Here is a 113,662-nt window from a genome sequence, read left to right as displayed (position 1 = left end):
CGGACTTGACCTTCAGCACGGCGATATCGGTCTTGGCATCCTTGCCCACGACCTCAGCCTTGAGTTCGGTCCCGTCATTGAAGACGACGGTGATCTCGTTCGCCTCGGCAATGACGTGGTTGTTCGTCACGACCGTGCCGCCGGCATCGATCACGAAACCCGATCCGAGCGACGAGGCGCGCTGGTTCGGCTGCGGGCCCGGCGCACCGGGACCACCCGGCCCGCGCCGGTTGAAGAAATCGTTGAACAGGTCCTCGAAGGGCGAGCCCGGCGGCATCTGAGGCATCGGCACGGAACGCTGCGCCTGGCGCTGGTTCGCCTTGATATTGACCACCGCATCCATGACACGCTCGGCGGTATCGGCGATCGCTTCAGGACCGCGCGCCTGGACCGCGGCAACATTCGGCAGCAGGACGACCACGGCCAGAGCCGCCGCCCCCGCCGCGCGACGCAGGCGCGGCACCAAGCCGGCAACCGCCTGTCCTGCCAGATCCGTCGTGAACCCGGTTTTCGCCGGGATGGTTTCCATCGACATCATGACCCTCGTTCATCTCCATGCCATCGCCGCCCGCGACAGCTTATTTCAAAAGGTTCAATTGCGGCACAAACGCGACACAATCATCACTTTTTTCTGCGATCACAACAGGTTGAACGCCGGAAAACCCTTGCTGGCCCAGACAAGGAAAACCCCCAGTCCGGCCGCGGCAAAACCGAGAATGCGGAGAAGGCGCTCCGGCATCTCCGAGGCATCCCGAAGTGCCTTTCGCATCGCGCCCGGAAACGCCGCGAAACTCAGCCCCTCGATCGCGAACATAAGGGCCAACGCCGTGAGAAACTCACTCATCGTCTCACACCACGTGGCCCGGAGGCAATGCACCCCCGCTCAGGACCAGCTCCCATGCGTGCCTCGCTTCTGCTTGACCCCTGGGATCAACGGCAAGTTTCACGAAGAAGGCCGGCGCTGGAGGCGCCGGCCCGTTGGTTCACTTGTCCCGGCCTGCGCCGGCCGGGTTGTTCAGATACTTGAAGAACTCGCTCTCCGGCGTGATGACCAGCCGCGTATCACCCGATTTCAGGCCGGTTTCATAGGCCTGCATCGACCGGTAGAAAGCGAAGAACTCGGCGTCGCGATTGTAGGAATCCGCGAGCAGGCGGGTCCGTTCCGCTTCGCCCTTACCGAGGGCTTCGCGGGCAAGCCGGTCGGCCTCGGCCTTGGTCACCGTGACCGTACGGTCGGCCTGCGCGCGGATGCGGTCGGAGATTTCCGTCCCCTGCGCGCGCAACTCGGCCGCTTCGCGCTGCCGCTCGGTCTGCATCCGGCGGAAAACGGCCTGGCTGTTCTGTTCCGGCAGGTCGGCACGCCGGATACGGATGTCGACAATGGCCACGCCGAGCGCCTGGGCCTCGACATTCACCTGGTCGCGGATGCGGGTGATCAGCCCCTGCCGGTCATCTTTCACGACAAGCTGGAAGGTGGACTCACCGAGCACGCGGCGCAGGGCGGCGTCCATGAAGGTGCCAAGCTGCTGGTTGCCCCGGATCATCGATCCGCCGGTCGCCTGGAAGAAGCGGAGCGGGTTTTCGATCCGATAGCGCGCGAATGTATCGACGACAAGGCGCTTCTGGTCAGACGTGATGGCTTCGACCGAGGGCGTCTCGAGATCGAGAGTGCGCCGGTCCATCGAGATGACGTTCTGGATAAACGGCATCTTCACGTTGAGGCCCGGCGTGGTGATGACGCGCCGCGGCTGGCCGAACTGGGTGACGATCACCTGCTCGGTCTGGTCGACGACGAAGAGCGCCGACCCGCCGACCACAACCAGGCCGGCAAGAATGAAGGCGAGAACGGAGCGGATCATCAGCGCTTCTCCTGCCCGTTGGCGCTGCGGCGCATCAGGTCGTTGAGCGGCAGGAGCGGCACGACACCGTTCTGCTGCTTGCCCTGGTCGATGATGATCTTGTCCATGCCACCATAGATCCGTTCGATAGATTCGAGATAGAGGCGCTGCCGGGTGATTGCCGGCGCCTTCTGGTATTCGTCGAGGATCGAGATGAAGCGCGCGGCCTCGCCTCGGGCGTCCGCGATCATGCGCTCGCGCTCGGCCTCGGCCCGCTGGGTGATGCGCGAGGCTTCACCGCGTGCTTCCGGGATGACCTTGTTGGCATAGGTCTGCGCCTCGTTCTGCGCGCGTTCCTGGTCTGCACGGGCTGCCTGGACGTCGCGGAACGCATCGATGACCTCGGCGGGCGGGTCAACCTTCATCAGCTGGACCTGCTGCACGATAATGCCGGCGCCATAGGTATTCAGCGTCTTCTGCATCAGGTCCTGCACCGCGCGCTCGATTTCGAGGCGGGCGCCGGTGAGGATCGGCTGGATGTCGCGCCGGCCGACAATCTCACGCATCGCGCTTTCGGCGACGGCTTTCACCGTGGCTTCCGGGCTCTTGAGGTTGAAGACGAAATCCTGGGGTCGGCGCGCATCGACGAGCCAGAGAACCGAGAAATCGACGTCGACGATATTCTCGTCGCCGGTCAGCATCAGGCTTTCCTCGCGGATATCCCGGACGCCGCCGCGCGGGCCGGCACCACTGCGCAGGCCAATTTCAATCGTCTGCACGCCGATGGTCGGCTTGTCGATACGGCCGATCGGATAGGGCCAGTTCCAGTTCAGGCCCGGCGCGGTGATCGCGGCAAAGCGGCCGAAGACGCGCTCGATACCCATTTCGTTGGGCCGGACCGTGTAGAAACCGGTCAGCATCCAGCCGACAACGGCCAGCAGGCCGAGGAAGGCGATGCCGACGGCGCCGAGCTTGGAAAGCCCGCCGCCCTCGCCGCCCGGGCCACCGCCCGGCAGCACGCGCCGCAGCTTGTCCTGGCTCCGCCGGAGGATGTCTTCGAGGTCCGGTGGCTCACGTCCGCCGCCGCCCGAGGGGCCGGAGCCCCATGGGTTTGGGTTGCGGGGGCCCTGCCCCCTTGGCTGCCAGGGTCCGTTACTCATGAAGCGCTTTCTCTCCGGCCATTCCCGTTCTTGACGATGTTCATTTGGGTCTTCGACACGCGAAGGTCAACGCCGAAGGTATGTGACAAAGCGAAAGTCTGCCTCGTCATCGGCATTCTTGGTGAAGGATTGCCGGCTTGCTTCCCGCCAGACGAGCGCATCGATGGCCGGAAAAACGGCATCGCCATCTGGCAAAAGATCGACCTCGGTGATCTCGAGCCGGTCGGCACGAGGCAGGAAATGGCGGTAGATCTCGCTGCCGCCGCCGATGATCACTTCATCCTGCTCGTGCTGTTCCGCAAGCGCGCGGGCCAGCACGAGCCCGCTTTCCGGATCCGGCGCCACGACAACACCGGGATAGGCCCAGCCGCGATTCCGGGTGATGACGACCGTATGCCGGCCGGGCAGCGGCTTGCCGATGGAGTCGAATGTCTTGCGCCCCATCAGGATCGGCTTGCCCATGGTCAGCGCGCGGAAATGTCTCATGTCGGATTTCAGCCGCCAGAGCAGGCGGTTGTCGCGCCCGATGACGCCGTTCCGCGCCACGGCGGCGACGATAACGATCCGGGCACCCGACCCGGGAGCAGGATGTTCCGCCATCACACCGCGACCGGCGCCTTGATGGCAGGATGCGGATCATATCCCTCGATGGCGACATCCTCGAAGCGGAAAGCGAAAAGATCGGTCACCGAAGGGTTGAGCTTCAGCACCGGCAGAGGGCGGGGCTGCCGCGTCAATTGTAGGCGCGCCTGCTCGAGATGGTTGGAATAGAGATGCACATCCCCGAAAGAATGCACGAAATCACCCGGCTTGAGCCCGGTCACCTGCGCGATCATATGCGTCAGCAGCGCATAGGATGCGATGTTGAACGGCACGCCGAGGAAAAGGTCCGCCGAACGCTGGTATAGTTGGCAGGACAGCCGCCCGGCCGCGACATGGAACTGGAACAGGCAATGGCAGGGCGCCAGCGCCATGTCGGGAATGTCAGCAGGGTTCCAGGCCGAGACGATCAGCCGGCGCGAATCCGGGTTGCGGCGGATCTCGACCAGCAATTCCGCGATCTGGTCGACGACCCCGCCATCCGGCTTGGCCCAGCTCCGCCACTGGCGGCCATAGACGGGGCCAAGGTCGCCCGTCTCGTCGGCCCATTCATCCCAGATCGAAACGCCGTTTTCGTTCAGGTACTTGATATTGGTGTCACCGGCGAGGAACCAGATCAGCTCGTGGATGATCGATTTCAGATGCAGCTTCTTGGTGGTGACAAGCGGAAAGCCCTCCGCCAGGTCAAAGCGCATCTGCGCTCCGAAAAGCGACAGCGTGCCGGTGCCGGTCCGGTCCTGCTTGGGGACGCCCTCGTCGAGGACGCGCTGCATCAGGTCAAGGTAGATCTGCATGGCCAGGTCCGGGGCTGGGCGACGGACAAGATCGGCGGCGCATGATGAAAATGGCCGGTCGCGACCGGCCATTCACAACCCGTCACACCACTTCAAGGGCGTGGCGGCGGCGCCTGCGAGGCGTCACTTCGGGTGGAACATCGAGAGCTGGTTGAAATGCTCCGCGATCAGATAATAGACGGTGATGCGCGACTTCGTGCGGTCCGCCTTCATCTTCTCGCATTGCGCCTTGACCACAGCGGTCAGGTCAGCATCGCTTTCCTTGCGGCCAAGCTTCTTCTTGCAGAAATTCTCGACCACGCGCTTGACCTCTTCAGGGTCGGAAGCGGCGACATAACGCGTATCCGGCTTGCTCATCACGAGCGCATAGGTCTTGGCCATGCCGGTGACGGCAGCCTCATCCACCTTGGCGGTGTATTTCTTTACGTCTGCAAGATGATCCATGCACGTTCCCTCCCACACGACATTCATCGGAAGCCGGCCATCCGGCCAGGCTGCACACGCAAATGGATCACGATTCCACAACGAATGCCACCGGATTTCCGAGAAAATCCACCATTCCCGCGGGAAATGCCGCGACCGTGAAGATTCTGCGTTTATCCCTTCAATTCGGCGCACAACACCCCTATATTGAGCGTGTCGTCCTCGTGGCGACTATGGCGATAAACGGCTGTCGTAATAAACCCATCGGACCCGGGGGCGGTACCCGGCGCCTCCACCTCAAGGCCGCATGCGGCCTTGAGGCGGGGGCGAAACAGGATCGACGAGGGCGTAAAGGGTAGACTTTCGCTCGGCATGATACCGCCGTTATCGGGTCAAACCTATAGTTGCGAATGACAACTATGCTCCGGTTGCCCAGGCCGCGTAACGCGGTTTGGAATTCCGAACCTAAGTCCTTGCGGGTAGCACCGTAGGGCGGGGCCGGCAGGCGCCTGGCAACAGAAGCCTGCCACTTTCCTGACCGCCGGGCTCCGCCTCTTTCCGGATCCGGAGAATCAGGGTCTTGTCCGGTAGCCGACGCCAAGGGGCCCCATGACCGATTCGCCGTCCGAAGACCTGATCCGCTATGATGTCATGGTGCAGGAAGCCCTGCTCGGTGTCGTGCGCAAGGTCCTGCAGGATGCCGCGAAATCGGGCCTGCCGGGCGAACATCATTTCTACATCACTTTCCGCTCGCAGGCGCCGGGCGTGCGTCTGTCCACCCGGCTGCGCGAGAAATACCCGGAAGAAATGACGATCGTCCTGCAGCACCAGTTCTGGGACCTGATCGTCGGTGACCACAATTTCGAGGTTGGCCTGTCCTTCGGCGGCGTACCGGAGCGCCTGCTCGTGCCTTACGAGGCCCTGACCGGCTTCTATGATCCCTCGGTCCAGTTCGGGCTGAAATTCTCGCCGGACGAGGCACAGGCAGACAATGATTCCGGCGAGGATCCGGAAGAGCCGAGCGTGAAAGATCAACTCGAGGCGATCGCCACCCTCGAGAGCGGCAAATCGCGCAAGCGGGCTGCGCCGGAGCCGTCGACCGTGCAGGAAAACAGCGATCCGAAACAGGCTGAAACGGTAGAGAAAGTGCCGACGGGCCGGAAATCCCGTGCCAAGCCGGTTGCTCCTGCAGCCCCCGAGGACGAAAAGCCCGCTGGCAGCGGTGCGGAGGTCGTCAGCCTCGAAGCCTTCCGGAAGAAGAAGTAATCACCCGCGTCACCGGCGTCCGAAAACCAGCGGCCATTGGTCAGGGCGTCCGGCCACGCCGTCGCACCGCGTCTTCTCCCGGAATTCCACCAGCGCGAGCTTGCCTTCCCGTGTCACGGCATGGCGTTCGAAAATGCCGCAATCCTGCCGATCGCTGGCCGGATAGAGCGACGTCACCGTCCGGCTGCGGACATCCCACTGCGCGGACATCAGCACGCCGGAATCCAGCTTGCGGTTGAGCCCGCGTGGTGAAGGCGTTTCAAGGATCTCGTATTGCTGGTCCGGCGCCGGCAGGTAGACGAGCGCAAAAACCGAGGTCTGGTTCTGGCCGAACCGGTCACAGGGGATCTGCCAGATCGCGGATTCCTCGGACATCTGGAACCCGGTAATGCCATTGCGCTGCGCCGGCACGGTGCACCCGAAGCGCTTGTTGATGCCTTGCAGGAACCGGGCCGGCACCTGCTGCTGGCGCACCGAATAGCGTTCGAACATCTCCGGCCCGGCAACAGCCGCCCGGGCCGCCTGAGCCGGAACGGGCGGGCGGGTCTGGCTGCTGGCGGAAAGCGTGCCGCCTGCGGCCCCGCCAGGCGCCATCGTCACGGCCGTGAGCGGGCCACCCGCAACATTCGGCGGAGCGCCCAGCGGGCCGCCGCGTGGCACGGGAGCGGTTACGACCGGTGCGGCGGAAGGGCCCGGCAGCGGCGGCCCGGAACAGCCGGCCCCACCCTTGACGGAAGCACGAAAGGCCAGCTTGCCGAGCATCGTCACCATCAGCTTGCCGCTGGAAACCTCCACCGCCTCGCCTTGTTCGGGCTCGAGCTTGAGGTCCAGCACGACATAGCCCTGCTCGTCCGGCATCTTGTAGAGCTGAAACGGATAGAGATCGTATCCCTCGCTCTTGCCGCCCGTGCTCACCCGCTGGAGCGGAATGATGCTCGTTCCGATCTTGATCTGCGCCGCCTCGCGCTGATGCGCCGTCCCGCGGAATCGCTCGGTGAAAATGAAGGCAAAGCGGTCATTCTCCGGGTCGCGGTTGGCCTGCCAGAGCGCCAGCGAACACCCCTTGGAGCGATCCACCTCCGCCTTGTCGAACAGCTTGAGGTCGATCTCGTTCGGCGGCGGCGGCACGTTCTGCGCCGTTCCACCGGCGGACCAGCCGCAGCCCAGCGCCAGAAAGAAGGCGAACCGCAAACGTCTCATATCCATGCCCCTGCTCTGCCGAAAACGTGGCACGCGCCGCCCGTCCTGTCAAAACAACGGCACAGGCCTCCCCCCCCCGGCCGGGCACGACTTGCGTCGCGGTTGAAGCCGCTCCCGCCGCGTGTTAGCGAGCGCAGCATCCGACACGACCAGCGAGAGGCGATCATGGCGACGCGCATCGAAACCGATACTTTTGGCCCGATCGAGGTGGACCAGGCTGTCTACTGGGGTGCACAGGCGCAGCGCAGCCTCGGGAACTTCAAGATCGGCTGGGAAAAGCAGCCGCAGCCGATCGTCAAGGCGCTCGGCATCGTCAAGCGGGCTGCGGCCGAGGCCAATATCGCGCTCGGCAAGCTGGATCCGAAGCTCGGCGCCACCATCATCGAAGCCGCGCAGGAAGTGATTGACGGCAAGCATGACGCGCATTTCCCGCTGGTGGTCTGGCAGACCGGCTCCGGCACGCAGTCGAACATGAATGCCAACGAGGTCATCTCGAACCGGGCCATCGAGATGCTCGGCGGCGAGATGGGCTCGAAGAAGCCGGTCCATCCGAATGACCATGTCAACATGTCGCAATCCTCGAACGACACCTTCCCGACGGCGATGCACATTGCCTGCGCCGCGGAAGTGGTGGAGCGGCTGCTGCCGGCCTTGAAGCACCTGCACCACGCGCTGGATGCAAAGGCGAAAGCCTGGGCGCATATCATCAAGATCGGCCGCACCCACACGCAGGATGCCACGCCCGTCACGCTCGGCCAGGAATTCTCCGGCTATGCCAAGCAGATCGAGAACGGCATTGCCCGCGTCGAGATGACGTTGCCGATGCTGATGGAACTCGCGCAGGGCGGCACCGCCGTCGGCACCGGCCTCGCCTCGCCGGTCGGCTTTGCCGAGAAGGTGGCGGAAAAGATCGCCGGCATCACCGGCCTGCCCTTCACCTCGGCCCCGAACAAGTTCGAGGCGTTGGCCGCCCATGACGCGATGGTCATGACCCATGGCGCCATCACCACCGTGGCAATGAGCTGCTTCAAGATCGCCAACGATATCCGCTTCCTCGGTTCGGGCCCGCGCGCCGGCCTCGGCGAACTCGCTTTGCCGGAAAACGAGCCGGGCTCCTCGATCATGCCGGGCAAGGTCAACCCGACCCAGTGCGAGGCGCTGACCCAGGTCGCCGCGCATATCCATGGCAACAATGCCGCGATCGGCTTTGCCGGCAGCCAGGGCCATTTCGAGCTGAACGTCTTCAACCCGATGATGGCCTATAATTTCCTGCAATCGGTCCGCCTTCTGGCCGATGCGGCGGTGTCCTTTACCGACAATTGCGTTGTCGGCATCGAGCCGCGCCTCGACAATATCGAGGCCGGCCTGCGCAACTCGCTGATGCTGGTCACGCCGCTGAAGGAAAAATACGGCTATGACCGCGCGGCGAAGATCGCCAAGACCGCGCACAAGAACGGCACGACCCTGCGCGAGGAAGCGATCAAGGACGGCATCCCGGCGGATGATTTCGATGCCATCGTCCGCCCAGAAAACATGATCTCACCGGGCTGAGCGGCATTCCGACAATCGCCTTAAACCGGGATTCATCACAAAACCCGGCTTTTTACCGGCGTTTAGGGGTTGTCAAACATGCCCGGCCTAAGCCCTTTCGGCAGAACAGGAAGGGCTAAGGCATGGCATCAGCATCCGGAACGATCCAGACCGCGAACAAGATTTCCATCCAGGGCGAGGCCTCGCCGCTGAGTTCGTTCCGCCTGAAACGCTTTGCCTATATCACGGCGCTGATCGACAAGGTGGTGGCGGAGAAAGGCTCCGCCCGCATTCTCGATGTCGGCGGCACCGCCGAATACTGGCTGGCGGTCGAACCGCTCTGGAAACGGCATGACGTGCATTTCACGCTCGTCAACCTTCAGGCCGAGCGCGTGAGCGATCCGCGCTTCACCTCGCTGGCTGGCAATGCCTGCGCAATGCCGGAATTCGCGGATAACAGCTTCGATATCGTCCATTCCAATTCAGTCATCGAGCATGTTGGCCGTTGGGCAGCCATGCGCGCCATGGCGGCGGAGGTCCAACGCCTCGCCCCGTGCTATTATGTGCAGACGCCCGCGTTCGGCTTCCCGATCGAGCCGCATTTCCGCGCTCCGTTCTTCCATTGGCTGCCGATGCCGATGCGCATCTGGTGGACGCGCCACATGGCTCTCGGCGCGTTTCCGAAGGCCGCGACCCTCGATGATGCGATGCGCTTCTGCGAGGATGCGATCATGGTCGATGCCGTGCGGTTCCGGGCCCTGTTCCCCGAACCGGCCCGCATGATCAAGGAACGCTTCTTCGGCCTGACCAAGAGCTTCATTGCCATCCGCGACTGATGCGGGCATCCTTCGCCGGAACCGGCATTCCGGGCGGGTCAGGGCCAGCAGCACCACGATGAGCGATACCATCATCAACTTCAGGCAGGCCCGCAAGAAGCTGGCCCGCGCCGAGGCGGAACGCCAGGCGCAGGAAAACCGCATCCGCTTCGGCCAGACCAAGACGGAGAAGCAGGTCCGCAAGGCCGAGGAAGCCCGCCGGAACCGCCTGCACGAGGCAGGCCGTATCGAACCCGACCCCGATCCGAACCGCTGATCCATGCCCGCCGTCATCAAGCGCAGCATGCGCATTGCCGGCCACGCCACCTCGATCTCGCTCGAGGAACCCTTCTGGCGTTTCCTGCGGCAGAAGGCGGAGAGCGAGGGCAGGAGCCTCAGCGCCTTGGTCGAGGAGATTGACCGCGAGCGCCGCGAGGGCAACCTCTCCTCGGCCATCCGCGTTCACCTGCTCGAATGGCTGATCGCCGGCGGCGCCATGGCGCAGCAACCCGATGCGGGGAGCTGACCGGCCTCAGCCCGGCGGCGCCGGCGCAGTGAGGTCGAGCGGTGCTGCCCGGGCAGGCGGCTGAGCCTGCTCCTGCGGTTGCTGTGCCTCGCGGCGGATCCGCTCTTCCTCGGCTTTCCGCTCTTCCTCCGCCTTCCGCGCAAGCTCCGCCTTACGCGCAAGCTCGGCCTGACGCGCGAGTTCAGCCTGTCGCGCAAGCTCGGCTTTCCGCTCTTCCTCCGCCTTCCGCGCAAGCTCGGCCTTCCGCGCCAGTTCAGCCTGACGGGCCAGTTCGGCCTGTCGCGCCTGCTCTTCCCGGACCGCGCGTTGCCGTTCGAACTCCGCCGCCGCGGCAGCACGACGGCGGATCGCGGCGGCCTCCAGCTCGATCGCAGCCTCGACCTCGCGGATCTCGCGTTGCCTGCGCTCGGTGAACCGGTCGGCATGCTGGCGCCGCAGATGGGCCGCGCGCTCGCGCAGGTCGGCCTCGAAGGCCTCGGCCTTCTCGAGATCGCGCTGGATGGCCATCGCGAGGAACCCATTGAGGAGCGAGGCGACATCAATTCGCCGCTGCAGCGGCGACATCCCGGAGCGTCGCGGGTCATGCCGGGAGGCGAGGGTCAGCCCGATCTCCGGCGCGGCACCGCGCCAGCCCGGCGGAAGAGAAGTCTGGCGAAGCTGGAACCGGGCCTCGACCTCGCGCCGAACCAGATCGAACAGGATCGAGGGCTGGACAATCACCGCCGCTGCCTCGCCCGATCCTGCCGGTTCGGCCGCAAGGCTGACGCGCAACTGCCCGTTGCTCATCCCCGCCGGCTGCAAACGGCCGGGCACGCGCCATTCACCCCGCTGCAGCGCCGCATCAACAAGGGCACCCACGGTCAACTCGGTCACGGGGTCGATCCTGTCGATCGGGGTCGCGCTGACGCGGCTCAGCGCATCCGGGTCCAGCCCGGCCACCACCAGATCGTCGAAGGCAAGCTGACCGGCCCCCGCCAGGCTGGCGACAAGGTCCAACCACGTCGCGCCAGAGGCCGAGAAAGGCAGCGAACCGGACAGCCTCCCGCCGGGCGCCGCGAGGGGCCAGCGGGCAAGGTCGAGCCGCCCCGCTGCCTCCAGGAGTTCGCCCTTCCGCAGCAGCGTCAGCCCGCCCGAGACGCGGGCATCGCCCGAGCGGGCCTCGAATCCTTCCAGCGCGGCCGAATCAGGGCCGAAACGATACACAAATTGCGGCGCCTCCAGCCGGCTGCCCCCGGGCAGGATCAGCCGTTCGGCCTCGATCCAGAGGTCGCCCGCCAAGGGCGGCCGCACGGCCTCGCCGAAGCCGTTCCTAGGCCAGCTGGCCCCGAAATCCGGCCAGCCCCGCCCCATGGCTGGCGCCAGCACCCCCTCGAGGGAGAGTTCGCCCGCGCGGATCTGCCCCGCCACTTTGCCCGCACGGGTCAGGTCAAAGGCGATCTCGCCCCGGATCGGCAGATCGCCCAGCCGGGCATCGAGATCTGTGAGGGTGACGGTCTCGCGCGAACCGCGCAGGGTGGCGGCAATCCGGGCCGGCCGGCCATCGCCCAGAGTGGCGCGGTTCCCGATCAGCGCCCGGCCGATCCGCCCGGCATCCTCTGTGGCCAACGTCATCCGCCCCTCGACAGGAGCCGAACGGAACGGGTTCAGCCCGCCATCGATGCGGAATTCGGTCTGGCCCAGCCGGGCCTCGACCTGCCCGGAAACGAGCCGACGCGGATTGCCCTCGGCCCGGAAGATCACAAGCCCCTCGCCCTGTCCGGCAGGCAGCGCCACGCCGGAAAGCTGCGAGGCGAGGCGCGATCCGTCCGGATTGGCGAGCCGCCCTTCGAGCGAGAGTTGGAGCTGGTCGCCTTTCAGCAGCGACTGGCTGCGCCCCCGCGCCTCGGTGCCGGCGAATTTCCCGTCAAAGGCGATGTCCCAGGTGGCTTCCCCGGCCTTGTCCTGCAGGCGGATATTGGCCACTGCGAGGGCCGGCTCCAGTGTTGCGGCACGCGTGACGATCATCTCCGTCACAGCGCCCGGCAGCAACGCCGCGGCAACGCGGCTCAGCTCGCCGAGACGGGGCGCATCAAGCTTGGCGGTCAGGTTGAGACCATCGCCGGAGGCGGTTCCGGTCAGCAGGATACTCTCGCCGCGCGGGCCGGTCAGCTTGAGGTGGCGCAGCGTTCCGTTCTCCTGCGCCCGCTCGAGATCGACATCGAGCCCGCCCATGTCGCGGCCATCGACAACGAGACGGGCAATGGAGAGCCGCGTCGAAAGATCGAGCCCGGGCACCGGGCGGAGCGGGTCAAGCGCAGCAAGCACGCGGCCGTCGAAACGCTCGGCCCTGAGATCAAGCGCCAGCCGCGGCAGCGACCCCGCCAGCGCGCTGGCCGGCGCGAACCGGCCCATACCGCGCAACTGTCCGGCCGGGCTGTCGATCTCGATCTGTTCGAGCGCAATCCCCGCGAAATCGCCCTTCAGCCGCACCCCGAGCCGGGCCCGCTGCGGCAATTGCGACAGGTGGTCCCCGCCACGCAACCAGGTCGCGAGGATATGCAGTTCCTCGGTTTCCACGCCGAGTGTTCCGTCAATCGCTGTCGGGCCGGCCCCCTCCACCCGCGTGAAGGCGAGGCGGGTTCCGCCGGGAAGATCCGCCGATGCGGCTTCCAGCCGGGCGCTGCCACCTTCCAAACCGGTCCGGACAAGCACGTTCTGCACGAGTCCGCCGGGCAGTTGCAGCACGCCGAGGCCAAGCTCGACCTCCCCATCCAGCCAGGGCAAGCCCGGGATCAGGCCGGGATCGGGGCGGAAAGGAAGCCGCCCTTCCGGGGCCGCGCCGAGCAGGGCGGCCCCGTCGATGCGTTTCGCATCGAGGCGCCCTTTCAGCCGTGGGCGAGGCCCCGCAAGGTCGAGATAGGCCTGCCCGGCCCAGGCAACACCCTGATCCGCGCTGCCCAAGGTCAGATTGACCGGATCGGCGATCATCTGGTTGCGCTGGACCACAAGGCGGGCGCTGCCCTGGAACGGCAGCTGGAGCTTCTGCTCGCCCATCACAGGGTTGCCGTTATAGCTGGCCGAGCCATCGAAGAGCGGTCGCCCCGCCACGCCGGGCAGCGCGAACCAGCCATCGAGTGCCACGCGCCCGCCGAAGGCCCGGTCCTCGAGCGTGCCGCGCAGCCGGGCACGGCCCTTGTCGAACTGGCCAAGCTGGATTTTCAGGTCACGCTGCTGCCCCGCATCCTGCCCTTGGATCCGGATTGGACCGGCAAGGTTCGGCGCCTCGATCCGCACAGTGAAGGGGCCGGCAAGCACCGCGCCGGCTGCCCCCGGAGCCTCGACGAGAGAGAGCCTCTCGAGCAGCAGGGCCTCGAAGCCGATGGCTGGCAGGGTCGGCGCCCGGCCCTCCTGATCGAGCTGTTCGAGCCAGGGCCTGAGCGCCTCGAGGAAAAGCACCGGCTCCTCGGCCTCCGCTTCGGCAAAGGCAAGTTTTCCGGACAGGAGCGCTGTGGCCGAGAGCGCAAGATGCAACCGCCGCATCTGCACGACCGGTCGTTCCGCTGGCCCGAGCGTGATGCGCTCCGCATCCAGCGTCGGCGTCGGCAGGAAACGGATGGCGAGCGGGCCCGAAATCGTCGCCGGCATGCCCAGCCGCTGGCTGACCAGCCCGGCCACACGTAGGCGCTGGCTGTCCCAGTCCACAAAATGCGGCCCGACCATCAGCGCGATCAGCGCGAGGGCAATGAGGGCAGCAAGGCCGGTCAAAAGATCCCGCACACGATCTCCCGTTCACAACAGCTCGGCAGGGCCCGGCAGAATCACGGCCCTTCCGATCGGTTCTCTCACAACCTAGCGCGAAAGGACGCAATGATCACGGCTGAAGCGTGACAATCTTTCCGGGATTCATGATGTTGTCAGGATCGAGGGCCCGCTTGATCAGCCGCATCGTATCGAGCGCAGGCGCCCCGAGTTCGGGCTCGAGATATTTCATCTTGCCCTGTCCGACGCCATGCTCGCCGGTGCAGGTGCCCTCCATCCGGTGCGCGCGCTCGACAAGACGGGTGAGGAACCCCTTCACCACCGTCATTTCCGCCTCGCTGGCGGTATCGACCAGCACCGAAGTGTGGAAATTGCCGTCGCCGACATGGCCGACAATCGGCGCGATCAGGCCACTGGCGGCGATATCCGCCTGCGTCTCCTCGATGCAATCAGCAAGGCGCGAGATCGGTACGCAGACATCCGTCGCAAAGGGCTTGACGCCCGGGCGCAGCGCCATGACCGACCAGTAGGCATCATGCCGGGCCTGCCAGAGCCGCGTGCGGTCTTCCGGCTTGGTCGCCCACTCGAAGGGCCCGCCGCCCAGATCGGCGGCGATTTCGCCGAAGCGCTCGGCCTGTTCCGCCACGCCCTGCTCGGTGCCGTGGAACTCCACCAGCAGGACCGGGGTTTCCGGCATCGAGAGCTTGGAATAGGCATTGACCGCCTTCACCTGCATTGCATCGAGCAGCTCGATCCGCGCCACAGGCAGCCCTGTCTGGATGGTCATGATCGTGGCATCCGCCGCCGCCTTGACGCTCGGGAACGGGCAGACCCCGGCGGAGATCGCCTCCGGCAGCCCATGCAGCTTGAGCGTGATCTTCGTCACCACGCCGAGCGTGCCTTCCGAACCGACGAAAAGCCGGGTGAGATCATAACCCGCGCTGGTCTTCTTCGCCCGCCGCGCGGTCGTGACGATCTCACCGTTCGGCATCACCGCCTCGAGAGCGATCACATTGTCTTTCATCGTGCCATAGCGGACGGCATTCGTGCCCGAGGCCCGCGTCGCCGCCATGCCGCCGATCGAGGCATCCGCGCCAGGATCGATCGGGAAGAACAGCCCGTAGCTTTTGAGATAGTCGTTAAGTTCCTTGCGCGTCACGCCCGGCTCGACCACGCAGTCGAGATCCTCGGGATGCACCTCGAGGATGCGCTTCATGCCCGACAGGTCGATCGAAACGCCTCCGCTTGGCGCGTTGAGATGGCCCTCGAGCGAGGAGCCGGCGCCGAACGGGATGACCGGGACCTTGTGCTCCGCACAGATGCGGACAACCTGCTGCACCTCTTCCGCCGTTTCGATGAAAACCACCATATCCGGCGGCTGGGTCGTCAGCCAGGTCGTCGTATGGGCGTGCTGCTGGCGCACGGCCTCGCTGGTCACGCAGCGATTGCCGAAACGCTGCTGGAGCGCGAGCGTGACTGCCGCAATCGTGGCGGGCGAGGGCTTGGGGGCTTCGGCCATGGGGTTCTTCCCTTGCTGGTGGCGGTTGCATCACGGCTCCGCCTTCTGTTTGGGTCAGCATGGCTGACCTAACACCAAAGTCAACCGACCACGCCCGTTACCGGTTCAGGAAATCGCCCTTGCCGAGCTCGACGCCGCAATGGCGCAGGATCGCGTAGGCCATCGAGGCATGGAAATAGAAATTCGGCAGCACGACCTTCGCGAAGTAATCCTGCCCGGACATCTCGAGTTCGGGCGCATTGCGGCCGAGCTTGATCTTCAGCATCCGGCCATCCGAACCGGCATAGAGCGCTGGATCGATTGCCGCGATGAAGGCCTTCGTCCGTTCCACCCGCGCCTTGAGATCGGCAATGCTTTTCTCCTCGTCGGCCCAGCCCGGAACTTCCTGGCCCGCCATGCGCGCCGCCGCGCCCTTGGCGAAATCGCAGGCGATCTGGATCTGCCGGGTGAAGGCGAACATATCCGGATAAAGTCGCGCCTGGAGATAGACCGCCTCCTCGATTTTCCGGGCCTCGGCATGGGCAGCCAGCTTGTCAAGGATGCGGACAAGGGCATCGAGCGTCTGCCCGAGCGTGGTCAGGCCGGTCATGGTCATGGTCGACATGGAAGATCCTTCACGGGGCCACCGGGAAACGGGGTGACGGCTTCTGGCATCGCGCATCTCGCCGGGCACCGCAAGGGGCTTGCGGCACCCTGCGGGCTGCTCACGAGAACGTGGCTTGGGCGTGGGTCGCCGGGTGGCGCATCCTGCCCCGCGTAAAAGGGAGGGCGAACCATGCAACGGCGATCTCTGGTCATTCTCGGGCTGGGCCTTGGTGCAGGCGCCCTCGCCGCGACGGCGCTCTCGCTGCGTCTGGCAGCCGAGACGCCCGGAGCCAGCCGCCCGGCCGCGATCGACACCACACTGAAGCCCGGCATCGCCCTCGGGGGCTATGACCCCGTCGCCTATTTCCGCGAGGGAAAACCGCGCGAGGGCCGAGCCGACCTCGTGCTGAACCATGCCGGGGTTGAATGGCGCTTCGCCAGCGAGACCAACCGGCAGGCCTTTACCGCCCGGCCGGAAGCCTTCATGCCGGCCTATGGCGGCTATTGCTCCTGGGCAGTAGCACAGGGCTACACCGCCAAGGGCGATCCGCTGGCCTGGCGGATCGAGAGCGGGCGGCTCTATCTCAACTATGATCTCGCGGTGAAGGCGGAATGGGAAAAGGACGTGGCCGGCAATATCAGCCGCGCCAACGGCCATTGGCCGAAAATCACCGGCAAGCCGTAAGCCCATCCCCAGACGGACGCAATTGGCCGCATGAACCCGGCCCTGACTTATGCTACGAATCACGCATATAGCAGGGTTCCGAAGGCGCCGGGCCATCAGGGCACCGCCGCGCAGATGTGAAGCAAATCGTTGTCCGATCCGTTCTCGCTCGATAGCTGGTCCTCCGCCGAGCCGGCCCCGAAAGTTCAGCCGCAGCCCGGTGGGCTGGCCGCGCGTGCGCGAGCCGCGGCTGCCCCGGCCGCCTATCTCGGCGGCCTGAACCCGGAGCAGCTCCGCGCCGTCGAGGCGATGGACGGCCCCGTTCTCGTGCTCGCGGGTGCCGGCACCGGCAAGACCAAGGTGCTGACCAGCCGCATCGCGCATATCATCGCCACCGGCCGGGCACGCCCGAACGAGATTCTCGCGATGACCTTCACCAACAAGGCCGCGCGCGAGATGAAGGAGCGCATCGCCCATCTCGTTGGCGCGGTGGCCGAGGGCATGCCCTGGCTCGGAACCTTCCATGCCATCGGCACGAAGCTGCTCCGCCGCCATGCCGAGGTCGTCGATCTCAAGCCGGATTTCACCATCCTCGACACCGATGACCAGATCCGCCTGATCAAGCAGATCCTGCAGGCCGAGGATATCGACGACAAGCGCTGGCCGGCGCGTGTTCTGGCCAACCAGATCGACAGCTGGAAGAACCGGGCATTGCCGCCGAACAAGGTCTCGGCCGGGGAATCCATCGGCTTTGCCGGGCGTGGCGCCGAGCTTTACGGCCTCTACCAGGACCGGCTGAAGACGCTCAATGCCGTCGATTTCGGCGATCTCCTGCTCGAGACGATCCGCCTCTTCCGCGACAATCCGGAAATCCTCGCGCAATATCAGGAACGCTTCCGCTATATCCTCGTCGACGAATATCAGGATACCAACGTCGCCCAGTATCTCTGGCTTCGCCTCGTCGCGCAGGGAAGGCGCAACATCTGCTGCGTCGGCGATGATGACCAGTCGATCTATGGCTGGCGCGGCGCCGAGGTCGACAACATCCTCCGCTTCGAGAAGGATTTCCCCGGCGCCACCGTTGTCCGGCTGGAGCGCAACTACCGCTCGACCGGGCATATTCTCGGCGCGGCAGCGCGGCTGATCGAGAAGAACGAGGGCCGGCTCGGCAAGACCCTCTTCACGGAAGGCGAGCTGGGCGACAAGGTCACCGTTGCCTGCGCCTGGGATTCCGAGGAGGAGGCCCGGCAGATTGCCGACGAGATCGAGTCTCTCCAGCACAAGGGCCATGTGCTCGACCAGATGGCGATCCTTGTCCGCGCCTCGTTCCAGATGCGCGAATTCGAGGAACGCTTCATCACCAACGCAATTCCCTATCGCGTCATCGGTGGCCCGCGCTTTTACGAGCGTGCCGAGATCCGCGATGCCCTCGCCTATCTCAAATGCGTCGCCTCCTCCTCGAATGACCTCGCCTTCGAGCGGATCATCAACACGCCGAAGCGCGGCATCGGCGATGCCGTGCTCACGGTCCTGCATGGCTATGCCCGCGCCGAACGCGTGCCGCTGATGCAGGCCGCACGCGTTCTCGTGGAAACCGAGGAGCTGAAGCCCAAGCAGCGCCAGACCCTGCGCGAGCTGATGGACAGCTTCTCGCGCTGGTCCGGCCAGATCGAGAGCCTGCCGCATCACGAACTGGCCGAACTCGTGCTGGAGGAATCCGGCTACACTGACATGTGGAAGAAGGACCGCTCGGCCGATGCTGCCGGCCGGCTCGAGAACCTCAAGGAACTCGTCCGGTCGATGGAGGAATTCGAGAATCTCGCCGGCTTCCTCGAACATGTCGGGCTGGTGATGGATGCGGCCTCATCCGACAGCAGCGACCGCGTCTCGATCATGACGCTCCATGCCGCCAAGGGCCTCGAATTCGAAACCGTGTTCCTGCCCGGCTGGGAAGAGGGCGTCTTCCCGCATCAACGTGCGCTGGATGACCAGGGCAAGGCCGGGCTCGAGGAGGAACGCCGCCTCGCCTATGTCGGCCTGACCCGCGCCAAGCGGCGCGCCCGGCTGTTCTTCGCCACCAACCGCCGCATCCACGGCCTCTGGCAGGCAGCCATTCCTTCGCGCTTCATCGATGAATTGCCCGCCGAGCATGTCGAGGTGATGGAGGGCCAGGGCACCTATGGCAGCCAGCAGCGCCAGATCTATGGCGGCGGCTATGGTGGCGGCGGGGGCAGCCGCTTCGACAAGGTGCAGCCCTTCCAGGGTTCGAGCTATTCCACCCCCGGCTGGCAGCGGGCCCAGGCAGCGAGCCAGGCCGGCTTCCGCCCTTCCGCCGCCCCGCAGGATCCCGGCCGGCGCGGTGGCCCGGCCCTGATCGAGGGACGCGTCCTTGCCTCCTCCACCGGCAGCCCGTCGAAATTCGAATCCGGCGCCCGCGTCTTCCATCTCAAATTCGGTCCCGGCACCGTGGCCGAGGTCGATGGCAACAAGCTGACCGTCGATTTCGACAAGGCCGGCCGCAAGATGGTGATCGACAGCTTCGTCCAGGCGGGGTGACCTATGAAAATGGATAAACGGGTTCCTAAGTTCAATGACCTAATGTGGCCAATGATTGTTGTCCTGCGGGAAATGGGTGGCTCAGCAACCATTGAGGAGCTTGAAGAAAAAGTTGGCGAAAAACTAAATATATCTGAAGACATTCTTAGCATACCGCACGGAGATACAGGCAGAACTCAAGTTGGATATAGGCTTGCTTGGGCAAGAACTTATTTAAAACAGTTTGATGCACTTGAAAACAGCTCTCGGGGGGTGTGGTCTCTTACTCCCAAAGGACGAATAATTACCGAATCAGAAATTACACACGTTCCTAGAATCGTAAGAAGCCTGCAAAAAAAGGCTCCAGAAAAACTGGAATCGTTTGAAAGTGACCAAGAAATAGAGGAATTAAGCTGGAAAGAAAATCTTTTAGCTGAGCTAAAGATTATGGCGCCTGATGCTTTCGAACGCCTATGCCAAAGACTCTTACGAGAAAGTGGATTTTCGAAAGTTATTGTATCTGGCCGAAGTGGCGATGGTGGAATTGATGGCTCTGGTGTCCTACGTATTAATTTGGTTTCCTTTCAAGTCTCATTCCAGTGCAAGCGTTGGAAAGATGCTGTCTCGTCATCGACAATTCGTGATTTTCGGGGCGCCATGATTGGGAGGGCGGACAAAGGTCTGGTTATCACAACCGGCAGATTTACTGCCGACGCGCAAAGAGAAGCAATACGAGATGGCGCACCAACAATTGATTTGGTGGACGGGGATTCCCTTTGCGAGCTTCTTAAATCACTTCGTTTAGGAGTAACCATTCGCATGGTTGAAGAAGTGTCGGTGGACAAAGCTCTTTTGAGCAGCATCTGATTTTCAATGACCGCAACCATCCTCGCCCGCCTGATCACCGACGAAGCCCGCGCCACGCGGATTGCCGATGCTTTGTCTGAACTCTTCGAGCCGGAGGAACTCGCCGCCTCCGCCTTCGAGATGCCGGAAGCCGATGCCCTGCCCGCCGCCGTGCCGCGCCCGAAGCGGCAGGAGGCGTTCCGCGAGGGCGCGATGGGCACGCTCCTGCCGGATCAGGCCCTGCCCTGGTTGGTGGAACTGCATTTCGGCGAAGCGCCGGACGAGGCCGAGATCCGCGCGCTCGTGGCCGGGATTGCCGGCCCGGAAGCGGGCGCTGCCCTCGTCTTCGAGAGCATCGCCGCGCAGGACTGGATCGCCACCGCGCTTGAAGGGCTGAAGCCGGTCGATGCCGGACGCTTCACTGTGCATGGCGCACATGATCGCGGACACCTCGCCCCGAACCGCATCAATATCGAGATCGAGGCCGCCCTCGCCTTCGGCACCGGCCATCACGGCACCACGCGCGGTTGCCTGCTGCATTTCGAGGACTGGGTAAAGCGCCGCAAGCCGCGGCGCGCCGGCCTCGCCCCGCGCGAGGCCATTGTCGATATCGGCACCGGCACCGGCGTGCTCGCCTTTGCGGCGGCGCGCATCACCCACGATTTCGTCTGGGCGGGCGAGATGGATCCGGATTCGGTGCGCATCGCCCGGGCCAATGCCCGCCTCAACGGCGTGGGGCCGCATGTGAGGCCAGTTGTCGCACGCGGCCTGCAGCATCCGGATCTCCGGGCGCGCGGCGCCTACACGCTCGTCTTCGCCAATATCCTCGCGCGCCCGCTGCGGGGCCTCGCACCGGAAATCGCTGCCGCCACCACGCCGGGGGCAGAACTGATCCTCTCCGGCCTGCTGCTGCCGGATGTGCCGTCCATTCTCGCGAAATACCGCGCTTTCGGCTTCCATCTCGTGGCGAAGCGCCATCTCGAAGGCTGGGCCAGCCTCCTGCTGCGCCGGGGTGGCGGCAAGCCGCGCCGCGCCTGAAGGAAGCCTGGCCACCCCTGACCGGCCTTCGCGCATGAAAAAGCCCTGCCGGAGCGGGGCTGATGGGGTCTGTGCGCCGGAGGCAGGGCGCAAGGGAGAGAAAAACCGGGCGGCCGCCGGTCGGAACCAGCCGGCCGCCCCAGTCTGTTATTCGTGGCCGAAAGCGCCCGGATTCTGGCGGCGCATCTCGCGATGCAGGGCCGCGCCCTCCTGGAGGGCTTCGATGAACAGGACGGTCTTGGCGTAGATGTTGGTCAGAAAGGCCATGATCATGGCGATGTTCCTTATGTGGGAGGATGCGCTCAGCGAACGAAGGGGAGGTCTTTCGTCGCCAGTTCGGCATCCGTCCGGGTTTCGGGGCGAATCTTGAAGCCGTAAGCCAGCTCGAGCCGGGCAATCTCGCGCTCGGCCGCGCGGCGGCGGCTCGCCACCATGGCATCCATCAGGCGGCCGAAGAAGCCGCGGGAATTGGCTTCGACCTTCTCCGTGGTGTCAGTGCCACCAAGCGGAAGCAGTGCATTCGAAAAAGTCAGGCTAGCCATTGTCGTCTCCTGTGGTTGGGGTCCCGCACCCGAAGGTCTGGACCGCCGCATCCGGCGATTGCCATCTGCCTTGATGATCAATGTAGACCTTTGTTGCATCGCAGCAAGAGATGCAGACGCAACCAAGCCATGCGTGAAATGCAGATCCAAGTCACAAATGATTAATATCCGTGCGAATTCTGCATAATCTTGCCGCAATCTGCCCCGGCTTCGCCATGATGAATCGGTTCTGCGCAGGATGCCGGCAGGCCGGGCACAGCCTTGTGGCGCCGTCGGCAGGCCGCTAAGCTTGGGCCTACGTTCGAGGCTCCCCGTGAATCGCCCAGTCATCCAGAAATTTTCGACCGAATCCCGCGCCGACCTGTCCGGAGAGCGCATCCACCGCCTTCGCCAGGTGCTCGCATCCCGAAAGCTGGATGGCTGGCTCCTGCCCCGGGCTGATATCTTCCAGGGCGAATACATCCCGGCCAGCGAGAACCGGCTGGGCTGGCTGACCGGTTTTACCGGCTCGGCGGGCTTTGCCATCATCCTGAAACGCAAGGCCGCCCTGTTCGTGGACGGCCGCTATACCACCCAGGCCCGGACCGAGCTGGATCGCAAGGTCATCAAGCCAGTCGCACTGGCCGAGACCGGCCCCGATTCCTGGCTCCGCCAGCAGGCCGGCCTGGGCTGGCGAATCGGCTATGATCCGGCCCTCTTCACCGCGCGGGGGCTCAGGCGTTTCGAGAATGCGGCAGCCGAAGGCGGGTTCGTGCTCGTCGCCGAGGAGAGCGATCCCTTCGCCGGCATCTGGGAAGACCGCCCCGCCGCGCCCGTGACGCCGGTCATCGACCATCCGGTCGCCTTTGCTGGCGAGGAAACTGCCGAAAAGCTCGCGCGGCTCCAGGCCCGGCTGGCCGAGATGAAATGCGATGCGCTCGTCGTCTCCGAATGCCCCTCGGTGAACTGGCTGTTCAACCTGCGTGCCGGCGATGTGCCGCATCTGCCGATTCTCCGGGCCTTCGCACTCGTCCCGCGCGAGGGCAAACCGGCGCTTTTCGTCGACCCGGCCCGGCTTGAACCGGCCCTTGCCCGCCGTCTCTCCGGCCTCGCCGAGATTGTCGCGCCGCAGGGCGCACCCGGCGACGGCAGGCGCGAACTCGCCACGCGGTTGCGCCAGATCGCCGCTTCGGGTGCGCGGATCCGCCTTGACGAGGATACGGCGCCGGTCGGCCTCGCCGCGCTGATCCAGTCGGCCGGTGGCACGGCCGATCCCGGCCCCGACCCGCTGGCCCTGATGAAGGCCGCGAAAAACCCGGTCGAGATCGAGGGGTCGCGGCAGGCGCACCGGCGCGACGGCCTTGCCATGGTCCGCTTCATTCATTGGCTGGAAGGCGCGCTCGACAAGGGATCCGTCACCGAGATCGATGCCGCCATCGCGCTGGAAGGCTTCCGCGCCGAAACCGGGCAGCTCGTCGATATCTCCTTCGGCTCGATCGCCGGCGCCGGCCCGAACGCGGCATTGCCGCATTACCGCGTCACCGAGGCGACCAACCGGCCGATCACGCCCGGCCTCTTCCTGATCGATTCCGGCGGGCAATACCGTGACGGCACGACCGACATCACCCGCACGATCGCCATCGGCACGCCGACGCGCGGCATGCGCGATGCCTATACCCGCGTCCTCAAGGGCATGATCGCCGTCTCGCTCGCCCTGTTCCCGCATGGCACCAGCGGTGCACAGCTCGACACGCTGGCCCGGCAATATCTCTGGCAGGCCGGCAAGGATTTCGACCATGGCACCGGCCATGGCGTGGGGTCCTTCCTCTCGGTTCATGAGGGGCCACAGCGGATCTCGAAGCTCGGCCACACAACGCTGTTGCCCGGCATGATCCTCTCGAACGAGCCCGGCTATTACCGCGAGGGCCATTTCGGCATCCGCATCGAGAACCTGGTGATCGTCGAGGAACGCCATATCGCCCGGGCCGAACGCCGGATGCTCGGCTTCGAGACGGTGACGCTCTGCCCGATCGACACGCGCCCGGTCATCCGCTCGATGCTCACCCGCGAGGAGCGGGCCTGGCTCAACGCCTATCACCGCCGCGTGCTGGACACCCTCTCGCCCGGCCTTTCCGGTGAGGCGCTGTCCTGGCTCGAAAAGGCCTGCCGCCCGCTATGATGCAAGCCGGCTCCCGTTCGTTCCTGATCCTGCTCGTGGTCCTCTCCATGCTGGGGCCGCTGACGCTCAACATCATGTCGCCCTCGATTCCGGAGCTGGCCGATGCGCTCGGCACCTCGAAGGACATGGCCCAGCTGACGCTGTCGAGCTACCTTTTCGGCATGGCGCTGAGCCAGCTGCTGCTCGGCCCTTTCGCCGACCGTTTTGGCCGCCGCCCGGTGCTGCTTGTCGCGCTGGGTACTTATGTGGCGGCGAGTTGCGTTGCGGCCCTTGCGCCGAATGTCGAGGTGCTGGTGGTGGCCAGGACGATCCAGAGCTTCGGCGCCACGGCCGGCCTGACGCTGGGCCGCACGATCATCCGTGATCTCTACGACCGCAGCACCGCCGCGAGCATGATCGGCTATGTCACCATGGCGATGATGATCGCGCCGATGGTCGCGCCGCTGATCGGCGCCAAGATCGACGTTGCCTATGGCTGGCGGGCGATCATGGCCTATTGTGCCATCCTCGGCGTGCTCAGCCTCGCCCTCGCCTCCGCCAAGCTGACCGAGACGCGCCCGGCCTCGCTGGTGGCGGCCACCTCGCGGCAGGTTGCCGAACGGACCTTCACGCTGATGTTCAATGGCCAGTACATGGCTTTCTGGGGTGCCAGCGCCTTCTGTTCGGCCCTGTTTTTCGCGTTTATCGGCACCGCGCCCTACCTGATGATCGACGTGCTCGGCTATTCGAAAACGGCCTATGGCTACTGGTTCATGACAATCTCCGTCGGCTACATGGTCGGCAACTTCATCTCCGGCCGGCTGTCGCAGAAACTCGGCATCGACCGTCTGATCGCCTGGGGCAATGTGGCGGGCCTCGCCGGCACGATCGGGATCCTGATCCCCGCCATGCTTGGTATCCTCAACCCGTTCGTGCTCTTCCTGCCGGCGATGATGATCTCCTTCGGCAACGGCATGGTCCTGCCGAATGCGATTGCCGGTGGCCTGAGCGTCGATCCGAAGGCCGCTGGCGCCGGTTCGGGCCTGATGGGGTTCGGGCAGGTCGGCGTCGGCGCGGTTGTCAGTTTCGTCGCGGCCAAGCTCGGCCAGAACTCGGCACTGCCACTGGCGCTCATGATGCTGGCCTGTGCGATTCTGGCCTACCTTTCCGGCTGGGCCAGCCGCCATCCGGACGTCAGCCGGAAGGGAGCGAGCCAGAATGCGCCATGACGTGATCGTCGTCGGCCTGGGCATCATGGGCTCGGCCGCCCTCGCCACGCTGGCGGCACGAGGCCAGAACGTTCTGGGCATCGAACGCTTCGATCTCGGCCATGCCATGGGCTCGAGCCATGGCGTCAACCGCATCATCCGCATCGCCTATTTCGAGGGCGCCGCCTATGTGCCGATGGTCCAGCGCGCGGCCCGGCTCTGGGAGACGCTCGGCGAGAGGCTGGGCGAGCGCATTCTCCATGTCACCGGCACGCTGGATCTTGCCCCGGATTCGCATGTCCTTACCCGGCAATCGCGGGAATCCTGCCTCGTCAACAACCTGCCTTTCGAGGAACTGGACGCGCGCGAGATCATGCGCCGCTTCCCGGCCTTCCGGATCCCGAGAGACTATGCCGGCATCTTCCAGCCCGATGGCGGCTTCGTCGCGTCGGATCGTGCCCTGGCTGGCCTGCAGATGCTGGCCCTCGCCGATGGCGCCGAGATCCGCGCCCGCGAGCCGATGCTCGGCTTCGACCCGCTGCCCGGCGGCGGCGTTCGCGTCCGGACGACCGGAGGCACCTTCGAGGCCGACAGCCTGATCCTCGCCACTGGCGGCTGGATCGGCACCCACATCCCTGCCCTGGCGCAGCTGGCCGTGCCCGAGCGGCAGGTCCTCGGCTGGTTCCGGCCGGAAAACCCGGCAGCTTTCCAGCCAGGCGCCTTCCCGACCTCGATCCTCTGGTCGGAAGCCGGGCATTTCTACCAGCTCCCGATCTGGGGTGCGCCGGGTTTCAAGATCGGCTGCCACCGGCATCTCAACCAGCAGGGCCCGGCCGAGACCATGGATCGCGAAGTCCATCCGGAAGACGAGGCCTTGCTCCGCAGGGGCCTTGCCTTCGCCTTCCCGGAAGCCAACGGCGCCTGCCTGCGCCTCACTGCCTGCCATTACACCGTGACGCCGGACGAGCATTTCATCCTCGACCGCCTGCCCGGCGCACCGCAGGTTATCGTGGCCTCGCCCTGCTCGGGGCATGGCTTCAAGTTCGGCAGCGTTTTCGGGGAGGTCCTGGCCGATCTCGCGACGGGGCGCGAACCCGGCTTCGATCTCTCGATGTTCAGCCTGTCGCGGTTCGGGCTCTAGCGCCCACCTGTCGGCCCCCGCCCCCTCAACCCCCGATGAGGGCCAGCCACTCATCCTCGGTGAGCACTCTCAGGCCCAGTTCGGTCGCCTTGTCGAGCTTCGAGCCCGCACCCGGCCCGGCAACAACGTAATCGGTTTTCTTCGAGACCGAACCGGCAACTTTCGCGCCAAGGCTTTCCGCCCGCGCCTTGGCTTCGTCGCGCGTCATCCGTTCGAGGCTGCCGGTGAAGACCACGGTCTTGCCGGTGACCGGGCTTTCTCCCACCGGCCGCTCAGCCGGCAGCACCGTCAATTCCCCGACCAGCCGGTCAACCATGGAAACCGCTTCGGGACGGGAGAAGAATTCCGCAATCGCCTCGGTCACGGCGCTGCCGATCTGGTCAAGCGCCTGCATTTCGCCGGTCGCCTCGGCATCGCCGGCTGCGATGCGCTTGGCCAGCGCCTCGAAGGCGGGCCATTCGCCGGCCGCGCGCGCCAGAATCTTCGCCGTCGTCTCCCCGACATGGCGGATGCCGAGCGCGAAGATGAAGCGCTCGAGCGCGATCTGCCGCCGCGCCGCGATGGCGCTGAAGAGATTGGCGACCGAGGTTTTCCCGAACCCCTCGAAATTCTCGATCTTCTGGAAGGCAGCGTCATTCCGCCGCTCCAGGGTGAAAATATCTGCCGGCTCGCGGATCCGCAGCGCCTCGACCGGGCAGTCGAAGAAGAAGGCGATCTGCTTCTCGCCCAGGCCCTCGATATCAAAGGCCCGGCGTGACACGAAATGCCGGAGATGCTCGATCCGCTGGAACGGGCAGGCAAATTCGCCCGAGCAGCGCCGGACTGCGCCTTCCACGCCGGCGCTGGTCGCCTCGCGGATCACCGGCGTCGCGAGGCTGCAGGGGCAGGTCCCTGGAAAGCCATAGGGTTCGGTGCCCTCCGGGCGGCGCTCCAGCACCACTTCCACCACCTGCGGGATGACATCACCCGCCCGTTGCACCACGACGAAATCGCCCACTCGGGCATCGAGCCGGGCAATCTCGTCGGCATTGTGCAGCGTCGCATTGGACACGACGACCCCGCCCACCGTGATCGGCTCAAGCTTCGCCACCGGCGTCAGCGCGCCCGTCCGCCCGACCTGGATTTCGATCGCGTTGAGGCGCGTGACTGCCTTCTCCGCCGGGAATTTATGCGCCACCGCCCAGCGCGGCGCACGCGCCACGAAGCCGAGCCGGCGCTGCAGATCGAGATCATCGACCTTGTAGACCACGCCGTCGATATCATAGCCGAGGACCGGCCGGTCGCGCTCGATGCGCCGGTAATGCGTCGCCAGCGCCTCCGGCGTCTCGCAGAGCACCATCAGCGGATTGGTCGGAAAACCCCAGCGGGCGAAAGCCGTGACCATCCCGCTCTGTGTGCCGGCTGGCATCGCGCCCATCTCGCCCCAGGCATAGGCGAAGAAACGCAAGGGCCGCGTTGCCGTCACCTGCGGGTCGATCTGGCGCAGCGAACCGGCCGCGGCATTGCGCGGATTGGCGAAGATCTTGCCGCCCGTTTCGGCCTGCCGGGCATTGATGGCGGCGAAATCGGCATGGCTGAGATAGATCTCGCCGCGGATCTCGGCGATATCCGGCGCCTCGGCCGGCAGGGTCTCGGGAATGCCGGTCGTGGCAAGGACGGCGCGGATATTCGCCGTCACATCCTCGCCCTCGGCGCCGTCGCCGCGCGTGGCCGCACTGATCAGGCGGCGGCTCTCGTAGCGCAGCGAAAGCGAAAGCCCGTCAATCTTCGGCTCGGCCGTCAGCGCCAGCGGCTTTTCCGCCGGCCAGTCGAGAAACCGGCGGATACGGGCGACAAATTCCGCCGCCTCCTCGACCGAGAACACATTGCCGAGGCTGAGCATCGGCAGGCGATGGCGGATCTTGGCGAACTTGCCCGAGGGGGCCGCACCAACCTGCTGTGCCGCCCGGGCTGCAAGAGTCGGGAAGGCCGCTTCGAGCGCCTCCAGCCGGCGCCGCAACGCGTCATAGTCCGCATCGGAAATGACGGGTGCATCCTCCTGATGATAGCGCAGGTCATGCCCGGCGATTTCGGCAGCGAGGCGCTGATGCTCGATCTCGGCCTCAATCGGCAACAGGGCCGCAACATCCTTGCTGATTCCGGTCATGATCACGCCTCCAGCAGGCGCCGGGCCGCCGCGCGGGCCTCGTCGGTGATCGTGGCGCCGGAAAGCATCCGGGCGATTTCCTCGCCCCGGGCCGGCCGGTCAAGCGCCGTCACCCGCGTCGCCACCTGCCCGCCGGCAATCTCGCCCTTGGCGATATGGAAATGCGTGGCCGCTCGTGCCGCCACCTGCGGTGCATGCGTTACGGCCAGCACCTGCACGCCATCGGCCAGCCGGGCAAGCCGCGCGCCGATCGCATCGGCCACCGCCCCGCCAACGCCGGTATCGATCTCGTCGAAAACAAGGGTCGGTGCCGAGCCGCGATCCGCCAGCACCACTTTCAGCGCCAGCATGAAGCGGGCGAGTTCCCCGCCCGACGCGATCTTCATCATCGGCCCCGGTCGCGTGCCGGGATTGGTCGCTACATGGAACTCGACCCGGTCGAAGCCGGCCGCTTCCGGCCGCTCGGGATCGGTGACGATCTCGGTCATGAAACGCGCGCGCTCGAGCTTCAGTGGCGGCAATTCCTGCTGGATCGCTTCGTCCAGCGCCTGCGCCGCATTCCGCCGCTTCGCACTGAGCGACAATGCGGCTGCACGGTAACTCGCCTCGGCATGGCGGGCTTCGGCCTGCAGCCGCACGAGATGCGCCTCGCCATGGTCCAGCGCATCCAGCTCGGTCGCATAGCGGGCAGCCAATGCGCTGAGGGCCTCCACCGGAACCTGGTATTTCCGCGCGGCGGCCCGCAGGGCGAACAGCCGATCCTCCACGCGTTCCAGTTCGCGCGGGTCGAATTCCGCATTGCGCAGGGCCATGTCGAGATTGTACTGGGCCTCGTCGAGCGCAGTCAGTGCCTGTTCGAGTGCGCCGAGCGCGGCGGTCAGTGCCTCGCCCGCACCCTCGCGGCGGCGTTCCAGCCGGCGCAGCACGGAGACCAGAGCCGGGCCGGGCGCGCCATCGCCCCCCAGCGCATCATGGGCATCCCGCAGATCGGCCATGGATTTCTCGTTGCGCATCATCGCGGCGCGGCGTTCGGACAGGGCCTCCTCCTCGCCCGGCTCAGGCGAAAGCGTATCGAGTTCCGCTGCGGCGTGACGCAGGAAATCCGCCTCCTTGCGGGCAGCCTCGAGCCTCGCCTGCGCCTCGGCGACGGCCTTTTCAGACGCGCGCCACCGGCCATGCGCCTCAGCTACCGCTTCGGCATCGCCGGTCAGGCCGGCAAAGCCATCAACCAGCGCCCGATGCGTCGCAGGGTCGATCATCGCCCGGTCGGCATGCTGGCCGTGAATCTCGACCAGGGCCGCACCGATGCTGCGCAGGGCCTGCATGCTGACGGCCTGGTCATTGAGGAAAGCGCGCGAGCGGCCATCTGCCATCTGGACGCGGCGGAGGATCAGGTCACCCTCGGACTCGATCTCGAAGCTTCGCGCCACCAGACGGGCCGGATGGTCAGGCGGGAGATCGAACACCGCAATCACCTGCCCCTGCGGACAGCCCTGCCGCACGAGGCCGCCATCGCCGCGCGCGCCGAGCGCGAGGGAGAGCGAATCAAGCAGGATGGATTTGCCGGCCCCGGTCTCGCCGGTCAGCACCGAGAGGCCGGACGCGAATTCCAGATCAAGCCGGTCGATCAGGACGATGTCCCGGATCGAGAGGCTGGACAGCATGGCGCCGGCGCCGGGTTCAGAGGCCGACGGTACGCGTGAAGCCGCGGAAGGTGCGGCTGATCCACGAACCGGTATCCTCGCGCGGCTTCAGGCCACCGCTCTCGAGCAGGGCGAAGGCGTCCTTGTACCACTGGCTGTCCGAGAAATTGTGCCCGAGCACGGCGGCGGCCGTCTGCGCTTCGTTGACAATTCCCAGCCCCATATAGGCCTCGACAAGGCGCGAAAGCGCTTCCTCGACATGGCGGGTTGTCTGGTACTTCACGATGACTTCGCGAAAGCGGTTGATCGCGCCGGTCCAGTTGCGGCGCTGCAAGTAAAAGCGGCCGACATCCATTTCCTTGCCGGCGAGCTGGTCCTGCGCGACGCGCATCTTGTCCTTCGCTTCGCGGGCATATTCCGAATTCGGCCATTTGCGGACAAGGTCATCCATGGTCTGGACGGTCTTCTCGGCCCGCTCCTGATCGCGGCTGATATCCGTGATCTGGTTGAAATAGCTCATGCCGACGAGGAACTGCGCGTAGGGCGTGTCCGGGCTGGCCGGGTAAAGCTGCACATAGCGCCGGCCGTGATTGATCGCATCCGCATAATCTCCGCCTTCGAACGAGGCGAAGGTCGAGAGCAGGAGTGCCCGGCGCGACCATTGCGAATAGGGATATTGCTTGTCGAGTTCGACGAATTTCTTGCTGGCGCCGCCAAAATCGCGCGCCTCCAGCCGGGCAAGGCCGTCATTGAACAGCACCTCTGCCGGCTCGTCCTTGCCGATATCGCTCTTCGGCCCCTTGTCCTCGAACGGGTTGAGCGACGAGATCGTCTCGCAGGCCCCGACGGAAAGCGCGATCAGCGCGCCAGCCAGCAAACGCGTGAGCCGACCGGCCAATCGCCCGGAATTCGCCTGCGAAGACGCCATCATGAAAGCCTCACGCTCCAACCGCCATGCCAAACGCGCACGGCGTCCACACCATCGGTTCTTTTGAAGAAATCCGTCCCCGAGCGCAAGGGCATGACGACGAACATCGTAAATTCTCGTCAACCAATGTCGCGGCAAGAATAAGGCAGACCATGAACAAGGCAGATCTGCCGGATATCCGGGACGGTCAGTTGATGTCCGGCGCGAAAGCGGCAGCCGGCTGGAGAAGCTCGCCGGCAGACCGGACCGGGCGGCGCTGCGTTTCAACCAGCGCATAGGCCGAGCGATCCGCGAACAGCGCATCAAGGATCATGGCATTGAGCTTGTGGCCCGGGCAGAAGGCCTTGTAATGGCCCTGGATCGCATACCCGGCCAGCGAAAGATCGCCGATGGCATCGAGCAGCTTGTGCCGGACGAATTCGTTCGGGAACCGCAGGCCTTCCGGGTTGACGACGGCATCCTCGCCGACGGCAATGGTATTCTCAAGCGAGGCGCCAAGCGCAAGGCCGGCTTTCCAGAGGCGCTCGACATCCCGCATGAAACCGAAGGTCCGGGCTGCGGCAACATCGCGGCGGAAGGCGGTTGGATCGAGGTCGATCCCGAAGGCCTGGCGGCCGATCACCTTGCTGTCGAAAGCGATCTCGACATCGAGGCGGAACCCCTCGGCGCGGGGAAGAAGTTCAACCACCGACTGGCCATGCTCGACCCGGACCGGCTTGAGAACCTTCACGACCTTGCGCGGCGCGGAGAGCGTGCGGAGGCCGACCTGATCAATCGCCTCGACGAAGAGACGGGACGATCCGTCGAGGATCGGCATTTCCGGACCATCGACCTCGACGAGAACATTATCGATGCCGAGACCGGCAAGGGCCGCCATCAAATGTTCGATCGTCGCCACGGTGGCGCCGGTATCATCACCGATCACGGTGCAGAGTTGGGTATCGCGGACCGCATGGGAGCGCGCTTCGATGAGGCGCTCGCGACCATTGGCCAGCTGGGTGCGGAGAAACGTGATGCCGGACCCGGCTTCCGCCGGATGGAGCACCACGCGGGCAGGACGACCCTGATGAACACCGATGCCTTCGATGACGACCTGGTCGGCCAGAGTGGTTTGTTTCACGTCGTATCCCCTATGCCCGGAGTTTGCTCCGGTGCCACACGCGCCCGGCCGAAGCCGGAGTCTCACCCGTTACAAAAACGGGATTACAGCGCGGGGGGGCGAAAGCAAAATCACTGTTTCTTACGCTCTGTAACACGCCAACGCCACACCGGAATTAGGTTAGCGAACTCGTTACGCGTTTTATATCAGTGACTTACAGGGGGTCTTCCTTTTTTCTGCCTCCGATCCGCCATCATCGGGCGGATCGGCTTTTGTAAGACTTTGTTGACAAGTCTTGCGGTTGCGACCGCCTCACTTCGCCTGACGGCGCAGGAAAGCGGGGATTTCCAGCTGGTCGTCCTCGAAGGCGCGGGCCTGGGCCGGAGCCGGAGCCACGCGCCCCTGCGCATCGAGCTGTCCCTGCGCCGGGCGATAGGCTGGCGGCTGCGGGGCCGGGGCAGCCGGGCGCCGGGCATACATCTCGTGCGTGGCGCTCGGCTGGGTCGGCATGTCCGGCGCCAGCATCGGCTCGGCGGCACGCGGTGCCGGGGCAGGGTCTTCCTCGCGCCGACCGCCAAGGCCGACAGCGGCAAGACGTTGCATCAGCGTCATGCGCTTCTGTTCGGGCGCCGGCGGGGCGGCAACCGCATCCTGCCGGTTGGCCTGCAGCACGGCCTGGGCCGGGCGCGGCAGCTCGTCGATCGACGGCATGCGCGGCTGGCGCGGCGGCAACCTGTCCGGCGCCGGCGGGATGAAGGGCTGCGACGCACGCGGCTCCTCGACCGGGGCGCGGGGCTCTTCAACCATCGGCTGGGCAAAGAAGGCGTTCGGCCGCGGCGCAGTCGCCTCGACCAGCAGGCCCGGCAACTCAGCGACCGGCTCGGGCTGCGGCGGCAGGATCGGCGCGGCAGGAGCCGTCATCTGGACCGGCATCGGGGCCGGAGCGGCGGCAACCGGCGCGGGCGCGGCCGGCTGGACCGGGATCGGCGCCGGCGTCGTGGGCATCTGGGCCGCGCTGGCCTGGACGCGCTGCGCCATCTGGGCGCGCAGGCGATCTGCCATCGCGGCAAGGCGCTGGTCGATCGTGCCCGAAGGCTCATGGCTGTCCTCGCGGGTCATGGCCGGGTCAAGGCCGGTTGCGACCACCGAGACGCGGATGATGCCGTCGAGGCTCTCGTCCTGCGTGGCGCCGAAGATCACGTTGGCATCCACATCCACTTCCTCGCGGATGCGGTTGGCGGCCTCGTCGACCTCGTAGATCTTCATGTCCGGGCCACCGGTGATCGAGATCAGCAGGCCGCGGGCCCCCTTCATCGAGGTCTCGTCAAGGAGCGGGTTGGCGATGGCGGCTTCGGCGGCCATGATCGCGCGGCTCTCGCCCGAGGCTTCACCCGTGCCCATCATCGCCTTGCCCATATCGCGCATCACGGCGCGGACATCGGCGAAGTCGAGGTTGATCAGGCCCGGCTTGACGATGAGGTCGGTCACCGAGGCGACACCGGAGAGCAGCACCTGGTCCGCCATGGCGAAGGCCTCGGCGAAAGTGGTCTTCTCGTTGGCGATCCGGAACAGGTTCTGGTTCGGGATGACGATCAGCGTGTCGACCGCCTTCTGGAGTTCCGAGATCCCGGCTTCGGCGACGCGCATGCGGCGCTGGCCTTCGAAATGGAACGGCTTCGTGACCACGCCGACCGTCAGGATGCCCATCTCGCGGGCCACCCGGGCAATGACCGGCGCCGCTCCGGTGCCGGTGCCGCCACCCATTCCGGCCGTGATGAAGGCCATGTGGACATGGGCCAGCTGGTCACGGATCTCGTCGATCACCTCTTCGGCCGCCGAGCGGCCAACCTCCGGCTGAGAGCCGGCCCCGAGGCCTTCGGTCACCTGGATGCCCATCTGGATCCGGCGCTCCGCATTGGAGAGCAGGAGGGCCTGCGCATCCGTGTTGGCCACCACGAAATCGACGCCGACAAGGCCGCAGCGGATCATGTTGTTGACCGCGTTGCCGCCTGCACCGCCCACGCCGAAGACGGTGATCCTCGGCTTCAGTTCCCGGATATCCGGCGCCTTGATGGTAATGGTCATGGTTTGCCTCTTCTGGATCCGGCCCGCCCGCCGGGTTGGAGCGATTGCGTGTCACATGTCCTGCCAGGTGGTCGCGCCGCCACGCGAACCCGGCTGGACGGTTAGAAACTGTCTCTCAGCCACTGTCCGACGCGGGCGATGTAGCCGCCCGTTCCGGTCATCGGCAGGGCGCTGCGCCGCCCTGCTTCGAAATATTCCTTGCCCGCCACCTGCGGGTAGACGAGCAGCCCGACCGCGCTGGCGAAGGCCGGGCTCTTTGCCGCTTCCGGCAGGCCCTGGACCCCGATCGGCCGTGCAAGACGCACCGGCGTGCCGAAGACACGCTTGGCGAGATCCGGCAGGCCGCCGAGTTGCGCCGTGCCGCCGGTCAGCAGCACATGCTGGCCCTTGGCGATGCGGTAACCGTTCTTCTCGAGCCGCTCGCGGACGAATTCGACGATTTCCTCCGCCCGCGGCTTCACCACGCGGGTGAGCTGGCCGAGCGGCAGGGAATGGGTATGGTCGCGGTCATCCTCGCCGACCTGCCGGATCGAGAGGATGTCGCGGCTGTCAGCCTCGGTCTCGATGCAGGACGCATAGCGGTTCTTGATCTTCTCGGCGTCCTCGAGGCGCATGGAGAGTCCGCGCGCGATGTCGAGCGTGATGTAATTGCCGCCGAGCGCGATCGCGTCGCAATGCATCAGGTGCCCCTGATGGAACACCGCGATCGACGTGGTGCCGCCACCGATATCCACCACCACCGCGCCGAGTTCGGCTTCGTCATCGCAGAGCGTGGAGAGGGCCGAGGCATAGGGCGTTGCCACGAGGGCCTCGACCGCGAGATGGCCGCGTTCGACCGCCAGCATCAGGTTATGGGCCGCGAGCGGATCACAGGAAGCGATATGGAGATCGACGCCGAGCGCCTCGCCCACCATGCCCTTCGGCTCCTGGATGCCACCGCCCCCGTCGAGCGAATAGCCGACCGGCAGCGCATGCAGGATCGAGCGGCCTGCATCCTGTGCATGGCTGGAGGCGACCTCGATGACCCGTGTGATATCGCCCTGCTCGACATTGCGGCGGTTAAGGGTGACGCGGCCAGCGAAATGCTGCGAGCCGATCCGGCCGCCGGAAATGTTGACCAGCGCGCTGGTAACCTGCACCCCGGCCATGCGTTCGGCGGAATCGACCGCCAGCCGGATCGCCTTCTCGGCCTCGCCGAGATCGATCACGGTGCCGCCCTTGATCCCGCGCGAGCGCTGATGGCCAATGCCGAGGATGCGCATGCGATGCGTGCGCCCGGACAGCACGTCCGACCCCTCGATCGGATCGAGCCGCGCGATCAGGCAGACAACCTTGGAAGTGCCGACATCCAGCGCCGAAAGGATGGCGGACTTGTTCGGCGGAACCGGCCGGATGCGCGGAATCATGGTGGAGGAACCCCGCATCATGATGCGCGACCTCCCCATTTCTTGATCTTCTGCTGGATGGTCTCGCCGAATTGCGAAGCCGCTTCCTCGGTGAGCCGCAGGGCGATCCGGTCCGGCAAACGAAGGTCGATCACCAGTGCGGCCTTCCTCGTCAGGCCATGCTGCTTCTCCAGCCGGGCAAAGGTTTTGAGCGCCTTGTCCGCGTCGATTTCGGGCAGCAGCACGTCAATTCCGTTCTGCAGCTTGATGGTCCAGCGGCGTTTCGAGACAAGGATGCCCGCGCGGATCTGGTCGCGCAGTTCGGGAACATGGTCCAGCAGGGCCACGAATTCACGGGCGCGGAGATTGGCATCCGGACCCACCACATGCGGCAGGCGGAGGAAGCGCGGATCGCTGAGATCCTCGATCGCGGTGCCATCCTCGGCAATCACACGGACCTGGCCATCCTGCTGCCAGATGGCGAAAGGCACGCGCTCGCGGACCGTGATCAGGAGCCGGTCGGGATAAAGTTTTGTGACCATCGCCTCGGCGATCAGCGGCACGGATTGCAGACGGTCCTGCATGGCCGTGGGATCGAGGAAGGGGAGCGATTGATGGCCCTGGAGCCCGGAAAGATGGATCACCTCGTCCTGGGTGAGTTCGGCATGACCGCTCAGCACGATATGGCGGACACCAAAACCGAAGGCCCGCGCCAGCATGTCCGCGATCGAGCCTTGCTCGGCGATCATCCGGTCATAATGGCCGCCCATGACGAAGCCGGTTCCGGCACTGGCAAGAATGAAGGCGATCGCAGCGCTCGAGCCGATGCCGCGCGGAATCCGCAGGCGCGATTGCGCCCGCCGGTTCGCGGCACGCTCGGCACGCCAAAGGGCAACGGCCTCGGCGTAAGCGCCGAACCGGGCCTTTAACGATCGACCGAGGAATCCTCCACCATCCATTCCACGAGCTCGCCGAAGCTGAGGCCCTTATGGGCCGCGAGTTCGGGCACGAGTGAGGTCTCCGTCATGCCAGGTTGTGTATTCACCTCCAGGCAGACCAGCGTGTCGGTATCGTCGTCGTACCGGAAGTCAGCACGCGAGACACCACGACAGCCGAGCGCCTCATGCGCCCTTACAGCCATTTCTTGGACGCGCTGGTAAATATTTGGTTTAAGATTTGCCGGCAGGACGTGAATTGACCCGCCCGCAGCATACTTTGCATCGAAGTCATAGAACGGGCCAGCGGTCGGCTGGATCTCGATCACGTCCAGCGCCTGGGCGCCATCGCGGTATCCGATGACGCCGCAGGTCAGCTCCCGGCCGGGAATGAACGGTTCGACCAGCATTTCATCGCCCAAGGGCCAATCCGCGCTGCCGAGTTCCTGCAACGGATGGGTGCGTCCCTCCTTCACAATAAAAACACCGAAGGAGGAGCCGTTCGCCACCGGCTTGGCGACAAACGGTGGTTCCATGACATGGCGCTTGGCCAGTTCGAATCGCGACACGGTGAGCCCGGCCGCGACGGGAACGCCGGCAGCGGCCATCACGGTCTTGGCCCGGTCCTTCCGCATGGCCAGGCTGGAGGCGAGCACGCCCGAATGGGTATAGGGCAGCCCCATGATCTCGAGCAGCCCTTGCACGGTACCATCCTCGCCGAACGGGCCGTGCAGGGCGTTGAACGCACAATCCGGTCCGAGCTCTGTCAGCACCTGCGCAAGATCCCGCCCGACATCGACCTCGCTCACCCTGAAGCCGCGCTGACGCAGGGCCTCGGCGCAGGCCGCGCCGGATTTGAGGCTGACCGGCCGCTCGGCGGCCCAGCCGCCCATCAGAACCGCAATATGCTTGGCCATGTCTGTCTCCTCGCCGCCCCGTCGGCGGCCAACGCTTACGCTTGGCTGGGCAGGCTGATGCCGACCCGTTTCACTTCCCATTCGAGATCGATGCCCTGCCCCGCCTTCACGCGGCGGCGGATCTCCTCGCCGAGGGCCTCGATATCCGCAGCTGTCGCACCATCATGGGCGATCAGGAAATTTGCGTGCTTGCGCGACATTTCCGCCTGCCCGAATCGCAGGTCGAGTCCGCCCGCGTCCCGCACCAGCCGCCAGGCTGAATGCCCGGGCGGGTTCTTGAAGGTGGAACCGGCCGTCCGCACTTTCGTTTCCTGGTCGCGCTCGCGATGTTCCTGCACACGGGCGTTGACGGCGTGGATCGATTCCGGTGCCCGCGGAAATCCTTCCAGCAAGGCCTCGACAAAAATCGTGTCCGGCGCCACGCCGCAGCCGCGATAGACGAAGCCCATCGCGGCGCGGTCGAGCGTGATGATCTCGCCAGCCCGCGTCACCGCCTTTGCCTCGACGAACCGTTCCGCTGTCTCGCCCTCGATCTCGGGATTGGTGTTCGACCGCGTGCCGGCATTCATGCGCAACGCGCCACCAATCGAGCCGGGAATGCCATAGAGGAATTCCAGCCCGCCGATTCCGGCCTCCGCCGCTTCCTGCGCCACCTTCCGGTCGGTCGCGAAGGCGCCGGTGCGGATGCGATGTCCGGGCTCCACCGCGATCCGGCCGAAGCTGCGCGGCGAGAAGCGGATCACCACGCCCGGTACACCGCCATCGCGGATGATCATGTTCGAGGCGAGGCCCAGCGGCATCAGCGGGATTTCAGCCGGCAGCCGGGCGAGGAAATAGGCGAGATCCTCGACATCCGCCGGCGTGAACAGGACCTGCGCCGGTCCGCCCACCCGCAGCCAGGTGAAGGGCGCCAGCGGCTCGTTCGCCAGCAGCCGACCCCTCAGGTCCGGCATGAGCGCCTTCAGTTCGGGCGTGATGTCCGGAAAGGCCATCCCCTACCCTTTCAGCGCCGCCAGTTCCGCCGGCAGCGCATAAGCCCATTGCGTGATGTTCCCGGCGCCGAGGCAGATCACGTAATCACCCGGCCGGGCGACTGTGGCCACATGGCGCGCCAGCCTGTCCGGGCCCTCGAGCGGCAGGACATGGCGGTGCCCATGCGCCTTGATCCCTGCGACGAGCCCTTCCCGGTCCGCACCGGGGATCGGCGCCTCGCCGGCCGCATAGGTATCGGCGACGATCACCGTATCGGCATCGTTGAAGCAGGTGGAGAATTCCGCGAAAAGCGAATGTAGGCGGGTGTAGCGATGCGGCTGCACCACCGCGATGACCTGCCCCTTGGTGGAGGCACGGGCCGCGCGCAGAACCGCCGCGATCTCGACCGGGTGATGGCCGTAATCATCGAAGATCGTCACCCCGTTCCATTCGCCCGTCCGGGTGAAGCGCCGCTTCACACCGCCGAATCCGGCCAGCCCCTCGCGGATCAGGTCGACCGGCACGCCGAGTTCGAACGCCACGGCAATCGCCGCGGTGGCATTGAGCGCGTTGTGATGGCCCGGCATCGGCAGGACCATGCGCGGCAATTCCGTCACGCGGCCACTCTTGCGGTCGCGGATCACCACGTCGAAGCGGCAGACCCCGCCCTCGAGGTTGACATCCTTCAGCCGCACATCGGCCTGCGGGTTCTCGCCATAGGTGATGACGCGGCGATCCTCGATCTGGCCGACCAGTTCCTGCACGGTCGGATGGTCGATGCACATCACGGCAAAGCCATAGAAGGGGAGATTGTCGACCAGGCTGCGGAAGGCCTTCTTGATCGCATCGAACGTTCCGAAATGATCGAGATGCTCGGGATCGATATTGGTGATGATCGCCACATCGGCCGGCAGCTTGAGGAAGGTGCCGTCGCTCTCGTCCGCCTCGACCACCATCCAGTCGCCACCGCCGAGCCGGGCATTGGTGCCATAGGCATTGATGATGCCGCCGTTGATGACGGTGGGGTCGAGCCCGCCCTTGTCGAGCAGCGTGGCGACAAGGCTGGTTGTCGTGGTCTTGCCATGCGTGCCGGCAATGGCGACGCAGGTCTTGAGCCGCATCAGCTCGGCCAGCATCTCGGCCCGCCGGACAACCGGAATGCGGGCCTCCCGCGCGGCCACGAGCTCGGGATTGTCACGCCGGATCGCGGTGGAAACGACGATCACGCCCGCCTCGCCGATATTCTCGGCCTTGTGTCCGACGAAGCAGGTGATTCCCTTCTCGCGCAGGCGCTTCACATTGGCATTGTCGGACGCATCCGAGCCTTGCACCGTATAGCCGAGATTGGCGAGCACCTCGGCAATGCCGGACATGCCGATCCCCCCGATCCCGATGAAATGGATGGGGCCTGTCTCGCGCGGAATCTTCATCGACGTCACTTCCGGATGGGCCGCACGGAACGCGCGGCGAAGAGGCCCCGGGAAACGAGTCGGGGCCGGGAAAACGCGTTTCGCCTATCAGCCCTTGCGGGCAATGGAAAGCACCTCGCTCGCCAGTCGCGAGGCGGCATCGGAAACGCCGGTGCTGCGCGCCGCCAGCGCCATGCGCTGCAGCCGGTCCGGATCATCGGCCAGCCGGTCAAGCAGATCGGCCAGCGAAACCGGGGTGAAAGCCGGCTGAAGGATGACGATCGCGGCGCCCGCATTGGCCAGCATCGCGCCATTCGCAGCCTGGTCCTGGTCCAGCGCACCGGGCAGCGGCACGAGAATGGAGGGGCGGCCGATCACACCCAGTTCGGACACCGTGGACGCACCGGCCCGCGCGATAACGAGATGACTCTCGGCCATGCGCTTTGGCAGGTCATCGAAGAAATGCTCCACCTGATGCGCGACACCCAGCTTTTCGTACATTTTCGCAACACGGAACACATCCTCGTCGCGCGCCTGCTGGGTGACGTGGAAACGCTTGCGCACCTCCTCCGGCAGGTTCTGCAGCGCATTCGGCACGACATCACTCATCACCCGGGCGCCCTGGCTGCCGCCGAAAACCAGCAGCCGCACCACGCCGCCCGGCTTCAGGGCGGGGTAGTCGATCTCCTTGGCATGGAGGACCGGCTTCCGGACCGGGTTCCCGGTCACCACCGTCTTGTCCGGGAAGAGGCTATCCTTCAGTTCCAGCCCGGTGGCGATCCGCATCACCCGTGGCGCAAGGAACCGGTTCGCCCGGCCCATCACCGCATTGGCTTCATGGATCAGCGTCGGAAGGCCGGCGCTCCTTGCGGCAAGGATGGGCGGAACCGTCGGGTAACCCCCGAACCCGACCACGATGGCAGGATCGAGCGTCCGGATCAGCTTCCGGGCCTGCATTACGCCCTGGAACAGCCGCCAGAGGCCACGCAGCTTCGATTTCAGGCCTGCGCCGGTCACCGTGCCGGTGGTGATGGTGTGCACATCACCAGGGAAGCGCTCCACCCAGGCATCGACCCGCGTATCCGTGACCAAAGCCACCTTGTGGCCGCGGTTGACCAGCACCTCGGCCAACGCTTCGGCCGGAAAGAGATGGCCGCCGGTTCCCCCGGCAGCCAGCAGGATCAGGCGGGATGCTTCGGCCATGGGCTATCCTCCGGCAGGCTGGGGCATGGCGCCGCGCGGTACCGCCTGGTGGGCCGGCATCCGGTCGGTCAAGGCGGATTTCGGCCGCTTGCGCGTCAGGGCGAGCAGGAAGCCACTGGTGAGCGCGACCGACAGCAGCGACGAGCCGCCATAGGACAGGAAGGGCAAGGTCATGCCCTTGGGCGGCACGAGGTTCAGGTTCACGGCCATGTTGATGAAGCTCTGCAGCCCGAACAGCATGACCAGCCCGGCGCCGGCCATCCGGCAGAAGGGATCGGCATTGGCGCGGGCGCGCATCATCCCCCGCACCACAATGAAGCCGAAGACCAGCACGACGAGGATGCAGGTGATGGCACCGAATTCCTCGCCGATCACCGAGAACAGGAAATCGGTATGGCTGTCCGGCAGGCTGCGCTTCACCGTGCCTTCGCCCGGGCCGCGCCCGAACCAGCCGCCGGAAAGAAAGCTCTCCAGCGCCATATCGGTCTGGAACGTATCGCCGTTGCCCTTGTTGAGGAAGCGGTCGATGCGGTCCGTCACATGCGGCAGGAAGCGATAGGCGAGGAACAGCCCGCTGACGCCCAGCCCGGCGAGGCCGATCACCCAGAGGATATGCAGCCCGGCGAGAAAGAACAGCCCGCACCAGACCGCACTGATCAGGATCGTCTGGCCGAGATCCGGCTGGCGGATCAACGGAACGACGGCCAGCGGCAGGATGAGCATGGCGATGGTGAGCGAGGGCATGTCCTGCCGGCTCTGCCGTTCGGAAAAGGCCCAGGCGGCCATGACCACGAAGGCGGGCTTCAGAATTTCGGAAGGCTGCAGCGAGAAGCCGGGCAGGTTGAGCCAGCGCCGGGCGCCCTTCACCTCGGCACCGTAGAACAACGTCAGGATCACCATGCCCAGACCGGCCAGGAACAGCAGGAGCGCCAGCCGCCGCACCTGCCGCGGATTGAGGAACGATGTCCCGACCATGATGGCCCCGGCCATCAGCAGGAAGGCCGCCTGGCGGTTCACGAAATGGAAGGTCGGCAGGCCGAGCTTGTTGGCCACCGGCGGATACGCGGCGAGGCCGAAAAGGAAGCCTGAGACCATCAAGGCGACGAACGAGAACAGCAGCCAGCGGTCGATCGTCCACCACCACTCGCCAAAAGTTGTGCGTTCCGCGCGCGTGACCATCCGACCTCACTTGCCGTGCATCGATCCTCCGGAGGGATCGATGCCGGTTCCTGCTTCCGGGCGGAGCCGGCCGGGCCGGATCCGTCAGCTCTCCGAAAATCCTGCCAGCTGGCGGGCCAGATTGCGGAAGTGATCGCCCCTGACCTCGAAATTCGGATACTGATCAAAGGAGGCGCAAGAAGGTGAAAGAAGGATTACCGGATCGCTGAATTTCGACGCATTGGCATCGGCAGCAGCAGCCGCGACAGCCGTCTCCAGCGTGCCGCAACGCTGGTAGGGCACCCTGCCCTCGAGCGTGGCGGCGAACTCGGCCTCGGCCGCGCCGATCAGGTAAGCCTTCGCGACGCGCGGGAAAAGCGGGGCAAGGCTGGTGATCCCGCCCTCCTTGGCCTTGCCGCCGGCAATCCAGAACAACCCCTCCTCGAAGGAAAGCAGGGCCTTTTCGGTGGAATCGGCATTGGTGGCCTTCGAATCATTGACAAGCCAGGCCTTGCCCGCCCGGCCGACCGGCTCCATCCGGTGCGCGAGGCCGGGAAAACTGGACAGCCCCGCCTGCAAGACGCGCTCGTCGATGCCAAGCGCGAGGCAGGTGGCCAATGCAGCCGCTGCATTCTGGGCATTATGGTCGCCACGCAACGCGGGAATGCCGGTGAGATCGGCCAGCTTCCGGCCATGGCCACGCCAGGCGAAGATCTCGCGCCCGCGGACATGGATGCCCGCACCGAGCGTCTCCTGCAGCGAGATGCGGACAATCGGCTTGCCGGTATGGTCGAGCCGGACCGCGGCCGCTTCGGTGAAAGGGTCATCGACGCCGATCACCACCTTGTCTGCCGCCTTGACGAGGCGCTCCTTCACGCTGGCATAGTGCTCCATCGTGCCATGCCGGTCGATATGGTCGGGCGTGATATTGAGCAGCACGCCGACGCTGGGCTGGAGCGAGGGCGTGAGGTCGATCTGGTAGGACGACATCTCGATCACATGATAGCGCGTGAGCGAGGGTGGCGGCAGGTCGAGGATCGGCGTGCCGATATTGCCCCCAAGCGCCACATCCTTGCCGGCATGGCGCAGCAGATGCGCGATCAGCGCCGTCGTGGTGGATTTGCCGTTCGTACCGGTAATGGCGATGAAGGGCGCGTCCGGAGCCAGCCGCAGGCGCTCGCGGCAATAAAGCTCGACATCGCCGATCACCTCGATGCCGGCCTTCTGCGCGAGTTTCACGCTCCAATGCGGCTCGGGATGCGTCAGCGGCACGCCGGGAGACAGAACAAGCGCCGAGAAGGCCGACCAGTCCGCCAGGCGGAGGTCCGCGGCCTGGAGGCCCTTCGATTCGGCCTTTGCGATGGCCGCGGGAGAATCATCCCAGACGATCACGCGGGCGCCGCCTTCCGCGAGGGCGAGAGCCGTGGCGAGGCCGGAGCCCCCCAGCCCGAACAGTGCCACAGCCTTCGACCGGAAGCTCTCGACGGGTGTCATTGTCTGTCCCTCAGCGCAGTTTCAGCGTGGCAAGCCCGATCAGGGCGAGGATGACCGCGATGATCCAGAAGCGGATCACGACCTGCGGTTCTTTCCAGCCCTTCTTCTCGTAATGATGGTGGATCGGCGCCATGCGGAAGACACGCTTGCCGGTCAGCTTGAACGAGGCGACCTGGATGATCACACTCGCCGCTTCGAGCACAAAAAGCCCGCCGACAATGGCGAAGACGATCTCGTGCTTGGTCGCCACAGCCACCGTGCCCAGCAGGCCGCCCAGCGCGAGGCTGCCGGTATCGCCCATGAAGACCTGTGCCGGCGGCGCGTTGAACCACAGGAAGCCGAGGCCGGCCCCGATCACCGCGCCGAGGATGACAGCGAGTTCCCCCGTGCCGGGAATGGCGTGGATCTGGAGGTAATTCGCGAAAATTGCATTGCCGGAGAGATAGGCGATCACGCCGAACGTTCCCGCGGCGATCATCACCGGGACGATGGCGAGGCCGTCGAGCCCGTCGGTCAGGTTCACGGCGTTGCCCGCCGCGACCATCACGAAGGCACCGAAGACGAAGAAAAACATGCCGAGCTGGATCAGCGTGTCCTTGAAAACCGGGATGGCCACGGCATTCGCGAGGTTGGGCGGAAAACTGCGCGAGATGATGTAGCAGGCCGTCAGGGCGATCAGCGCTTCCAGGGCCAGCCGCGCCTTCGAGGAGAACCCCTTGTGTGATTGCTTCGTGACCTTGAGATAGTCGTCGTAGAAGCCGATAATTCCGAAGCCCAGCGTCACGGCCAGCACGGTCCAGACGAAGGAATTGCCGAGATTGGCCCAGAGCAGCGTGGAGACGACGATCCCCGACAGGATCATCAGCCCGCCCATGGTCGGCGTGCCACGCTTGAGCAGGTGCGATTCAGGCCCGTCCTCGCGGATTGGCTGGCCCTTGCCCTGCTTCACGCGGAGAAGGTTGATGATCATAGGCCCGAACATCAGCACGAAAAACAGCGATGTCATCGTCGCCGCGCCGGCCCGGAGCGTGATGTAGCGGAACAGGTTGAGGGGGCCGAAGACGCTGGCGAAATCGGACAGCCAGTAGAACATGTCGAAAAATCCCCGCTCCGCTCGCGCGTCTCTGTCCTAGAGTTCCGGAAGCTCGGTCGCCAGCGCCGGGAACCGATCCCGCATCGCCTTGACCACACGCCCCATCCGTGACCCCAGGGACCCCTTGATCATCACCACATCGCCGGGCTGGATGGCATCGCACAGGATCGGCGCCAGTGCCTCGGCATTCTCCGCATACGCGCCCCGACGGTCGGCCGGCAAGCCCTGATAGAGGTTTCTCATCAGAGGGCCGGCGGCAAAGACGAGATCGATATCCGCCTCGAGGATCGGTTCCTTCAGTCCAGCATGGAGCTGTGGGCCTTCCGGACCGAGTTCCAGCATGTCACCGAGCACAGCAATCCGGCGCCCGCGCGCGCCGCGCGGCACGCTGCCCGTCACGGCGAGCGCGGCCCGCATCGAGGAGGGATTGGCGTTGTAGCTCTCGTCGATCAGCAGGAATTGCCGGTCGCCGAGCCGCAAGGCCTCGCGCTTGCCGCGCCCCTCGACGCTGCCGAAATCCTGCAGGGCCAGTGCGGCAAGGGCGAGATCGGCCCCGGCCACATGCGCAACGCCCAGAACGGCCAGCGAGTTCATCGCCAGGTGCCGGCCCGGCGCGCCGATCCGGTAGGTCACGGGAATGCCGAATACCTCGGCCGAGACGAGGCTGAAATCGGGGTCGAGATGGACCTGCTTGAGCCGGACATCCGCGCCCTCGCCGCTGCCGAACCGCACGATGCGCCCCGCCCGGCTCGCCCCGGCATGGGCGGCAAGCCGCGCGGCATGCGGGTTGTCCGCATTGATCAGCGCCACCCCGCCCGGTTCCAGCCCGGCAAAGATCTCGCCCTTGGCATCGGCAATCCCCTCGATCCCGTGGAACTGTGCGAGATGCACCGGCTCGACCGTGGTGATCATCGCGATATGCGGCCGCACCATCGCGGTCAGCGGCAGGATCTCGAACGGATTGGACATGCCGATCTCGAAAACGCCGAACTGCGTTGCCTTGGGCATCCGCGCCAGCGTCAGCGGCACGCCCCAATGGTTGTTGTAGGAAGCCACCGAGGCATGGACCCGCCCCTGCCCGGACAAGGCGATCCGCAGCATTTCCTTGGTCGAGGTCTTTCCGACCGAGCCGGTAATGGCGATGGACGGCCCGCTGAGCTCCGCCCGTCGCGCCACGGCCAGCCGCCGGAGTCCGTCAAGCACGTCATCGACGACGATGACGGCGGCATCGGCCGGGAATTGCGCGCGGTGTTCCGCATCGATCACGGCCGCGGCGGCGCCTTTCTCGAGCGCATCGGCCACAAAATCATGGCCGTCCCGGGTGTCTCCGCGGATCGCAAAGAACAGGCCGCCGGGTTCGACCGTGCGCGTGTCGATGGAAATCGAACGGACCGGCGCCGGCAGCGTATGGCTGGTCTCGCCCCGCAGCCGGGCCAGCAGCTCGTCGCGGCTCCAGAGCGGCGGCTCGTCGGTTCTCGATGTCATTTCAGCGCCTCGATGGCCGCACGGGCCACGTCATGATCGGAAAACGGATACGTGTTCGAGCCGATGATCTGGCCGGTTTCATGGCCTTTGCCGGCGATGAGCAGGGCATCCCCCGGCTCGAGCAGCGCCACGGCATGCTGGATCGCGAGGGCCCGGTCACCCACCTCGAACGCCCCCGGCGCAGCAGCCATGATGGCGGCCCGGATTGCGGCGGGATCCTCGCTGCGCGGATTGTCGTCGGTCACGATCACGCGGTCGGCCTTCTCGGCCGCGATCCGCCCCATGATCGGCCGTTTTCCGGGGTCCCGGTCGCCGCCGCAACCGAACACCACAACCAGCTTGCCCGAAACGAACGGACGCAAGGCCGAGAGCGCATAGGCCAAGGCTTCGGGCTTGTGGGCATAATCGACATAGACCGGCGCCGCATTGAACACGCCGACGCGCTCGAGCCGCCCGGGCACGCCGCGCAAATGGCCAAGCGCCTCGAAGACCAGTGTCGCCGGCGCCCCGGCCGCAAGGGCCAGTCCGGCAGCCACGAGCGCGTTCTCGATCTGGAACCCGCCGGCGAGCGGAAGATGCACATCATGAAACCGGGCATCATGGCCGATGACCACCCGTTGGCCGAGTGCTTCAGGCTGGACGGACTCGATCCTCAGCGTCTGGCCACGCCTGCCGACTGTGCGCACCGCGCACCCGGCGAGCCCCGCCGCAACGGCGGCCTCGGCGCCGCGATCGCCGTCGAGATTGATCACCGCCGGCGCGCCGGCGGGCAGCAGCACCTCGAACAGGCGCAACTTGGCCGCAAGATAATCCTCCATCGTCGGGTGATAATCGAGATGGTCGCGGCCGAGATTGGTGAAGCCCGCCGCCTTGAGCCGCACGCCGTCGAGCCGGGCCTGGTCGAGCCCGTGGCTCGAAGCCTCCATGGCGAGATGCGTGATGCCCCGGCGCGCCAGCGAATCCAGCGTGCGATGCAGGGTGACAGGGTCGGGCGTCGTCAACGAGCCATATTCCGCACCGCCGGGCCCGATCACGCCCAGAGTGCCGAGCGAGGCCGCATCATGCCCGCAATGCGCGAAGATCTGCCGGGTAAACTCGGCCACGGAGGTTTTCCCCGCCGTTCCGGTAACCGCGACGATCACCGGCGGCTGGTGCGGGAACATATAGGCCGCCCCGCGCGAGAGCGCGATGCGCATGTCCGGCGCCTGGAGGTAGAGCACGATGCGATCGAGCCCGGCCGGCCGCGGGCCCGCACCGACAATCGCCATGGCCCCGGCCTGAACGGCCGCCGGGATGAACTGCGCGCCGTCGATTTTCGTACCGGGCATGGCGAAAAACGCATGGCCCGGCTGGACGTCCCTGCTGTCCGCGGTCAGGCCGGCCAGCGGGACATCGGCGAAATGCCCGGCCGAAAGGCCAAGCACGGCGGCAAGGCCACCGAGCGTCGGAAGCGAGCCGTTCCGCACCGTTCCGTTTTTCGAAGTGGCGGGGGCAGGATGCCCGGCCTCGGGGCGCGTATTTTTGTTGGACATCCGGCTCTTCCCTGCTCCGGCCGGTCATTGCCGGACGGGCATCGCCCCGATCCGCGCCACCAGCGGGAATGGTTGCTGGGGCAATTCGAACTTGGTTTCAAGCCCCAGCATCGGCCCGATCCGCTCCACGATGCGGCCCGTTGTCGGCGCGGCATTCCAGCCGGACGTCGCATAGCCATGGGTTTCAGGCAAGCCCTTGGGCTCGTCGAGCATGGTCAGGAGGATGTAGCGAGGCTTGTCGGCAGGCATCACCGCCATGAAGGTCGTCAGCAGCCGGGTCTTCGAATAGCGGCCGCCGATGACCTTTTCCGACGTGCCCGTCTTGCCGCCGAGATAATAGCCCGGAATGTCGGCCCGGGTGGCGGAGCCCTTTTCCGCATTGAGCCGCATGACATAGCGCATCATCTGGCTGGTCTCGGGCTTGAGCACCTGCACAGCGGCCTGCTCAGCCTCCTCGCGCGTGCGCTTGAGGTAGGTCGGCTGGATCATCCGGCCGCCATTGACGAGCGCCGCCGTCGCGGCCGTCGCCTGCAGCGGCGCCACGGCGAGGCCGTGTCCGAAGGCGATGGTCATCGTGTTGAGCTCGCCCCATTTCGCCGGCTTGATCGGCTCCGAGCTTTCCGGCAGCTCGGTGCGCATCCGGTCGAGCTGGCCCATCTTTTTCAGGAAGGCCTTGTGCCCCTCGACGCCGACCGCCAGCGCCATGCGCGCCGTGCCGATATTCGAGGAATAGATGAAGATCTCCGGCACCGAGAGCGGCCGGCCCTTGCCCTTGTAATCGCCGATCTTGAACCGGCCGTAGCGCAGAGGCTGGCTGGCATCGAACACCGAATTGAGCCGTACCTTGCCCGAATCGAGCGCCATCGCGGTCGTCAGCGCCTTGAAGGTCGAGCCCATCTCGTAGACACCCACCTGCAACCGATTGATATTGTCTGGCTTGAGCGCATCGCCGGGATTGTTCGGGTCGTAATCGGGCAGGCTGACATGGGCGATGATCTCGCCCGTATCGACATCGAGAACCAGGGCCGCCGCGGCCCTGGCCTTGTATTTGTCGAGCGCCGCCGTCAGCTCCTCGCGCACGGCATGGGTGACGCGGACATCGAGCGCCAGTTCCAGCGGCTTGAGATCGCCGGCGCTTTGCAGGAGGCCTGCACCCTTGAGGTCGTTCAGCCCCTGGCTGTCGATGTATTTCTCGATCCCGGCAATGCCGACATTGTCGATATTCGCGAAGCCCAGCACATGCGCGCCGGCCAGGCCGTTCGGGTAGACGCGCTTGTTCTCCGGCAGGTAGCCGATACCGGGAATGCCGAGCCGGTGGATCTCGGCCTGCTGCTTGGGCGTGACCTCGCGTTTGATCCAGACAAAGCCGTTCTTCTTGCCCAGCTTGTCGCGCAAGTCTCGACCGTCGAGCTCGGGGAAAACCGCGTTGATCAGTTCCGCCGCCTCGTCCTTGTCGATCACCTTGCGCGGATCAGCGAAGATCGAGATCGTCTTCACATCCGTGGCCATGGTCACGCCATGCCGGTCGACAATCGTCGGACGGGCAGTCGAGATCGAGCCCTGCGTCATCCGGCCGATCGTCGCGGGATCCTCGATCCGGGTGTTGATCTGGATGATCCGCCCGAGCAGCGTCGCAAACATGCCGCCAAACACAAGCGCCAGGAGCACCATGCGCGGCTCGAGCTTTTCCGGCCTGACCATGAAGAGTGCGCGGATGAGGCCCGGGCCCGCCGGCACGCGCGGAGCAGAATTGGCCGGAGGGCTGCGCCGGAACGCCTGAGCCAGGGCGGGAAACCGGAGCGAAGGCAACCGGAACCCTTTCGCAGGCAGGGACAATCGGGGGAAGGTGAAGCGCTTCACGGCACCAGCCTCTTGAGGAATCCGGTCAGGCCGCCCTCGCGTGGCGCCGGCGCCACGGGAGCGGGCGGCACATCTCGCGTCGCCGGGGTCGGGCCTACCCGCGCGGGCGGTACAATCCGCACCGGGGCCGCCTGCGCAACCGGCCGCGTCGCCGCTTTCGGAGCCGGCACGGTCGTGACCGTCGCCCTGGACCGGACAGGCGTCGCGGAAAGCGATGCCGCAGCCTTTGCCGCCGGGCGCGGCGTCGCCGCGGATGTGCTGGCGCCAGTCCGCGTGGCCCGGCGCTGCGGGTCCGGCGTGACCGGCGGGATCGAGCCGGTCAGCAGGCTGTCCAGTGCATCCGGAGCCTCGGCGGGCCGCTCGGGGATATCGCCGGGCCGGACGATCTGCCGGGCAGAGATGCTCTGCAGCCCGCTTTCCGGCGTCTTCAGCGCCTGCATCCGCGCCGGGCGGTTCAGGAGGTGCCATTCCGCCTGCAGGATGGCGGTTGCGTCGCGCTCACGCTGGAGTTCGGCTTCGCGCTTGCGCAGCTTCTCGGCCACGAGGATGGTCTCGTATTTCACCGAATAGGCCCAGGTGGCCGAAGCAATGACGGCGACAAGCGCCAGCAGGTTGAAGAGCCGGATCATCGCCGCCCCCTCCCCTTGCCGCGCCCGCGCACAGGCTCGTCAGGCAGGGCGGCCAGCGCGAAAACGGCGGGATCGTCGCCTTGTGCCGGCGCCTCGGTACGGATCGCTGCACGGAGCTTGGCTGAACGGGCCCTGGGATTGACGGCGAGTTCCGCCTCGCCGGCCATGACCGGCCATTTCCCCTCGACGCGGAACGTCGGCACTGCCTGCGCCATGACCGGCGCATGGCGGGAACCACCGCCGCGACCTGACCGAGCCGCGAGGAACACCTTCACGATCCGGTCCTCAAGGCTGTGAAAGCTGACAATAACCAGCCGCCCGCCGGGGCGGAGCAGCCGTTCGGCGGCATGCAGCGCCCGCGCGAGTTCGTTCAGTTCGTCATTGACGGCGATACGCAGCGCCTGAAACGCGCGGGTAGCAGGATGGATATCGCCCGGCCGGGTGCGGATGATCCGGCCGATCAGGTCCGACAGTTGCCGCGTGGTGCGGAAGGGCTCGGCCTTGCGGTCCGCAACAATCGCGCGGGCAATGACCCGGGCGAGGCGCTCCTCGCCGTAATGGTAGAAGATGTCAGCCAGTCGCGCCTCGCTCGCCTCGTTGACGAGATCCGCCGCACTCTCGCCGCTGGAAGCCATCCGCATGTCGAGCGGGCCGTCGGCGCGGAAGGAGAATCCGCGGATGGCCTCGTCAAGCTGCATCGAGGACACGCCGATATCGAGAACGATGCCGTCGAACCCGCCGAGCCCGGTTTCGGCAGCGGCATCTTCCATGGCGGAGAATTCGGTTTCGACCAGCGTCAGCCGACCGCCATAGGCCGAGACAAGCGCCTGCCCGCCGGAAATCGCGCCGGGATCGCGGTCCAGCGCCAGCACGCGGTTCTCCGGATGGGCATCGAGAATGGCGCGGCTGTAGCCACCGGCGCCGAATGTGCCATCGAGGAAGAGCCCGCCCGCATCGGCCCTGATCGCCTCAAGCACCTCGGCCGGAAGGACGGGGACATGACGGGCCAGTCCGCCATCGGCACCTCCCCGGGAAGGGCCGCGGCCCGTCATGTCTCCCGGTCCCCCGATACAGGGCTGCGCACCGGATTGCCCCCCGGAATCGCATCCCTGACTGCGCGCAATCTCGCTGTGGCTTCTGCGAGATGCGCCGAGAACCGTTCCGGTTCCCAGATCCGGAACCGGTCGCCCATGCCCACGAACATCACCGCGCCGGTGATGCCCGCATGGGCCTTGAACCGCTCCGGCAGGACGATCCGCCCCTCCGGGTCCGGCCTGAGATGTTCCGCGCCCCCCAGCAGCGCGGTCGCCATCAGGTCGCGCGCGTCCGAATAAGGCGGAAACCGTTCGATCAGCCCGTCGATTTCCTTCAGCAGGCGATTCCCGCCGCATTCGAGCGCCGGAACGTCCAGCGCCGGATGCATGAACAGGCCGGGATAGCCATCTGCCTCCAGCACCACACGGAAAGGCGCCGGGATGGAAACCCGCCCCTTGCCGTCCAGCCGGCTGGAAATCGTCGAGAGAAACCGCATCACGCAACGCCACCCCGTTCGATGGTGGCAAGGCAGCTGCCCGCCGGGCAGCCATGGCCTCGCCAGCCATCTCCACAGGCCCGGATCCGCGCCGGCTTGCCGGTCCGGCCTCGCCGCCGGCAGGCAAATCAACAACAGGACTTGGGCAAAGATGGGCTAACATGGGAAACTATGGGCGTCAACGCAACAGACGTGGCGACAGCCCGGGTCGACACGCCCGCGCATTGCATCAGAGAGGCGTTAAGGAAGGGTTTTGTTAGGCTTGACGGGATGTGAAATCGGCGCGCGGAATCGCGGGTTTTCCTGCGGCCCGATGGTCGAGGCAGGGCGGAAAACGAAGGTCCAGTCGGCCTGTAAGCCGGGTTCTGTATGGCCTGCGCCCGAAGGCGCCGACGTGGCGGCCATTCCTCTGGGATCCGCCTCGCGACGGATCTCGTGCAACCAACCCGGGCAGCCGGGGCGGAGACCCCTGCGACGGTTGCCCGCCGCGCGCTGCCCCTATTCGGTCTTGCTCCCGGCGGGGTTTGCCCTGCCATTGCCGTTGCCGGCAACGCGGTGCGCTCTTGCCGCACCTTTTCACCCTTGCCGGGGCATGCCCCGGCGGTCTGTTTTCTGTGGCACTTTCCCTGGGGTCGCCCCCGGCGGCCGTTAGCCGCCACCGTTTCTCCATGGAGCCCGGACTTTCCTCCACCCGCGAACGGGCAGCGGCCGCCCGGCCGACTGGAGGTGCCAGATAGGCCCTGCCGGCCATTGGCGTCAACTTGAAGCAACAGCCGAACACTTTTTGGACGCTTTGTGGAAGAACTGTGCTGTCAGTGCGCTTTCGCACTTGAGCCATATTGGCGGACGTGAAAAAACCGCTCGGTCAAAACCGGTTTGCAGGGAGAATGACATGCGGAAGATTCTATCGGTTGCCGCGATTGCGGTTGTGGCGGCGGGCCTTGGCGCCTGCACGCCGCGTGAAGAGCGTGCGGCCGGCGGTGCCCTTCTCGGCGGTGCCGCGGGTGCGCTGATCGGCGGCGCGGTGACCGGCCGTGCCGGCGGCGCTGTGGCCGGCGGCCTGATCGGTGCGGCTGGCGGCGCGATCATCGCGGATGCCACACGGCCGCGTCGCGAATGCGTGCGTGTTCGCTACGATGCCTATGGCAACGCGTATTGCACGCGCTATCGCCGCGTTTACTGATCCTGCCTGATTGAAACCGGCCATGGCGGGAGTACCCTCTCGCCATGGTTGATTCGTCTTTGCCCACCGCCGAACCCCGCCCGGATTCGCTTCATGCGGATCGGCTCCATCCCTCGCCGAACCATGGCGAGCGCAGGGGGACGGATCGCCCGGACAGCATCATCCTGCATTATACCGGCATGGCCGACACGGCCTCGGCCCTGCTCTGGCTGGCGAACCCGCTTTCACAAGTCTCCTGCCATTATTTCATCTTCGAGGATGGCCGGATCTGGCAGATGGTGCCGGAAAGCCGCCGCGCCTGGCATGCGGGCCGCTCGAGCTGGCAGCGCGAGAATGACATGAATTCCCGCTCGATCGGCATCGAGATCGCCAATCCCGGCCATGACCTCACCCGAATGCCGCCCGAACCCGGCACATATCCGGATTTCCCTTCTGTCCAGATCGAGGCGGTGATCCGTCTTGTGGCGGATATCAAGGCGCGCTGGGGCATCCCGGACAGCCGCATCCTCGCCCATTCCGACATTGCCCCCGGCCGCAAGGTCGATCCCGGCGAGCGCTTCCCCTGGGCGCGGCTGGCCGCCGCCGGGCTCGGCCTCTGGGTGGAGAAACAGGAGGTTCCCGAAGGTGCCCCCACCTACCGGGCCGGAGACGAGGGCATGCCCGTGGCGGCTTTGCAGGCCATGCTCGCGCGTTTCGGCTACAATCTTGAAATCACAGGCGTGTTCGACCCCTATACGGTGGATGTCGTCACCGCCTTCCAGCGCCATTGGCGGCAGGGGAAGGTGGACGGGGTGGCCGATGGCGAGACACTGGCCAGCTTGCGCGCGCTCGCCGCGCTCTCATGACGGCGCCGCCCCGAGGCGCTCCTTCAGGAAATCAAGCAGCACCCGCACGCGGTGGACCCGGAACCGCCCGGGCGGCATGACCGCCCAGACCGGGAATGGCTCGACCGCGTGGACATCTTCGAGCAGGGAAACAAGCCGCCCGTCGGCCAGCGCCCGGTCGACAAGGATATTGCCAAGCCGGACAATTCCCGCCCCGCCAATGGCGAGATCGAGCAGGATATCGGCGCTGTCGACCGTGATCGCCGCCCGGATCGTCATCGCATTCACCCCCTCCGGCGTGTGAAAGGGCCAGCGTGCCAGATGTGGCTGGTGCGAAAGCAGCAGGCATTGATGGCTGGCGAGATCGGCAGGTGTGCGCGGAACCCCGTTTCGGGCCAGATAATCCGGGCTGGCGCAGATGCGGCGATGGCCGTCATAGAGCCGGACCGCCTGGAGGCTGGAATCGCCCATGGCGCCGGTCCGCAGCACAAGGTCGACATGCTCGGCGACTGGATCGATCTGGCGATCCGTCACCGACAGATCGACGCTGATTTCGGGATAACGCGCGTGGAACACCGGCAGGAGCGGCGCCAGCTGATGCTTGGCGATGGCCGTGCCGGCATCGACCCGCACGCGTCCGCCGGGGCGCCGGCCCGCCTGCGAGAGATCTGATTCGACCGCCTCGATCGCTGCGAGGATCTCGCGTGCCCGCTCGAGATAGGTCTGCCCCTCGGCAGTCAGGGCAAGCCGGCGCGTGGTGCGCGTCAGCAGGCGGACGCGGAGCCGGTCCTCGAGGCGGCTGACCAGTTTTGAAAGTGCAGACGGTGTCAGGCCGAGGCCGGGCGCGGCCGCAGCGAAGCTCCCTTCTTCGACGATCCGCACAAAGGCGGCCATGTCATTCATGAATTGAATTCCGGAAATACAGTCTGATTTCGCTGATTATCGCAAAATGAGACCGGATTACAAGGAGGCATGAATGAGACAGCACCCATGGAGATGCCCATGTGCCCCCGATTCCCGATCGATTTCGACACCTATCGCCGCGAAGCCGCTTCCCTCCGGCAGGAGGCGCGCCTCGCCTTTTTCCAGCAGGCGGCGCGGTGGATCACCACGCAGCGCGTGACGGAGAGGAGGGCGCGTGGCCCGGTCGGGCGGGGAGCGGCCCGCATTCGGGCCATCCCTCACTCCGCCGCGACCACATACCCCGCCGGATCATAATTGAGGATCGGCGCCAGCCAGCGCTCGACCTCACGGATATCCATGCCCTTGCGGCGGGCATAATCCTCGACCTGATCTCGTTCCACCTTGGCAACGCCGAAATAATGGCTGTCCGGGTGGCTGAGATAGAGGCCGGACACGCTGGCGCCCGGCCACATCGCATAGCTCTCGGTCAGTTGTACGCCGATGCGCCGTGTCGCCTCGGTCAGGCTGAACAGGGTCGCTTTCTCGGTATGGTCGGGCTGGGCCGGATAGCCGGGCGCCGGGCGGATGCCATCATAGGGCTCGCCATGCAAGTCGTCGGGCGCATAGGCCTCGTCCGGGGCATAAGCCCAGAACTCCTTGCGCACCCGCTCATGCATCCGCTCCGCAAAGGCTTCAGCCAGCCGGTCGGCCAAAGCCTTGGCCATGATCGAGGAATAATCGTCGTTCTTGCCCTTGAGTTTGTCGGCGATCCGGTCCTCGCCGATCCCGGCAGTCACGACGAAGGCGCCGAGCCAGTCCGGCTTGGTGCCTTCCGGCGCCACAAAATCCGACAGGCAGAGATTCGGCCGCCCGTCACGCTTGGAAAGCTGCTGCCGGAGCCCATGGAAGGTGGCCAGCGCCTCCGTGCGGCTCTCGCCGGTATAGAGGCGGATATCATCGCCCACGGCATTGGCCGGCCAGAAGCCGATCACCGCCTTGGCCTGGAACCAGCGCTCGTCGATGATGCGCTTCAACATGGCCTGGGCATCCTCCCAGAGGGCGCGGGCAGCCTCGCCCTGCTCGGCATCCTCGAGAATCGCCGGGAAGCGGCCCTTCATTTCCCAGGTCTGGAAGAAGGGCGTCCAGTCAATGTATCGCGCCAGCTCGGCAAGGTCATAGGATCGGAAGACGCGCGTGCCCGTAAAGGTCGGCTTCGGCGGGGTATACCCGGCCCAGTCGATCTTCTGCGCATTGTCGCGGGCCTTCGCCAGCGGCAGGCGGAGCTTGTCGGCCTCCGACCGGGCATGGGCCTCGGCCACCTTCTCGTATTCGGCGCGGATCGCGGAGACGTAATTGTCGTTCGTTTCTTCCGAGAGCAGCGACGATACGACGCCAACCGCGCGGCTTGCATCGGTCACGTAGACGGTCTGCCCCGCCTTGTAGGCCGGGTGGATCTTCACGGCGGTATGGACACGGCTGGTCGTCGCGCCGCCGATCAGCAGCGGGATGGTGAAGCCCTCGCGCTCCATCTCGTTGGCGACATGCACCATCTCGTCGAGGCTGGGTGTGATCAGCCCGGACAGGCCGATAATATCCACCTTCTCGCGCCGCGCGGTTTCAAGGATGGTCTGGCTCGGCACCATGACGCCGAGATCGATCACCTCGTAATTGTTGCACTGGAGCACGACGCCGACGATGTTCTTGCCGATATCGTGGACATCGCCCTTCACCGTTGCCATGAGGATCTTGCCGGCCGCGGGCATCTCGGTCAGGCCCGAGGCGCGCTTCTCCGCCTCGAGGAAGGGCTGCAGATACGCGACGGCCTGTTTCATCACGCGGGCACTCTTGACCACCTGCGGGAGGAACATCTTGCCGGCGCCGAACAGGTCTCCCACCACGTTCATCCCCGCCATGAGCGGGCCCTCGATCACATGGAGCGGCTTCTCGGCCTGCTGGCGGGCGGCCTCGGTATCCTCGATGATGAACTCGGTGATGCCGTTGACCAGCGCATGCTCGAGGCGCTTCTCGACCGGCAGCTCGCGCCAGGCGAGATCCTGCACCCGCACCTCGCCCTTGCCATCGCCCTTGAAGCGTGGCGCCGCGTCCAGCAGCCGCTCGGTTGAATCCGCCCGGCGGTTGAGGACGACATCCTCGCAGAGCTCCCGCAGTTCCGGATCGAGCATGTCATAGACCGCGAGCTGCCCCGCATTGACGATGCCCATATCCATCCCGACCTTGATCGCGTGGTAGAGGAACACGCAATGCATCGCCTCGCGCACCGGCTCGTTGCCACGGAACGAGAAGGACAGGTTGGAAATGCCACCTGATATATGGGCATGCGGCAGGTTCTGGCGGATGAACCGCGTGGCATCGATAAAATCGACACCGTAATTGTTGTGCTCCTCGATGCCCGTCGCCACGGCGAAGACATTCGGATCGAAAATGATGTCTTCCGGCGGGAACCCAACCTGCTCCGTCAGCACCTTGTAGGCGCGCGTGCAGATCTCGGCCTTGCGGGCATAGGTATCGGCCTGGCCCTTCTCATCAAAGGCCATCACCACCACGGCAGCGCCATAGGCCCGCACCTTGCGCGCTTCGGCGATGAACTTTTCCTCGCCTTCCTTCATCGAGATCGAATTGACGATCCCTTTGCCCTGGATGCATTTCAGCCCGGCCTCGATGACATGGAATTTCGAGGAATCCACCATCACCGGCACGCGGGCAATATCCGGCTCGGCGGCCACGAGGTTGAGGAACTCGACCATCGCCTTCTCGCTGTCGAGCAGGCCCTCGTCCATGTTGACATCGATGACCTGGGCGCCGTTCGCCACCTGGTCGCGCGCGACATCGAGCGCCTCGGCGAGCTTGCCTTCCTTGATCAGCTTGCGGAACTTGGCCGAGCCGGTGACGTTGGTCCGCTCGCCGACATTGACGAAGGGAATCGTCTCGTCGAGCACGAAGGGCTCGAGGCCCGAAAGGCGCAGCAGCGGCTTCGCCTCGGGAATCGCCCGCGGCGCCTTGCCGGCGACAGCCTCGGCAATCGCGCGGATATGGTCCGGCGTCGTGCCGCAGCAGCCACCGACCATGTTGACGAGACCCGCCTCGGCAAACTCGCCGATCAGCGCCGCCGTTGCGGCGGGGCTTTCGTCATAGAGGCCGAATTCGTTCGGCAGGCCGGCATTCGGATAGGCGCAGACAAACGTATCCGCCACGCGGGAAATCTCGGCGATATGCGCCCGCATCTCGCGGGCGCCGAGCGCGCAGTTCAACCCGATCGTGAAGGGCTCGGCATGGCGCAGCGAATACCAGAAGGCCGTCGGCGTCTGGCCTGAAAGCGTGCGGCCGGACAGGTCGGTAATCGTGCCGGAAATCATGATCGGCAGCGGGTTGCCGGTTTCCGCGAAGATCTGGCTGGCAGCAAAGACTGCCGCCTTGGCATTGAGCGTATCGAAGATCGTTTCGATCAGGATCAGTTCCGCCCCGCCATCGATGAGGCCGCGGATCTGCTCGGAATAGGTCGCGACGAAATCGTCGAAGCTGGCCGCACGAAAGCCGGGATTGTTGACATCCGGCGAGATCGAGGCGGTCCGGTTGGTCGGGCCGACAGCACCGGCGACGAAGCGGCGCTTGCCGTCCTTCTCCTGCGCGATCGCGGCAGCTTCGCGGGCGAGCCGCGCGCCTTCCCGGTTCAGTTCATAGGCCAGCCCCTCCATGCCGTAATCAGCCTGGGCGATCGAGGTCGAGGAGAAGGTATTGGTCTCGACAATATCCGCGCCGGCGAGGAAATAATCGAGATGGATCGCCCGGATCGCATCCGGCTGCGTCAGGATCAGCAGGTCGTTGTTGCCCTTGAGCGGGTGGTTCCAGTTCCGGAACCGTTCGGCCCGGAAATCCTCCTCGGAGAATTTCCGGTTCTGGATCTCGGTGCCCATGGCTCCGTCAAGCACGAGAATGCGTTCGCGCGCGGCCGCTTCGAGGGCGGCGCGGATTTCGGAACCCGTGGCGGAAAAGCTCATCCGTTCAATCCTTAGGTCGGGCCGGCGCGGTGGCGCCTTCCCATTTCAAATCAGGCAGCAAGACCGGCGGGCGTGGCCCGCATACCCAGCATGTGGCAGATCGCGAAAACAAGATCGGCCTTGTTCATCGTGTAGAAATGGAATTCGGACACGCCCCGGTCGAGAAGATCGAAGACCTGTTCCACCGCAACCGCTGCCGCCACGAGGCGGCGCGTCTCGGCATCGTCGTCCAGCCCTTCGAAGCGCTTGGCGAGCCAGCCCGGAACCTCGGTGCCGCAGCGCGTGGCGAAGCTGGCCGCCGTCTTGAAATTCTGGACCGGCAGGATGCCGGGCACGATCTCGATACCGATCCCCGCCTTCCGCACGCGGTCGAGATAGCGGAAATAATGGTCGTTATCGAAGAAGAACTGGGTGATCGCCCGCGTCGCGCCGGCATCGACCTTGCGCTTCAGGAGGTCGATCTCCGCCTCGATCGAGGGGCTGTCGGGATGCTTCTCGGGATAGGCCGAGACGGCCACCTCGAAATCACCGATCGCCTTGATCCCGGCCACGAGATCAACAGAGGACTGATACCCTTCCGGATGGGCCTCGAACGGCGTGCCGAGCCCGGTCACCGGGTCGCCGCGCAAGGCTACAATATGGCGAACGCCCATCTCCCAGTAACCGCGGATGATCTCGTCCGTCTCGGCCCTGGTCGCGGCGACGCAGGTCAGATGGGCGGCGGGCTTCAGCGCCGTCTCGTCGAGGATGCGCTTCACCGTCTGGTGCGTGCGCTCGCGTGTCGAGCCACCTGCCCCATAGGTCACCGAGACGAAACGGGGCGAGAGCGGCGCGAGGCGCTGCACGCAGGCCCAGAGGCTCTCGGCCATGGCCTCGTTCTTCGGCGGGAAGAACTCGAACGAGATGCCGAGAGGCGCAGGATGCGGCTGGCGGCTCGAGCGGGTGGGGTAGGCATTCATCACGCAACCTCGCGATGCGACGGAGAAGACGGGGATGGCAGGGGGAAATCCCCGACCAGGCGGGGATCGACACCCAGCCAGAGCGACACGGCAAGCTTGGCCGTCTCGCCCGGTTCAGGGCGGAGAATGTGGCAGGCTTCCGCCCGGAGACCGGACTCGGCGAGGAAGCTCTCCACTTCCGCCTGCTGGAAGCCGAGGCGGCGATGGGCGTGGTGGGCGCGCAGGCTTTCCTCCTGATGGGGAGCGAAATCGACCACCAGCAGCCGGCCGCCGGGGCGGAGGGTCCGCGATGCCTCCCGCACCGCACGGCCGGGATCATCAAGGAAGTGCAGCACCTGATGCAGGATAACGAGATCGAACCCGTTGAGGTCACTCGGCAGCGCATAGGCATCGCCCTGCCGGAGCTGGACATGCCGGAGGCCGGCCGCATCGAGATTGACGCGCGCGACGCCCAGCATGGCCGGGCTGACATCCAGCCCGACAGCACGGGAAACCTGCGGCGCCAGCATTTCCAGCATGCGGCCGGTGCCGGTGCCGAGATCGAGCACGGAATCAAAGCGCTTGCTGCCCAGCAGCGCAAGGACCGCCGCCTCGACCCGCGCTTCCGGCACATGCAGCGAGCGGATCCGGTTCCATTCGGCGGCATGGCGCGAGAAATAGCTCGCCGCCTGTTCCTTCCGCTCCTCGCGCACGGCGGCGAGCCGGCGGCGATCCCCGGACAGCTCGGAATCGGCCGGATCGAGCGCGGCGACAATGCCATCGCGGACCGCCAGCGCGATGGCGCTGTCGGAGAGGCGGAAGAAGGCCCAGGCGCCTTCGCGATGGCGGTCGATCAGCCCCGCCTCGACAAGCAGCTTGAGATGGCGCGAGACGCGCGGCTGCGACTGGCCGAGAATGGCCATCAGTTCGGTGACCGTGAGTTCGCCCTCGGCCAGCAAGGCGAGGATCCGCAGGCGCGTCTCTTCTCCCGCCGCCTCCAGGGCGGTCAGCAGGTCGCCGAAGGCGAACTGGCCACCGGGCGTGGGAACGGGATGCACGCGCATCAAACGACTCCGCAAAACGACATAAAGATATGTTTATATCGTTTGCATTGAAAGTGCAATGCGGAAAGTTCAATCCCTGAAGCGTCCGTTCCCGGTCAGGCCGCACGCCCTTCCCAGACCATGCCGGGGCGCAGGGCCGGGAAGCGCGATTCCGGAAGACCGGCCTTGCCGAGTGCTGCAACGAGATCATGCGGGGGCGCATCGACCGCCTCGTTGGTCAACCGGAAGGTGCCCCAATGATAGCCGAGCGCCTGTTCCAGCCCGAGGATCCGGACGATCTCGACCGCATCTTCCGGGTTGATATGCTGCTGCCGCATGAACCAGCGCGGCTCATAGGCCCCGATCGGGATCAGCCCGAGCCGCAGGTCCGGATGCTTCGCCTTCAGCGCCCGGAACACCCGGCCATCGCCGAAGCCCGTATCGCCGACAAACCAGAGCTTGCCCCAGCGCCCGGCCAGCACGAACGAGGCCCAGAGCGCATGGCGCCGGTCAAACGTACCCCGGGCCGACCAATGCTGCGCAGGCTCGAAGAACAGGGTCAGCCCCGGCGCCAAAGTCGCCGTGTCGCCCCAGTCCCCGGCCTCGACCTCGATATCCGGCCGCTCCGCCCGGATGATCGTGTCATTGCCCAAAGGCACGAGGATGCGCGGCCGGTCTCGATCCCAGAGGCGATGGATCGTCGGCAGGTCGAGATGGTCGTAATGGTTATGCGAGACGAGCACCGTGTCGATCTTCGGCAGGTCGGCAAAGGCGATGCCCGGTGCATTGGCCCGCTTCGGCCCGGCAAAGGAAACCGGGCTCGCCCGCTCCGAATAATGCGGATCGATCAGGATGTTGTGCCCGTCCATCTGGACCAGGAAACTGGCATGACCGATGAAACCCACCCGCAGCTGCCCGGCTCCCAAACGCGCCGGCGGCTTGTCGACCGGCAGGGGGCTCGGGAAAGCCTCGGGCCATGCCTCGGCCTTGTCGCCCAGTTGCCAGCGCAGGAAATCCGTGAAGCCACGCGGCTGGTCCCCGCCGGGATTGAAGAAATGTGTCCCGTCGAAATGATCGGAAACCGGCCCGGAATAATAGGCATTCGCCCGGGCTGGGCGGAGCATGGCGGCGAGCCCCCCGCCGATCGCGGCGAAGGCGAAGGCGATCTGGAGAAAGCGTCGGCGATGGAGCGGCTTGTCTGTCATGCCGGCTAAGGTGGGGCGCGACCGGCCAAGGTTCAATTGCTGCTGCCCCTTCCCGTCATTGCGGGGCGCCCCTTACCGCGCGAATTTCCGATCCGTGATCCGCCTCGGCGCCGCAGCTCCCCCTCTGGCGTTACTCGCACACTGCCGGGCGCTTTTCGTCCGTCCATTCGGCGGCAGGGACGGGCTTGAGCGAAAACGTCACGGCGCGTTTACGCTTCCCGGTCCCCTTGCCCGTGGAGAGGTTGAGGTCGCAGGCGCTGGCACCGGCATCGACATCTTCGGCAATCGAGTCATAGCTGGAATAGGTGATGCCAAGCACGACAAGCCGCCCGGAACGCCAGGCCAGAGTCAGCTTCTGGTCCCATTTGTAGCGTCCCTGCGCATTGCCACTCTCGACAGTGATGATCCCCTTGCGCGGCTCGGCGACTTCGTAGACGCCGTAGCCAAACTCGGCTGTCTTGGACAGCAGGCGCAACTGCTCCTTGCCGGAAGCCGCATCTTTCTCGCCCTTAAAAACATGGAGCGTGGCAAAGGGCCCATCATCCTTGTCACTGGTGAAAACCAGCAGATCATTGACCCCGTCCTGATCGAAATCGACCACAAGCCGGGCAACCACATCTTTCACGGGAACCTTCGCGCCCTGCGCCGTGGCGGAGAACGGGAGAAGCATCAACGCCGCCGCAAGGCAAAATCGCATCACCACCACCCCCTCATTCAGCCCGGGCATGATACCCGGAAAGAGGGGGTTGGAAAGGGCACGACTGCGCCCCTTACCGCGCGAACTTCCGGTACTTGATCCGCTTCGGCTCCACTGAATCCGCGCCGAGGCGACGCTTCTTGTCCTCGATGTAATCCGAGAACGAGCCCTCGAACCATTCGACATGGCTGTCGCCCTCGAAGGCGAGGATATGCGTGGCGATACGGTCGAGGAACCAGCGGTCATGGCTGATGATCACCGCGCAGCCGGCGTAATCCTCCAGCGCCTCTTCGAGCGCCCGCAGGGTATCCACGTCGAGATCGTTGGTCGGTTCGTCGAGCAGCAACACATTGGCGCCGGATTTCAGCATCTTGGCAAGATGCAGGCGGTTGCGCTCGCCGCCCGAGAGCATGCCGACCTTCTTTTCCTGGTCGCCGCCCTTGAAGTTGAACGCCCCGCAATAGGCGCGGGAATGCATCTGCTTCTTGCCGAGATAGATCACCTCGGCGCCGCCGGAGATTTCCTCCCAGACGGTCTTCTTGTCGTCCAGCGCATCGCGGCTCTGGTCGACATAGCCGAGCTTCACGCTCTCGCCGATGGTGATCGAGCCGCCATCCGGCTTCTCGACGCCGGTGATCATGCGGAACAGCGTCGTCTTGCCGGCGCCGTTCGGCCCGATCACGCCGATAATGCCGCCCGGCGGCAGCTTGAACGAGAGGTTCTCGATCAGCAGCTTGTCCTGGAAGCCCTTGTTGAGATTCTCGAAATCGATGACGTTGCCGCCAAGGCGCTCGGCAATCGGGATGATGATCTGCGTGCCGTCCGGCGCCTTTTCGGAAGCCTTCTGCACCAGTTCCTCGTAGCGCTGGATACGGGCCTTGTTCTTGGCCTGCCGGGCCTTCGGCGAGGCGGCGACCCATTCCTGCTCGCGCGCCATGGTCCGCTGGCGGGCGGCATCCTCGCGGCCCTCCTGCTCGAGGCGCTTCTGCTTCTGCTGCAGCCAGCTGGAATAATTGCCCTCGTAGGGAATGCCGCGGCCACGATCGAGTTCGAGGATCCAGCCCGTCACATTGTCGAGGAAGTAGCGGTCATGGGTGACGATCAGGATCGCGCCCGGATATTCGCGAAGATGGTTCTCGAGCCAGTTCACCGTCTCCGCATCGAGATGGTTGGTCGGTTCGTCAAGCAGAAGCAGTTCCGGCTGTTCCAGCAGCAGCTTGCACAGCGCCACGCGGCGCTTTTCCCCGCCCGAGAGCTTGTCGACCGCCCAATCATCCGGCGGGCAGCGCAGCGCGTCCATCGCCTGGTCGACCTTGCTGTCGAGATCCCAGAGGTTCTGGCTGTCGATCTGGTCCTGGAGCTTGGCCGCCTCGTCGGCGGTCTCGTCCGAGTAGTTCATCATCAGCTCGTTGTAGCGGTCGATGATCGCCTGCTTGGCCGCAACGCCAAGCTTCACGTTTTCGCGGACATTGAGGCTCAGATCGAGCTGCGGCTCCTGCGGCAGGTAGCCCACCCGCGCGCCTTCGGCCACCCAGCCATCGCCGGTCCATTCCTTGTCGATGCCCGCCATGATCTTCAGCAGGGTCGACTTGCCGGCGCCGTTGACGCCGAGAACGCCGATCTTGGCATCCGGGTAGAAAGACAGATGGATGTTGTCCAGCACCTTCTTCCCACCGGGATAGACCTTGGTCAGGCCACGCATGTGATAGATGAACTGCCGGGACATTCTGGGCTCGTTTCGCTCGGGTTCGGGGGCGGCACCGGGGGCACCGGAGATGCGCTGAGGTAGCAATGCAGGGGGCCGGATTCAAGTTTATTCGCCCCCGGCGCGACGCATCGTCTTTTCCTGCCGCTCCTAACCAAACGGAAAGCAGGCTCTGCCATCATGCAGTGTCATTCGGGTTGAGTTTCGCGTCCCATGAGCAGCGTTCTGGCCGCCGCCGCGGCTGCAAAGATCCAGGAAATCCGCGCCCAGTCGCTGGCGACCATGCTGGCTGCCGTCAGTGCGGCCGGCCAGGCCGGCGCAGCGGGAGCGCGGCCCGGCGGATCCGGCGGCGCCCCGTTCGAGGCGGCCCAGATCCGCGCGATCCTTGTCGAGATGCAGGGCGCAACCCGCGCTCTCGTCCAGCTTGCCGGTGGCTATGCCGAGGTCGAGCTTCCGCCAGCCCTGTTGCGGCAGGCCGCCGTCGATCCCTCCGTTCTGAAGCAGGGCGCCCTGCTGCTGCTTCCGGCCGACGTGCCCGCCCGGCCGGTGCCCGGCCCGGCCACGGCCGTCACCACACCGAACCCCGCCGTTCCGCAGCCGCAACCCGGACCGGCCGGCGCCTTCCCGCCCGGTTCATTGGGTGCCACGCTCGGCCGGATGACCGGCCTTGCCCTGCCGGCTGCGGAAGCCTTGCCGCTCGCAGGGCAGGCAGCACCAAATCACGCCGCTCTCCGCCCTGTCATGCTGCCGCAGGGCTTGCCCGCGCCACTCGCCGAGGCGGTGCTGCAGAGCGCCGCCCGCCAGCTGCCGCTCGCCCCCGTGCTGACAGCGCTGCTCGGCAAGGCCGCCGAACCGGGCCTCCCGCCTGCCCTCCAGGGCCTGCTCCAGTCACTGCAGGGCCTGCGCGCCAGCCCGGCCAGCCTCGCCACGCCGGAAGGCCTGCAATCCGCCCTCGCCCGGTCAGGTCTGTTCCTCGAAACCAACCTCGCCCGGACCCTCCCCGGACAGACGCCCCCCGCTGATCTCAAGAGCCAGCTCGCCGCGGTCCGGCGCGCCGCGGAGCAGATCCGGCAGGTCACTGCGGGTACCGATCCAGGAGATCTGGCCCGCCTCGCCGAAGGCGGTACGGAACGGATCAAGCTGATGCAGCTCGCCTCCCTGCCGGCCCATCCCGAAATCGTCCGGACGGATGAATCCGGACAGGGCTTCCGCCTCACGGTTTCTGTCCCGCTCGCGCCGCAGGGGCCGGACCGGCCGCAGACCGCGATGATGGGGCTGATGATCGAGCACCAGCCCGACCATGCCCCTGCACCGGAAGATGCCCTCCGGCAGGAGAGCGCCGGCGAGGGACAGCCTTTTCCGTGGAAGGTGCGGATCGCCCTCGATCTCGAGGAGACCGGCCCGGTGGAGGCCGAGATCGGCCTGCGCGGACAGTCGGTTTCGGTGCAGGTCTGGGCGGAGCAGCCGGCCATGGCGCGGCTGGCGCGCCAGAAGATCGGCGATCTCCATTCCGCCCTGTCCGGCGCCGCCTTCGAGATCACGCGGCTGGATGTCCATGATGGACGCTCCGCCCCGCGCCCGAGCCTGCCCAATCCCTATCTGGATCGCCGGCCATGACCGTGCCGGTGACGCTGGACCCGCTGTTTGCCGAAGCCGCCCGCAACCCGGGCGAAAAAATCGCGGTCGCGCTGAAATATGATTTCGGCGACGGCGCGCCGGTTGTGACCGCCAAGGGGCGCGGCGATGTTGCCGAGAAGATCCTCGAGACCGCCCGCGAGCATGATGTCGCGATCGAGCAGAACCCGATCCTCGCCGAGGCCCTGTCCCGGATCGAACTGGATACGGAGATCCCCGTCCCGCTCTACAAGGCGGTGGCCGAGGTCATCGGCTTCCTTCTCCGGACCGGGCAGCTGAACCGCCCGGCCGCCGGCGAGGCAGCCGCCGCGCTTACGACACGCCCGGATCGGCCGTGAAGCCGGCGGCGGCGATGCCGGCCATCGCAGCGGCCTCGTCATTGTCGGAGGTATCGCCGGAAATCCCGACCGCGCCGATCACCTGATCGCCTGATTTGACCAGCACACCGCCCGGAACGGGAACCAGGGCGCCATCGGCGATCTGCATCGCCGCCGCCACGAAGGCCGGGCGCTCGGCCGCCATTTTCATCAGCGAGCGGCTGCCCGAGCCCATGGCCAGCGCGCCATTGGCCTTGGAATAGGCCACTTCCGGCCGCTTGATCGAGGTATTGTCCTCGGTCAGCACGATCTTGCGGGCGGCGCGGGCATCCAGCACCACGATCGAGAGCGGCTTGAAATTGCGCTCGCGGGCGAAGGACAGCGCGGTATCGGCGATCAGACGGGCCTTGTCGTAGGTCAGCATGGCAAGCTCCTGAGGGTTCCGGCTCCTGCTAGCATGTTCCCTCTGCCTGTCATCCCCGGATTTCGCGACCAGCACCTTTTCCGCGCCGGCACAAGCATCTTCCCTGTGCCCCTCCGCTTCTGGTAACAGGAGCCATGAGCGGCCAGGCCGAAATCCGAATCGAAGGCAAGACCGTCACCGTTCCCGTGGGAACCGGCGCGCTGGAGGCCGCCTCGCGCGCCGGCTTCACGCTGCACGACGAATGCTTCGTCGAGCTGGTCGAGGGCACGCTGGATGTGGTCGGCAGCCATGAGGACAACATCGTCCTCGCGCGCCATGCCCGGATCAATGGCCCGGCCCGGCTGCGCTTCGAAACCCGCCCGCGCGAGATCAAGGTCACGGGCGTTCTGGCCGACATTACCGAACTCGCGGCTGGCATCGCCCAGATCGTGATCCGGACAAGCCAGCCGATCCCGTATCTCCCGGGCCAGTATCTCGCCGTCGAATTCGCCGGATTTCCGGCCCGGATGCTCGCCCCGACCCTGACTCTGGATGGCCTTCGCGAACTGGACCAGATGGTCTTCCACATGCGGTGCCACCCCGAGGGCGCGGTCTCATCCGCCCTCGGGCAGGCAATCCGGCCCGGCCGCAAGGTCACCTTGCGAGGGCCCTATGGCCATGCCTTCCTGCGTCGGGGCGAAGGGCGGCTGGTGCTGGTTTCCTCCGGCACCGGTTTTGCGCCGCTCTGGTCCATCGCCGTGGCGGCGCGTCTCGGTCAGCCTCACCGGCCGCTCCACATCATCGCCTCGGCGCGTGACCCGCGCGATCTCTACATGCGCCCGGCTTTGGACTGGCTGGCGAAACATGGCGTCGAGGACATCACGCTGGCCGCCTCGGCGGCGGCGCCCATGCCGCCGGCGCGCCATGGCCGCGCCATCGCCTTCCTGCCGCGGCTCGGTCCGTCGGATACGATCCACGCTTTCGGCGCGGCGATGATGGTCGACCAGCTCCGGCAGGTCGCGGCGCAAACCGGCGCAAGATGCTATGCCAATGCGTTCGGCCCGGCCGAAGCGGGCCCTTCCGCGACGGGCATCCGCCGGTTCTTCCCGGGAACGCCGAAACCCGCCTCGCCGGTTCACGCCCAGATCGAGGCGCTGGCCGCTCGCCTGTCACGCCCGGGGGGCTGACCGGGCAGACGGCGGGTCACTCCGCCGGCCGGCCCTGTCCCGCCGGGTTGCCATGGCCATGCGCGCCCTTGTCCTTGGGGCCGGAAGCAAAGCGCTCCTGCAATTCGGCCAGCTTCTCCGCGATCGTCGAACGCGGCGAGGTGTAGTTCCCGACCATCAGAAACACGGACGGCACCAGGAACAGCGTCATGAAGGTCGAAAGGCTGGCTCCGCCGATAATGACCCAGCCGATCGTTGCACGGGCCTCGGCCCCTGCCCCGGACGACAGCGCAAGCGGCACGGCTCCGAACACGGTGGCGATCGAAGTCATCAGGATCGGCCGGAGACGCATTTCCGACGCCTTGACCACCGCCTCGTAGAGCTCCAGGCCCTGCTCGCGCAGCTGGTTGGTGAACTCGACGATCAGGATCCCGTTCTTCGTCATGATCCCGATCAGCAGGATCATCCCGATCTGGCTGTAGACATTGAGCGTCTGGCCCGTGAGCAGCAGGATGGCCAGTGCCCCGGTCAGCGCCAGCGGCACGGTGACCATGATCACGGCCGGCGCGATCCAGCTTTCGAATTGTGCCGCAAGGACAAGGAACACCACGAGAAGCGCGAAGCCGAACGTCATGTACAGCGAGCTGCTCGCGCGCTTGTACTCTTTCGACTGGCCGTTATAGCCGATGCGGGCCTCGGCCGGCAGCACCTCCTTGGCGATCCGGTCCAGCGTATCGATTCCCTGGCCAAGCGTGACGCCGGGCGCCAGCGACCCCTGAATGGTGATCGAACGGAGGCGGTCGAAGCGGTTGAGCCGCTGCGGCCCGGCCTGCTCGCGCAGCGAGACGAAATTCGACAGCGGCACCAGTTCGCCGGTTCCCGTCCGGACGAACACGTTTTTCAGGTCGTCGGGGCGGATGCGGTTTTCCGCACGCGCCTGCATGATGACGGAATATTCGATGCCGCGATCGACGAAGGTCGAGACCTCGCGTTCGCCGAACATCAGTTCGAGGCTGCGCCCGATCGCCTCCACCGAGACGCCGAGATCGGCCGCGCGCCCGCGGTCGATCTGCACCCGCAGATCCGGCTGGCGCTCGGAATAGTCGCTGTCGAGATTGCGGAAGAGACCGCTCGCATTGGCCCGCTCGAGCACGAGATCCCGCCAGGCAGCGAGCGTCACGAAATCCGGACCACCGATCACGAACTGGATCGGCTGCTGGAAGCCGCGCTGGCCGAGGGAGGGCGGGTTGATCGGGAAGATGCGCGCCCCGGGGATCTGCTGCACCTTGGCCAGCAATTCCTGCTGCAGTGCCTGCTGGCGAATGTTCCGCTGGTCCCACGGCGCCAGCCGGACGATCAGCAAACCGGCATTGACCGGCGCCGGCCGCTGCAGGCCCGGCGCGACAATCGTCAGGCTTGTTCGGACCACCCCCGACTCGAAATAGGGCTTCAGCATCGCCTCGACCTCGCGCACGCGGTCACGCGTGTAGGAGAGCGAGGCGGCTTCCGGCGCGGTCACCGGGATGATGATCGCACCGCGATCCTCGACGGGAGCGAATTCCTTCGGCACCAGGAAGAAGAGCTGCACCGCCGCGAAGGAAATGCCGGCGCCGAGCGCGATCACGAGAAGCGGCGCGTTCAGCGCCCGCTTGAGCATCCGCGAATAGACCCGGCCCATCCCCTCGAAGAATGGCTCGGTCTTCCGGTGCACCCAGCCATGATGCGAGGACAACAGCTTGGAGCACATCATCGGTGTCAGCGTCCGGGCGACAACGCCTGAGAAGAAGATGGCCGTGGCCAATGTCACCCCGAATTCCCTGAACAGCCGGCCGGTCTGGCCTTCCATGAAGGCGATCGGCACAAAGACCGAGATGAGCGTGATCGTCGTCGCGATGACGGCGAAGGCGATTTCCCGCGCACCGATATAGGAGGCCAGCAAGGGAGGCTCGCCCTCCTCGATGCGCCGGTGGACATTCTCCACTTCAACGATCGCATCGTCGACCACAATGCCGATCGCCAGGACAACAGCGAGCAGCGTCAGCACATTGATCGAGAAGCCGAACAGCCACAGCACCGCAAAGGTCGGGATGATCGAGACGGGGATGGCGATGGTCGCCACCAGCGTCGACCGCCATGAGCGCAGGAAGACAAGGATAACGAGAACGACAAGGAGGATGCCCTCGACCAGTGTCTTCAGCACGCCGTTGATCGAGGAGCGGATGAAATTGGCCTCGTTGTAGAGGATCTCCGCATTGGTACCTTCCGGGAAGGCGGGGCGGATCAGGTTGAGCTCCGCCGCCACGCCTTCCGCCACCGACAGGGTATTGGCGGTAGACTGGCGGACGATGCCCAGCCCGATCGCGGTCTTGCCGCTGGCGAAAAACTCGAACCGCTCATCCTCGGCCCCGACCTCGACTTGAGCAACCTCGCCCAGCCGGACCTGATAGCCATTGCGCATGGTCACGACGATATTGGCGAATTGCTCGCGGTTCGACAGCTTGGAATCGGTCTTGACGGTGATCTCGCGCTGGGCCGAGGTCAGCCGTCCGCCGGGCAGGTCGACATTCTGGCGTTTGATCGCCGCCTCGACATCCTGCACCGTCACGCCCCGCGCGGCCATCGCCGCGCGATCAACAGAGATGCGCATCGCATAGCGCCGCTCGCCGCCGATATTGACGCTGGCGACACCGGGCAAGGTGGCCAACCTGTCGATCACGGTCCGGCGCAGGAAATCCGTCAGCTCGAGCGCGTCGAGATTGGTCGAGGTCACACCGATCCAGAGAATGGCCTGCGCATTGGAATCGACGCGCTGGATGATCGGCGCATCGACACCGTCCGGCAGGCGCGACAGGACGCGGCCGACACGGTCACGCACATCGGCGGCGGCCGCGTCCGGATCGCGGTTCACATCGAATTCGATGGTGATCGACGAACGGTCGTTCTGGCTGAAAGAATTGATGTTGGTGATGCCCTCGATGCCGGCAACGGCGCGTTCGAGTACTTCCGTCACACGGCTCTCGATCACCTCGTTCGAGGCGCCGCGATAGGCGGTGGAGATGGAGACGACCGGCGGATCGATCTGCGGGTATTCGCGCACCGGGAGCGACATCAGTCCCGCCACCCCGGCCACGCAGAGAAGCAGGCTGATCACGCTGGCAAAAACCGGGCGCTGGATGGAAACGTCGGAGAGCTGCATGGTCGCTCCTGTGGAACCGGTTCAGGAAACGCGGGCGAACGAAACGCCCGGTGCGCTGTCGAATGTCAGGCCTTCTTGCCGGCAGCGGCCGGGTCGCCCGCGCCGGCGGCCGGCACGCTGCTCTGGCCCGGGAAGGCCGGCTTGGTCCGGACAGGTTGACCCTGCCGGATGCGCTGCACGCCACGGACGACGATCGTCTCGCCGGCGGCGAGCCCCGTCAGGACCTCGACCTTGCCGTCCTGCCTTTGCCCGATCGTCACGACGCGGCGCTCGATCTTGCCGTCCTTGACCACGAAGGCGATCTGGCGCGGCCCCTCTGCCACGACCGACTCTTCCGGCGCCAGCAGGGCATTCTCGCGCGCCGCGATCTGCAGCGATACATTCATGAACATGCCCGGCTTCAGCGCGCTGTCAGGATTGGGAATGATCGCGGTGAGCTTGGCCGAACGGGTCACCGTGTCGATGCGCGTATCGACGACGGCAACGGTGCCCTCGAAGATGCGCCCGGGAAATGCGAGCGAGGTCGAGCGCACCGTCGCGCCGACCTTGATCCGGTTGACCAACGTTTCCGGCACGGCAAAATCCAGCCGCATCCTGGAGACGTCATCAAGCGTGGTGACCGGAACGCGGTTATCCACCAGCGCGCCAAGGGAAACCTGCCGCCAGCCGACGCGGCCGTCAAATGGCGCCCGCAGGATCAGGTCATCCAGCCGCGCCGCAGCGGCGCGCTCGCGCGCTTCGGCTGCAGCAATGGCGGTCTCGATCGTCCGCAACTGCAAGGTCAGGTCGGCGACCTGCGCTTCCGTTCCCGCGCCGGTCTGGCGGAGCTGAAGCGCGCGCTGCAATTTCTGATTGGTCTCGTCCCGCTGGGCCTTCGCCGTGGCGATGGCCGCACGCGTCGCCTCAAGATCGGCGCGGCGCTCGGCCACATCGAGCCGGATCAACTCGTCGCCGGCTTTCACCGTCTGGCCTTCCTCGAACGAGATCTTCTCGACTGTCCCCGACACCTTGGCGGTAAGGGTCACGGATTCGAAGGCACGCGTGGTTCCGACCGCTTCGGAAATCTCCATCACCGAACCGGTGCCGACATTGGTCACCTCGACGGTGGCCGGCGGCACATTGCCGCCCGGCCCGCCGCGCCCGGGTGCACCGCCGGGGGCCGGGCGGGGCTTAGGAGCCAGCGCTGCCAAGCCGGGAACCTTCGCAAGAACAGGCGCGATGGCTGACCATTGCTGCCAGCCGAGAAGCATCCCGCCTCCCACAACCGCAATGATCACCAGCTGCGTTGTCGTCCGCATGCTCGTCTCCTGCATGCATGGCCGGGTGCCCCCGCACGTGGCCATGCTCCAATGTCGCCTGAAGGATATTTAGGGCGGCCATCTCCGAAAAGATACCGGTTCTGCGCGGATATACTGCATTGCGGCATCACGATATGCGGGCGCGCAATACCCCGATGCATCGACCGAGGCATCCTGCCCCGAGGATGCCCGATCTGGGCAGTGATGCGACAGGGCAAAGGCGCCGATTCCGGATGGAGCAAGCGCTCCACCGCCGACAGAAGCCCATGCGCCCGTTGACGGCCCTGCCTTGCCCGGCATGGAAAGCTTCGTCTTCACAAATACGTGAGGTCACACCGGAAGCCCCTTCCTGACCGGGGGGCCATGCCGGCTGCCCGGCTTGATCGGGATCAAGGACGGGCAACCCCGTCATGCCATGGTCAATAAACGGAGGCTCCCGATTAAAGGGGGCCGGATGATCCGCATTGGGGAGGCCCTGACATGACCGACATGCCCCCGCCCGCCGCCTTGCCAAGGCGCGATCCGATCGTCCGGCCTGTCACCGTGAATGACATCGCCGAAGCCATCGGCGCCGGCCTGCGCGACCTGCAGGCGACGCCGCTCCTCAGCCTCGGCTTCGGAGCGCTCTATGCGCTGGGCGGGCTGGCCATCCTGTTCTCGGTCACGGCCCTCGGAATGCCCTACCTCGCCTACCCGCTCGCAGCGGGCTTCGCGATCATGGGCCCGTTCGTGGCCGTCGGCCTCTACGAAATCAGCCGCCGCCGCGAACAGGGGCTCCGGGCGACGCCGGGCGGACTCTGGCGGACAGTGCGGAGCCGGAGCGAGGTGGGCTGGATGGCTTTCGTCACGCTCTTCATCTTCATCATCTGGATGTACCAGGTGCGGCTGCTGATGGCGCTTTTCCTCGGCTTCAACGCCAATTTTGCCACGCTCCCGCAATTCATCAATGTGGTACTCACAACGCAGGAAGGCCTCCTCTTCCTGGCCCTCGGCAATGTGATCGGCGCCGTCCTGTCGGTTATCCTGTTCTCGCTGACTGTCGTGTCGTTCCCGCTTCTCCTGGACCGCGATGTCGATTTCATCACGGCGATGATCACGTCGGTCCGGGCGGTCGTCACCAGCCCCGGTCCGCTGGTGGCCTGGGCGCTGGTGATCGTGATGCTGCTGATCGTCTCCGCCCTCCCGGCCTTTCTCGGGCTGATCTTCACCCTGCCGGTGCTCGGCCATGCAACCTGGCATCTCTACCGCCGGATCGTCGCCCCGGAGGAGCAACCCGCTGCCAGCGAGGAAGCCGGCGCGAATACCTGACGCGGCTTCTCACCCGATCCGGATCGCGATGATGCCGGCAAAGGCAAGGACGCCTGCCGCGATATGAAACCGCCCGATTGCCTCGCGGAGAAAGAAATGCGCGAAGGCAATGGCGAAGAGGACGCTGGTCTCGCGGAGAGCGGCGGCGAGCGCGACCGGCGTGATCGAGACAGCCCAGATATAGAGCAGGAAGCTCGACATCGAGATCAGGGACAGGCTGAGCCCTTTCGCCCCGTGGCGGCGCAGCATCGGCACGAGGTCGCCGCGCTCCCATTGCGTCAGCAGCCCGATCAGGATCGCGTTGCCGATGGCCAGTGCGAAAGCATAGCCCATGACGGTCCCGCCCAGCCGCACGCCGATCGCATCGGCCGTGGTGTAGCCCGCTCCGGCCACGGCCGAGACGAGGGCAAACAGCACGCCGCGCAATTCGGTGCGGCCTGCCCGATGTGCGGCAAAGGCCAGCATGATCAGCGCGCTGGCGATCATCACCACGCCGGCAAAGCCCGCAGGGCGCGGCCACTCGCCGAGCAGGAGGATGCCAAGCGGCAAGGTCATCAGCGGGATGCCTGCCCGCATGATCGGGTAGGTCAGGCCGAAACTGGCATGGCGATAGGCTGCCATGGCAAAGCGGATGCCGAACGTGTTGATCACCATGCCGCCCATCAGCCAAGGCCAGGCGGCCGCAGCGGGGGGGCCGAACCAGGCAAGGCCAGGCAGACTTATGATGCCGGCCCCGATTACCGCGGCAGCAACAATGTCACCGGGCTCCGAACTGCCCCGCGCGAGCGCGTTCCACGACGCATGGAGAATGGCACTGATCAGGACTGCCACGAAAGGCAGGGTGTCGATCACGGGGGGACTCGAGGCAGCGCCGGCTTTGCCGCATGGGCGCAGCGTCGCCGCGCACAATGCCCGCATCACCGGATGAGGGGAACATTCCGCCTCAGGCTATACAGTTCCTCCGGCCAGCGCCATGCCGGATCGCGCCTGTTCAGGAAGTGCCATAGATCCGGTCGCCGGCATCGCCGAGCCCCGGCATGATATAGCCCTTCTCATTCAGGCCCCTGTCGATCGCAGCGGTCCAGATCGGCACATCCGGATGAGCTTCCCGGAGATGGCGGATCCCTTCCGGCGCGGCCAGCAGGCAGACATACCGGATATCACGCGCACCCCTTGCCCTGAGCCGGTCGATGGCGGCCACGGCGGAATTCCCGGTCGCGAGCATCGGATCGGTGACGATGACGAGCCGGTCCGGCAGGTCCTTCGGCGCCTTGAAGAAATACTCGACAGCCTCGAGCGTGTCATGGTCGCGGTAAAGGCCGATATGGGCGAAGCGCGCGGAGGGGATCAGTTCCTGCATGCCCTCGGCCAGCGCGATCCCCGCCCGCAGGATCGGCGCGAGAACCAGCTTCTTGCCCTCGATCTTCGGTGCATCGAAAGGTTCGAGCGGAGTTTCGATACGCTCGGTCGTCAGCGGCAGGTCCCGCGTGACCTCATAGGCCAGCAGCATCGACAATTCCCGCACCAGCCGGCGGAACTCGCCCGAAGCCCGCTTCCGGTCCCGGAGCAGCGACAGCTTGTGCTGAACCAGCGGGTGCCGAACCCAGTGAACACCATCCATCGGAACCTGTCTCCTGATCCCGGCCCCGGAGCCGGCTGCACCCCTTCATGCATTCCCCATGCCTTGAAGGCGCGCAAGGGCCTGCCTCCCGCCGTTAACTTTTGACAGGTTAACGCCCGGCATGGGCATCATCCGGACCATGGCCGAGATGCAGGCGCATCGCGGGAAGAAAATCGCGGCCGGACGATGCACGGAACCACCGGATGCCTGTCCTGCAAGGACCGCACAAGCCGATGCGCTGTCCGGGCCAAGCACTGCGGATCAGGAGCGGATTCAGGCCCGGAGAACAAATCGGAAGCACTTTATTAATTATGAGACCCAACTAATTTAGTGCCACCGTATAAATTAACTAATTGCCCTCGGCTCTTGTTAACCGGCCACAGCCCAGTGGTTCTCCTGAAACCTCAGAAGGGAGGCTTCACAACATGGAGAACCATCAAATGCGTCTCAAGTCCGCCCTGCTTGCAGCAGGTCTCAGCCTGGCCCTCGTGCCGGCTGCCCATGCCGCCACCGCCACCGGCACCCTGAACCTCAGCATCACAATCACCGCCTCGTGCACGGTCGTGTCCGCTTCCGCGATCAACTTCGGTTCGGTCGGCGCGATCGGCGCCAACATCGACCAGACGAGCACGCTGACGGTGAACTGCTCGAACACCACGCCCTACACAGTGGCGCTCAGCGCCGGTGGTGGCACGGGTGCAACCGTTGCCTCGCGCAAGATGAAGTCGGGCACGAACCAGATCAACTACTCGCTCTATCGCGATGCCGCCCGCGCCCAGGTCTGGGGCACGACGACAGGCACCGACACCTATGCCGGCACCGGCTCGGGCGCCAACCAGGCGATCACGATCTATGCCCGCGTCCCCTCTCAGGCGGTTCCGGCGCCTGGTACCTATACCGACGCTGTGACGGTGACTGTCACGTACTGAACCTCCCGTGCGGGCTGGCCTGCCGGCCAGCCTGCCTTGCCTCTTCCCCTCGCCCTACAATGCAAGCCGAAATCATGCCCGATCTTGTGGCAGCCACGGAGGATTCGATGAAAAAGACCACTTATTCTTTGATTTCAATGGTCTTTCTTGCCCTCTCTGGGGGGCTTGTGCCACAAGGTGCCCAGGCCGCCGCGCTACAGGCCTCGCCGGTCCTGATCGAGCTGCGGCAGGACAGCCCCAGCGCCATTGTCCAGATCCGCAATACCGGCCAGGCTCCGATCGCGGTTCAGACCCGAGTCTATCGCTGGACGCAGGAGAACGGCCAGGAAAGCCTCGATGACACCGACGACCTGACCGCCTCCCCGCCGATGACAACCCTGCAGCCGGGCGCAACCTATTCGGTCCGCCTTGTCCGGGTGAACCGCGAGCCGGTTGCCCAGGAACAGGCCTATCGGGTGCTCGTCGATGAATTGCCGGATCCGAGCCGCCAGCAATCCGGCACGATTGCGATGGTTGTCCGTCATTCGATCCCCGTCTTCCTGCTGGCGTCGGAAGGAAAGCCAGCGCAACTCACCTGGTCTGTCGGAACGCGCAATGGCCGGCTGGTCCTTCGGGCGACAAATAGCGGCGACCGCCGGGTTCGCCTCTCCAAGGTTTCCGTCCGGCTGCCCGGCGGGCAGAATGTCAGTTTCGGCAATGGCCTGCTCGGCTACGCCCTGGCAGGTTCGACCATGGAATGGCTCTCGCCCGGCCGCGCCTCGGGTTCCGGCGGCACGATCACTGCAACGACCGAACTTGGCACGATCACCGGCAAGGCCACTGGCCTTCGCTGATCGGAATGGACGGATGCGACCGGAAAGGTTGCCATGGCCAGAGCGTCGTCCCGCCTGAGACAACACCAGGAAGACATGCGGCCCGCCCGCATGATGGCCCGGCTCTGCCGGGTCTTGGTGTTTCTGCTGGGCCTGGTCCTGCCGCAGGCGATCCTCGCCGCCACAAACGCGCCGGAAGGCAGCCAGAAGCTGATGCTCGAGGTCTTCATCAACGGAGACCCAACCAACCTGATCGCCGAATTCCACCGCCGCCCGGATGGACGCTTCCTGTCGAAGCGCTCGGAACTCCGCGAGATCGGCGTCGCCGTGCCCAAGGGCAATGACCAGGACCTGATCGAGCTGGAGACGATCCCCGGCTTCGGCCTGCGCTATGACGAGCCGGCCCAGAAGCTCCATGTCAGCCTGACCCCGGAAATGCGGCTCGCGAAGGATTACGACGCCAACGAAGCGGTCGGCCACGTCACGCAGGAGAAGATCGGCGTTTCGGGCGATTTCGGCTCGGTGCTGAACTACAATCTCTACGGAACATCGACCCGCGGCTACACGCAATCGACCAAGATCTTCAATACCGGCTCGGTCACGCTCGATCACCGCGCCTTCTCGCCCGTGGGCGTACTCCAGAACACGGCGATTGCCGGAACCACGCTCGCGAAGAAGGGCATCCTCAGGCTCGAATCCTCGTTCGTCTATGCCCATCCGGAAACCATGACGCTGGTCACTGCCGGCGATGCCATCAGCGGCGGGCTGAACTGGACGCGCCCCGTCCGCTACGGTGGCGGCCAGATCAGCCGCCAATTCTCGCTCCGGCCGGACCTCGTCACCGCCCCGCTGCCGAGCGTCAGCGGCAGTGCGGCCGTGCCCTCGACGGTGGAAGTCTATGTCGACAATATCCGTGTCGCCAGCCGCGACGTCGGGGCCGGCCCGTTCCGGCTCAACAACATCCCGGTTCCGGGCGAGTCCGGTACGGCGCGGGTTGTCGTGCGCGATGTGACAGGCCGCGAGACGGTGACGAGCGTGCCCTTCTTCACGTCATCGAAGCTGCTGGATGCAGGCCAGTTCGATTATTCGCTCGATGGCGGCGTACCGCGCTACAATTATGCGACCGAATCCTTCGATTACGGCCGAAAATGGATTGGCATGGGCACGGTCCGCTACGGGCTGACCGAGAAGCTGACGCTTGAAGGCCATGCCGAGGCGACGCCCGGCCTCGTCAATGGCGGAGCGGGAGTCACATTCGGCTACGAGAAACTCGGCCTGTTCAGCGTTGCCGGCGCGGCGAGCTGGCATCGCGATGCGCTTGGCGGCCTCTTCAATGCGAGCTGGCAGAACACGATCCGCGGGATCTTCATCGGTGTCGGCACACAGAGGACCTTTGGCCGCTATGAGGATGTCGCCTCGGTCACCGCGCGCCAGGTCAAGCCCGACCCGAGCGGCGATCTTGTGGATTCCGGCTTCTTCGTGCTCAACCGGTCAGCCCGGATGCCGAAGGCGATCGACCGCTTCACCATGGGTGTGCCGCTGCCGAAATGGAACGCCTCGATGGCGGCGAGCTTCGTCAATCTCGAGCGCGCCGATGGCGAGAAATCGCATCTCCTGAGCCTGACCTATTCGCAAACGTTCAAGAAGAAATACAACCTGTTCGTCTCGGCCTATTCCGATCTCGCCGATAACCGGCAAGCCGGGATCAGCGCCGGCCTGTCTTTCTCGCTCGGGGATGACATCATCCTCACCAGTTCGATCACAGGCGGTCGGGACACGCGCAGTGCCAGTTTCGAGGCGATCCGGCCGCTGGGCACGAAGACCCATGATTATGGCTGGCGCGCCTATACCAACGAGGGGACAAACATGCAGCGCGGCGCCAGCGCCGTCTATCGCAACCCCTGGGCGCAGATCGGCGCGGGGATCCAGCAGGATGATAGTTTCGTCGGCGGGTTTGCCGAACTCGACAGCGCGATCGTGGCCAATACGAGCGGTGTCTTCCCGAGCCGCCGTGTCAGCGATGCCTTCGCGATCGTCGATGCCGGTGCGCCGGGTGTCGAGGTCCTGCACGAGAACCGCCCGGTTGCGACCACGAACTGGTTCGGCAAGGCCGTTGTGCCGGACCTGCGCTCCTTCCAGCGCTCGAAGATCGCCATCTCGCCGGAAACCGTGCCGGCCGGCAACCATGTCACCCTGACCGAACAGGATGTCATCCCGGGCTTCCGCGGCTCGAGCACGGTCCGGGTGAAGACGATCGCGGCGCAGGATACGGCCCGGATCCAGCTCCAGGACGAAAAGGGTGAGGCGATCCCGATCGGCGCGATCGTCACCCATGCCGAAACCGGCACAACCTACACGATAGGCTATGGCGGCATGATCTTCATCCCGGGTATCGGGGATTCAAACACGCTCGTGGTGCAGCATGGCGACAGGACCTGTCAGGCCAGCTTCACCCGCGAGGACCGCAAGGGGCCGACCGGAAGGGTCGGGCCCCTGGCATGCAAGGGAGAGTGAAATGCGGCGCCATGTCTATGGAATCCTGGTCCTGCTTGTTCTGGCCCTGTGCGGGACAGCCCAGGCCCAGACCTGCACGATCACCCGGCCGGCCACGATCAATTTCGGCACGGTGGACGTGCTGCTGAATGCCCCGGTCGATATCACCGCCACGATCTCGGTGAGTTGCACAGGCACGGCCAACCAGACCGTGCGCGTCTGCCTCAATCTGGGCGATCCGAATTCAGGCACCGTGGGCGGCGTACGTCGGGCGATCAGCGGGGCCAATGTCCTGACCTACCAGTTCTACACAGACCCCTCCCGGACGGTAAAGTGGAGCAGCTGGGTGACGGGCGGCGCCGGCGTCGAGGTTCTTGTCCCACTCAATGCGTCCGGCACCTCGACCCCCGTTGCCTTGACCATGTATGGCCGCGTCTTTGCTGGCCAGCAGACGGTTCGTGCGGCCACCTATTCCGCGAATTTCAGCGGCGCCTTCACGCATCAGCGCAGCCGCTATACCTCGACCGGGCAGCTCTGCCCGGCCATGACCACGGGTACGCTGCGCTGGAACTTCCGGATGCGGGCCATTGTGCCGAAGAAATGCGTCGTCACTTCAGCGACGCTGAATTTCGGCAACCCCTCCGCGTTGACGGCCAACATCGATGCCTCGACGAATATCGGTGTCGCCTGCTCGACGGCCCTTCCCTACAGGATCCAGCTCGGGGCAGGCCTCTCGGGCGCGACAAACCCGACCCTTCGCCGCATGACGAAAGGCGCCGAGTTCGTGACCTACGGCCTCTACAGGGATGCGGCAAGAAGCCTTCCCTGGGGCTGGACTCTCAACACCAATACCCTGTCGGGCACGGGCACGGGCAACACCGTTGCAGTACCCGTCTATGGCCGCGTGCCCGTGCAGACGACGCCGACACCGGGCGTCTACACCGACACGGTTGTCATCACCGTAAATTACTGAGGCGCCCCCGGCGCGAAAGCATCCCAGCCGAGCCGCCACCGCATGACGGTGGTGATCCAGCAGGCCAGCGCGAAGAGCACGGCCAGAACCGGGAAGGCCTGCGGCCACAGGCACATCGCGACGAAAACCGCGATGGTCTCGGCACCCTCGGTCAGCCCGCCGAGATAGTAGATGCCCTTGCGGGGAAAGGCCGTGCTGGTCATGCCGCGCCGGGCAGCGAGGACCGCGAAGGCAAGGAAGGACGATCCTGTCCCCATGAAGGCGGCCAGCAGGAAAGCCGCTGGGAGTGCGTTGGCCGCCGGATCGGATAGCGCAAAGCCGAGCACGACGAGCCCGTAAAAGGCGAAATCCAGTGCGATATCGAGAAAGGCCCCGCGATCGGTCGGGCCCTGGAGCCGCGCAACTGCGCCATCGAGACCATCCGCGACCCGGTTCGCAAGGATGAAGGCCAGGGCGAGGCCATGGGCACCTGCGGCCAGTGCCGGCACGGCGAGCGCGCCCGCCACAAACCCGGCAAGCGTGATGGCTTCCGCCCGGACGCCGTGCGCGGCAAGCCACCGGGCTGCCGGTCCGAGGACAGGCTGAATCACCCCCTGCAGGCGGGCATCGAACATTCTCTCGGACTCCCGGTTGATTGCAGCTCCGCTCCTATCATATCTGGATGGATTGAGCCCTGCCTGCCCTGCCTTGTCATGCTGCCGCCACGATCAAGAGATCGTGTAGTGGCTTCATTCCTGGCCGCATCGGCATGCAGGTATCCGACGAACCGACTCTCCCGGAGGACCCGATGATCCGCTTTTCCGTAAACGGGCAGCAACAGGAGCTCGATCTCGAGACCGACATGCCGCTGCTCTGGGCACTGCGGGACGGAATCGGGCTGACCGGCACGAAATATGGCTGCGGGCAGGCCCTGTGCGGCGCCTGCACCGTCCTGGTTGATGGCCAGCCGACACGCTCGTGCCAGATCAGGCTGCTCGATGTTGCCGGCCGGCAGATCACGACCATCGAGGGCGCCAGCGGCAAGGTCGCCGAAGCGGTCCAGCAGGCCTGGACCCGGCTCGACGTTCCGCAATGCGGCTATTGCCAATCCGGACAGGTTCTTGCCGCCATCAGCCTGCTGACGGAGAACCGCCGCCCGACCGATGCCGATATCGACGCCGCCTTGTCCGGCAATCTCTGTCGCTGCGCCACCTATGCCCGCATCCGTGCCGCCGTGCACGAAGCTGCGCGCGCCCTCGCCTAAGAGACGGAGCCATTGATGATCCCGCGTTTCCTCGCTGACAGGGCCTTGAAGGATCCGGTCGCCTCACGCCGCGGCTTCCTGCTCGGCGCAGCTGCCGTAACCGGCGGCCTGATGATCGGCTTCGCACCCCGCACCGCAAAGGCGCAGGCACGAGCCGGGCAGAACCCCTTCGCCGGCTACATCCGGATCGGCACCGACAATACGGTCACGATCTTCTCCGCCCATATGGATATGGGCCAGGGCATCTATCACGGCATCGCAACACTGGTGAACGAGGAGCTGATGGCCGATTGGGCCCAGATCCGCGTCGAGGGCGGCTGGGGCAATCCTGGTCTCTACGGCAATGTCGGCTGGGGCGGCGCCGTGCAGGGCACGGGCGGCTCCACCGGCACGCCCTCCTCGTACGACCGCTATCGCCGCGCCGGCGCGGCGGCGCGTCTCATGCTGGTCCAGGCTGCGGCGCAGGAATGGAATGTGCCTGCAGCCGAGATCGAGGTCGAGAAGGGCATGCTGCGCCACAAGGCGCGCTACATGAGCTTCGGCAATGTCGTCGCCCGGGCCGCCGCCCTGCCGGTTCCGCAGGACGTGCCGCTCAAGAAGCCGGAAGACTGGATCTATATCGGCAAGGATCGCCAGATCCTCCGGAAATATGACAGCCTTGCCAAGTCGACGGGCCGTCAGAATTTCACGATCGATATCCGCCTGCCGGGCCTGCTCACCGCCGTGATGATCCATCCGCCACGTTTCGGCGCAAAGGTCCGGGCCGTCGATGCCACGCGCGCGAAGGCCATGCGCGGGGTGGTGGATGTCGTGCAGGTGCCGCGTGGCGTCGCGGTGGTCGCCGACAATATGTGGCGCGCACTGAAGGCCCGCGAGGCCGTCACGGTCGATTGGGACGAAAGCGGTGCCGAAACCCGCTCGACCACCGAGATCATGGCTGGCTATCACGCGCTGGCGAAGCAGCCGGGCAAGGCCGTCGCCACCGATACCGGCAATGTCGGTTCCGCTTTCGCTTCGGCCGCAAAGGTGCTGGAGGCAACCTTCGAATTCCCCTATCTCGCCCATGCCGCGCTCGAGCCGATGAATGCCATCGCCCGGATCGAGAATGGCCGCGTCGAGGTCTGGGGTGGGCACCAGATGCCGGATGTCTACCAGGCCATCGCGGCGGGCATTGCCGGCGTGACACCGGACAAGGTGACGCTCCATGTCATGAAGACCGGCGGCGGCTTTGGCCGGCGCGCCGTGATCGATGGCGACGTGATTGCCGAGGCCGTCTCCGTGTCGAAGGCCATCGGCGGGCGGCCCGTGCGCGTGCAATGGACCCGCGAGGATGACATGCGCGCCGGGCGCTACCGGCCCGCCTATGTCCACTACCTGAAGGCCGGGCTGGATGCGGCGGGCAATGTCGTCGGCTGGCAGAATCATATTGTCGGCCAGTCCATCGTCAGCGGCACGCCTTTCGAGGCCGGCATGGTGAAGAACGGCGTCGATGTCACCTCGGTCGAGGGCGCATCCGAACTGCCCTATGCCTTCCCGAACATGCGCGTGGAACTCACCACCACGACCACCGGCGTGCCGGTACTCTGGTGGCGAGCGGTGGGCTCCACCCACACGGCCTATGCGGTCGAGACCTTCATTGACGAACTCGCCGTCGCTGCCGGCAAGGACCCCGTTGCCTTCCGGCTCGACCTGCTGAAGGACCATCCCCGCCACGCCGCCGTGCTGAAACTCGCGGCCGAAAAGGCCGGCTGGGACCAGCCCCTGCCACCGGGCCGGTTCCGCGGCGTCGCGCTGGCGGAATCCTTCGACACGATCGTCGCGGAGATCGCCGAAATCTCCGTCGAGGGCAACCAGCCGAAGGTCCATCGTGTCACCTGCGCCGTGGATTGCGGCATCGCCGTCAACCCGGACAATGTCCGCGCGCAGATGGAGGGCGGCATCGGCTTCGGCCTCGGCGCCATTCTGAAATCCCGCATCACGCTGGATCAGGGCCGCGTCGTCGAAGGAAATTTCGACGGCTACGAAGTGCTGCGTCTCGACGAGATGCCGGCTGTCGATGTGCATATCCTGCCCTCGACCGAGGCGCCGACCGGTGTGGGCGAACCGGGCGTGCCGCCGATCGGCCCGGCGGTGGCGAACGCCTATTTCGCGGCCACGAAACGCCGGATCCGCGCTTTGCCCTTCAACCGCCCGGAAAACAGCTGAAATCCGGCCGGGCTACATACAGGCATCATGCTGGCTCAGGCGTCATGCCCGATGAACCCGCCGGATTGCCGCGCCCAGAGATCGGCATAGATGCCGCCCCGGCGGATGAGTTCCGCATGGCTGCCTTCCTCGACCACCCGGCCCTGATCGACCACCACGAGGCGATCCATCGCCGCGATGGTCGAGAGGCGGTGGGCAATGGCGATGACGGTCTTGCCATGCACGAGCAGGCCGAGACTTTCCTGGATCGCGGCCTCGATCTCCGAGTCAAGCGCCGAGGTCGCCTCGTCCAGAACGATGACCGGCGCATCCTTGAGAAACACGCGCGCGATCGCGATGCGCTGGCGCTGCCCGCCGGAAAGCTTTACTCCCCGTTCGCCGACCTGCGCCTCGTAACCGCGCTTTCCCTTCGAATCGACAAGGTCGCGGATGAAACCATCGGCATGGGCGGCCTTGGCCGCGGCGATAACACGGGAATCCGGCGCATCCGGCCGGCCGTAGCGGATATTCTCCGCCACCGAGCGATGCAGCAACGCCGTATCCTGCGTTACCACCGCGATCTGTGCGCGCAAGGATTCCTGCGCAACCTCGCCGATATCACGCCCGTCGATCAGGATGCGGCCTGACCGGACATCGTAGAGCCTGAGCAGAAGCGAGACGAGGGTGCTCTTCCCCGCCCCGGACCGGCCGACGATCCCCACCTTCTCGCCCGGCCGGATCTGCAGCGAAAGCCCGTCCAGCGCATTGCGGCCATTGCCGTAATCGAAGGTCACCGCCTCGAAACGGATCTCGCCCCGGACCGGGGCGAGCGGCGGCGCGCCAGGTCTGTCCAGCACGGTCAGCGGCTGCGAAAGCAGGCCGGCGCCGTCGCGCACGGTGCCGAGCGCCTCGAACAGCGCCGAGGTCTCCCAGAGGATCCATTGCGACATGCCCTGCAGCCTCAGCGCCAAAGCAATGGCCACGGCAATCGCGCCGATGCTGACAATCTCGGCATGCCAGAGCAGGACAGAAAGGCCGGCCAGGGCTGCGAGCATGACGAAGTTCTGCAGGTGCAGCAGCGAATTGAGCACGGTCACCAGCCGCATCTGCCGATGCACGGTGCCCAGGAAGGGCGCCATGCTCTCGCGGGCATAATCCGCCTCGGCGCGCGAATGGGCGAAAAGCTTCACTGTGGCCATGTTGGTGTAGCTGTCGACAATCCGGCCCGTCATCCGGGCGCGCGCATCGGCCTGCGCCTCGGAGATCCGCCCCAGTTTCGGGATGAATACCACCAGCGTGAGCACATAGGTGCCGGCCCAGACGAAAAGCGGCGCGGCGAGCCGCCAGTCGGCGCTGGCGAGATAGACAAGGGCAGCCAGCACATAGACTGCGAAATAGACGAGGACATCACACATCTTCGTCGTCGCCTCGCGCACGGCCAGCGCGGTTTGCATAACGGTCGTCGCGATCCGGCCGGCCATGTCGTTCTGGAAGAAGGTGAGGCTCTGTTCGAGCAGGTAGCGATGGGCGAGCCAGCGCACGCGCATCGGGAAGTTGCCGGCCATACCCTGATGGAACACGAATTCCCAGAGCAGGTGCAAAGCCGGCGCCACCAATGCGATCAGCACCAGCATGCCCGCGAGCATCCAGCCATTGCGCTCGAAAAACCCCTCGCGGCTCTCCCGCGCCAGCCAGTCGACCAGCGTGCCGATCATCGAGAAGATCGACACCTCCACCACCGCGATCAGCGCGGAAAGGAGCGTGATGACGGCCAGCAGCTTCCAGACCGGCCGGATGTAGTGCCAGAGGAAAGCCGCAAGCCCGGGCGGTGGCATACCCGGCCTCGCGGCCGGGAACGGATCAAGCAAGGATTCAAACCAGCGGAACATGCGGGCTGGCTTACCCGCCTTTCATGTCCGCTCAAAGACCACGCATCACGGATCCTGACAGGAAATGTCAGCGACCTTGCTGCGCCCGCCAGACCTCGAACTCGGCCTTCGTGCCGGGATCGGTCGGCGGGTAGAGCCCGAGGATCGAGCGGCCACCCTGAACCTTCTCCAGCACGAAATCCTCGAAGGCCGTCATCTCGACAGCCTCGTCGGCGATCTCCGCCGCGATCCCCGCGGGGATCACAATCACGCCTTCGCGGTCACCGACCACCACATCGCCCGGCCAGACCGGCACGTCGCCGCAGCCGATCGGCACATTGATATCGAGCGCCTGATGCAGGGTGAGATTGGTCGGGGCCGAGGGCCGGTTATGATAGGCCGGAAACGGCATCTCGGCGATTTCCGGGCTGTCGCGGAAGCCGCCATCCGTCACGACGCCGGCTGCCCCGCGCACCATCAGCCGCGTCACGAGAATCGAGCCAGCGGAAGCAGCGCGGGCATCCTTTCGGCTGTCCATGACCAGCACCGCGCCAGGCGGACATTCCTCCACCGCCTTGCGCTGCGGATGCGCCCGGTCCTGGAAGACGGTGATCGGGTTGAGGTCCTCCCGCGCGGGAATGTAACGCAGGGTGAAGGCCTCGCCGACCATGTTGGGCAGGTTCGGGTTGAGCGGCCGCACATCCTGCAGGAACTGGTTGCGCAGCCCGCGCTTGAACAGGGCCGTACAGAGCGTCGCGGTGGAAACACCGAGGAGTTTCTGGCGGATCGCGGGCGTGAGAGCAGACATGGCAGGCCTCAGAAGATCACCGGCTCGCTGACAGGCGCGCCGAATTCGGTTTCAAGGAAGTCGAAATCGCAGCCCTGATCGGCCTGCTTGATATGGCGCGAGAACATCCAGCCATAACCACGCTCGTAGCGCGGCGGCGGCGGCACGAGGGCAGCCCGGCGGGCGGCCAGTTCCTCATCCGGCACATCGAGCGATATCGTCCGGTTCGGCACATCGATCGTGATCCGGTCGCCGGTTTTCACCAGCGCCAGCGGCCCGCCGATATAGCTTTCCGGCGCGACATGGAGGATGCAGGCACCATAGGAGGTGCCGCTCATCCGTGCATCGGAGAGGCGCACCATGTCGCGCACGCCCTGCTTGAGCAGCTTCTTCGGGATCGGGAGCATGCCCCATTCCGGCATGCCCGGCCCGCCGAGCGGCCCGGCATTGCGCAAAACGAGGATCGTATCTTCGGTCACGTCAAGATCCTCGCGGTCTATATTGGCCTTGAGCGCGGGGTAATCGTCAAAGACGAGGGCCGGCCCGGAATGCGTGAGGAATTTCTGCGCGCAGGCCGAGGGCTTCATCACGCAGCCATCCGGCGCGAGATTGCCCTTCAGCACGGCCAGCGCGCCCTCCTTGTAGATCGGGTTGTCGAGCGGGCGGATCACGTCATCGTTGAAAACCTGCGCCCCTTCGAGGCTTTCGACCCAGCTCTTGCCGGTGACATTGATCTGGCTGAGGTCGAGCATCGGCTTCAGCCGTGACATCAGGCCCAGCAATCCGCCGGCGAAGTAGAAATCCTCCATCAGATAGGTGCTGCCCGAGGGCCGGATATTGGCGATGACCGGCACATGGCGGCTGGTCGCATCGAAATCCGCGAGGCCGATCCGGTGCCCGGCGCGGCGCGCCATCGCCAGCACATGGATGACGGCATTGGTCGAGCAGCCCATCGCCATCGCCACCACGATGGCATTGCGATAGGCCTGCTCGGTCTGGATCTTTGCCGGCGTGAGATCTTCCCACACCATGTCGACAATCCGCCGCCCGGCTTCCGAGCACATCCGGATATGGTTCGCATCCGCCGCAAGGATGCTCGAACTGCCGGGCAGCGTCATCCCGATCGCATCGGCCAAAGCCGTCATCGTCGCCGCCGTGCCCATCGTCATGCAGACGCCATAGGACCGCGCGATGCCGGTCTGCATCTCGTTCCAGTCGCGGTCGGTGATCGTGCCGGCGCGCCGCTCGTCCCAGTATTTCCAGAGATCGGAGCCCGAACCCAGCGCCTTGCCCTGCCAGTTTCCGCGCAGCATCGGCCCGGCCGGCACGAAGATCGCCGGGACATTGGCGCTGGTCGCGCCGAGCAGCAGGCCCGGCGTGGTCTTGTCGCAGCCACCCATCAGCACCACGCCATCGACAGGCTGCGAGCGGATCAGCTCCTCGGTCTCCATCGCCAGGAAGTTGCGATAGAGCATCGTCGTCGGCTTGACGGTGCTTTCGGACAGCGAGATCGCCGGCAGCTCAACCGGGAAGCCCCCGCCCATCAGCACGCCGCGCTTCACATCCTCCACCCGCGTCTTGAAATGGGCGTGGCATTGGGCGAAATCCGACCAGGTATTGATGATGCCGATGATCGGCCGGCCTTTGAACTCGTCATCGGCAAAGCCCATCTGGTTCATGCGGCTGCGATGGCCGAAGGAACGCAGGTCATCCGGGGCGAACCAGCGCTGCGAACGCAGGTCCTCGAGCTTTTTGCGGGTCATGCCTGTCTCCGGCGGGTCATTCGGCGGCGGCGGCGCGGGCACGCCAGCCCTCGAGGATACGCGCGAGATCCGCCCGCTCCTGAGGGTTGAGTTCGGGCAATCCCGGCAGGCGCACCGGTCCCACCTTGTGGCCCATCAGCCCCATCGCTTCCTTGACCACGGTCACATTGGCGCCGTTACCGTATTTCGTCCGCATCGCCTCGAACCCGGCAATCGCATCGACGAGCGCCCGGGCCTTGGGGTAATCGCCCGCCTCCAGGGCGGCCCAGATCGCCAGCGAGCGCTCCGGCGCGACATTGACGAGGCCCGAGGTGAAGCCCCGTGCCCCCAGCGCATGGAACGGCGCGGCCCAGCCCTCGGCCAGACCACAGATCCAGATGGCCTTGCTGCCGGCGCTGGCGCGGATGCATTCGGCCAGCAGCATCAGGTTCGTCGACGCGAACTTGACGCCCGCCACATTGACATGGGTCGCCACCCGCACGAGGTCCGCCACGCCGATCGCATCGGAACGGATATAGGCCACCACCGGTAGAGGTACCGCATCAGCAATGGCGCGGATGTAATCGGCCTGTGATTGCGGCGCAGCGAACGGATCGAGCGGGTGATGCACCATCACCGCATCGCAGCCGGCTGTCGCCGCCGCCTTGCCGAGCGCGACGGCCTCGCGCAGCGAACGGCCGATCCCCGCGGTGACCTTCGCCTTGCCGGCCGCTGCCTCTGCCGCGACGGCATGGCTCCGCTCGATCTCGGCCATGGTCATGGGATAGAACTCGCCGGTATTCCCCGCCGAGACGATATTGTGGATGCCGGCTTCCGCGATGCTGCGCGCAACGGCAGCGACGCCCGGCCAGTCCGGTTCGCCATCAGGCGTGTAGGGCGTGACATGCACGCCCGAAATGCCGCGCAGGGCAGCCACCATCGCTTCACTCGACATAGTCGCGGTCCTCGAGTCCGGTGCCAAAGACATGGTTCAGGAAGTGGCGGGCCGAACGCAGGATATGCTGGCGCATTTCCCGCTCGGCATGATCGGCATCGCGCGCGGCAATCGCACGGGCAATCGCGCTGTGCTCGCGGAACCCGGCGCGGCGCTCCTCGAGATCGCCGAGAACCGCGAGACGCCGCGCATGGTCATACATGCGCTGGCTGTCCAGCCGGCTCTGGAGATAGTCACATTGGGCAATGGTCGAGATCGCGCCATGGAACCGCTCGTTGAGCGCGACGATCTCCTCGAGATCGCCATGCTCGGTCGCATGCTCCATCCGGCCGACCAATCCGGCCAGATCGGCAGAGGCGCTCCCGTCGATGCGGCGTGCAGCGATCGCCGCGATCACGCCCTCGACGGCGGCACGGGCCATCGCCATCTCGTAGGCACGGCGCGGGCCGAACAGCACGAACACGCCACGGCGCGCTTCGATCCGCACCAGCCCTTCGCCTTCCAGCATCCGGAGCGCATCCTTGACCGGTGTGGTGCTGATCCGCAGCAGGTCGGCCAGTTCGCGTTCGTGCAGGCGGTCGCCCTCACGGAACCGCCCAGCGATGATCAGCCCGCGCAGCCGTTCATGCACATGCTCGCGCAGGCTCCTGAGCAGATGCGGATCCACCGGCTCGATGCCGGCCCCCGGCTCGCTCGCGCCATCGCGATGATCCCTGTCCATGCCCGCCTCGCTGACTACCTCCGGCAGAAACAGCATGTTTCATACTAAACTGCAATCTGAAATTTCAGATTTCAATTGCCTTCGAGGCATGATACGGACGGGGCCGGAGCAAATCACAACCGCCGGTCGAACGGCGGATCCGATGAGGAGGAACGTCGATGAAAGCCCTGTCGAAAACCCTGTTCGGCCTGATGGCCATGGCAATCCTGCCCGGCACTGCCCTGGCGCAGGCAGAGTATCCCTCGAAGACGGTGACGATCGTCGTGCCCTTCGCGGCAGGCGGAACCACGGATATGCTGGGCCGCATCCTCGCCGATCGGCTTAGCCAGCGCCTCAAGGCAACTTTCATCGTCGAGAACAAGGCCGGTGCCGGCGGCAATATCGGCGTGGCCTCGGTCGCAAAATCAACTCCGGATGGCTACACGCTCGGTATGGGCACGGTCTCGACGCATTCGATCAATCCGAATGTCTACAAGGCTATGCCCTATGACCATGTGAAGGATTTCATCCCGCTCTCGCTGGTTGCCTCGGTGCCGAACATCCTTCTGGTCAACCCGGAGGTGAAGGCGAACACCGTGCCTGAACTCGTGGCCTTCCTGAAATCCGAACCGGGCAAGCATGCCTTCGCCTCGTCCGGGGCCGGCACCTCGATCCATCTTGCCGGCGAATTGTTCAAGCTCGCCTCCGGCACGGACATCATCCATGTGCCCTATCGCTCCAGCGGCCAGATCACCAATGACCTGCTGGCCGGCAAGATCCTGATGACCTTCGACAACATCACCGTCGCCTGGCCGCATGTGCAGGCCGGCAAGCTGAAGGCCCTCGCCACTGCCACACCGGCGCGGCTGCCCTTCGCCAAGGACATGCCGGCGATGAGCGAGTTCTATCCCGGCTTTGCCGCCACCTCCTGGCATGGCATCTTTGCGCCTGCCGGCACGCCCAAGGCGATTGCCGACAAGCTGACGGCGGAGATCCAGGCGATCCTGCGCGAGCCGGAAACGATGGAAAAGCTGACCAAGGTCGGCGTCACGCCGATCGGTTCGACTCAGGCGGAATTCGCCAGTCACATCGCCAGTGAAACCGCCCGCTGGAAGGATGTTGCCGCCAAGGCGAAGATCAAGCTCGACTGAGCCTTCTCACCGATACGCGCCGGGCACTCTCCCCTCCGGCGCCAAACGCCCCCGCATCCTCGCCGGATTGCGGGGGTTGTTGTTTCAGCCCTCGGCGATATCCGCCACGCGGCCGCCAGTCAGCCGGATGAGTTCGAGCACGGCATAGGCCGGGCCGAGAGCGGCCTGGACGCGCAAGGCGGTGGGGTTGGTGGCGGGTTTCATGGCGGAAATGGCCCCGTGCTCAGCCGGCCTTGCCCGCATTGTTGAGCACGACATCCAGCTGTGGCTTGGTGTTGATCGTCTGGAAGACGACGCAATAGCGCTCCGTCAACTTGAGCAGCGAAGCGAGCTGCTCCTCGCTGGCATCGGTTTTCACCTCGAAACGCAGGCGGATATTCCGGAACCCGACCGGCGCATCCTTGGCGACGCCCAGCGTGCCGCGGAAATCGAGATCGCCCTCGGCGAAGACCTCCGCCGAATCGAGCGTGATGCCGAGCGCCGTCGCCACCGCCTTCAGCGTCACGCCGGCACAGGCGACGAGCGCCTCGAGCAGCATGTCACCGGAGCAGAGTTCCAGGCCTGAACCGCCGGTGGCAGGGTGCAGACCGGCCTCGACCATCGCCTTGCCGGTTTCCAGCTTGCAGGTGATGCCCTCGCCCACGGTGCCGCGAGCCTTGAGAGTGATCACGGCCGCATCCGGGGCCTCGCGGTACTTCGCCTTGATCGGCGCCTGCAGGGCACGGAGGGCTTCGGCATCGAGACTCATATTCCAGCACCTTGGATGAGGCCGTCCTCCCGCGCGGGCGGATCGGCCAATGTTGCATTCAACGCTTTCAGGATGCGCCGCTTTTCCGCATCGAACGCCTCGGAATGGCGCTGGCGCGGCCGGGGAAGGGCCACCTCGAAGCTCCGGGCGATCCGCCCGGGATTGGGCTGCATGATGACGATTCGGGTCGCCAGAACAAGCGCCTCCTCGATGTCATGCGTCACCAGCACCAATGTGGGCCGGTAGCGCTCCCAAAGGGTGATCAGGTGGTCCTGCAGGTCCGCGCGGGTAAAGGCGTCGAGCGCAGAGAAGGGCTCGTCGAGCAGCAGCACATGTGGCTCGGTCACCAGCGCCCGGGCCAACGCCACGCGCTGGCTCTGCCCGCCCGACAATTCGCGCGGCCATTTTCCGCCATAGCCGCCGAGACCGACCCGCTCGAGCGCCTCGGTCACTTTCGCCTGCCGCTGCACCGGCGACAGGGCAGCAAGGCCGAAACCGACATTCTCCGCCACGTTGAGCCAAGGCAGCAGGCGCGGCTCCTGGAAGACGATGCCGACCAGCGGATGTGGATCGCGGATGACCTCGCCTTCCACTTCCACCGTGCCATGGCTGGCCTGGTCAAGGCCGGAAATCAGGCGCAGCAACGTGCTCTTGCCGCAACCGGAACCGCCGACCAGCGCGACGATCTCGCCCTGCTGGACCGTCAGGTCGATGCCGCCAAGGGCATGGGCGCCGTTGGGATAGATCTTGCCGAGATTGTGGATCTCCAGCATGGCTCAGGCCCCTCCCGCATAGACATCCTGCCAGCGCAGGAACGGCGCGAACAGCGCCGAGAGCAACCCGTCGGTGATCTTGCCGAGCACGGCGAAAAGCAGGATGGCGGCCACGATCTGGTCCGGCTTGCCGAGTTGCTGGCCGTCCACCAGCAGGTAGCCCAGCCCCTCCGAAGCGCCCATGAATTCCGCCGCGACGACAAACATCCAGCCAAGGCCCAGCCCGCCGCGCAGGGCGAGGACGAAGGAGGGCAGGATCGCCGGCAGAAGGATGCGCCGGACAAGGCCGAACGGAGTCAGGCGGAAGACGCGGCCGACCTCGACGATCTTGCGGTCGATGCCGAGAATGGCGCCCATGATGCCGAGATAGACCGGGAAGAATACGCCCACCGCGATCAGCGCCACCTTCGAGGCCTCGAAAATCCCGAACCACAGGATGAAGAGCGGCACCCAGGCGATCGAGGGCACCGCGCGTAGCCCCTGCAATGTCGGGTCCACCAGCCGACGGGTCAGGGCGGAATAGCCGCTGAGCGCACCGAGCAGCGTGCCCGCGAGAACGCCAAGCGCGAAGCCTGTGAAGACGCGCGCAGAGGTGGCGATGATGTGCCGGAGCAGGTCTCCACCTTGCGAAAGTTCCATCAGCGTGCCGGCGATCCGCGAGGGTGGCGGCAGCAGCCTGCCACTGACCAGCCCCTGTCGAACCAGCAGCTCCCAGAGGATGGCCAGCACCAGCGGCAGGACGAAGCCCAGCCCGTCGGGCATGCTCCAGCCATCGGCGACCTTTGGCCTGACTCCGGCTTCGCGGGCGGAAACGCCCGTCGTTCCGGGTTTGAAATTGCTCATGGGGCCCCCTGCCCTCGCCCTGCTACAGAACAACGCGGCCCGGAGGGGCCGCGTCATCTTGCCGGTTATCAACGGTCAATGGGTCGCGGTCAGCAGGCTGCCATCCACGAGGTCAACCACAACGGCCCGGACATTGACATCCGGCTTGATCACGCCCGCCTTCTGGAGCGCGAGGCCCGCCTCGGTGATCGAGTCAATCTGGGCCGGGCCGATCTTCGAATGGGTGAGATCGGTGCGCTCGGAAAGCTGCTTCGCGATAACCGCCTCCGGAAGCCTGGTGGCGGCCACGAGATAGGCCTTCACCTGGTCGGGGTTGGCCTGCGACCACGCCCGCGCCTTCTCGTAGGTGGCGAGGACGCGGCGAACCAGCGCCGGATGATCCTTCGCGAAAGCCTCGCGGACATTGAGGATGCCCCAGGTATTGGCTTCCTTCTTGCGGAAGAAGATGCTCGCCTTGTCCTCGAGTTCGGCAGCCGCCATCATCGGGTCGAGACCGGCCCAGGCATCGACATCCTTGCGCGCCAGCGCGGTCCGGCCATCGGCGTGCTGGAGCAGGACAAGCGTGACGTCCTTCTCGGTCAGGCCGGCTTCCTGCAGCGCCCGGACGAGGAAGATATGCGGATCCGTGCCGCGGGTGGCGGCAACGCGCTTGCCCTTGAGATCGGCGACGCTCTTGATGCCAGTACCCTCACGGGTCAGCAGGGCGGTCCATTCCGGCTGCGAATAGACATAGATCGACTTGATCGGGTTGCCGTTGATCTTGCCGATCAGCGCGGCAGCGCCGGCGGTCGAGCCGAAATCGAGCGAACCGGCATTGAGGAATTCCAGCGCCTTGTTCGACCCGGCGGACTGAACCCAGCGGATGGTGATGCCGTCCTTCTCGAATTCCTTCTCGAGCAGCTTCTGTTCCTTCAGCGCCAGCGAGACCGGGTTGTAGGTCGCCCAGTCGATCCGGATCTCCCTGGGCGGCCCCGCTGCCAGGGCGGGTGCCAGCGCAAGGCCGAAAGCGGCAGCGGCGAGAAGCGGGAATGAGCGGCGGGAAATCATCGGCGGAACCTCCATTTCGTACGGCAAAACATACGGATCGTTCCGATATTCCAAACAAAGATTTTGGAATAAGGATATTCCCAAACGTGAAATGCCCGCATTCCGACAGCAAATCGAACGGGCTATCCTGCCCTCGTGCCCCGCCGAAGAATTCCTTGCTCTGCCGGGGCCGGAATTTGGAAAGCCCGCCCGGGGCCGGCGGAAAGGGCGCAAGCGCCATGAAGGGGTTTGGTGGGCCCGGCAGGACTCGAACCTGCAACCAGACCGTTATGAGCGGCCGGCTCTAACCATTGAGCTACAGGCCCCTTGCCAGAGGCGCCATCCTTTTTGCGTGACCGGGTCGACTTTGCAAGCCCCGGGAGCGGCAACCGGCAAGCCCCCGGCAGGGACAACCCGGCGGAAGCGACAATCGCGGATTTCATTCCCTGTCTGGACATAAATACGATAATTGTCCTTTTTGTAAGACATTTATCCCTTGTCATGGAGTGAAAATCCCGTTCCGCCGTCTCGCGGTCGCTTTCTCGCCTCAATCGGGCATCAGACGGGCCGGCCCTGCGCCGGACATGGGGTCTGGCGCGCAACCCGAAGGAGATGCCGGTTTTGCGGATCATCCTAGGAACAGCGCTGATGGCGGGCCTTGCAACCCCGGCTCTCGCGCAGAATGTCTGGCACACCAGCTATTACGGGCAGGAACTGGCCGGACGGAAAACCGCCTCGGGCGAGCGATTCAACCCGGGCGCGCTGACGGCCGCGCATCGGACGCTGCCTTTCGGCACGAAACTCAAACTCACCAATGTCCAGAACGGGCGATCCGTCGTCGTCCGGATCAATGATCGCGGCCCCTTCGTGCGGGGCCGGATGCTGGATGTCTCGCGCGGCGCGGCCTCGGCGCTCGGCTTCGTGGGACAGGGCACGGCCCGGCTGAGGGTGGAACCCCTCTCGGCGAAAGCCAGCCTGTTCGAGCCGGCCCCGGTTGACAGGGCTGCCCCGGTCCCGGCATCGGAGGAGGTGGAATCCATCCCCGAAACCGACGGCCTGATCCATCGTGGCGACCGAGCCCTTTTCAATTAGCAACATTCCCTGTCCGTCCGGGCGGCTCGGCATCATGCCGCTGCCTGGCCGGACAGGCATCCCTGCTTCGGACCTCGCTGTCATCCGAGCCTGGCGACCCGGCCTGCTCATCTCGCTGGTCGAGCCGGAGGAATGGGCCTCGCTCGGCCTCGCCGCGCTCCCGGCCGAACTTGCCACCACGGCCGACACTCTCATTGCCTTCCCCATTCCGGATTATGGCACGCCCGAGCCGGGCGGCCGGTCCGCCGCCATGCTTGAGACGGCCTGCGCAACCCTGCGCCAAGGCGGGTCCGTGCTGGTCCATTGTCACGGCGGGCGCGGCCGCTCCGGCATGATGGCCGCACGCCTGCTCGTCATGGCCGGTGCTACACCGGACGAGGCGATCCATCTCGTCCGCGCGGCCCGCCCGGGCGCGATCGAGACGGCCGCACAGGAAGCCTGGACCGCGACCGGCGGTTGAGGCCAGCCGCCCCGGCATGATACGAGGCTGGCGCATCCGGAGGCGACATGAGCGAGATCCTGACCCTGTTCCCCACCCGCCTCTATCGGGCCGAGATCGAGGATCCGGCTCTGGTCGAGGATCTGGCCCGCACCAGCCAGGCGCTTGCGGTCGATGACGAGGCCGGCCTGAAATGGTGCCGGAAGAACGGCTATCCCGGCTACACCTCTTATGCCTCACTGAATGATCTTCCCTGGCGCTTCCCCGAATTCAAGGCGCTGGCGAAGCAGATCGACCCGCATGCCCGGGCCTTCGCGCGCCTGCTCGAATTCGATCTTGGCGGCGGCAAGCTGGCGATGGACTCCTTCTGGGTGAACATCCTGCCGGAAGGCGGTTTCCACGCCGCCCATATCCACCCGCACAGCGTGATTTCCGGCACCTTCTATGTTGCCGTGCCGAAAGGCGCGAGCGCCTTGCGTCTCGAGGATCCGCGCCATGCCATGATGATGGCCGCGCCACCGCGCAAGGCGAAGGCTGCCCTCGAGAACCGCGCCTTCGTCAGCATCGAGCCGCAGCCCGGCACCCTCCTGCTCTGGGAGAGCTGGCTCCGGCATGATGTGCCGATGAACCGCTCGGCCGAGGAGCGGATCTCCATCAGCTTCAACTACAACTGGGTCTGAAACCACCGCCCGGACCGGCATCGCCTGGATTGACTCCAAAATACAAACCATACAGTATGGTATTGTTATTGACCGGAGCTTGCCATGAACCCCTTCCTGACCGCAGCCGCGATCGGCGCCCTTGCCATCTGCCTTGTGCATGTCATCGCCGGCGGGCGTCATATCGTCCGGCCGCTGCTGGCCGATACCCACCTGCCCCGCATGTCGAAATGGACGCTCTACATGTGCTGGCATTTCGTGACGATCACACTGGCTGGCATGGCCATCGCCTATCTCGTCGCGGCACAGCCGGAGGGGAACCGTACCCTCGCATATTTTGCCACCGGCGCAGCGGCGCTTTACGCGCTGACGAATATCGGCATGAATGTCGCCCTGGGCCTGCGGCATTCCCGCCACCCGCAATGGATGATGTTCACGCCGCTGGCTGCCCTCGGGACAGCGGGACTCTGGATCTAGGGATCATGCCGGGAAGCGGGCGGCTGAAAAAGGCGGATTGGCTGGATCTCGGGCTCGCCTTGCTGGCCGAATCGGGGCCGGACGCCCTGACGATCGAGACCGCCTGCCAGAGGGCCAAACGCTCGAAGGGATCCTTCTACCACCATTTCGAGACGATCGACGCCTATCTCCTCGCCATGGCCGGGGCATGGCGCGAACGGCATACCGAGGCCGTGATGCGGCAGGTCGAGAAGGCCGGCACGGCGGAGGAGAAACTCGAAGCCCTCAACATCGCGACAAGCCTGCTCGACCAGCGGATCGATCAGGCCATGCGCAGCCTCGCGACACGGCATCCCGGCATCGCCGAGATCTGCGCCTGGGTTGACCGGCACCGCACCGGCTTCCTCGCCCGCCTTCACGAGGCAGCCGGCCTCCCGCCGGAAACGGCACGCGTGCTGGCCCGGATCGAATATGCGGCCTTTCTCGGGCTGTCGATCCTCGAGCCTGCCTCGACTCCCGCGGAACGGCAGGCGCTCTACCGGCACTTCCTCGCGCTGCTGAAGCGGTGAGGCTCAGACCACCGGCACCGGGCGCGGGCGGCCTTCCTCATCGATCGCAACGAAGGTGAAGGTGGCGTCCGTCACCTTCTCGCGCTGGTGCGTGATGAAGCGTTCGGCCCAGGCCTCGATATGGATCTTCATCGAGGTCCGGCCGATTTTCTCGACCTCGGTATAGACGCAGAGGACATCCCCCACCTTGACCGGGCGGATGAAGGTCATCGCATCGACGGCCACGGTGACCACGCGCCCGCGCGATCGGCCAACGCCGGCAATGCCACCGGCCTGGTCCATCCGGCTCATCACCCAGCCCCCGAAAATATCGCCGTTGGCATTGGTATCTGCCGGCATCGCGATGGTGCGCACCGTGAGCTCGCCGCGCGGCGTTTCCGTCGGTTCAGCCATGTCCGAGTTCCTCGCAGACCATCCGCGCCCCGCGTGACAGGGCCGCCAGCTTGCCATAGGCCACGGCGGACGACATGGGCGCCATGCCGCAATTCGTGCAGGGATACAGCTTTTCCGGCGCCACGAATTTCATCGCCTGCCGGATCGTCTCGGCCACCTGTTCCGGCGTCTCCACGGTATCAGAGGCGACATCGATGCAGCCGACCAGCACATCCTTGCCGTCGAGCAGGCGGATCAGGTCCATCGGCACGCGGGAATTGCGGCATTCGAGGCTGACCTGGTCGATCTTCGACCGCGCAATGACCGGGAAGGTCTCCTCGTAATGGCGCCACTGGTCGCCGAGGCCGGCTTTCCAGTCGATATTCGCCTTGATGCCGTAGCCGTAGCAGATATGGACCGCCGTGGTGCAGGTCAGCCCCTGCGCTGCGCGCTCCAGCGCGGCCATGCCCCATTCCGCGACCTGCGGCATGTAGACATTCCAGGCCGGCTCGTCGAACTGGATCACATCGACGCCGAGCGCCTGCAATTCCAGCGCTTCCTCGTTCAGCACGGCAGCAAACGCCATGGCGAGATCCTCGCGGCGGCCGTAATGCACGTCGGCGATCGTGTCGACGATGGTCATCGGCCCGGGAAGGGTGAATTTCAGCCCGCCCCTGCGATGGGCCCGCGCGGCCATCGCCTCGGCACGATGGACCGGCGCCTTGCGACGGATCGGGCCGACAACCGTGGGCACTTCCGCGTTGTAGCGGTTGTTGCGGATGCCCATCACCGTTTTCCGGTTGAAGTCGATCCCGTCGAGATTGGCGAGGAAGCCATGCACGAAATGCACACGCGCCTGCTCGCCATCGCCCACGATATCGATCCCGGCATCCTCCTGCAGCTTCACCGCGAGGATGGTCGCGTCGAGCTTGCCCTGTTCGAGCATCACGCCTTCAAGCCGCCAGGGTGCCCAGAGCTTTTCGGGCTCGGCCAGCCAGCCCGGCTTCGGCAGCGAACCGGCGATCGTGGTTTTCAGCATTGTGTTTCCCCCGGAAAATGTCAGCGGCCAGAGGTGTCGCGCCGGGAGGCATCCGTCAAGGTCAGGCCGGCGGGCGCCGGACGATTCCGTCCTTGATGAAGACACGGAACGGCGTCGTGCCCTGGGCGGAGCCGTCCTTGGCGCGCCAGCGCCCCTCGGTGCAGAGGATGCCACCGGCGACGGCAACCGCCGTGAACTCGGCCTCGTTGAGGAAGGTGCCACCCTGCGGCCCCGGGATGATGACCGTGAAATCGGTGGTGCATTTGCCACCCGCGACAACCGGCTGGTAGCGGTCGATCATCACCCCGCCACCGCCGGTGCTTTCGAACGGATTGGTCAGGACAGGCCAGCTCTCGTAGGATTCCGACGCGGAAACAGCCTTGCCGACCATCGTGGCGAGGATGAATCCGAGCACGAGGACAGAGCCGAGATAGATCAGGCGAAACATGAGAAACCTCCTTGTGTTTCTCCTGAAACACGCGAGGAAGCCCGCCGGATGCATCGATCAGGCGGCGGCCATCCGCATGGCCGCGCGCTGCCGCCAGATCAGATAGCCCACCACGAGCAGGTTGACGGCATTCCACGCCACACCATTGAGGAAGGCGAGCCGGTAGGATTGCGTCCAGTCGAAGATGACGCCGGAAATGTAGCCGCCGAAAGCCATGCCGAAGATCGTGGCCGAGACCACGAAGCCGATCCGCGCCCCCGCCTCGCGCGGCGGCAGGAATTCTCGGCAGATCACGGCATACATCGGCACGATACCACCCTGGAAAAGGCCGAAAATCCCGGAAATGATGTAGAGCGAGGACAGCCCGTTGAAGAACAGGTAGAGCAGCAGCGCTGTGCCCTGCATGATCGACCCGATCAGCAACGTGGCCGCGCCGCCGATCCGGTCGGAAACGATCCCGGAGCCGATCCGGCTGATAATGCCGAGGAACAGCATGAGCGAGAGCATCTCCGCCCCGCGCGCCGCGCCATAGCCGAGATCACCGCAATAGGCGACAAGATGCACCTGCGGCATCGACATGGCGACACAGCACGCGAAGCCGGCCACGATGAGCAGGGCCTGCAGCATGCCGGGTGACATGCCGAGATCGGCTCGCGCGACCTGGGTGGCGGATTCGGCCGCCGCATAGACCTTCTGGGCCGGACGTCGCTTGAACAGGAAAGCCAGCGGAATTACCGTCAACCCGACAAGGATGCCAATGACGATATAGGTATTCCGCCAGCCGATTTCCGGCATCGCATAGCGGATGAAAAGCGGCCAGACCGTGCCGGCAAGATAATTCCCGCTGGCGACGACCACCACGGCGAAGCCCCGCCGCTTGACGAACCAGTGCGAGATGTCGGCGATCATCGGTGCGAAGCCTGTGCCCGCTCCGACGCCCACCAGCAACCCGTGCAGCAGGGTGAAGGTGGTCAGGTTCGGCGCAAGCCCGCCGAGGATGAACCCGGCCGCGAGGCAGCCGCCTGCAATCAGGATCGGCGGGACGATGCCGGTCCGGTCGGACATCCGGCCGAGCACGATCGTGCCGAAGGCAAAGCCGAACATCGTGAACGTGTAGGGCAACGAAGCCGCGCTGCGATCGACGCCGAATTCCGCCTGGACCTGCGGCAGCACGACGACGATGGCCCACATGCCAACGCCGGCAATGGTGGCCACAAGCAGGGCCAGCCAGAGCCGCACCGTTGCATAGGGGCCATCGGGAGCGAAACGGTCGGCTGCTGAGGCTGAAGCGGAGGAATCCATGATGCGCGGAGCCTCCCCCGCCGGAAGGGGCAAGTCAAATGCCGAAATGTGATCGGCCCATTCGAAGGCGTGATCGAAACCAATCCCGGTGATTGCTTCGCCGTACCGGATTGCCCATATGTCGGCCATGGCTTGGGATTCGGAAGACCCTTCGAAGAAGCGGGGCTATCATCACGGCAACCTCCGCGAGGCGCTGATCGACGCCGCCCTCCGCCTGATCGGCGAGAAGGGGCCCGGCGGCTTCACCGTCGCCGAGGCGGCGCGCGCGGCCGGCGTGTCCCCCGCCGCGCCCTACCGCCATTTCCGTGACCGAGACGAGTTGCTGGCCGATGTCGCCAAGCGCGGCTTCGAGGACTTCACCGCCCGGCTGCAGGCGGCGTGGCAGAACGGCCAGCCCAACCCGCGCGATGCGTTGATGCGTGTTGGCCACGCCTATCTCGCCTTCGCGCGGCATCAGCCGGCCGCCTACTCGGCCATGTTCGAATCGGGCCTGCCCATGGCAAGCCATCCGGGCCTGCACGCGGCCGGCGAGGCCGCCTTTGCTATCCTGCGCGAGGGCTGCGAAGCGGTTCTCGCCACCTTGCCGGCCGAGCGGCGCCCGCCGGCGCTCATGGTCGCCTTGCATGTCTGGTCGATGTCGCATGGCGTCGCGAGCCTCTTCGCCAGGGGCGATGCAGCGCGCCGGCCGGTGCCGATGTCGCCGGAGGACCTGCTCGAGGCCGGCGTCCTGGTCTATTTCGACGGGCTGCGCAGCGGTCCGGCCTGACCGGCCGAACCTTTCCAACTTGTCATGATCGGCCCTCTTGACGAAACGCCGCTCTGATCGCATCTATGTAAATGTGATTTACATTCACATTGAGGAGAGACGGATGTCTGGAATGGTGGCGCGCCTGGATGATTGGGGCAAACCGGCATGGATTGCCGCGATGATCGCCGGATTCGTGCTGTTCTGGCCCATCGGGCTCCTGATTCTGGGCTACATGATCTGGAGTGGTCGCATGGGATGCAACAGCCAATGGGGCGCGTGGGGCGAGAACCGCCGGGCGCGCTGGGAACAGAAAATGGAACGGATGCGCGAGAAGATGGACCGCTGGTCGGCCTATCGGGACAGCGCGGCCGGTGCGGGCTTCCGCCCGACAGGCAACCGGGCCTTTGACGAATACCGGTCGGAGACGATCCGCCGGCTGGAAGAGGAAGCGACGCAGTTCCGCGATTATCTCGAGCGGCTGCGCCATGCCAAGGACAAGGCCGAATTCGACCGCTTCATGGAAGAACGCCGGAACCGCAAGCCTCCGGAAACACCGGAAGCGCCCGAGCCGCGCCCGGCGGCATGACGGGTACGCTCCGGGCTCGGCCCCCTTGTCAAATGAGAAGGCCCGGCAGCCATCGCTGCCGGGCCTTTTCGTTGCATCCGGGCATGCGGCTCCGCCGGTCTCCTGACGCTGTCAGCGTGCCTTCGCCGCATGATCGGGAAAATCGCTGAACAGGCCATCGATGCCGAGCGCATAGAACGCCTTGTATTCCGCCACCGGATCACCCTTGAAATTCGAGGCGAGGCGGCGCGGCTCCGAGCGGAACGTCCAGGTATGGACGAACAGGCCGAGGGCATGTGCGTTCTTCACGAGATCGGTCGGCGGCAGGAGCACGCGGTCCTGCTCGTCGATCTTGCCATCGCCATTCAGGTCCTTCGGCTTGCCATCGGCGCCGATTTCCTGCTTGCCCGCCATGATATAGGGCTTCCACGGCCCGACACCGTCGGCATAGGTCTTGATCTCGGCAAGGCCTTCCTTGGTGACGAGATCGGCAAAGGTCTTCGGATTGCCGGTAATCACGAAATCATAGGGTTTGTCATACGGCGCGGCGAGGACGATCTTGCCGTCCTTGTCCACGCCATCGGCATCGACCAGCTGGACGAGCCGGACATTCGTGCGGGTGCGCAGATATTTGAGATTCGCCACCTCGAAGCTCTGGATGATCACCGGCGAGGTCTTCTCGGTCCAGCCGGCAGCCTTGATCTGGTTGACCAGCCGGTCCTCGAGCGGCAGGCCAACGGCCGAATGCAGGCTCGGATGCTTGGTTTCCGGATACACACCGATCACGCGGCCAAGACGGGCGCTCTCTGCCTTGGCGAGATCGATCACGTCCTGGAAGGTGGGAACAGCATACTTGCCGTTATGGCTCTGGTCGCGCTCCTTGAGGGGCTGGATCGCGCGCAGGGTCTTGATTTCGGCCAGCGTGAAATCGAAGGCGAACCATTCCTCGGTATCGATCCCGTCGACTTTGACCTTGCGCTTGCGGCTGGCGAATTCCGGCTTGGTCGACACATCGGTCGTACCGCCGAGCATCGGCTCGTGCCGCGCGATCAGCACGCCGTCCTTGGTTGCAACGAGGTCGGGCTCGATGAAGTCGGCGCCCATCTCGATCGCCTTGCGATAGCCTTCGAGCGTGTGGTCCGGCAGGTAGCCGGAAGCGCCGCGGTGGCCGACAACCAGCGGCGGCTTGCCATCCAGCGTCTTCTCCTGGGCGAGGGCCGGCGGAACCGCCATCGCGGTCATTGCCAGAAACACGGTCGCAACCATGCGGTTCAGGGTCATTGCATCCTCCATCGGGTCAATGACGCCTTTCTTGGTCCCGCCGCATGACAGGGAGATCACACGGAGATGACCGTGAAGCGACAGGAGAATCCGGCTCGGCGCGAGGGAAAACCGGGCGAGGCGCGGCAAGGGGCCGGTCTCACCGCTCCTGGACAGCGAGGCGCGCCCCCAGCAGCACGAAGGCCGCCGCGAAGCTCCGGCGCAGCCAGGCCATCACGGCCGGCCGGCTGATCACATGGTCGCGCATCGCCGCCGCGAACAGGCCGTAAAGGGCGAAGACCACGAAAGTCATCGCCATGAAGATGCCGCTCAGCGCCAGCATCTCCAGCATCGGGCTGGCGGCATTGCGGTCCATGAATTGCGGCAGGAAAGCCACGAAGAAGATCGAGAGCTTCGGATTGAGCAGGTTGAGCGCGATCCCGTCGACCAGCACCCGCAGGGTCGAACGCGGCGTCGGATCGGCATCGACGCGCATCGCGCCCTTTTCCTGCAGGGTCTGCCACGCCATCCAGAGCAGATAGGCGACGCCGGCATATTTCACGAGGTCGAACAGCAGTGCCGAGGCATGGAGCAGGGCCGTCAGCCCCGTCATCGCGGCGGCGAGATGCGGGAGGATGCCGAGCGTGCAGGCAAAGGCCGCGACCAGGCTGGCCTTCCCGCCGCGCCCGAGGCCGGTGGCGATGCTGTAGACCGCCCCCGTGCCCGGCGAGGCCACGACGATGAAGGTGGTGATCCAGAATTCGAGGGTCATGGCAGTTCCTGATCGGGAGGATTCGCGATCAGGGTTTCATGCCCCGCCTCGATTGTCGAGGAGATCAGGCTGAGCCTAGATCCCGTCGAGGACGCCACCGAGAATCGAACCGGCAAGATCGAGGCCAGCGGCACAGACTTCGCCGACCGCATCGCCCACAGCGTTGCCAAGAATGTCGAGCCGGGAACCCGGCTGTTCGTTCCCCTCCTCTCCATCCGCAGCAAGCTCAGCAGGGTCGGGCGTCGAGGGGCTGTTCGGATCGTCGTTCATGGCATTCTCCTTCGCCACGAAATAACGCAATGAAAAAGGGCGGGTTTGCGACCCGCCCTTGTCGAATGAATGGCACAGTCGCCTTGCCTCAATTATCCAGGAAGCTCCGCAGCTTCCGGCTCCGGCTCGGATGCTTGAGCTTGCGCAGGGCCTTCGCCTCGATCTGGCGGATGCGCTCGCGCGTAACGCTGAATTGCTGGCCGACTTCCTCGAGCGTGTGGTCGGTATTCATCCCGATGCCGAAGCGCATGCGCAGCACGCGCTCCTCACGCGGGGTGAGCGAGGCGAGGACGCGCGTCGTCGTCTCGCGGAGGTTCGACTGGATCGCGGCATCGATCGGCAGGATCGCGTTCTTGTCCTCGATGAAATCGCCGAGATGAGAATCCTCCTCGTCGCCGATCGGCGTCTCGAGGCTGATCGGCTCCTTGGCGATCTTGAGAACCTTGCGCACCTTTTCCAGCGGCATGGCCAGCTTCTCGGCCAGCTCTTCCGGCGTCGGCTCGCGGCCGATCTCGTGCAGCATCTGGCGCGAGGTCCGGACGATCTTGTTGATCGTCTCGATCATGTGCACCGGGATGCGGATCGTGCGGGCCTGGTCGGCGATCGAGCGGGTGATGGCCTGCCGGATCCACCAGGTCGCATAGGTCGAGAACTTGTAGCCGCGGCGATATTCGAATTTGTCGACGGCCTTCATCAGCCCGATATTCCCCTCCTGGATCAGGTCGAGGAATTGCAGGCCACGATTGGTGTATTTCTTGGCGATCGAGATCACGAGGCGCAGGTTCGCCTTCGTCATCTCGTCCTTGGCGATCCGCGCCTCGCGCTCGCCCTTCTGGACCTGCGTGACGATCTTGCGGAACTCGATGATCTCGAGGCCGGTCTCGCTGGCCAGGGCCTGGATCTCGCCGCGGATATCCTTGATCCGCTCGAGTTCATTGGCCACGACTTCCTTCCACCCCTTGGTGGTGAACTTCGAGACCCGGAGGATCCATTTCGGATCCAGCTCGGCGCCCTGGTAGTTCTTCAGGAACTCGACCCGGTCAACGCCATAGCTCTCGGCCAGCCGCAGCAGCTTGCTCTCGAGGCCGATCAGCCGCTTGTTGATGTCGTAGAGCTGCTCGACCAGCGCATCGATGCGGTTCTGGTTGAGCGAGAGCGACTTCACATCGGCAATGATGTCGTCCTTGAGCTTCTTGTATTTGCGCTCCTGGGCCGGCGACAGCTTGGTCGATTGCAGGCGGTTCTCGATATCCTGGTCCTGCAGGCGGCGGAGCTTCTTGTAATTGTCGGCCACGCGCCCGAACGTCTCGAGCACGCGCGGCTTCAGCTCGGCTTCCATCGCCGAGAGCGAGACACCGCCATCGAATTCATCATCAAAGGAATCCGGCTCCGGCGGGGCTTCCACCTCGTCGCCATCCTCGTTGACGACGCGCGCCTTCGGCTCGTCGGAAAAATCATCCGGCTCGCCCTCGACCTTGGGCGCGCCCTTGCCGTCCGGGCCGGCATAGGTGGCCTCGAGATCGATGACATCACGCAGCAGCGTCTTGCCTTCCTCGAGTTCGTCGCGCCAGATGATGATCGCCTGGAAGGTCAGCGGGCTCTCGCAGAGCCCGGCGATCATCGCCTCGCGGCCGGCCTCGATGCGCTTGGCAATCGCGATCTCGCCCTCGCGGGAGAGCAGGTCGACGGCACCCATTTCGCGCAGATACATGCGGACAGGGTCATCCGTCCGGTCGAGTGGCTCGGACGAGCGTTCCGACTTCACGACAGCGGTCGAACGCGGCGCGGGCTCCTCGCCATCCTCGGCATCGTCATCGGCGGCATCGGCGGCCGGCGTTTCGCCTTCCTCCGTCTCCTCGTTCTCGACGACATTGACGCCCATCTCGTTGAACATCGCGAGGATGTCCTCGATCTGCTCGGAATTCACCTCTTCCTGCGGCAGGACAGCGTTGATCTCGTCGATCGTCACGTAGCCGCGCTTCTTGGCGAGCTTGATGAGCCGTTTGACGGCCGCATCGGAAACATCGATCAGGGGAGCATCAGGCGTATCGGCGCCGGAATTCGCCGCTTCTTCTTTTTTGATGGGTTTGGTCGCCATTCCGTCAGGTCCTGAAGCCTCGGGGTCACATGCCCCTACCAGAGCCGACTCCGCCAACGTTCTGTCGTTAACGCGAAGCCGCTTAATGATCTATTATCCACGCCGGGCAGCGCGTGCCCCGCCCGCTGGCCCGGGCACCGCCATGCCGGGCGCGGGCCGCCCCTCAATCTGTCGTCTATTCGGTTTCGAGCAAGGCCTCCCGTCGCTGGACAAGTGCCTTGAGCCTCTCGAACCTCTCCTCGCCCCCGTTAACAGCAAAATCAAGAGAAACCGAGTCTATTTCGCTATGTAGGAAGGATTGGCGCGCATGCAAGTGGGCAGCCTCGCGCCAGGCCGCCGTGACATGGTCGATCGCAGCCCCCGGGCCGGCCCAGGTTTCCGCCGCCGCTGCCTCCTCGAGCTGCCGGATTGCAGGCGCAAGCCCCTTCCCGGCAAGGGCAAGCTCCAGCGATTCGCGTGTTTCTGCCCCGGCTCCGCCCCGCGCGGCAAGATCGAGCAACCCGGCACGGATCTGCCGCGCCACTCCGCTGTCGAACAGCAATTCGGCAAAGGTCTCCGCTTCCTGCTCGATCAGGCCGGGATGGTGCACCATGGCCAGCACGAGCGCCGCTTCGCGGGCAAGGATTCCCGTCTGGCTGCGGAAAAGCGGGCTGCGCTTCAGCAACTCGCTCGCCACCAGCGGCATCTGCGCGCTGGAATCGCCCTGCCCGTAACGCCCCCGGCCGCGTGGCGCGGAACGGCCGCCGGCCCGCATGTCCTGCCGTTGCGGCTGGAACCGGGCCTGCAGCCGTTCGCGCATGGCCTGCCGGTAATGGCGCTTGAGATCCTCGTCGCCGATCTGCGCCACCGCGCCGAACAGCCGCTTTTCGCAATCCGCGCGCTGCTCGGGCGTTTCAAGCGGCGAGCGTGCCATTTCGCGCTCGAACAGCACATCGACCAGCGGGCGCGGTTTCTCGAGCGCCTGCCGCAAGGCGTCGGGGCCGCGACTGCGCAGAAGGTCATCCGGGTCCTGCCCCTCTGGCAGGAAGCAAAAGCGCAGCGATTTTCCGGGTGCCAGGCCCGGCAGGGCCACGTCGATCGCCCGGTAGGCCGCCCGCAGGCCGGCCTTGTCGCCGTCGAAACACAGGACCGGCTCCGGCACAAGGCGCCAGATCATGGCCAGCTGGTCCTCGGTCAGCGCCGTGCCGAGCGGCGCGACGACATGGCCGATCCCGGCCCGGTCGAGCGCGATCGCATCGACATAGCCCTCGACAACGAACAGCGTGCCCGCATCGTGGGCGGGCTTGCGCGCCTTGTCGAGATTGTAGAGCGTCCCGCCCTTGTGGAAGATCGGGGTCTCGGGCGAGTTCAGGTATTTCGCCTGCGCATCCTTCTGGAGTGCACGGCCACCGAAGGCGATGATCCGCCCGCGCGGATCGGTGATCGGGAACATCACCCGGTCGCGGAACCGGTCATAGGCCACCGCCTCGCCGTCGAGCTGGATCAGCAGGCCGGCCTCGACCATCACCTCCGAGGGCACATCCTTCCCGGCGAGATAGTCGCGCAGGCCATACCGGTCCGGCGGCGCGTAGCCGATGCCGAACCGCTCGGCCACGGCGCCGACCAGACCGCGCCCGGTGCAATATTCGCGCGCTTCGCGTCCCTTTGCCCCCCGCAATTGCTCGCGGAAATAGGTGGCGGCGAGTACCATCGCCTCGTGCAGGCCGGCGCGCTTGCGTTCGCGCTGCTCCGTCTCCGCCGTTGCGACCGGCAGCACCACCCCGGCCTCCGAGGCAAGTCGCTCGATCGCCTCGGCAAAGGACAGCCCCTCCGCTTCCATCAGGAAGGTGAAAATGTCGCCGTTCCGGCCGGAGGAGAAATCGAACCAGGCCTGTTTCTGGTCATTGACGAAAAAGGAGGGCGTGCGCTCGGCATTGAAGGGCGAGAGCCCCTTCCATTCGCGGCCGGCCTTCTGCAATTTCACGCGCCGGCCCACCACCGCCGAGACCGGCAGACGGGACTTGATGTCCTCCAGAATCGAGGGCGGATAGCGCATCAGGTCTGGATAGCGGATAGGCAGCCAAGCGCAAAGCAATTGACTTTGTATTTATGTATGTATATACAGACGCCAGATGCTCGATAGAGGCGTCGTTCGGATTTAAGGTCGGAGATGGCACGTCAGTGACAAAAGTTCTGGTCTTGAAAGGATTTAAACCGAATGATTCTATTCGAGTACGACGAGGCCAAGCGCCTCGCCAACATCACCAAACACGGGATCGATTTTCTCGATTGCGTCGAGGTTTTCGCTGACCGGCGAAGCTTCGAAATCCGCTCCGACCGGGATGGCGAGCCGCGCTGCCTGCTGATCGGAGCCCTGAAAGGCAGGGTCATCGCCGTGATCTTCACCCTGCGCGGGGAGAATATACGGCTCATTTCGGCCCGGAAGGCTCGGGAAAGGGAGGTTGCGTTATGGCTGACACATCCGACATGACCTATCTCGGCAAGCTGGATGACACCCGCCACATCGTGCGTCATCCCGATGGCCGCCTCGAGATCCGGACCAGCCAGACGGATTGGGCTCGACTCGATGCCCTCACCGATTCCGATATTGCGTCAGCCGTGGCCGACGACCCGGATTGGGCAGGGTTGCACGATGTTGACTGGTCGGCGGTGGCGATCCGCCCCCATCGCCCCAAGCAGCCGATTTCGATTCGCCTGGATCCGGATGTACTCGAGTTTTTTAAGGCACAGGGGCCGGGTTATCAGGGCCGGATCAACACCGTGTTGCGGCACTACATCGACACGAAGCGTCGCGCATAATCCCCGTTATCCACAGGGTCGCCGCGATCGGCATGGGAAAACTGTCCCGACCACGAACGGCTTAACGCACTGTAAAATATGTAATAACAAAAAGCTGTCAGGTCAGCCTGACAGCGCTGCCTTCACCAGGCCGCTCGCCTTGCTGAAATCCATCTGGCCCGTGAAGCGCTCCTTGAGATGGGCGATCACCTTGCCCATATCCTTCATGCCAGCCGCGCCGGTTTCGGTGATGGCGGCAGCGATGGCGGCATGGGTCTCGGCCTCGTCGAGCTGCTTCGGCAGGAAGCTCTGGATGACGGCGATCTCGCCTTCCTCGGTCTCGGCAAGTTCGGGGCGGTTGTTGGCCCGGTAGATCGCGGCCGATTCCTGGCGCTGCTTGATCATCTTCTGGAGCAGGGACAGGATCTCGTCATCGGTCGCCTGCGTCTTCCCGGCGCCACGGGCCTCGATATCCTTGTCCTTGATCGCGGCCTGGATCAGCCGCACCGCCGCCAGCCGCGCCTTGTCGCCGGCCTTCATCGATTCCTTGAGGGCGGTGGTGAAAAGTTCGCGCATCATGGTCTCCCTGCCGGCAAGAATGCCGGAAATGCCCCGCAGACGGGAATTGACGTCGTGGCGCGGGTTCCTTATCGAACCCGGAATGCCGTCGCGCCGAGCCGAACTGGCTTTGGCCCAATCCCACGAGCAACTGCCATGACAAAGCCGGGCCTGCAATCCGAAAATCGCGACACCGCGCCTGCGCCCTGGACGGAGTTCCGCCCGACCGCGCTCCTTGTTCTCGCAGATGGTACGATGATCGAGGGCACGGGCATCGGCGCGACCGGCGAAGGCCGCGGCGAGATCTGCTTCAACACGGCGATGACCGGCTACCAGGAAATCCTGACGGACCCCTCCTATTTCGGCCAGATCATCACCTTTACCTTCCCGCATATCGGCAATGTCGGGGTGAACGAGGAAGATATCGAGACGGTCAACATGGCCCGCACTGCCGCCACTGGCATCGTGCTGGCGACGGACATCACCGATCCCTCGAACTACCGCTCGACGCATGACCTCGATTCCTGGCTGAAGACGCGGAACATTGTCGGCATTGCCGGCATCGATACCCGCGCGCTTACGGCCCTGATCCGCGACAAGGGCATGCAGAACGCCATCGTCGCCCATGATCCGGATGGTTTTTTCGACCGCAAGACCCTGCTCGCCGCCGCGAAGACCCTGCCCTCCATGGCCGGACTCGACCTTGTCCCCGCCGTCACCGGCAGCCAGCGCTATGACTGGACCGAGACCAGCTGGACGTGGAACGAAGGCTATGGCGAACAGAAGGCGCCGGAATTCCATGTCGTTGCGCTCGATTACGGTGTGAAGCGCAACATTCTGCGCCTGCTGGCCGAGCGAGGCTGCAAGGTCACCGTCCTGCCGCCGGACGCGCCGGCCGCCGATGTGCTGGCGCTGAAGCCGGATGGTGTCTTCCTCGCCAATGGCCCGGGCGATCCGGCCGCGACCGGCCTCTACGCGGTGCCGAATATCCGCGCGATCCTCGATGCGCGGATTCCGACCTTCGGCATCTGCCTCGGGCACCAGATGCTGGCCCTCGCCATTGGCGCGCGCACGATGAAAATGGCGCAGGGCCATCACGGCGCCAACCACCCGGTGAAGGAACATGCCACCGGCAAGGTCGAGATTGTCTCCATGAACCATGGCTTCGCAGTGGATCCGAAGACCCTGCCGGACAATGCCGAGGAAACCCACATCTCGCTGTTCGACGGCTCGAATTGCGGCCTCCGCCTGAAGGATCGCCCGGCCTTCTCGGTACAGCAGCATCCGGAAGCCTCGCCCGGCCCGCAGGACAGCCACTATCTGTTCGATCGTTTCGTCGACATGATGCGCGCGGCGCGGCGCTGACAGGCCGGCGCCATCACGCCACGGGATGCCCGCCATGCGCAGCTGGATCGAGTTCTGGAATGCCGACAACCCGATCTACGTGAATGATCGGCACAAGATGCTGCATTACCGGGGCATCGCCTCGGATATCCGCGACCTTCTCCCCGGCGAGGACGATACCGTCCTCGATTTCGGCTGCGGCGAAGCGCTCTCGGCCGGCCTTGTTGCCGCGCGGTGCCGCAAACTGATCCTCGTCGACGCCGCTTCGACAGTCCGCGAGAAACTCAATGCCCGCTTCGGCGAGATCCGCGCCATCCAGGTTCTGGCGCCGGAAGATCTGGCTGGCCTCGCCGATGGCAGTGTCGATCTGCTCGTCGTGCATTCGGTGGCGCAATACATGTCAAAGCCGGATTTCGCGACACTGATCCACGATCTGGCACGGCTGCTGCGCCCGGGCGGCACGCTGATCCTCGGCGATATCTTGCCTGTCGGCCTCTCGCCACTCGTCGATGCACGCGCCTTGCTGGCCTTCGGCTGGCAGGGCGGCTTCCTCATCCCGGCTCTGGCCGGCCTCGTGAAGACGGCCCTGTCTGATTACCGCCGGATCCGGCAGGAACTCGGCCTCACCCATTACGAGGAAGCCGAGATCCTCGCCTTGCTCGACAAGGTCGGGCTGACCGCCCGCCGGCTCGAGCGCAATCTCGGCCATAACCAGGCCCGAATGGCCTTCGCCGCCGTCCGCTTCAGCGAACCCCGGGCCGAGTGAGCCTTCAGGCCCGGTCGCGGAAACTCCAGTATTTGTGGGCGAAGAAACTCCAGAGCAGCACGATGCCCGTCGTCAGCAGTTGCGACGGAATATAGTGCCAGTCGAGCAGGCGCAGGAACGCACTCATCAGCGCCGTCGTCAGCCCGAGGCCGATCAGCGCCACCACGGCGAAGCGCCATCCCGCCTCGAGATGGCCGCGCTCTGCTTCGTAGGTCAACAGGCGGTTCAGGCCATAGGAAAGCAGGCCACCGGCGAGGTAACCGGCCATCGTGGCCAGCACGGCATCGACCTTCCGCCATTCGACGAGAAAGATCAGCAAGCTGTAATGAACGACGGCGGCAAGGATTCCGACGCCGAAGAACGACTTGAACTGGCGCAGCATCCGGCGCCAACCGCGATCGGGTGGAACGGCCTCGCCGGTCACGGGCCGCCCCGCGCCCAGGGCCCGCGCTTCTCAACCATCTGCGGCAGCGATTCGCGATCCCGGATCGCCTGCGGCGGGCCGAGCGGAATCTGCCCGCCGGCATGGGCCTGCAGCGCCTGGATGCGCTTGGTGATCGAGGGATGGGTCGAGAAGATATCGGCGAAATCGTCCGGATCATTCTCGATGCACATATCCATGATCCCCGAGGGCACGCCCTCGATATCGGCGCGGCCGGAAATCTTGAGCAGCGCCGAGATCATGGCATCCGGGTTTTTCGTCAGCTCGACCGCGCCGGCATCGGCGAGATACTCGCGGCTGCGCGACAGCGAGAACCGGATCAGTACGGCCAGAAACCACGCGAGCAGCATGATCACCGCCCCGACAAGCAGCGCCAGGCCCCTGCCCTTGCTGTCGCCGTCGCCACCGCCGCCGAATCGGAACCGGCCGCGCACCAGCAATTCACCGAAGAAGGAGATCACCCCGGCGATCAGCACGGCGATGATCATCAACCGGACATCCTGGTTGCGGATATGCGTCAGCTCATGCGCGAGCACGGCTTCCAGCTCCGCATCGTCCAGCGCTTCCATGAGGCCGGTTGTGACACTGATCTGGTACTGCGCCTCGTTGACGCCACTCGCAAAGGCATTGAGGGCCGGATTCTCGATGATGGCCAGCTTGGGCACCGGCATGCCGCGCGAGATGCAGAGCGTTTCCAGCAGGTGATAGAGACGCGGATGGCTTTCGCGCGTCACCTCCTGCGCACCGGTGGCCCAGGAGATCATGGCCGTGTTGAAGGCGAAGCCGATCCCCACCCAGACAGCGGCCAGCGCGAAGGCCACCGGCAGGTAGCCCCAGAATTGCCGCCAGGCATAGGACAGGATGCGGTTGAACGGCGCGTTGAACCGCGCCGCATCGAAGGCCAGCGTCAGTGCGAAGGTTACCGCAGCCACCAGCACGAACAGGCTGGCCAGCAGGAACCACGAGCGCAGGCGGTTGTTCCGGATATGGGTGTATAGGCCGAATGCCTGCCCCATGGCGTTGCCCTTGACATGCGGGAGCGGAATTGCGGCCTTCGGGGCCGCGGCCTCCTCCCCGGAGGTTTCTCAGGAGGTGGCCCGGCAGGCGGCGCAAAGCCGCCGGCCAGGGCCGCCCCGGCATCAGAACTTGACGTTCGGCGCCTGGTCGAGCTGCGTCCGCGCGGTTTCGCCGACATCGAAGAAGGTGCGCTCGCTGAAGCCGAAATTCTTCGCGACGAACACCATCGGGATCGACTGGATCGCCGCATTATACTCACTGACGGCATTGTTGAAGAACCGGCGGGCCGCGGCCAGCTTGTCCTCGATCGTGCCGAGCTGCGCCTGCAGGTCAAGGAAGTTCGTGTTGGCCTTGAGGTCCGGATAGGCCTCGGA

103 protein-coding genes, 1 tRNA gene, 2 other RNA genes and 1 pseudogene (2 of these 107 only partly in view) are annotated in these 113,662 nt (G+C 65.4%); 37 read left to right on the top strand and 70 right to left on the bottom strand.

The features are described 5' to 3' along the window. From P0652_RS06740 to P0652_RS06710, 7 genes are all read right to left on the bottom strand, one after another. Positions 1-538 carry the 5' end (the start) of a Do family serine endopeptidase gene (locus tag P0652_RS06740; RefSeq protein ID WP_284177997.1) on the bottom strand. It extends 998 nt beyond the left edge of the window, so only the first 538 of its 1,536 coding nucleotides appear in the window; its start codon is at positions 536-538; its stop codon lies beyond the left edge, outside the window. A 99-nt stretch (positions 539-637) separates the two neighbouring features. After that, positions 638-844 (bottom strand): DUF2065 domain-containing protein, encoded by a 207-nt coding sequence (locus P0652_RS06735; RefSeq protein ID WP_284177996.1) that lies wholly within the window; start codon positions 842-844, stop codon positions 638-640. A gap of 139 nt (positions 845-983) precedes the next feature. Then, entirely contained in the window at positions 984-1,859 is an 876-nt protein-coding gene (gene hflC, locus P0652_RS06730; RefSeq protein ID WP_284177995.1) for a protease modulator HflC, read from the bottom strand. Beyond that, complete coding sequence (hflK, locus tag P0652_RS06725; protein ID WP_284177994.1) at positions 1,859-2,998, bottom strand: FtsH protease activity modulator HflK; 1,140 nt, start codon at positions 2,996-2,998, stop codon at positions 1,859-1,861. The genes hflC and hflK overlap by 1 nt, the downstream gene beginning before the upstream one ends. 66 nt (positions 2,999-3,064) lie before the next feature. Continuing rightward, positions 3,065-3,598, bottom strand: a complete 534-nt coding sequence (locus tag P0652_RS06720; RefSeq protein ID WP_284177993.1) for a dihydrofolate reductase — start codon at positions 3,596-3,598, stop codon at positions 3,065-3,067. Continuing rightward, positions 3,598-4,392, bottom strand: coding sequence for a thymidylate synthase (locus P0652_RS06715; RefSeq protein ID WP_284177992.1), 795 nt, complete (start codon positions 4,390-4,392; stop codon positions 3,598-3,600). The genes P0652_RS06720 and P0652_RS06715 overlap by 1 nt, the downstream gene beginning before the upstream one ends. Positions 4,393-4,515: 123 nt before the next feature. After that, positions 4,516-4,836 carry a DUF2853 family protein gene (locus P0652_RS06710; protein ID WP_284177991.1) on the bottom strand — a complete coding sequence of 107 codons (321 nt, stop codon included), beginning with the start codon at positions 4,834-4,836 and terminating at the stop codon, positions 4,516-4,518. 155 nt (positions 4,837-4,991) lie between these two features. On the opposite strand from P0652_RS06710, the gene ssrA reads away from it, so the two are divergent. Then, positions 4,992-5,346: a transfer-messenger RNA gene (ssrA, locus tag P0652_RS06705) on the top strand. A 78-nt stretch (positions 5,347-5,424) separates the two neighbouring features. After that, a complete protein-coding gene (locus P0652_RS06700) occupies positions 5,425-6,081 on the top strand; it encodes an SspB family protein (protein ID WP_284177989.1) in 657 nt (218 codons plus the stop codon). 9 nt (positions 6,082-6,090) lie between these two features. On the opposite strand, the gene P0652_RS06695 is transcribed toward P0652_RS06700, so the two are convergent. Beyond that, a complete protein-coding gene (locus tag P0652_RS06695) occupies positions 6,091-7,287 on the bottom strand; it encodes a DUF1176 domain-containing protein (protein WP_284177988.1) in 1,197 nt (398 codons plus the stop codon). Positions 7,288-7,443: 156 nt separating this feature from the next. Between P0652_RS06695 and fumC the strand changes: the two genes are divergently transcribed. From fumC to P0652_RS06675, 4 genes are all read left to right on the top strand, one after another. Then, the gene (gene fumC, locus P0652_RS06690) at positions 7,444-8,832 is read left to right on the top strand and encodes a class II fumarate hydratase (RefSeq protein ID WP_502947477.1); all 1,389 of its coding nucleotides are present in this window, start codon (positions 7,444-7,446) and stop codon (positions 8,830-8,832) included. Between the two features lie 122 nt (positions 8,833-8,954). After that, positions 8,955-9,647, top strand: a complete 693-nt coding sequence (locus P0652_RS06685) for a methyltransferase domain-containing protein (protein WP_284177986.1) — start codon at positions 8,955-8,957, stop codon at positions 9,645-9,647. A 58-nt stretch (positions 9,648-9,705) separates the two neighbouring features. Continuing rightward, a complete protein-coding gene (locus tag P0652_RS06680) occupies positions 9,706-9,903 on the top strand; it encodes a DUF4169 family protein (RefSeq protein ID WP_284177985.1) in 198 nt (65 codons plus the stop codon). 3 nt (positions 9,904-9,906) lie between these two features. Then, positions 9,907-10,152, top strand: coding sequence for a ribbon-helix-helix domain-containing protein (locus P0652_RS06675; protein WP_284177984.1), 246 nt, complete (start codon positions 9,907-9,909; stop codon positions 10,150-10,152). A gap of 6 nt (positions 10,153-10,158) precedes the next feature. On the opposite strand, the gene P0652_RS06670 is transcribed toward P0652_RS06675, so the two are convergent. The 3 genes from P0652_RS06670 to P0652_RS06660 all read right to left on the bottom strand — a co-directional run bounded on the left by P0652_RS06670 (position 10,159) and on the right by P0652_RS06660 (position 16,013). Continuing rightward, positions 10,159-13,908: an AsmA family protein gene (locus P0652_RS06670; protein WP_284177983.1), complete on the bottom strand. Its 3,750-nt coding sequence runs from the start codon at positions 13,906-13,908 to the stop codon at positions 10,159-10,161. 94 nt (positions 13,909-14,002) lie between these two features. Beyond that, positions 14,003-15,409: an FAD-binding oxidoreductase gene (locus P0652_RS06665; RefSeq protein WP_284177982.1), complete on the bottom strand. Its 1,407-nt coding sequence runs from the start codon at positions 15,407-15,409 to the stop codon at positions 14,003-14,005. A 97-nt stretch (positions 15,410-15,506) separates the two neighbouring features. After that, the gene (locus P0652_RS06660; protein WP_284177981.1) at positions 15,507-16,013 is read right to left on the bottom strand and encodes a DUF1993 domain-containing protein; all 507 of its coding nucleotides are present in this window, start codon (positions 16,011-16,013) and stop codon (positions 15,507-15,509) included. A 171-nt stretch (positions 16,014-16,184) separates the two neighbouring features. On the opposite strand from P0652_RS06660, the gene P0652_RS06655 reads away from it, so the two are divergent. From P0652_RS06655 to P0652_RS06640, 4 genes are all read left to right on the top strand, one after another. Continuing rightward, the gene (locus tag P0652_RS06655; RefSeq protein WP_284177980.1) at positions 16,185-16,679 is read left to right on the top strand and encodes a YHS domain-containing (seleno)protein; all 495 of its coding nucleotides are present in this window, start codon (positions 16,185-16,187) and stop codon (positions 16,677-16,679) included. A gap of 129 nt (positions 16,680-16,808) precedes the next feature. Next, positions 16,809-19,214: an ATP-dependent helicase gene (locus P0652_RS06650; RefSeq protein ID WP_284177979.1), complete on the top strand. Its 2,406-nt coding sequence runs from the start codon at positions 16,809-16,811 to the stop codon at positions 19,212-19,214. A gap of 3 nt (positions 19,215-19,217) precedes the next feature. Then, entirely contained in the window at positions 19,218-20,060 is an 843-nt protein-coding gene (locus tag P0652_RS06645; protein WP_284177978.1) for a restriction endonuclease, read from the top strand. Between the two features lie 6 nt (positions 20,061-20,066). Continuing rightward, the gene (locus tag P0652_RS06640) at positions 20,067-21,077 is read left to right on the top strand and encodes a 50S ribosomal protein L11 methyltransferase (protein ID WP_284177977.1); all 1,011 of its coding nucleotides are present in this window, start codon (positions 20,067-20,069) and stop codon (positions 21,075-21,077) included. A gap of 147 nt (positions 21,078-21,224) precedes the next feature. On the opposite strand, the gene P0652_RS06635 is transcribed toward P0652_RS06640, so the two are convergent. Next, entirely contained in the window at positions 21,225-21,350 is a 126-nt protein-coding gene (locus tag P0652_RS06635; RefSeq protein ID WP_284177976.1) for a hypothetical protein, read from the bottom strand. A gap of 29 nt (positions 21,351-21,379) precedes the next feature. Beyond that, entirely contained in the window at positions 21,380-21,619 is a 240-nt protein-coding gene (locus P0652_RS06630; protein ID WP_284177975.1) for a hypothetical protein, read from the bottom strand. A 313-nt stretch (positions 21,620-21,932) separates the two neighbouring features. Here P0652_RS06630 and P0652_RS06625 point away from each other — a divergent pair, with 313 nt between their 5' ends. From P0652_RS06625 to solA, 3 genes are read left to right on the top strand one after another with little or no spacing between them, the layout of a single operon-like run. Then, positions 21,933-23,777, top strand: a complete 1,845-nt coding sequence (locus tag P0652_RS06625) for an aminopeptidase P family protein (RefSeq protein ID WP_284177974.1) — start codon at positions 21,933-21,935, stop codon at positions 23,775-23,777. Next, positions 23,774-24,985: a multidrug effflux MFS transporter gene (locus tag P0652_RS06620; protein ID WP_284177973.1), complete on the top strand. Its 1,212-nt coding sequence runs from the start codon at positions 23,774-23,776 to the stop codon at positions 24,983-24,985. Before P0652_RS06625 ends, P0652_RS06620 begins: the two co-directional genes overlap by 4 nt. Further along, on the top strand, positions 24,975-26,105 hold the full coding sequence (solA, locus tag P0652_RS06615; protein ID WP_284177972.1) for an N-methyl-L-tryptophan oxidase: 1,131 nt from the start codon (positions 24,975-24,977) through the stop codon (positions 26,103-26,105). Before P0652_RS06620 ends, solA begins: the two co-directional genes overlap by 11 nt. A 25-nt stretch (positions 26,106-26,130) precedes the next feature. Here solA and ligA read toward each other — a convergent pair whose 3' ends face one another. From ligA to rnpB, 21 genes are all read right to left on the bottom strand, one after another. After that, the gene (ligA, locus tag P0652_RS06610) at positions 26,131-28,251 is read right to left on the bottom strand and encodes an NAD-dependent DNA ligase LigA (protein WP_284177971.1); all 2,121 of its coding nucleotides are present in this window, start codon (positions 28,249-28,251) and stop codon (positions 26,131-26,133) included. 2 nt (positions 28,252-28,253) lie between these two features. Further along, positions 28,254-29,915, bottom strand: a complete 1,662-nt coding sequence (gene recN / locus P0652_RS06605) for a DNA repair protein RecN (RefSeq protein ID WP_284177970.1) — start codon at positions 29,913-29,915, stop codon at positions 28,254-28,256. 16 nt (positions 29,916-29,931) lie between these two features. Then, positions 29,932-30,822, bottom strand: a complete 891-nt coding sequence (locus P0652_RS06600) for an outer membrane protein assembly factor BamD (RefSeq protein ID WP_284178030.1) — start codon at positions 30,820-30,822, stop codon at positions 29,932-29,934. A 187-nt stretch (positions 30,823-31,009) separates the two neighbouring features. Beyond that, positions 31,010-31,942: a UDP-3-O-acyl-N-acetylglucosamine deacetylase gene (lpxC, locus tag P0652_RS06595; protein WP_284177969.1), complete on the bottom strand. Its 933-nt coding sequence runs from the start codon at positions 31,940-31,942 to the stop codon at positions 31,010-31,012. Between the two features lie 291 nt (positions 31,943-32,233). After that, positions 32,234-34,006, bottom strand: coding sequence for a cell division protein FtsZ (gene ftsZ, locus P0652_RS06590; protein WP_284177968.1), 1,773 nt, complete (start codon positions 34,004-34,006; stop codon positions 32,234-32,236). 101 nt (positions 34,007-34,107) lie between these two features. Beyond that, positions 34,108-35,430 carry a cell division protein FtsA gene (gene ftsA, locus P0652_RS06585; protein WP_284178029.1) on the bottom strand — a complete coding sequence of 441 codons (1,323 nt, stop codon included), beginning with the start codon at positions 35,428-35,430 and terminating at the stop codon, positions 34,108-34,110. Then, the gene (locus P0652_RS06580; RefSeq protein WP_284177967.1) at positions 35,430-36,350 is read right to left on the bottom strand and encodes a cell division protein FtsQ/DivIB; all 921 of its coding nucleotides are present in this window, start codon (positions 36,348-36,350) and stop codon (positions 35,430-35,432) included. Before P0652_RS06580 ends, ftsA begins: the two co-directional genes overlap by 1 nt. Further along, entirely contained in the window at positions 36,317-37,243 is a 927-nt protein-coding gene (locus P0652_RS06575; RefSeq protein WP_284177966.1) for a D-alanine--D-alanine ligase, read from the bottom strand. Before P0652_RS06575 ends, P0652_RS06580 begins: the two co-directional genes overlap by 34 nt. A 35-nt stretch (positions 37,244-37,278) precedes the next feature. Then, positions 37,279-38,235, bottom strand: coding sequence for a UDP-N-acetylmuramate dehydrogenase (gene murB, locus P0652_RS06570; protein WP_284177965.1), 957 nt, complete (start codon positions 38,233-38,235; stop codon positions 37,279-37,281). Between the two features lie 3 nt (positions 38,236-38,238). After that, positions 38,239-39,645 carry a UDP-N-acetylmuramate--L-alanine ligase gene (gene murC / locus P0652_RS06565; RefSeq protein WP_284177964.1) on the bottom strand — a complete coding sequence of 469 codons (1,407 nt, stop codon included), beginning with the start codon at positions 39,643-39,645 and terminating at the stop codon, positions 38,239-38,241. An 87-nt stretch (positions 39,646-39,732) separates the two neighbouring features. Continuing rightward, on the bottom strand, positions 39,733-40,827 hold the full coding sequence (gene murG, locus P0652_RS06560; protein WP_284177963.1) for an undecaprenyldiphospho-muramoylpentapeptide beta-N-acetylglucosaminyltransferase: 1,095 nt from the start codon (positions 40,825-40,827) through the stop codon (positions 39,733-39,735). Between the two features lie 3 nt (positions 40,828-40,830). Continuing rightward, entirely contained in the window at positions 40,831-42,006 is a 1,176-nt protein-coding gene (locus P0652_RS06555; protein ID WP_284177962.1) for an FtsW/RodA/SpoVE family cell cycle protein, read from the bottom strand. A gap of 84 nt (positions 42,007-42,090) precedes the next feature. After that, positions 42,091-43,479, bottom strand: a complete 1,389-nt coding sequence (gene murD / locus P0652_RS06550; protein ID WP_284177961.1) for a UDP-N-acetylmuramoyl-L-alanine--D-glutamate ligase — start codon at positions 43,477-43,479, stop codon at positions 42,091-42,093. Positions 43,480-43,489: 10 nt separating this feature from the next. Beyond that, entirely contained in the window at positions 43,490-44,572 is a 1,083-nt protein-coding gene (mraY, locus tag P0652_RS06545; protein ID WP_284177960.1) for a phospho-N-acetylmuramoyl-pentapeptide-transferase, read from the bottom strand. 36 nt (positions 44,573-44,608) lie between these two features. Next, positions 44,609-46,057 carry a UDP-N-acetylmuramoylalanyl-D-glutamyl-2,6-diaminopimelate--D-alanyl-D-alanine ligase gene (locus P0652_RS06540; protein ID WP_284177959.1) on the bottom strand — a complete coding sequence of 483 codons (1,449 nt, stop codon included), beginning with the start codon at positions 46,055-46,057 and terminating at the stop codon, positions 44,609-44,611. Next, entirely contained in the window at positions 46,054-47,589 is a 1,536-nt protein-coding gene (locus P0652_RS06535; protein ID WP_284177958.1) for a UDP-N-acetylmuramoyl-L-alanyl-D-glutamate--2,6-diaminopimelate ligase, read from the bottom strand. Before P0652_RS06535 ends, P0652_RS06540 begins: the two co-directional genes overlap by 4 nt. Positions 47,590-47,613: 24 nt before the next feature. Then, positions 47,614-49,290 (bottom strand): peptidoglycan D,D-transpeptidase FtsI family protein, encoded by a 1,677-nt coding sequence (locus tag P0652_RS06530; RefSeq protein WP_284178028.1) that lies wholly within the window; start codon positions 49,288-49,290, stop codon positions 47,614-47,616. Between the two features lie 155 nt (positions 49,291-49,445). Further along, entirely contained in the window at positions 49,446-50,078 is a 633-nt protein-coding gene (gene ftsL / locus P0652_RS06525) for a cell division protein FtsL (protein ID WP_284177957.1), read from the bottom strand. Beyond that, positions 50,075-51,130, bottom strand: a complete 1,056-nt coding sequence (gene rsmH / locus P0652_RS06520; protein ID WP_284177956.1) for a 16S rRNA (cytosine(1402)-N(4))-methyltransferase RsmH — start codon at positions 51,128-51,130, stop codon at positions 50,075-50,077. Before rsmH ends, ftsL begins: the two co-directional genes overlap by 4 nt. Next, positions 51,127-51,609: a division/cell wall cluster transcriptional repressor MraZ gene (locus P0652_RS06515; RefSeq protein WP_349774966.1), complete on the bottom strand. Its 483-nt coding sequence runs from the start codon at positions 51,607-51,609 to the stop codon at positions 51,127-51,129. The genes rsmH and P0652_RS06515 overlap by 4 nt, the downstream gene beginning before the upstream one ends. Before the next feature lie 338 nt (positions 51,610-51,947). Beyond that, positions 51,948-52,333, bottom strand: an RNA gene (rnpB, locus tag P0652_RS06510) — RNase P RNA component class A. Positions 52,334-52,501: 168 nt separating this feature from the next. Here rnpB and P0652_RS06505 point away from each other — a divergent pair. Beyond that, positions 52,502-52,792: a YMGG-like glycine zipper-containing protein gene (locus P0652_RS06505; RefSeq protein WP_284177954.1), complete on the top strand. Its 291-nt coding sequence runs from the start codon at positions 52,502-52,504 to the stop codon at positions 52,790-52,792. Positions 52,793-52,836: 44 nt separating this feature from the next. Then, positions 52,837-53,637, top strand: a complete 801-nt coding sequence (locus P0652_RS06500; RefSeq protein WP_284177953.1) for a peptidoglycan recognition protein family protein — start codon at positions 52,837-52,839, stop codon at positions 53,635-53,637. Here P0652_RS06500 and P0652_RS06495 read toward each other — a convergent pair. The 7 genes from P0652_RS06495 to ettA all read right to left on the bottom strand — a co-directional run bounded on the left by P0652_RS06495 (position 53,632) and on the right by ettA (position 64,144). Beyond that, positions 53,632-54,519 carry a LysR family transcriptional regulator gene (locus P0652_RS06495; RefSeq protein WP_284177952.1) on the bottom strand — a complete coding sequence of 296 codons (888 nt, stop codon included), beginning with the start codon at positions 54,517-54,519 and terminating at the stop codon, positions 53,632-53,634. The two genes, P0652_RS06500 and P0652_RS06495, sit on opposite strands and share 6 nt — an antisense overlap. 278 nt (positions 54,520-54,797) lie before the next feature. Beyond that, complete coding sequence (metH, locus tag P0652_RS06490; protein WP_284177951.1) at positions 54,798-58,535, bottom strand: methionine synthase; 3,738 nt, start codon at positions 58,533-58,535, stop codon at positions 54,798-54,800. A gap of 50 nt (positions 58,536-58,585) precedes the next feature. Then, the gene (gene metF / locus P0652_RS06485; RefSeq protein WP_284177950.1) at positions 58,586-59,494 is read right to left on the bottom strand and encodes a methylenetetrahydrofolate reductase [NAD(P)H]; all 909 of its coding nucleotides are present in this window, start codon (positions 59,492-59,494) and stop codon (positions 58,586-58,588) included. After that, positions 59,494-60,537 (bottom strand): ArsR/SmtB family transcription factor, encoded by a 1,044-nt coding sequence (locus P0652_RS06480; RefSeq protein WP_284177949.1) that lies wholly within the window; start codon positions 60,535-60,537, stop codon positions 59,494-59,496. Before P0652_RS06480 ends, metF begins: the two co-directional genes overlap by 1 nt. A gap of 95 nt (positions 60,538-60,632) precedes the next feature. After that, a complete protein-coding gene (locus P0652_RS06475; protein ID WP_284177948.1) occupies positions 60,633-61,721 on the bottom strand; it encodes an MBL fold metallo-hydrolase in 1,089 nt (362 codons plus the stop codon). A 130-nt stretch (positions 61,722-61,851) separates the two neighbouring features. Beyond that, entirely contained in the window at positions 61,852-62,424 is a 573-nt protein-coding gene (locus P0652_RS06470; protein ID WP_284177947.1) for a hypothetical protein, read from the bottom strand. 67 nt (positions 62,425-62,491) lie between these two features. Then, positions 62,492-64,144, bottom strand: a complete 1,653-nt coding sequence (gene ettA / locus P0652_RS06465) for an energy-dependent translational throttle protein EttA (RefSeq protein ID WP_284177946.1) — start codon at positions 64,142-64,144, stop codon at positions 62,492-62,494. 192 nt (positions 64,145-64,336) lie between these two features. Here ettA and fliK point away from each other — a divergent pair, with 192 nt between their 5' ends. Together fliK and P0652_RS06455 are read left to right on the top strand one after the other, a co-directional pair. After that, positions 64,337-65,740, top strand: coding sequence for a flagellar hook-length control protein FliK (gene fliK, locus P0652_RS06460; protein WP_284177945.1), 1,404 nt, complete (start codon positions 64,337-64,339; stop codon positions 65,738-65,740). After that, on the top strand, positions 65,737-66,096 hold the full coding sequence (locus P0652_RS06455) for an EscU/YscU/HrcU family type III secretion system export apparatus switch protein (RefSeq protein ID WP_284177944.1): 360 nt from the start codon (positions 65,737-65,739) through the stop codon (positions 66,094-66,096). Before fliK ends, P0652_RS06455 begins: the two co-directional genes overlap by 4 nt. On the opposite strand, the gene P0652_RS06450 is transcribed toward P0652_RS06455, so the two are convergent. Then, positions 66,071-66,499 (bottom strand): GlcG/HbpS family heme-binding protein, encoded by a 429-nt coding sequence (locus P0652_RS06450; RefSeq protein WP_284177943.1) that lies wholly within the window; start codon positions 66,497-66,499, stop codon positions 66,071-66,073. The genes P0652_RS06455 and P0652_RS06450 overlap by 26 nt on opposite strands. A 134-nt stretch (positions 66,500-66,633) precedes the next feature. On the opposite strand from P0652_RS06450, the gene P0652_RS06445 reads away from it, so the two are divergent. Beyond that, complete coding sequence (locus P0652_RS06445) at positions 66,634-67,665, top strand: FAD-binding oxidoreductase (protein WP_284177942.1); 1,032 nt, start codon at positions 66,634-66,636, stop codon at positions 67,663-67,665. 16 nt (positions 67,666-67,681) lie between these two features. Here P0652_RS06445 and P0652_RS06440 read toward each other — a convergent pair whose 3' ends face one another. Together P0652_RS06440 and P0652_RS06435 are read right to left on the bottom strand one after the other, a co-directional pair. Beyond that, positions 67,682-70,840, bottom strand: a complete 3,159-nt coding sequence (locus P0652_RS06440; RefSeq protein WP_284177941.1) for an efflux RND transporter permease subunit — start codon at positions 70,838-70,840, stop codon at positions 67,682-67,684. A 65-nt stretch (positions 70,841-70,905) separates the two neighbouring features. Beyond that, positions 70,906-72,138 carry an efflux RND transporter periplasmic adaptor subunit gene (locus P0652_RS06435; RefSeq protein ID WP_284177940.1) on the bottom strand — a complete coding sequence of 411 codons (1,233 nt, stop codon included), beginning with the start codon at positions 72,136-72,138 and terminating at the stop codon, positions 70,906-70,908. 480 nt (positions 72,139-72,618) lie between these two features. On the opposite strand from P0652_RS06435, the gene P0652_RS06430 reads away from it, so the two are divergent. Further along, positions 72,619-73,446: a DUF2189 domain-containing protein gene (locus P0652_RS06430; protein ID WP_284177939.1), complete on the top strand. Its 828-nt coding sequence runs from the start codon at positions 72,619-72,621 to the stop codon at positions 73,444-73,446. A gap of 9 nt (positions 73,447-73,455) precedes the next feature. Here the strand turns inward: P0652_RS06430 and P0652_RS06425 are convergent, their stop codons facing one another. Continuing rightward, positions 73,456-74,298 (bottom strand): EamA family transporter, encoded by an 843-nt coding sequence (locus P0652_RS06425; protein WP_284177938.1) that lies wholly within the window; start codon positions 74,296-74,298, stop codon positions 73,456-73,458. A gap of 139 nt (positions 74,299-74,437) precedes the next feature. After that, the gene (upp, locus tag P0652_RS06420) at positions 74,438-75,067 is read right to left on the bottom strand and encodes a uracil phosphoribosyltransferase (protein ID WP_284177937.1); all 630 of its coding nucleotides are present in this window, start codon (positions 75,065-75,067) and stop codon (positions 74,438-74,440) included. Between the two features lie 440 nt (positions 75,068-75,507). On the opposite strand from upp, the gene P0652_RS06415 reads away from it, so the two are divergent. The 4 genes from P0652_RS06415 (at position 75,508) to P0652_RS06400 (ending at position 80,274) form a co-directional block, all read left to right on the top strand. Continuing rightward, positions 75,508-75,996 carry a Csu type fimbrial protein gene (locus P0652_RS06415; protein WP_284177936.1) on the top strand — a complete coding sequence of 163 codons (489 nt, stop codon included), beginning with the start codon at positions 75,508-75,510 and terminating at the stop codon, positions 75,994-75,996. Positions 75,997-76,103: 107 nt separating this feature from the next. Next, positions 76,104-76,829, top strand: coding sequence for a fimbrial biogenesis chaperone (locus tag P0652_RS06410; RefSeq protein ID WP_284177935.1), 726 nt, complete (start codon positions 76,104-76,106; stop codon positions 76,827-76,829). A 75-nt stretch (positions 76,830-76,904) separates the two neighbouring features. Beyond that, a complete protein-coding gene (locus P0652_RS06405) occupies positions 76,905-79,322 on the top strand; it encodes a fimbria/pilus outer membrane usher protein (protein ID WP_284177934.1) in 2,418 nt (805 codons plus the stop codon). A 1-nt stretch (position 79,323) separates the two neighbouring features. After that, complete coding sequence (locus P0652_RS06400; protein WP_284177933.1) at positions 79,324-80,274, top strand: Csu type fimbrial protein; 951 nt, start codon at positions 79,324-79,326, stop codon at positions 80,272-80,274. On the opposite strand, the gene P0652_RS06395 is transcribed toward P0652_RS06400, so the two are convergent. Then, complete coding sequence (locus P0652_RS06395) at positions 80,268-80,888, bottom strand: CDP-alcohol phosphatidyltransferase family protein (RefSeq protein ID WP_284177932.1); 621 nt, start codon at positions 80,886-80,888, stop codon at positions 80,268-80,270. The genes P0652_RS06400 and P0652_RS06395 overlap by 7 nt on opposite strands. 173 nt (positions 80,889-81,061) lie before the next feature. Here P0652_RS06395 and P0652_RS06390 point away from each other — a divergent pair, with 173 nt between their 5' ends. Continuing rightward, positions 81,062-81,517 (top strand): (2Fe-2S)-binding protein, encoded by a 456-nt coding sequence (locus tag P0652_RS06390; RefSeq protein ID WP_284177931.1) that lies wholly within the window; start codon positions 81,062-81,064, stop codon positions 81,515-81,517. Between the two features lie 15 nt (positions 81,518-81,532). After that, positions 81,533-83,722, top strand: coding sequence for a xanthine dehydrogenase family protein molybdopterin-binding subunit (locus P0652_RS06385; protein WP_284177930.1), 2,190 nt, complete (start codon positions 81,533-81,535; stop codon positions 83,720-83,722). Positions 83,723-83,757: 35 nt separating this feature from the next. On the opposite strand, the gene P0652_RS06380 is transcribed toward P0652_RS06385, so the two are convergent. The 5 genes from P0652_RS06380 to P0652_RS06360 form a co-directional block, all read right to left on the bottom strand. Beyond that, complete coding sequence (locus tag P0652_RS06380; protein ID WP_284177929.1) at positions 83,758-85,590, bottom strand: ABC transporter ATP-binding protein; 1,833 nt, start codon at positions 85,588-85,590, stop codon at positions 83,758-83,760. A gap of 67 nt (positions 85,591-85,657) precedes the next feature. Further along, positions 85,658-86,377, bottom strand: coding sequence for a ribonuclease activity regulator RraA (locus P0652_RS06375; protein WP_284177928.1), 720 nt, complete (start codon positions 86,375-86,377; stop codon positions 85,658-85,660). Between the two features lie 8 nt (positions 86,378-86,385). Next, positions 86,386-88,119, bottom strand: coding sequence for an L-arabinonate dehydratase (gene araD / locus P0652_RS06370; protein ID WP_284177927.1), 1,734 nt, complete (start codon positions 88,117-88,119; stop codon positions 86,386-86,388). 16 nt (positions 88,120-88,135) lie between these two features. Then, complete coding sequence (locus P0652_RS06365) at positions 88,136-89,053, bottom strand: dihydrodipicolinate synthase family protein (RefSeq protein WP_284177926.1); 918 nt, start codon at positions 89,051-89,053, stop codon at positions 88,136-88,138. Further along, positions 89,043-89,810 carry a GntR family transcriptional regulator gene (locus P0652_RS06360; protein WP_284177925.1) on the bottom strand — a complete coding sequence of 256 codons (768 nt, stop codon included), beginning with the start codon at positions 89,808-89,810 and terminating at the stop codon, positions 89,043-89,045. Before P0652_RS06360 ends, P0652_RS06365 begins: the two co-directional genes overlap by 11 nt. 122 nt (positions 89,811-89,932) lie before the next feature. Between P0652_RS06360 and P0652_RS06355 the strand changes: the two genes are divergently transcribed. Further along, positions 89,933-90,904 carry a Bug family tripartite tricarboxylate transporter substrate binding protein gene (locus P0652_RS06355; protein ID WP_284177924.1) on the top strand — a complete coding sequence of 324 codons (972 nt, stop codon included), beginning with the start codon at positions 89,933-89,935 and terminating at the stop codon, positions 90,902-90,904. Between the two features lie 223 nt (positions 90,905-91,127). On the opposite strand, the gene P0652_RS06350 is transcribed toward P0652_RS06355, so the two are convergent. The 5 genes from P0652_RS06350 to P0652_RS06330 form a co-directional block, all read right to left on the bottom strand. Further along, positions 91,128-91,652 carry an OsmC family protein gene (locus tag P0652_RS06350; RefSeq protein ID WP_284177923.1) on the bottom strand — a complete coding sequence of 175 codons (525 nt, stop codon included), beginning with the start codon at positions 91,650-91,652 and terminating at the stop codon, positions 91,128-91,130. Continuing rightward, complete coding sequence (locus P0652_RS06345) at positions 91,649-92,425, bottom strand: ABC transporter ATP-binding protein (RefSeq protein WP_284177922.1); 777 nt, start codon at positions 92,423-92,425, stop codon at positions 91,649-91,651. The genes P0652_RS06350 and P0652_RS06345 overlap by 4 nt, the downstream gene beginning before the upstream one ends. Positions 92,426-92,428: 3 nt before the next feature. Continuing rightward, the gene (locus tag P0652_RS06340; protein ID WP_284177921.1) at positions 92,429-93,268 is read right to left on the bottom strand and encodes an ABC transporter permease; all 840 of its coding nucleotides are present in this window, start codon (positions 93,266-93,268) and stop codon (positions 92,429-92,431) included. A gap of 75 nt (positions 93,269-93,343) precedes the next feature. Continuing rightward, positions 93,344-94,315: an aliphatic sulfonate ABC transporter substrate-binding protein gene (locus P0652_RS06335; protein ID WP_284177920.1), complete on the bottom strand. Its 972-nt coding sequence runs from the start codon at positions 94,313-94,315 to the stop codon at positions 93,344-93,346. A gap of 229 nt (positions 94,316-94,544) precedes the next feature. Next, positions 94,545-94,620, bottom strand: a tRNA-Ile gene (locus P0652_RS06330). A 286-nt stretch (positions 94,621-94,906) separates the two neighbouring features. Between P0652_RS06330 and P0652_RS06325 the strand changes: the two are divergent. The 5 genes and pseudogenes from P0652_RS06325 to P0652_RS06305 form a co-directional block, all read left to right on the top strand. Beyond that, a pseudogene (locus P0652_RS06325) lies at positions 94,907-95,254 on the top strand (septal ring lytic transglycosylase RlpA family protein); the annotation flags it as partial. A gap of 166 nt (positions 95,255-95,420) precedes the next feature. Then, positions 95,421-95,846: a phosphatase domain-containing protein gene (locus P0652_RS06320; RefSeq protein WP_284177919.1), complete on the top strand. Its 426-nt coding sequence runs from the start codon at positions 95,421-95,423 to the stop codon at positions 95,844-95,846. A 47-nt stretch (positions 95,847-95,893) separates the two neighbouring features. Then, a complete protein-coding gene (locus tag P0652_RS06315; protein WP_284177918.1) occupies positions 95,894-96,505 on the top strand; it encodes a TIGR02466 family protein in 612 nt (203 codons plus the stop codon). A gap of 84 nt (positions 96,506-96,589) precedes the next feature. Continuing rightward, on the top strand, positions 96,590-96,961 hold the full coding sequence (locus P0652_RS06310; protein WP_284177917.1) for a hypothetical protein: 372 nt from the start codon (positions 96,590-96,592) through the stop codon (positions 96,959-96,961). 5 nt (positions 96,962-96,966) lie between these two features. Next, positions 96,967-97,509, top strand: coding sequence for a TetR/AcrR family transcriptional regulator (locus tag P0652_RS06305; protein WP_284177916.1), 543 nt, complete (start codon positions 96,967-96,969; stop codon positions 97,507-97,509). 3 nt (positions 97,510-97,512) lie between these two features. On the opposite strand, the gene P0652_RS06300 is transcribed toward P0652_RS06305, so the two are convergent. The 4 genes from P0652_RS06300 to P0652_RS06285 form a co-directional block, all read right to left on the bottom strand. Further along, the gene (locus P0652_RS06300; protein WP_284177915.1) at positions 97,513-97,902 is read right to left on the bottom strand and encodes an acyl-CoA thioesterase; all 390 of its coding nucleotides are present in this window, start codon (positions 97,900-97,902) and stop codon (positions 97,513-97,515) included. Continuing rightward, positions 97,895-98,920 (bottom strand): methionine synthase, encoded by a 1,026-nt coding sequence (locus P0652_RS06295; RefSeq protein ID WP_284177914.1) that lies wholly within the window; start codon positions 98,918-98,920, stop codon positions 97,895-97,897. The genes P0652_RS06300 and P0652_RS06295 overlap by 8 nt, the downstream gene beginning before the upstream one ends. Positions 98,921-98,981: 61 nt before the next feature. Beyond that, the gene (locus P0652_RS06290; protein WP_284177913.1) at positions 98,982-99,368 is read right to left on the bottom strand and encodes a hypothetical protein; all 387 of its coding nucleotides are present in this window, start codon (positions 99,366-99,368) and stop codon (positions 98,982-98,984) included. A gap of 57 nt (positions 99,369-99,425) precedes the next feature. Continuing rightward, a complete protein-coding gene (locus tag P0652_RS06285) occupies positions 99,426-100,670 on the bottom strand; it encodes an MFS transporter (RefSeq protein ID WP_284177912.1) in 1,245 nt (414 codons plus the stop codon). Between the two features lie 127 nt (positions 100,671-100,797). On the opposite strand from P0652_RS06285, the gene P0652_RS06280 reads away from it, so the two are divergent. Both P0652_RS06280 and P0652_RS06275 read left to right on the top strand, forming a co-directional pair. Next, complete coding sequence (locus P0652_RS06280) at positions 100,798-101,436, top strand: TetR/AcrR family transcriptional regulator (RefSeq protein WP_284178027.1); 639 nt, start codon at positions 100,798-100,800, stop codon at positions 101,434-101,436. Between the two features lie 103 nt (positions 101,437-101,539). After that, complete coding sequence (locus tag P0652_RS06275) at positions 101,540-102,004, top strand: DUF2852 domain-containing protein (protein WP_284177911.1); 465 nt, start codon at positions 101,540-101,542, stop codon at positions 102,002-102,004. A 111-nt stretch (positions 102,005-102,115) separates the two neighbouring features. Here P0652_RS06275 and P0652_RS06270 read toward each other — a convergent pair whose 3' ends face one another. The 5 genes from P0652_RS06270 to dnaG all read right to left on the bottom strand — a co-directional run bounded on the left by P0652_RS06270 (position 102,116) and on the right by dnaG (position 108,418). Then, on the bottom strand, positions 102,116-103,264 hold the full coding sequence (locus tag P0652_RS06270; protein ID WP_284177910.1) for a glycerophosphodiester phosphodiesterase: 1,149 nt from the start codon (positions 103,262-103,264) through the stop codon (positions 102,116-102,118). 139 nt (positions 103,265-103,403) lie between these two features. Then, the gene (locus P0652_RS06265) at positions 103,404-104,015 is read right to left on the bottom strand and encodes a LysE family translocator (protein WP_284177909.1); all 612 of its coding nucleotides are present in this window, start codon (positions 104,013-104,015) and stop codon (positions 103,404-103,406) included. Between the two features lie 75 nt (positions 104,016-104,090). Next, complete coding sequence (locus P0652_RS06260) at positions 104,091-104,285, bottom strand: hypothetical protein (RefSeq protein WP_284177908.1); 195 nt, start codon at positions 104,283-104,285, stop codon at positions 104,091-104,093. Between the two features lie 88 nt (positions 104,286-104,373). Continuing rightward, positions 104,374-106,383, bottom strand: a complete 2,010-nt coding sequence (gene rpoD / locus P0652_RS06255) for an RNA polymerase sigma factor RpoD (RefSeq protein WP_284177907.1) — start codon at positions 106,381-106,383, stop codon at positions 104,374-104,376. 175 nt (positions 106,384-106,558) lie between these two features. Then, positions 106,559-108,418 (bottom strand): DNA primase, encoded by a 1,860-nt coding sequence (dnaG, locus tag P0652_RS06250; protein ID WP_284177906.1) that lies wholly within the window; start codon positions 108,416-108,418, stop codon positions 106,559-106,561. A gap of 162 nt (positions 108,419-108,580) precedes the next feature. On the opposite strand from dnaG, the gene P0652_RS06245 reads away from it, so the two are divergent. Beyond that, complete coding sequence (locus tag P0652_RS06245) at positions 108,581-108,853, top strand: BrnT family toxin (RefSeq protein ID WP_284177905.1); 273 nt, start codon at positions 108,581-108,583, stop codon at positions 108,851-108,853. Then, on the top strand, positions 108,832-109,182 hold the full coding sequence (locus P0652_RS06240) for a BrnA antitoxin family protein (protein WP_284177904.1): 351 nt from the start codon (positions 108,832-108,834) through the stop codon (positions 109,180-109,182). Before P0652_RS06245 ends, P0652_RS06240 begins: the two co-directional genes overlap by 22 nt. Before the next feature lie 102 nt (positions 109,183-109,284). Here the strand turns inward: P0652_RS06240 and P0652_RS06235 are convergent, their stop codons facing one another. After that, positions 109,285-109,740, bottom strand: a complete 456-nt coding sequence (locus P0652_RS06235; protein WP_284177903.1) for a GatB/YqeY domain-containing protein — start codon at positions 109,738-109,740, stop codon at positions 109,285-109,287. Positions 109,741-109,875: 135 nt separating this feature from the next. Here P0652_RS06235 and carA point away from each other — a divergent pair, with 135 nt between their 5' ends. Together carA and P0652_RS06225 are read left to right on the top strand one after the other, a co-directional pair. Continuing rightward, the gene (carA, locus tag P0652_RS06230; protein WP_284177902.1) at positions 109,876-111,084 is read left to right on the top strand and encodes a glutamine-hydrolyzing carbamoyl-phosphate synthase small subunit; all 1,209 of its coding nucleotides are present in this window, start codon (positions 109,876-109,878) and stop codon (positions 111,082-111,084) included. Positions 111,085-111,118: 34 nt separating this feature from the next. Continuing rightward, positions 111,119-111,829, top strand: a complete 711-nt coding sequence (locus tag P0652_RS06225) for a class I SAM-dependent methyltransferase (RefSeq protein ID WP_284177901.1) — start codon at positions 111,119-111,121, stop codon at positions 111,827-111,829. Positions 111,830-111,833: 4 nt separating this feature from the next. Here P0652_RS06225 and P0652_RS06220 read toward each other — a convergent pair whose 3' ends face one another. The 3 genes from P0652_RS06220 to P0652_RS06210 all read right to left on the bottom strand — a co-directional run. Continuing rightward, entirely contained in the window at positions 111,834-112,253 is a 420-nt protein-coding gene (locus tag P0652_RS06220; protein WP_284177900.1) for a GtrA family protein, read from the bottom strand. Further along, positions 112,250-113,287 (bottom strand): M48 family metallopeptidase, encoded by a 1,038-nt coding sequence (locus P0652_RS06215; RefSeq protein ID WP_284177899.1) that lies wholly within the window; start codon positions 113,285-113,287, stop codon positions 112,250-112,252. The genes P0652_RS06220 and P0652_RS06215 overlap by 4 nt, the downstream gene beginning before the upstream one ends. A gap of 123 nt (positions 113,288-113,410) precedes the next feature. Further along, on the bottom strand, positions 113,411-113,662 hold the 3' portion of the coding sequence (locus tag P0652_RS06210) for a LemA family protein (RefSeq protein ID WP_284177898.1). It continues 312 nt past the right edge of the window; the window shows 252 of its 564 coding nt (coding positions 313-564); its start codon lies off the right edge, out of view; it ends in the stop codon at positions 113,411-113,413.

The organism is Rhabdaerophilum sp. SD176 (assembly GCF_030143245.1).
GTDB lineage: Bacteria > Pseudomonadota > Alphaproteobacteria > Rhizobiales > Beijerinckiaceae > Rhabdaerophilum.
The sequence above is the reverse complement of the archived record's forward strand: the minus strand, read 5'-3'. Positions and strand labels throughout refer to the sequence as shown.

Bases quoted from the DNA above. Each gene is read 5' to 3' on its own strand.
- P0652_RS06515 (WP_349774966.1), bottom strand. From the start codon at position 51,609: ATGCGGTTTCTCTCGACGATTTCCAGCCGGCTGGACGGCAAGGGGCGG.
- P0652_RS06285 (WP_284177912.1), bottom strand. From the start codon at position 100,670: ATGGATTCCTCCGCTTCAGCCTCAGCAGCCGACCGTTTCGCTCCCGAT.
- P0652_RS06320 (WP_284177919.1), top strand. From the start codon at position 95,421: ATGCCGCTGCCTGGCCGGACAGGCATCCCTGCTTCGGACCTCGCTGTC.
- P0652_RS06300 (WP_284177915.1), bottom strand. From the start codon at position 97,902: ATGGCTGAACCGACGGAAACGCCGCGCGGCGAGCTCACGGTGCGCACC.
- P0652_RS06290 (WP_284177913.1), bottom strand. From the start codon at position 99,368: ATGTTTCGCCTGATCTATCTCGGCTCTGTCCTCGTGCTCGGATTCATC.
- P0652_RS06680 (WP_284177985.1), top strand. From the start codon at position 9,706: ATGAGCGATACCATCATCAACTTCAGGCAGGCCCGCAAGAAGCTGGCC.
- P0652_RS06675 (WP_284177984.1), top strand. From the start codon at position 9,907: ATGCCCGCCGTCATCAAGCGCAGCATGCGCATTGCCGGCCACGCCACC.
- solA (WP_284177972.1), top strand. From the start codon at position 24,975: ATGCGCCATGACGTGATCGTCGTCGGCCTGGGCATCATGGGCTCGGCC.
- P0652_RS06710 (WP_284177991.1), bottom strand. From the start codon at position 4,836: ATGGATCATCTTGCAGACGTAAAGAAATACACCGCCAAGGTGGATGAG.
- P0652_RS06315 (WP_284177918.1), top strand. From the start codon at position 95,894: ATGAGCGAGATCCTGACCCTGTTCCCCACCCGCCTCTATCGGGCCGAG.
- metH (WP_284177951.1), bottom strand. From the start codon at position 58,535: ATGAGCTTTTCCGCCACGGGTTCCGAAATCCGCGCCGCCCTCGAAGCG.
- P0652_RS06700 (WP_284177989.1), top strand. From the start codon at position 5,425: ATGACCGATTCGCCGTCCGAAGACCTGATCCGCTATGATGTCATGGTG.
- P0652_RS06495 (WP_284177952.1), bottom strand. From the start codon at position 54,519: ATGAATGACATGGCCGCCTTTGTGCGGATCGTCGAAGAAGGGAGCTTC.
- P0652_RS06480 (WP_284177949.1), bottom strand. From the start codon at position 60,537: ATGCGCGTGCATCCCGTTCCCACGCCCGGTGGCCAGTTCGCCTTCGGC.
- rsmH (WP_284177956.1), bottom strand. From the start codon at position 51,130: ATGACGGGCCGCGGCCCTTCCCGGGGAGGTGCCGATGGCGGACTGGCC.
- murG (WP_284177963.1), bottom strand. From the start codon at position 40,827: ATGGCCGAAGCATCCCGCCTGATCCTGCTGGCTGCCGGGGGAACCGGC.
- P0652_RS06505 (WP_284177954.1), top strand. From the start codon at position 52,502: ATGCGGAAGATTCTATCGGTTGCCGCGATTGCGGTTGTGGCGGCGGGC.
- upp (WP_284177937.1), bottom strand. From the start codon at position 75,067: ATGGATGGTGTTCACTGGGTTCGGCACCCGCTGGTTCAGCACAAGCTG.
- P0652_RS06390 (WP_284177931.1), top strand. From the start codon at position 81,062: ATGATCCGCTTTTCCGTAAACGGGCAGCAACAGGAGCTCGATCTCGAG.
- P0652_RS06280 (WP_284178027.1), top strand. From the start codon at position 100,798: ATGGCTTGGGATTCGGAAGACCCTTCGAAGAAGCGGGGCTATCATCAC.
- carA (WP_284177902.1), top strand. From the start codon at position 109,876: ATGACAAAGCCGGGCCTGCAATCCGAAAATCGCGACACCGCGCCTGCG.
- dnaG (WP_284177906.1), bottom strand. From the start codon at position 108,418: ATGCGCTATCCGCCCTCGATTCTGGAGGACATCAAGTCCCGTCTGCCG.
- P0652_RS06600 (WP_284178030.1), bottom strand. From the start codon at position 30,822: ATGGCGTCTTCGCAGGCGAATTCCGGGCGATTGGCCGGTCGGCTCACG.
- P0652_RS06555 (WP_284177962.1), bottom strand. From the start codon at position 42,006: ATGGTCACGCGCGCGGAACGCACAACTTTTGGCGAGTGGTGGTGGACG.
- P0652_RS06660 (WP_284177981.1), bottom strand. From the start codon at position 16,013: ATGTCGACCATGACCATGACCGGCCTGACCACGCTCGGGCAGACGCTC.
- P0652_RS06530 (WP_284178028.1), bottom strand. From the start codon at position 49,290: ATGGTCAGGCCGGAAAAGCTCGAGCCGCGCATGGTGCTCCTGGCGCTT.
- P0652_RS06340 (WP_284177921.1), bottom strand. From the start codon at position 93,268: ATGAGCAATTTCAAACCCGGAACGACGGGCGTTTCCGCCCGCGAAGCC.
- metF (WP_284177950.1), bottom strand. From the start codon at position 59,494: ATGAATGCCTACCCCACCCGCTCGAGCCGCCAGCCGCATCCTGCGCCT.
- hflK (WP_284177994.1), bottom strand. From the start codon at position 2,998: ATGAGTAACGGACCCTGGCAGCCAAGGGGGCAGGGCCCCCGCAACCCA.
- P0652_RS06270 (WP_284177910.1), bottom strand. From the start codon at position 103,264: ATGACCCTGAACCGCATGGTTGCGACCGTGTTTCTGGCAATGACCGCG.
- P0652_RS06360 (WP_284177925.1), bottom strand. From the start codon at position 89,810: ATGCTGTTTCTGCCGGAGGTAGTCAGCGAGGCGGGCATGGACAGGGAT.
- P0652_RS06450 (WP_284177943.1), bottom strand. From the start codon at position 66,499: ATGCTGACCTACGACAAGGCCCGTCTGATCGCCGATACCGCGCTGTCC.
- araD (WP_284177927.1), bottom strand. From the start codon at position 88,119: ATGACCCGCAAAAAGCTCGAGGACCTGCGTTCGCAGCGCTGGTTCGCC.
- ftsA (WP_284178029.1), bottom strand. From the start codon at position 35,430: ATGCGGGGTTCCTCCACCATGATTCCGCGCATCCGGCCGGTTCCGCCG.
- P0652_RS06415 (WP_284177936.1), top strand. From the start codon at position 75,508: ATGCGTCTCAAGTCCGCCCTGCTTGCAGCAGGTCTCAGCCTGGCCCTC.
- P0652_RS06275 (WP_284177911.1), top strand. From the start codon at position 101,540: ATGTCTGGAATGGTGGCGCGCCTGGATGATTGGGGCAAACCGGCATGG.
- P0652_RS06575 (WP_284177966.1), bottom strand. From the start codon at position 37,243: ATGGCCAAGCATATTGCGGTTCTGATGGGCGGCTGGGCCGCCGAGCGG.
- murD (WP_284177961.1), bottom strand. From the start codon at position 43,479: ATGACACCCGTCGAGAGCTTCCGGTCGAAGGCTGTGGCACTGTTCGGG.
- murB (WP_284177965.1), bottom strand. From the start codon at position 38,235: ATGGCCTTTCCGGACATCACGCCCGAACTGAAGGCGCTCATGCCGGAC.
- P0652_RS06715 (WP_284177992.1), bottom strand. From the start codon at position 4,392: ATGCAGATCTACCTTGACCTGATGCAGCGCGTCCTCGACGAGGGCGTC.
- P0652_RS06410 (WP_284177935.1), top strand. From the start codon at position 76,104: ATGAAAAAGACCACTTATTCTTTGATTTCAATGGTCTTTCTTGCCCTC.
- P0652_RS06380 (WP_284177929.1), bottom strand. From the start codon at position 85,590: ATGTTCCGCTGGTTTGAATCCTTGCTTGATCCGTTCCCGGCCGCGAGG.
- P0652_RS06655 (WP_284177980.1), top strand. From the start codon at position 16,185: ATGCAACGGCGATCTCTGGTCATTCTCGGGCTGGGCCTTGGTGCAGGC.
- P0652_RS06355 (WP_284177924.1), top strand. From the start codon at position 89,933: ATGAAAGCCCTGTCGAAAACCCTGTTCGGCCTGATGGCCATGGCAATC.
- P0652_RS06245 (WP_284177905.1), top strand. From the start codon at position 108,581: ATGATTCTATTCGAGTACGACGAGGCCAAGCGCCTCGCCAACATCACC.
- ftsZ (WP_284177968.1), bottom strand. From the start codon at position 34,006: ATGACCATTACCATCAAGGCGCCGGATATCCGGGAACTGAAGCCGAGG.
- rpoD (WP_284177907.1), bottom strand. From the start codon at position 106,383: ATGGCGACCAAACCCATCAAAAAAGAAGAAGCGGCGAATTCCGGCGCC.
- P0652_RS06225 (WP_284177901.1), top strand. From the start codon at position 111,119: ATGCGCAGCTGGATCGAGTTCTGGAATGCCGACAACCCGATCTACGTG.
- P0652_RS06235 (WP_284177903.1), bottom strand. From the start codon at position 109,740: ATGATGCGCGAACTTTTCACCACCGCCCTCAAGGAATCGATGAAGGCC.
- P0652_RS06405 (WP_284177934.1), top strand. From the start codon at position 76,905: ATGCGGCCCGCCCGCATGATGGCCCGGCTCTGCCGGGTCTTGGTGTTT.
- hflC (WP_284177995.1), bottom strand. From the start codon at position 1,859: ATGATCCGCTCCGTTCTCGCCTTCATTCTTGCCGGCCTGGTTGTGGTC.
- P0652_RS06620 (WP_284177973.1), top strand. From the start codon at position 23,774: ATGATGCAAGCCGGCTCCCGTTCGTTCCTGATCCTGCTCGTGGTCCTC.
- P0652_RS06455 (WP_284177944.1), top strand. From the start codon at position 65,737: ATGACCGTGCCGGTGACGCTGGACCCGCTGTTTGCCGAAGCCGCCCGC.
- P0652_RS06500 (WP_284177953.1), top strand. From the start codon at position 52,837: ATGGTTGATTCGTCTTTGCCCACCGCCGAACCCCGCCCGGATTCGCTT.
- P0652_RS06400 (WP_284177933.1), top strand. From the start codon at position 79,324: ATGCGGCGCCATGTCTATGGAATCCTGGTCCTGCTTGTTCTGGCCCTG.
- P0652_RS06305 (WP_284177916.1), top strand. From the start codon at position 96,967: ATGCCGGGAAGCGGGCGGCTGAAAAAGGCGGATTGGCTGGATCTCGGG.
- P0652_RS06640 (WP_284177977.1), top strand. From the start codon at position 20,067: ATGACCGCAACCATCCTCGCCCGCCTGATCACCGACGAAGCCCGCGCC.
- ligA (WP_284177971.1), bottom strand. From the start codon at position 28,251: ATGACCGGAATCAGCAAGGATGTTGCGGCCCTGTTGCCGATTGAGGCC.
- P0652_RS06580 (WP_284177967.1), bottom strand. From the start codon at position 36,350: ATGGATGGTGGAGGATTCCTCGGTCGATCGTTAAAGGCCCGGTTCGGC.
- P0652_RS06735 (WP_284177996.1), bottom strand. From the start codon at position 844: ATGAGTGAGTTTCTCACGGCGTTGGCCCTTATGTTCGCGATCGAGGGG.
- P0652_RS06295 (WP_284177914.1), bottom strand. From the start codon at position 98,920: ATGCTGAAAACCACGATCGCCGGTTCGCTGCCGAAGCCGGGCTGGCTG.
- P0652_RS06695 (WP_284177988.1), bottom strand. From the start codon at position 7,287: ATGGATATGAGACGTTTGCGGTTCGCCTTCTTTCTGGCGCTGGGCTGC.
- P0652_RS06645 (WP_284177978.1), top strand. From the start codon at position 19,218: ATGAAAATGGATAAACGGGTTCCTAAGTTCAATGACCTAATGTGGCCA.
- recN (WP_284177970.1), bottom strand. From the start codon at position 29,915: ATGCTGTCCAGCCTCTCGATCCGGGACATCGTCCTGATCGACCGGCTT.
- P0652_RS06635 (WP_284177976.1), bottom strand. From the start codon at position 21,350: ATGATCATGGCCTTTCTGACCAACATCTACGCCAAGACCGTCCTGTTC.
- P0652_RS06630 (WP_284177975.1), bottom strand. From the start codon at position 21,619: ATGGCTAGCCTGACTTTTTCGAATGCACTGCTTCCGCTTGGTGGCACT.
- P0652_RS06345 (WP_284177922.1), bottom strand. From the start codon at position 92,425: ATGCTGGAGATCCACAATCTCGGCAAGATCTATCCCAACGGCGCCCAT.
- P0652_RS06665 (WP_284177982.1), bottom strand. From the start codon at position 15,409: ATGGCCGAAGCCCCCAAGCCCTCGCCCGCCACGATTGCGGCAGTCACG.
- murC (WP_284177964.1), bottom strand. From the start codon at position 39,645: ATGAAGATTCCGCGCGAGACAGGCCCCATCCATTTCATCGGGATCGGG.
- P0652_RS06445 (WP_284177942.1), top strand. From the start codon at position 66,634: ATGAGCGGCCAGGCCGAAATCCGAATCGAAGGCAAGACCGTCACCGTT.
- P0652_RS06365 (WP_284177926.1), bottom strand. From the start codon at position 89,053: ATGTCGAGTGAAGCGATGGTGGCTGCCCTGCGCGGCATTTCGGGCGTG.
- P0652_RS06240 (WP_284177904.1), top strand. From the start codon at position 108,832: ATGGCTGACACATCCGACATGACCTATCTCGGCAAGCTGGATGACACC.
- P0652_RS06535 (WP_284177958.1), bottom strand. From the start codon at position 47,589: ATGTCCAACAAAAATACGCGCCCCGAGGCCGGGCATCCTGCCCCCGCC.
- P0652_RS06260 (WP_284177908.1), bottom strand. From the start codon at position 104,285: ATGAACGACGATCCGAACAGCCCCTCGACGCCCGACCCTGCTGAGCTT.
- P0652_RS06395 (WP_284177932.1), bottom strand. From the start codon at position 80,888: ATGTTCGATGCCCGCCTGCAGGGGGTGATTCAGCCTGTCCTCGGACCG.
- ftsL (WP_284177957.1), bottom strand. From the start codon at position 50,078: ATGATCCGGCTCTTCAACCTGCTGGCGCTTGTCGCCGTCATTGCTTCG.
- P0652_RS06720 (WP_284177993.1), bottom strand. From the start codon at position 3,598: ATGGCGGAACATCCTGCTCCCGGGTCGGGTGCCCGGATCGTTATCGTC.
- mraY (WP_284177960.1), bottom strand. From the start codon at position 44,572: ATGTTCTACTGGCTGTCCGATTTCGCCAGCGTCTTCGGCCCCCTCAAC.
- P0652_RS06350 (WP_284177923.1), bottom strand. From the start codon at position 91,652: ATGAGTCTCGATGCCGAAGCCCTCCGTGCCCTGCAGGCGCCGATCAAG.
- P0652_RS06310 (WP_284177917.1), top strand. From the start codon at position 96,590: ATGAACCCCTTCCTGACCGCAGCCGCGATCGGCGCCCTTGCCATCTGC.
- fliK (WP_284177945.1), top strand. From the start codon at position 64,337: ATGAGCAGCGTTCTGGCCGCCGCCGCGGCTGCAAAGATCCAGGAAATC.
- P0652_RS06685 (WP_284177986.1), top strand. From the start codon at position 8,955: ATGGCATCAGCATCCGGAACGATCCAGACCGCGAACAAGATTTCCATC.
- ettA (WP_284177946.1), bottom strand. From the start codon at position 64,144: ATGTCCCGGCAGTTCATCTATCACATGCGTGGCCTGACCAAGGTCTAT.
- P0652_RS06375 (WP_284177928.1), bottom strand. From the start codon at position 86,377: ATGTCTGCTCTCACGCCCGCGATCCGCCAGAAACTCCTCGGTGTTTCC.
- P0652_RS06440 (WP_284177941.1), bottom strand. From the start codon at position 70,840: ATGCAGCTCTCCGACGTTTCCATCCAGCGCCCGGTTTTTGCCAGCGTG.
- P0652_RS06475 (WP_284177948.1), bottom strand. From the start codon at position 61,721: ATGACAGACAAGCCGCTCCATCGCCGACGCTTTCTCCAGATCGCCTTC.
- P0652_RS06335 (WP_284177920.1), bottom strand. From the start codon at position 94,315: ATGATTTCCCGCCGCTCATTCCCGCTTCTCGCCGCTGCCGCTTTCGGC.
- P0652_RS06385 (WP_284177930.1), top strand. From the start codon at position 81,533: ATGATCCCGCGTTTCCTCGCTGACAGGGCCTTGAAGGATCCGGTCGCC.
- P0652_RS06215 (WP_284177899.1), bottom strand. From the start codon at position 113,287: ATGGGGCAGGCATTCGGCCTATACACCCATATCCGGAACAACCGCCTG.
- P0652_RS06540 (WP_284177959.1), bottom strand. From the start codon at position 46,057: ATGACATCGAGAACCGACGAGCCGCCGCTCTGGAGCCGCGACGAGCTG.
- P0652_RS06435 (WP_284177940.1), bottom strand. From the start codon at position 72,138: ATGCGGACGACAACGCAGCTGGTGATCATTGCGGTTGTGGGAGGCGGG.
- P0652_RS06265 (WP_284177909.1), bottom strand. From the start codon at position 104,015: ATGACCCTCGAATTCTGGATCACCACCTTCATCGTCGTGGCCTCGCCG.
- P0652_RS06430 (WP_284177939.1), top strand. From the start codon at position 72,619: ATGACCGACATGCCCCCGCCCGCCGCCTTGCCAAGGCGCGATCCGATC.